The 115343-nt window shown below is 58.7% G+C and carries 74 protein-coding genes, 1 tRNA gene and 1 CRISPR repeat array (1 of these 76 running past the window's edge); of the genes, 42 read left to right on the top strand and 33 right to left on the bottom strand.

The annotated features are described in order from the left end of the window. Positions 1 to 381 precede the first annotated feature (381 nt). Positions 382 to 6195 carry a PVC-type heme-binding CxxCH protein gene (locus tag Enr13x_RS17255; RefSeq protein ID WP_231744350.1) on the bottom strand — a complete coding sequence of 1938 codons (5814 nt, stop codon included), beginning with the start codon at positions 6193 to 6195 and terminating at the stop codon, positions 382 to 384. A gap of 391 nt (positions 6196 to 6586) precedes the next feature. Here Enr13x_RS17255 and Enr13x_RS17250 point away from each other — a divergent pair, with 391 nt between their 5' ends. The 3 genes from Enr13x_RS17250 (at position 6587) to Enr13x_RS17240 (ending at position 10903) form a co-directional block, all read left to right on the top strand. Continuing rightward, a complete protein-coding gene (locus Enr13x_RS17250; RefSeq protein WP_197456186.1) occupies positions 6587 to 8032 on the top strand; it encodes a sulfatase in 1446 nt (481 codons plus the stop codon). Positions 8033 to 8179: 147 nt separating this feature from the next. Continuing rightward, positions 8180 to 9529 (top strand): Gfo/Idh/MocA family protein, encoded by a 1350-nt coding sequence (locus Enr13x_RS17245; RefSeq protein ID WP_145388092.1) that lies wholly within the window; start codon positions 8180 to 8182, stop codon positions 9527 to 9529. An 84-nt stretch (positions 9530 to 9613) separates the two neighbouring features. Continuing rightward, a complete protein-coding gene (locus tag Enr13x_RS17240) occupies positions 9614 to 10903 on the top strand; it encodes a fatty acid desaturase (RefSeq protein WP_145388090.1) in 1290 nt (429 codons plus the stop codon). Between the two features lie 383 nt (positions 10904 to 11286). Here the strand turns inward: Enr13x_RS17240 and Enr13x_RS17235 are convergent, their stop codons facing one another. The 5 genes from Enr13x_RS17235 to Enr13x_RS17215 form a co-directional block, all read right to left on the bottom strand. Further along, on the bottom strand, positions 11287 to 12744 hold the full coding sequence (locus Enr13x_RS17235) for an IS1380 family transposase (protein WP_145388089.1): 1458 nt from the start codon (positions 12742 to 12744) through the stop codon (positions 11287 to 11289). Positions 12745 to 13282: 538 nt separating this feature from the next. Next, the gene (locus tag Enr13x_RS17230; protein WP_145388087.1) at positions 13283 to 14860 is read right to left on the bottom strand and encodes a hypothetical protein; all 1578 of its coding nucleotides are present in this window, start codon (positions 14858 to 14860) and stop codon (positions 13283 to 13285) included. 271 nt (positions 14861 to 15131) lie between these two features. Then, positions 15132 to 20384, bottom strand: a complete 5253-nt coding sequence (locus Enr13x_RS17225; RefSeq protein WP_145388085.1) for a DNA repair ATPase — start codon at positions 20382 to 20384, stop codon at positions 15132 to 15134. 177 nt (positions 20385 to 20561) lie between these two features. Next, complete coding sequence (locus Enr13x_RS17220; protein WP_145392435.1) at positions 20562 to 22709, bottom strand: flotillin family protein; 2148 nt, start codon at positions 22707 to 22709, stop codon at positions 20562 to 20564. Continuing rightward, on the bottom strand, positions 22709 to 23461 hold the full coding sequence (locus Enr13x_RS17215; RefSeq protein WP_145388083.1) for an OB-fold-containig protein: 753 nt from the start codon (positions 23459 to 23461) through the stop codon (positions 22709 to 22711). Before Enr13x_RS17215 ends, Enr13x_RS17220 begins: the two co-directional genes overlap by 1 nt. Before the next feature lie 568 nt (positions 23462 to 24029). Between Enr13x_RS17215 and Enr13x_RS17210 the strand changes: the two genes are divergently transcribed. Then, positions 24030 to 25025, top strand: a complete 996-nt coding sequence (locus tag Enr13x_RS17210) for an IS110 family RNA-guided transposase (RefSeq protein ID WP_145388081.1) — start codon at positions 24030 to 24032, stop codon at positions 25023 to 25025. Between the two features lie 496 nt (positions 25026 to 25521). Here the strand turns inward: Enr13x_RS17210 and Enr13x_RS17205 are convergent, their stop codons facing one another. Then, positions 25522 to 26649, bottom strand: coding sequence for a site-2 protease family protein (locus Enr13x_RS17205; protein WP_145388079.1), 1128 nt, complete (start codon positions 26647 to 26649; stop codon positions 25522 to 25524). A gap of 61 nt (positions 26650 to 26710) precedes the next feature. Between Enr13x_RS17205 and Enr13x_RS17200 the strand changes: the two genes are divergently transcribed. Next, complete coding sequence (locus Enr13x_RS17200; RefSeq protein ID WP_145207536.1) at positions 26711 to 27154, top strand: RbsD/FucU family protein; 444 nt, start codon at positions 26711 to 26713, stop codon at positions 27152 to 27154. 200 nt (positions 27155 to 27354) lie between these two features. Here the strand turns inward: Enr13x_RS17200 and Enr13x_RS17195 are convergent, their stop codons facing one another. Next, complete coding sequence (locus tag Enr13x_RS17195) at positions 27355 to 28017, bottom strand: hypothetical protein (RefSeq protein ID WP_145388077.1); 663 nt, start codon at positions 28015 to 28017, stop codon at positions 27355 to 27357. A 256-nt stretch (positions 28018 to 28273) separates the two neighbouring features. Between Enr13x_RS17195 and Enr13x_RS17190 the strand changes: the two genes are divergently transcribed. Continuing rightward, the gene (locus Enr13x_RS17190) at positions 28274 to 29206 is read left to right on the top strand and encodes a glycosyltransferase family 2 protein (RefSeq protein WP_145388076.1); all 933 of its coding nucleotides are present in this window, start codon (positions 28274 to 28276) and stop codon (positions 29204 to 29206) included. Between the two features lie 87 nt (positions 29207 to 29293). Here Enr13x_RS17190 and Enr13x_RS17185 read toward each other — a convergent pair whose 3' ends face one another. The 4 genes from Enr13x_RS17185 to hpt form a co-directional block, all read right to left on the bottom strand. Then, on the bottom strand, positions 29294 to 29851 hold the full coding sequence (locus Enr13x_RS17185; RefSeq protein WP_231744349.1) for a hypothetical protein: 558 nt from the start codon (positions 29849 to 29851) through the stop codon (positions 29294 to 29296). A gap of 293 nt (positions 29852 to 30144) precedes the next feature. Then, on the bottom strand, positions 30145 to 31248 hold the full coding sequence (locus tag Enr13x_RS17180) for a glycosyltransferase family 4 protein (RefSeq protein WP_145388074.1): 1104 nt from the start codon (positions 31246 to 31248) through the stop codon (positions 30145 to 30147). Then, on the bottom strand, positions 31245 to 32495 hold the full coding sequence (locus Enr13x_RS17175; RefSeq protein ID WP_145388072.1) for a glycosyltransferase: 1251 nt from the start codon (positions 32493 to 32495) through the stop codon (positions 31245 to 31247). The genes Enr13x_RS17180 and Enr13x_RS17175 overlap by 4 nt, the downstream gene beginning before the upstream one ends. 83 nt (positions 32496 to 32578) lie before the next feature. Next, positions 32579 to 33124, bottom strand: a complete 546-nt coding sequence (gene hpt, locus Enr13x_RS17170; protein ID WP_145388070.1) for a hypoxanthine phosphoribosyltransferase — start codon at positions 33122 to 33124, stop codon at positions 32579 to 32581. A gap of 236 nt (positions 33125 to 33360) precedes the next feature. Here hpt and Enr13x_RS38010 point away from each other — a divergent pair, with 236 nt between their 5' ends. Both Enr13x_RS38010 and Enr13x_RS17160 read left to right on the top strand, forming a co-directional pair. After that, positions 33361 to 33915, top strand: coding sequence for a hypothetical protein (locus Enr13x_RS38010; protein ID WP_197456092.1), 555 nt, complete (start codon positions 33361 to 33363; stop codon positions 33913 to 33915). A gap of 321 nt (positions 33916 to 34236) precedes the next feature. Beyond that, positions 34237 to 35472 carry a dockerin type I domain-containing protein gene (locus Enr13x_RS17160; RefSeq protein WP_145388068.1) on the top strand — a complete coding sequence of 412 codons (1236 nt, stop codon included), beginning with the start codon at positions 34237 to 34239 and terminating at the stop codon, positions 35470 to 35472. Between the two features lie 420 nt (positions 35473 to 35892). Here Enr13x_RS17160 and Enr13x_RS17155 read toward each other — a convergent pair whose 3' ends face one another. Next, complete coding sequence (locus Enr13x_RS17155; protein ID WP_145388066.1) at positions 35893 to 37332, bottom strand: sulfatase-like hydrolase/transferase; 1440 nt, start codon at positions 37330 to 37332, stop codon at positions 35893 to 35895. Between the two features lie 439 nt (positions 37333 to 37771). On the opposite strand from Enr13x_RS17155, the gene Enr13x_RS17150 reads away from it, so the two are divergent. Together Enr13x_RS17150 and Enr13x_RS17145 are read left to right on the top strand one after the other, a co-directional pair. After that, complete coding sequence (locus Enr13x_RS17150; RefSeq protein WP_145384425.1) at positions 37772 to 38017, top strand: hypothetical protein; 246 nt, start codon at positions 37772 to 37774, stop codon at positions 38015 to 38017. Between the two features lie 92 nt (positions 38018 to 38109). After that, positions 38110 to 39330: a hypothetical protein gene (locus Enr13x_RS17145; protein ID WP_145384426.1), complete on the top strand. Its 1221-nt coding sequence runs from the start codon at positions 38110 to 38112 to the stop codon at positions 39328 to 39330. A 325-nt stretch (positions 39331 to 39655) separates the two neighbouring features. On the opposite strand, the gene Enr13x_RS17140 is transcribed toward Enr13x_RS17145, so the two are convergent. The 6 genes from Enr13x_RS17140 to Enr13x_RS17115 all read right to left on the bottom strand — a co-directional run bounded on the left by Enr13x_RS17140 (position 39656) and on the right by Enr13x_RS17115 (position 49930). Then, positions 39656 to 41113 (bottom strand): DUF1501 domain-containing protein, encoded by a 1458-nt coding sequence (locus Enr13x_RS17140; RefSeq protein ID WP_145388064.1) that lies wholly within the window; start codon positions 41111 to 41113, stop codon positions 39656 to 39658. Then, positions 41103 to 44096, bottom strand: a complete 2994-nt coding sequence (locus tag Enr13x_RS17135) for a DUF1553 domain-containing protein (RefSeq protein WP_145388063.1) — start codon at positions 44094 to 44096, stop codon at positions 41103 to 41105. The genes Enr13x_RS17140 and Enr13x_RS17135 overlap by 11 nt, the downstream gene beginning before the upstream one ends. A 17-nt stretch (positions 44097 to 44113) precedes the next feature. After that, positions 44114 to 45271, bottom strand: a complete 1158-nt coding sequence (locus tag Enr13x_RS17130) for a putative glycoside hydrolase (protein WP_197456091.1) — start codon at positions 45269 to 45271, stop codon at positions 44114 to 44116. Positions 45272 to 45297: 26 nt separating this feature from the next. After that, on the bottom strand, positions 45298 to 46791 hold the full coding sequence (locus Enr13x_RS17125) for an aldehyde dehydrogenase family protein (RefSeq protein ID WP_145388059.1): 1494 nt from the start codon (positions 46789 to 46791) through the stop codon (positions 45298 to 45300). Positions 46792 to 47468: 677 nt separating this feature from the next. After that, complete coding sequence (locus Enr13x_RS17120) at positions 47469 to 48449, bottom strand: alpha-E domain-containing protein (RefSeq protein ID WP_145388057.1); 981 nt, start codon at positions 48447 to 48449, stop codon at positions 47469 to 47471. Then, positions 48443 to 49930, bottom strand: a complete 1488-nt coding sequence (locus tag Enr13x_RS17115) for a circularly permuted type 2 ATP-grasp protein (RefSeq protein WP_145388055.1) — start codon at positions 49928 to 49930, stop codon at positions 48443 to 48445. The genes Enr13x_RS17120 and Enr13x_RS17115 overlap by 7 nt, the downstream gene beginning before the upstream one ends. Positions 49931 to 50881: 951 nt before the next feature. Here Enr13x_RS17115 and Enr13x_RS17110 point away from each other — a divergent pair. The 9 genes from Enr13x_RS17110 to Enr13x_RS17070 all read left to right on the top strand — a co-directional run bounded on the left by Enr13x_RS17110 (position 50882) and on the right by Enr13x_RS17070 (position 64550). Further along, positions 50882 to 51457, top strand: coding sequence for a sigma-70 family RNA polymerase sigma factor (locus Enr13x_RS17110; RefSeq protein WP_145388054.1), 576 nt, complete (start codon positions 50882 to 50884; stop codon positions 51455 to 51457). A gap of 1 nt (position 51458) precedes the next feature. After that, on the top strand, positions 51459 to 53144 hold the full coding sequence (locus Enr13x_RS17105; protein WP_145388052.1) for a LamG-like jellyroll fold domain-containing protein: 1686 nt from the start codon (positions 51459 to 51461) through the stop codon (positions 53142 to 53144). A gap of 72 nt (positions 53145 to 53216) precedes the next feature. Continuing rightward, positions 53217 to 54674, top strand: a complete 1458-nt coding sequence (locus Enr13x_RS17100) for a sulfatase-like hydrolase/transferase (RefSeq protein WP_197456090.1) — start codon at positions 53217 to 53219, stop codon at positions 54672 to 54674. Positions 54675 to 54756: 82 nt separating this feature from the next. Next, the gene (locus Enr13x_RS17095; RefSeq protein WP_145388050.1) at positions 54757 to 56358 is read left to right on the top strand and encodes a sulfatase; all 1602 of its coding nucleotides are present in this window, start codon (positions 54757 to 54759) and stop codon (positions 56356 to 56358) included. 74 nt (positions 56359 to 56432) lie between these two features. Then, positions 56433 to 59267, top strand: coding sequence for a PSD1 and planctomycete cytochrome C domain-containing protein (locus Enr13x_RS17090; protein ID WP_145388048.1), 2835 nt, complete (start codon positions 56433 to 56435; stop codon positions 59265 to 59267). 123 nt (positions 59268 to 59390) lie between these two features. Continuing rightward, positions 59391 to 60893 carry a DUF1501 domain-containing protein gene (locus Enr13x_RS17085; RefSeq protein WP_145388046.1) on the top strand — a complete coding sequence of 501 codons (1503 nt, stop codon included), beginning with the start codon at positions 59391 to 59393 and terminating at the stop codon, positions 60891 to 60893. A gap of 181 nt (positions 60894 to 61074) precedes the next feature. Further along, the gene (locus Enr13x_RS17080; RefSeq protein ID WP_145388044.1) at positions 61075 to 61536 is read left to right on the top strand and encodes a PDZ domain-containing protein; all 462 of its coding nucleotides are present in this window, start codon (positions 61075 to 61077) and stop codon (positions 61534 to 61536) included. A 245-nt stretch (positions 61537 to 61781) separates the two neighbouring features. After that, positions 61782 to 62552 carry a hypothetical protein gene (locus Enr13x_RS17075; protein WP_145388042.1) on the top strand — a complete coding sequence of 257 codons (771 nt, stop codon included), beginning with the start codon at positions 61782 to 61784 and terminating at the stop codon, positions 62550 to 62552. A 183-nt stretch (positions 62553 to 62735) separates the two neighbouring features. Continuing rightward, entirely contained in the window at positions 62736 to 64550 is a 1815-nt protein-coding gene (locus Enr13x_RS17070) for an NAD-binding protein (protein ID WP_145388040.1), read from the top strand. Between the two features lie 392 nt (positions 64551 to 64942). On the opposite strand, the gene Enr13x_RS17065 is transcribed toward Enr13x_RS17070, so the two are convergent. The 4 genes from Enr13x_RS17065 to Enr13x_RS17050 all read right to left on the bottom strand — a co-directional run bounded on the left by Enr13x_RS17065 (position 64943) and on the right by Enr13x_RS17050 (position 71458). Next, on the bottom strand, positions 64943 to 65392 hold the full coding sequence (locus tag Enr13x_RS17065) for an Hsp20/alpha crystallin family protein (protein WP_197456089.1): 450 nt from the start codon (positions 65390 to 65392) through the stop codon (positions 64943 to 64945). A gap of 197 nt (positions 65393 to 65589) precedes the next feature. After that, positions 65590 to 67809: an FKBP-type peptidyl-prolyl cis-trans isomerase gene (locus tag Enr13x_RS17060; RefSeq protein ID WP_145388036.1), complete on the bottom strand. Its 2220-nt coding sequence runs from the start codon at positions 67807 to 67809 to the stop codon at positions 65590 to 65592. Positions 67810 to 67994: 185 nt separating this feature from the next. Next, complete coding sequence (locus Enr13x_RS17055) at positions 67995 to 70652, bottom strand: Gldg family protein (RefSeq protein WP_145388034.1); 2658 nt, start codon at positions 70650 to 70652, stop codon at positions 67995 to 67997. Positions 70653 to 70717: 65 nt separating this feature from the next. After that, complete coding sequence (locus Enr13x_RS17050) at positions 70718 to 71458, bottom strand: ABC transporter ATP-binding protein (RefSeq protein WP_145388032.1); 741 nt, start codon at positions 71456 to 71458, stop codon at positions 70718 to 70720. Positions 71459 to 72319: 861 nt separating this feature from the next. Here Enr13x_RS17050 and Enr13x_RS17045 point away from each other — a divergent pair. After that, the gene (locus tag Enr13x_RS17045) at positions 72320 to 72568 is read left to right on the top strand and encodes a hypothetical protein (RefSeq protein WP_145388030.1); all 249 of its coding nucleotides are present in this window, start codon (positions 72320 to 72322) and stop codon (positions 72566 to 72568) included. 93 nt (positions 72569 to 72661) lie between these two features. Here Enr13x_RS17045 and Enr13x_RS17040 read toward each other — a convergent pair whose 3' ends face one another. Then, positions 72662 to 74026 carry a sigma-54-dependent transcriptional regulator gene (locus Enr13x_RS17040; RefSeq protein ID WP_145388029.1) on the bottom strand — a complete coding sequence of 455 codons (1365 nt, stop codon included), beginning with the start codon at positions 74024 to 74026 and terminating at the stop codon, positions 72662 to 72664. Positions 74027 to 74329: 303 nt separating this feature from the next. On the opposite strand from Enr13x_RS17040, the gene Enr13x_RS17035 reads away from it, so the two are divergent. Both Enr13x_RS17035 and cas3 read left to right on the top strand, forming a co-directional pair. Next, a complete protein-coding gene (locus Enr13x_RS17035) occupies positions 74330 to 74833 on the top strand; it encodes a hypothetical protein (RefSeq protein ID WP_145388027.1) in 504 nt (167 codons plus the stop codon). Positions 74834 to 76879: 2046 nt separating this feature from the next. After that, the gene (gene cas3, locus Enr13x_RS17030; RefSeq protein ID WP_145388025.1) at positions 76880 to 79237 is read left to right on the top strand and encodes a CRISPR-associated helicase Cas3'; all 2358 of its coding nucleotides are present in this window, start codon (positions 76880 to 76882) and stop codon (positions 79235 to 79237) included. A 52-nt stretch (positions 79238 to 79289) separates the two neighbouring features. Here the strand turns inward: cas3 and Enr13x_RS39410 are convergent, their stop codons facing one another. After that, complete coding sequence (locus Enr13x_RS39410) at positions 79290 to 79412, bottom strand: hypothetical protein (RefSeq protein WP_261344187.1); 123 nt, start codon at positions 79410 to 79412, stop codon at positions 79290 to 79292. A 114-nt stretch (positions 79413 to 79526) separates the two neighbouring features. Here Enr13x_RS39410 and Enr13x_RS17025 point away from each other — a divergent pair. The 5 genes from Enr13x_RS17025 (at position 79527) to Enr13x_RS17005 (ending at position 84183) form a co-directional block, all read left to right on the top strand. Beyond that, positions 79527 to 79611: transfer RNA gene (locus Enr13x_RS17025), tRNA-Trp, on the top strand. Between the two features lie 237 nt (positions 79612 to 79848). Next, positions 79849 to 80514, top strand: coding sequence for a type I-C CRISPR-associated protein Cas5c (gene cas5c, locus Enr13x_RS17020; RefSeq protein ID WP_145388023.1), 666 nt, complete (start codon positions 79849 to 79851; stop codon positions 80512 to 80514). 1 nt (position 80515) lies between these two features. After that, a complete protein-coding gene (cas8c, locus tag Enr13x_RS17015) occupies positions 80516 to 82372 on the top strand; it encodes a type I-C CRISPR-associated protein Cas8c/Csd1 (protein WP_197456088.1) in 1857 nt (618 codons plus the stop codon). A gap of 51 nt (positions 82373 to 82423) precedes the next feature. Then, entirely contained in the window at positions 82424 to 83359 is a 936-nt protein-coding gene (cas7c, locus tag Enr13x_RS17010) for a type I-C CRISPR-associated protein Cas7/Csd2 (RefSeq protein WP_095738148.1), read from the top strand. Then, positions 83356 to 84183, top strand: coding sequence for a type I-C CRISPR-associated protein Cas8c/Csd1 (locus Enr13x_RS17005; protein ID WP_145388019.1), 828 nt, complete (start codon positions 83356 to 83358; stop codon positions 84181 to 84183). The genes cas7c and Enr13x_RS17005 overlap by 4 nt, the downstream gene beginning before the upstream one ends. 1 nt (position 84184) lies before the next feature. Here the strand turns inward: Enr13x_RS17005 and Enr13x_RS17000 are convergent, their stop codons facing one another. After that, positions 84185 to 84424, bottom strand: a complete 240-nt coding sequence (locus Enr13x_RS17000; protein ID WP_145388017.1) for a hypothetical protein — start codon at positions 84422 to 84424, stop codon at positions 84185 to 84187. A gap of 145 nt (positions 84425 to 84569) precedes the next feature. Here Enr13x_RS17000 and Enr13x_RS16995 point away from each other — a divergent pair, with 145 nt between their 5' ends. Genes Enr13x_RS16995 through cas2 form a run of 4 tightly spaced genes read left to right on the top strand, consistent with a single transcriptional unit; the run spans position 84570 to position 86966 of the window. Beyond that, positions 84570 to 84935, top strand: coding sequence for a hypothetical protein (locus Enr13x_RS16995; protein ID WP_231744348.1), 366 nt, complete (start codon positions 84570 to 84572; stop codon positions 84933 to 84935). A 21-nt stretch (positions 84936 to 84956) separates the two neighbouring features. Further along, a complete protein-coding gene (gene cas4, locus Enr13x_RS16990) occupies positions 84957 to 85634 on the top strand; it encodes a CRISPR-associated protein Cas4 (RefSeq protein ID WP_145388013.1) in 678 nt (225 codons plus the stop codon). 9 nt (positions 85635 to 85643) lie between these two features. Beyond that, on the top strand, positions 85644 to 86669 hold the full coding sequence (gene cas1c, locus Enr13x_RS16985; protein WP_145388011.1) for a type I-C CRISPR-associated endonuclease Cas1c: 1026 nt from the start codon (positions 85644 to 85646) through the stop codon (positions 86667 to 86669). A gap of 6 nt (positions 86670 to 86675) precedes the next feature. Continuing rightward, positions 86676 to 86966 (top strand): CRISPR-associated endonuclease Cas2, encoded by a 291-nt coding sequence (cas2, locus tag Enr13x_RS16980; protein ID WP_145388009.1) that lies wholly within the window; start codon positions 86676 to 86678, stop codon positions 86964 to 86966. Positions 86967 to 87160: 194 nt separating this feature from the next. After that, positions 87161 to 90880: a CRISPR direct-repeat array (repeat unit 32 nt; unit sequence GTCGCGCCCCATGCGGGCGCGTGGATTGAAAC). 812 nt (positions 90881 to 91692) lie between these two features. Here cas2 and Enr13x_RS16975 read toward each other — a convergent pair. Together Enr13x_RS16975 and Enr13x_RS16970 are read right to left on the bottom strand one after the other, a co-directional pair. Continuing rightward, positions 91693 to 93063: a DUF1559 family PulG-like putative transporter gene (locus Enr13x_RS16975; protein ID WP_145388007.1), complete on the bottom strand. Its 1371-nt coding sequence runs from the start codon at positions 93061 to 93063 to the stop codon at positions 91693 to 91695. A 240-nt stretch (positions 93064 to 93303) separates the two neighbouring features. Next, the gene (locus tag Enr13x_RS16970) at positions 93304 to 94983 is read right to left on the bottom strand and encodes a DUF1559 domain-containing protein (protein WP_197456087.1); all 1680 of its coding nucleotides are present in this window, start codon (positions 94981 to 94983) and stop codon (positions 93304 to 93306) included. Positions 94984 to 95555: 572 nt separating this feature from the next. On the opposite strand from Enr13x_RS16970, the gene Enr13x_RS16965 reads away from it, so the two are divergent. The 4 genes from Enr13x_RS16965 to Enr13x_RS16950 all read left to right on the top strand — a co-directional run bounded on the left by Enr13x_RS16965 (position 95556) and on the right by Enr13x_RS16950 (position 100875). Further along, complete coding sequence (locus Enr13x_RS16965) at positions 95556 to 96413, top strand: alpha/beta hydrolase (protein WP_145388004.1); 858 nt, start codon at positions 95556 to 95558, stop codon at positions 96411 to 96413. A 543-nt stretch (positions 96414 to 96956) separates the two neighbouring features. Further along, positions 96957 to 98933, top strand: a complete 1977-nt coding sequence (locus Enr13x_RS16960; RefSeq protein ID WP_145388002.1) for an ATP-binding protein — start codon at positions 96957 to 96959, stop codon at positions 98931 to 98933. Between the two features lie 3 nt (positions 98934 to 98936). Then, positions 98937 to 99401, top strand: coding sequence for a response regulator (locus tag Enr13x_RS16955; protein ID WP_145388000.1), 465 nt, complete (start codon positions 98937 to 98939; stop codon positions 99399 to 99401). A 40-nt stretch (positions 99402 to 99441) separates the two neighbouring features. Next, positions 99442 to 100875: a glycerophosphodiester phosphodiesterase gene (locus tag Enr13x_RS16950; RefSeq protein ID WP_145387998.1), complete on the top strand. Its 1434-nt coding sequence runs from the start codon at positions 99442 to 99444 to the stop codon at positions 100873 to 100875. On the opposite strand, the gene Enr13x_RS16945 is transcribed toward Enr13x_RS16950, so the two are convergent. Together Enr13x_RS16945 and Enr13x_RS16940 are read right to left on the bottom strand one after the other, a co-directional pair. Continuing rightward, positions 100853 to 103042 carry a prolyl oligopeptidase family serine peptidase gene (locus Enr13x_RS16945; protein ID WP_145387996.1) on the bottom strand — a complete coding sequence of 730 codons (2190 nt, stop codon included), beginning with the start codon at positions 103040 to 103042 and terminating at the stop codon, positions 100853 to 100855. The genes Enr13x_RS16950 and Enr13x_RS16945 overlap by 23 nt on opposite strands. Before the next feature lie 27 nt (positions 103043 to 103069). Next, complete coding sequence (locus Enr13x_RS16940) at positions 103070 to 103357, bottom strand: hypothetical protein (RefSeq protein ID WP_145387994.1); 288 nt, start codon at positions 103355 to 103357, stop codon at positions 103070 to 103072. A 178-nt stretch (positions 103358 to 103535) separates the two neighbouring features. On the opposite strand from Enr13x_RS16940, the gene Enr13x_RS16935 reads away from it, so the two are divergent. Next, positions 103536 to 104990, top strand: coding sequence for a protein kinase domain-containing protein (locus Enr13x_RS16935; RefSeq protein ID WP_197456086.1), 1455 nt, complete (start codon positions 103536 to 103538; stop codon positions 104988 to 104990). A gap of 253 nt (positions 104991 to 105243) precedes the next feature. On the opposite strand, the gene Enr13x_RS16930 is transcribed toward Enr13x_RS16935, so the two are convergent. Continuing rightward, positions 105244 to 106179 (bottom strand): CBS domain-containing protein, encoded by a 936-nt coding sequence (locus tag Enr13x_RS16930; RefSeq protein WP_145387990.1) that lies wholly within the window; start codon positions 106177 to 106179, stop codon positions 105244 to 105246. Between the two features lie 774 nt (positions 106180 to 106953). On the opposite strand from Enr13x_RS16930, the gene Enr13x_RS16925 reads away from it, so the two are divergent. The 3 genes from Enr13x_RS16925 to Enr13x_RS16915 all read left to right on the top strand — a co-directional run bounded on the left by Enr13x_RS16925 (position 106954) and on the right by Enr13x_RS16915 (position 110081). Then, positions 106954 to 107538 (top strand): YceI family protein, encoded by a 585-nt coding sequence (locus Enr13x_RS16925; protein WP_145387988.1) that lies wholly within the window; start codon positions 106954 to 106956, stop codon positions 107536 to 107538. 3 nt (positions 107539 to 107541) lie between these two features. Next, the gene (locus tag Enr13x_RS16920) at positions 107542 to 108468 is read left to right on the top strand and encodes a hypothetical protein (protein WP_145387986.1); all 927 of its coding nucleotides are present in this window, start codon (positions 107542 to 107544) and stop codon (positions 108466 to 108468) included. Positions 108469 to 109043: 575 nt separating this feature from the next. Next, positions 109044 to 110081 carry a DUF1559 domain-containing protein gene (locus Enr13x_RS16915; RefSeq protein WP_145387984.1) on the top strand — a complete coding sequence of 346 codons (1038 nt, stop codon included), beginning with the start codon at positions 109044 to 109046 and terminating at the stop codon, positions 110079 to 110081. Positions 110082 to 110244: 163 nt separating this feature from the next. Here the strand turns inward: Enr13x_RS16915 and mtnA are convergent, their stop codons facing one another. After that, entirely contained in the window at positions 110245 to 111294 is a 1050-nt protein-coding gene (gene mtnA, locus Enr13x_RS16910) for an S-methyl-5-thioribose-1-phosphate isomerase (protein ID WP_145387982.1), read from the bottom strand. A gap of 154 nt (positions 111295 to 111448) precedes the next feature. Here mtnA and Enr13x_RS16905 point away from each other — a divergent pair, with 154 nt between their 5' ends. Next, positions 111449 to 112720 (top strand): prepilin peptidase, encoded by a 1272-nt coding sequence (locus Enr13x_RS16905; protein WP_231744347.1) that lies wholly within the window; start codon positions 111449 to 111451, stop codon positions 112718 to 112720. After that, positions 112713 to 113498, top strand: a complete 786-nt coding sequence (locus Enr13x_RS16900; protein WP_231744346.1) for a methionine-R-sulfoxide reductase — start codon at positions 112713 to 112715, stop codon at positions 113496 to 113498. The genes Enr13x_RS16905 and Enr13x_RS16900 overlap by 8 nt, the downstream gene beginning before the upstream one ends. A 471-nt stretch (positions 113499 to 113969) precedes the next feature. Here the strand turns inward: Enr13x_RS16900 and Enr13x_RS16895 are convergent, their stop codons facing one another. Next, entirely contained in the window at positions 113970 to 114185 is a 216-nt protein-coding gene (locus Enr13x_RS16895) for a DUF1289 domain-containing protein (protein WP_145387981.1), read from the bottom strand. A 237-nt stretch (positions 114186 to 114422) separates the two neighbouring features. Here Enr13x_RS16895 and Enr13x_RS16890 point away from each other — a divergent pair, with 237 nt between their 5' ends. Then, positions 114423 to 115343: the 5' portion of a potassium channel protein gene (locus tag Enr13x_RS16890; RefSeq protein ID WP_197456084.1), read on the top strand. The gene runs 282 nt beyond the window's last position; only the first 921 of its 1203 coding nucleotides appear in the window; the start codon lies at positions 114423 to 114425; its stop codon lies beyond the right edge, outside the window.

The following is a 115343-nucleotide window of genomic DNA, read 5'->3' as shown; positions in this document are numbered from 1 at the left end:
GACTCGGCGCATTCAAAACCCGGTTTCTAGCGAATCCTGTGAAAGAATGCCGGTTACGCGATTTGCACGACGGGCGTGGTTGGGAAAGGATGCCCAGTCCAGGTTTCGCAACATCAAAATGGTGGAAAGCATCGTCCGGCGGGTTCGGTTTCACGCCAGTCGTTTCACAACCGGGCTTTCCAAGTGGCGTAAGCTTCCAGCTTGCGAATCCCCCGCATCCCTTGTTCCCAGGCTCCGCCTGGGAACACAATGTCATGGAGGCTCCCGCCTCCTGCCAGCCAGACGCGTTCCCAGGCGGAGCCTGGGTGAGAGGCAAGCAGGATGCTTACCCCACGTTCCGGTCGTTCCCAGGCGGAGCCTGGGTGCGAGTCGAAGTCAGATCTACTCGTCCTTCTCCGCGTCCAAAATCTCCAGGTTCATGTTTCGAAAACGCACTTCGGTTTTGCCGCCGCTGTGCAGTTGAAAGGCAATGATGCCGCTTTCGGCGCCGTCGGGATCGTGCAGGTCGACGCAGGGTTGATCGTTGATCCGCGTTTGGATCTGATGGCCTCGGGCAACGACTTCGTATCGGTTCCAATCGCCAGGCCGGACGTGTTGCTCACCCGACTGATCCCACAGCAGGTTTCGCCCGTGTTCTTCGTAGAGCTTGCCCCACCAACCCTGGCCGATGTCGGCTTGATACCCGGAAACTTCGCCGTCGTGGGCGTGACTGCGAAATTGAATGCCGCTGTTTCCGGCGTTGTCGACCAGTTTCACTTCGACGGTCAATCGGAAATCGGACGCTGCCAAGTCACTGACGATCCATTCATTGCGTTGCAAACCGTCGGTGCGGCCGACGAGTTGGCCATTTTCCACCGACCACAACGTTGGGTCGCCGCGCCAGCCGGTCAGATCGGTCCCATTGAAGAACCCGGCGGCATTTTCTTTGGTCGCCCGCATCGGAACTTGTTGTTTTCCACGCAGGTACGCGATCAGCGAACGGACTTCGTGCGGCGAAAACTGTTTCAATTGATCGTCGGGCATCATCGACTTGTCGGCCGTTGCCCGCTGTTCGATTTCGTCTTTGGGGATCACGACAACGGCATCGGATGTTTGGATCGTTAGCGAAAACTTGTCTTCGGATTTGATCAGACCATTGACCACGCGTCCGTCGTCGACCAGCACCACGGTGGGGACATACTCCTTGGCCATCACGGCGCTGGGATCGACGATGTTGGACAGTAAGTATTCCAAGTTCGATCGATTCGATCCCGTCAGGTCGGGACCGACTTTGAACCCGACGCCGTAGAGCACGTGACACTTCATGCAGGTTTTGGCGAATACCGCGCGGCCGAGTTCCAGGTCTGCCGGCGGATGGTCGGTCGACGCGACCAGCTGTTTGTACTCTTGGATCATCGCCAGTTTGTCGGCCGCCGATTCGCGGGCGACTCCCCAAACGCTGTCCAGCATGGCGTCGATCTTTTTGTTGCTCAAGAATTGCAACTGCCGCACCAGGTCGGCGGTCAAGTCCGTGCCGGGGATTTGTTCGGCTTCGATTGCATCGAGCAGGGCGATTCCCGGCTTCACTCGGGCACAGAGCGTTGCGAGCGCCGAACGCTTTTCGCCCGGGCTGAGTTCTTGATAGACACCGAGCAAGGCCGGCGCGATGGAGGCATCGTCGTATTGCGCCATCCCCCGGATCGCCGGTTCACGCAGGGGCGAGTCGACTTTGAGGAGCCCGATCAGCGTCGCAACCAAGTCGGGATCGTCCAAATCGAGCAAGGATCGCAAGGCGACCAGTCGCGATGGAAGCGTGGCGGACGGGTCGACGACTTGGGTCCGCATCGCCGCGAGTGCTTTGGGGTCACCGAACGTGACGCCCAAGGCGACCGCCTGCAAACGGACGTCTTCGTTTTCGCTGGCCAGCAATCCTTCGGCAACCGAATCCCACTGCGGCGGCGCGTCGACCTGTCGCCGACCTTCCAACGACGAACGGATCGCGTTGAGGTAGGTCAGTTGCATCGCGGCGTCGTTGGCTTGTCCGAGTCCATCGACGAGGACCGCGAGCGAATCGTTGCCGCCTTCACCGATGCGACGCAACATGAATTCTCGCAGCAGCGGGATCTGCCGGCCGGCCGACATCGCCAACGCGAGCGCTCGCGATGGATCGAGATCGGCCAACGGTTCGGCCGCATACCAATACATCAGCGGCAAGTTGTGATCGCGCGAGTCTTCGGCGTGCGACGTCAGGGCGGCGAGCAATTCCCAACGCGACTCCAAAGGCAGTTTTTGTGCTGCCGAGGTCAGGTACAAACGCACGATCGGCGAAGGGTCGCTGTCGGCCATGGCGACGAAACGCTGCAACAACGACGGCGCGATTTCAGTGCCCGTCGATTCCATCGCCATCTGGATCGCCCAGCCGCGAACATAGGGGCTTTGATCGGCCATCAACTCTCGCGCGAGGTCTGAATCCAACGTTCCCGTGACGTGCAGTGCCCATGCGGCGCGCAGCCGGCGCGTGTCGTCGTCGTGTGTTTTAGCGATTTGCCGCAGCCGCGTCAGAGCGTCGGTTGCGATCGGACGCTCCGCGGCCCGTTCCTGTAAGACGCGTCGACTGTGGCGGACATACCAATCATTGCGATCGAGTACCAGTTCGGCCAATTGCAAATCGGTGGCGGTCGCAAAATCGATCGTCGGCGCCGCGGACCCGACGTCGCCGTAGCTGATCTTGTAGATCCGGCCGTTGCTGCGGTCATGCAGGGTGGATTCGCGGCGGTGACAGGCTTGCATGTCGTACCAGTCGATCATCCAAGCGTTTCCATCGGGTCCGTAACGCAGATTCAAAATCTGGGAGGCCTGGTCTCCGGTCAACAGAAAATCGGGACCGTGTCGTCCGACGTAGCCGGATCCGGCGGGTTCCAGCAGATCGACGTTCAATCGTTGTCCGTGAATGTTGTTCATCATCAATTGGCCACGATATTCTGCCGGCCAACGGTCGCCCAGATAAATCATCGCGCCGGCATGTGCATGGCCTCCGCCGGCGGAATCGGATTTGCTGTTTCCGCCATGCGGTGTGGCGCCGAGGTAGTGCAGGTGATCGGCGATGGTGACGATGTCGCGATAGGTGTGCGAATTGAAGTGCCGTCCGCCCTGTCGTTGATAGCGGGCGCCATCGATGATGTGGTACAGGTGCGGAATCACACAGGCCGTGATGAACGCTTGGCCGTGATCATTGAAATCCACGCCCCACGGATTGCTGGTCCCATGGGCGAAGACTTGGAATTCGTGACGCGTCGGGTGATACCGCCAGACACCGCAATTGATCGGTGTCCGTTGCTCGTCGGGCGTTCCGGGTTTGCCGACCCGCGAGTGGGTGAACACGCCGTGGCAACCATACAGCCAGCCGTCGGGTCCCCAGATGAATGCGTTCAGGGTTTCGTGGGTGTCTTGATAGCCCCATCCGTCCAGCAGGATTTGGGGCGCCGAATCGGCGACGTCGTCACCGTCCTTGTCGGGAATGAACATCAGGTACGGTGCCGCGCCGACCCAGCAGCCCCCGAAACCGACTTCCAGCCCGCTGACCAGATTCAGGCCTTCGGCAAAGACCTTTCTGCTGTCCAACGATCCGTCGCCGTCGGTGTCTTCGAAGATCAGGATGCGGTCGCGTCCGACGTCGCCTTTGGCGCGAATCGGATACTCATAGGCTTCGGCGATCCAGACGCGTCCACGATCATCCAGGGCCATGGCGATCGGTTGCTGCACGTCCGGTTCGGCGGCACCCACGGTGACCTGAAAACCGTCGGGGACGTTCATGGCGTCGGCGGCCTGTTGGGCTTCCAATCCGGCGTGTGGATACTCGTCCGCAGTCAGCACCACCATGGCGGGAGTGGGACGCGCGGGCGGTTTTTCGTGCAATCGAAAATCGTCGAAATTGAGGTGCCCCCATCCGCCGGGATGTTCGTCGACCAACCGCACGATCACCTCTTTGCCGACATGGGCTCGCAAGTCAACGATGACGCGTTGCATCGTTTCGCTGTTCGTTCCGTTGCTTTGGAAAAAGACTTTGCCGCTGTCTTGGCGGAGCAATTCCACTCGTGTCGATTCGTGGTCGCCTCCGTTGGACAAAAACGATGCGTAGGGCTGGGAGACGACAAACGGCACCGAGGTCAACGTGCCCTGACGCTCGTCACCAAATTTTTCGTAGCCGCCGATCCAGTATTGGCCGTCATGATTGCTCTGCATGTCTTTGCGACGCGAATGGACGGTGTCCCCCTTGATCGGTTGCCCTTCGAACGCATCGCCGGTCGCGGTCCAATCGTCCAGTGTGCCGGTTTCGAACCCCAGATTGAGCACGCGGCCGGCGGTGTCTTTGGGACGAATCCCGGCGTTTGCCGCTTCGTTTCCGGCCACGACGTTACGGGCAACCGCACCGGCCACATAGCTGCCGTCGGATTTTTTGATTCGCAGGTAGTCGAGCGCGAACATGTACGCTTTTTTGGCGTTCGGATTCGCACCGACGATCTTGACGCCCAGCGTGTGTTTGCTGCCTTTGAGTGTCAGCTTTGGAAAGGACAGCACGCCGGTCGTGACCACCTGGCGATCGAAAAGGTCGATGGGGTCACCCAGTGGTTGGTCGTCCAGAGACAACTGAACGATGCCGTAGTCCGCGGCACAGGTCAGCACCACATCCAAGTCGATCACTCCGGTTGCCGGCGGCAACTGAATCGTCATCGCGTCTCCTGGTCTGGCATCGGTCCACCACAGTTGGGACTTACCGCTCCACTTGTCGGCGTTGAAATTCGACATGTCTTGGGCACGCGCGTTTCCTCCCGACGTGCGAAACTTGAGCGATTCGCCTTCGATCGCACCGACCGCCCGGGCGGTCTTGGGATCGATTTTGGACTTCGGGCCGCGTCGTGCGTTTGCGTTGTCGGCGCTGGGCGGTTTGGGGCCGGTGTACGGTTGGGGTTGGGCCGCACGCCAGACTTTTTCGCTGACCGATTGGCGGGAATGGTTCAGCACGTGGGCGCCCTTCATGCCGCCGACGATGATGTCCGGGTTGCCGTCGACGTCTAGATCGTTGACGACGATTTGGCGTCCGATCCCGGCTTCGCCATCGGCTTGGTAGGGGATCCAGTCGACTCCGTCATTCCCACGAACCAGGCGGAACCAGTAAACCACCGCGCCGGCATCCCACATCGGGCTCTTTTTGTGGTGCGACCAATAGGTCTTTCCCGTCACGATGTCTTTTAATCCATCGCCGTCGAGATCCGCCAATTCGACCGAATGGGGTTCGCTGAACAGGACGCCGTATTTGTTTTCCGAAGGGTGGGAACCCATGATCAGATGTTGTTTGAACGTGCGTTCGTTGCCCTCGACGATCTGTTCAAACCAGGACAATCCGAAATTGTGCGCCGAGTCGCTGGTGATGATGTCGTTGTCTCCATCGCCGTCGACGTCATACGCATACATCTCCGCGCCGCCGCTGCCCCCGCACAGCTTCGCCTCGTGATGCATCCAACGCGACGTCAGCGGATCGGTTTCCGGTTGTTCGAACCAACCCTTGGAATGAATGATGTCCAAGCGGTCGTCACCATTGACATCGCCGATACCCAGTCCGTGACCAAACCGCGGTGCGGCCATGCGGGGTGAAATGGCATGAAACTCCCACGTCCCCAATGGGTTCTCTGGATCAATCGTTGCGAAGCCAAAGAATCCGTCTCGCGTGCAAACCAACTCGGGCCGTTCATCGCCGACCAGATCGATCAATTCAGGCGACTCGTTTGACACCCAGTCAAACACTTGATGTTTTTTCCAATGGGCATCCAGTCCCGCCTGCTTGGGGTTTTCGTAAACGTACGCCGGCGTCCCGGGAAACCCGACGACGAAGATGTCATTCCAGCCGTCGTCGTTGAAGTCATTGATCCACGAGAAAAAGTTGTCCGCATAACGATTCATGTCCTGCGGGACGGGGGGATAGATTTCGTGCTTTGATTCGTAATCAGGTCCGGCGAACCAATACGGTCCATAAACAATGTCGTTGATCCCGTCTCCGTTGATGTCCCCGGCGGAGACGCCTTCGGAGAAATAGGTTCCGGTCAATTGCTTTCGCGCGAATTGGTGCAGCGAGTGGTCGTCCGCGGCACAGACGTCAAGCGGAGCAAGGGTTGTGACCAGAGAAAATGCGACCCACAGAAGGCTGCGAGAGAAAAACATGAGGCTGATGTTCTGCATCGGAAGCGTGCCGGCAAGGGTGGGGGTGGGGACGGTGGGGGGCCGTATTCTACAACGGTCGTCACGCGGATGCACCTCGCTGGGAGCACAATGCTCGGTCGATTCAGCCACCGTGCCCTGTCAAGTCGATAGGGTATCAGGGAAGGGATGGCAGAATGATTCGGGGCAGAATGATGGGGTGCGCGTAGGCTGGCCCCAAGTCGAAGTGGGGTAAGCATCCTGCTTGCCACCCCTGCCGACTCCGTCGGCGAACGCGTGAGGCGGAGCCTGGAAAACAGTGGACGTGTGATTGTGTATGTTGTGGGACCTCCGCTTCTTCGACCGTCCCACCTGTTGAGATCCCCCTGCGATGAAACGACAGCTCTTTTCCTCCATGGCGTGTTTGCTGCTGGCTTTTTCGATCCATGCAAACACCTTCGCCAAATCACGCAATGATCGGTTGAACGTGCTGTTCATCATTTCCGATGATCTGACGTACACCGCACTCTCGTGCTACGGAAACACGGTCTGCCAGACCCCCAACATCGACGCGCTGGCCGCCAGCGGGACCCGATTCACACGGGCCTATTGCCAGGGGACGTATTGTGGGCCATCCCGAGCCTCGTTCATGTCGGGATTCTATCCCCACGCGACGGGTGTGCTGGGCTACAAGAATCCACGTCCGCAAATCGGTGACCGCGCGACATGGTCCCAGCATTTCAAGGACAACGGCTATTATGCCGCGCGGGTCAGCAAGATTTTTCATATGGGAGTGCCCGGCGGGGTCGAAGATCATGGACCGGGACGGGATTACAACGGTGCCGATGACGCCTTGTCGTGGACCGAGCGTTTCAACAGTCCCGGCCCGGAATGGCGGGCCGCCGGCGACGGAGAGACATTGGAAGGAAACCCCGATGGCAAGAAACCGGTCGTCGGCGGCAACACGTTCGTGGTGGTCGAAGCCGACGGCGATGATGAGGTCCACAGCGACGGCAAGACCGCGGCAAAGGCCTGTGAGCTGCTTCAGCTATCGCGTGACCAACCGTTTTGGTTGGGCGTCGGATTTGTCAGACCGCACGTTCCCTTTGTCGCTCCCGCTGCTTACTTCCCGCCCTACAAACCGTACAGCAAACTGAACCTGCCGCCGAAGATCGATGGTGACTGGGACGACATCCCCAAAGCCGGGATCAACTACAAGACCAGCAAGAACATGAAAATGGATGTCCGTCGGCAAAAGAAAGCCGTCGGAGGCTACTACGCGTCGGTCGCGTACATGGATGCTCAAGTCGGTAAGGTGCTCGATGCACTCGAGGCGTCGGGTCAAGAAGACAACACGATTGTGATCTTCACCAGTGACCACGGCTACCACTTGGGCGAACATGATTTCTGGGCCAAGGTCTCGTTGCGCGACGAATCGGCGGGCGTGCCGCTGATCATTCGCGTTCCCGGAAAGCAACCCGCGGTCTGCCACAGCTTTGTCGAATTGTTGGACCTGTATCCGACCGTCGCGTCATTGTGCGGGTTGGAGATCCCGGAGCACGTGCAAGGCAAAGACATCTCGAAGATGCTGGATGATCCCGAACACCAAGTGCGCGAATTCGCATTCAGCGTCGCGCCGATGCGCAAAGGATTCTTGATCCGCGGTGATCGGTTTGCGTTTATCCAATACAATGAGGACGCATCCGGGGGAATGGAATTGTTTGATACCGACGTGGATCCGCAGGGGTACCGGAATTTGATTGATGAGGAAAATTACCAAGACGTGGTGATGAGAATGCGATCGACGTTGACGCAGAAGCTGGCCGAAGTTCGCGACAACGATTTATCGCGTGACCGGTGAATGACTCGTGGGAGAGGCTTCCAGCCTGTCGAGCTGAATTGACAGGCTGGAAGCCTATCCCACGATTCTCCTTGCTTGCTTGTCCTCGACGCACAGACAATACTGAAACGATCTGCCTCTCCTCTTCTCATTCATGGACATCGCAACATGGATCGCCGGAAATTTCTCGCAGGATCCGCACTGGCAGCATCCGCCGCCGCCAGCCGCCACGCCTATGCCGCCGCGGGCGACAAGAAGCGCCGCGTCGGATTGATCGGATGCGGCTGGTATGGCAAATGCGACCTACTGCAGTTGCTGAACATCGAACCGGTCGAAGTCGTTTCGTTATGCGACGTCGATTCGAACATGCTCAGCGAAGCGGCTGACCTGTTCGCGACGCGACAGGTCTCCAAGCAACGGCCGCGGACGTATGGGCTGTACAGCGAGATGTTGGCCGAACACGACTTGGACATCGTTCTGGTTGCCACGCCTGATCATTGGCATGCGTTGCCGATGATCGCGGCGGTTCAGTCCGGTGCCGACGTCTATGTTCAAAAACCGACGGGCGTCGATGTGCTGGAAAGCAAAGCGATGTTGGATGCCGCTCGAGCCACCGGACGAGTGGTTCAGGTCGGAACGCAACGCCGTAGTACGCCGCACTTGATCGAAGCGAAACAGCGCGTGGTGGATGCAGGCTTGCTCGGCAAAGTCGCGCACGCGGAAGTCTGCTGTTACTATCACATGCGAGCGAAAAAGAATCCGCCGGACACCGCGCCGCCCGCCTATCTGGATTACGAAACCTGGACGGGGCCGGCACCGATGCGTCCATATAATGAATTGGTGCACCCTCGGTCTTGGCGGGCGTTCATGGAGTACGGCAACGGGATCGTGGGCGACATGTGTGTTCATATGCTGGACATGGTGCGTTGGCAGCTGGGGCTGGGCTGGCCGAAACGGATCAGCAGCAGTGGCGGAATCTATGTCGACCACGACTCCAAAGCCAACATCTCGGACACCCAGTCGGCGCGTTTTGAATTTGACGAGCTGGACATCAATTGGACGCACCGCAGTTGGGGCAACGCCCCGGATCCAGAATGGCCCTGGGCGGGCATCATCTACGGCGATCGGGGCACGTTGAAGTTGGATGTCCACAAATACGAGTTCACGCCCCGCGGCGGCGGCCAGAAACTGACCGGCGAAAAACTGATCGAAACCGACAAGTACCCCACGGATGTTGCCGATCAAAAGGACTGGCGTCTCGAATTGCACGTTGCGTCGGCGATCCGCGGTCACATGCAAGATTTTCTCGATGCGATCGACGGCCGCAGCAAGCCGATCGCCGACATCGAGCAGGGACACATTTCCAGCGCGTCGTGCATCATGGCAAACGTCTCGATGGATCTGGGGCGGTCGTTGGAATTCGATCCCGCCTCGCACACCATCGTTGGGGACGCCGAAGCGACGGCCAAGTTGAAACGGTCGTACCGCAAGCCCTACGTCCACCCGTCGCAAGCGTAGGGCGTTTGCGAGGCAGAACGAAGCCGTCCACCTAGGGACGGCTTTGTTATGATTTGAGGGAATGCTATCTTACAGGAGCAACCGATGACAGCGACATCTGAACAGGAAGAGATGATTCCTGGCGGGTTCACCCCAACTTTTCATTGGCGTGTTCTGGGGACTCCTGCTCCCGTGTTCCCCGGTTTTGAAGTCGATATTTGTGCACCCGTGGGTAAGGGCGGCGAACGGGATGCGGTCTGGCACCGCAATCGCGCGAAGAGCATCTTGCGCGATCATCCGGAAGTCAGACAACTGTTTGGTCCAGCACCGATCTCGGCGGTCTTTTGCGTCGCCGCGGTTGTCTTGCAACTCGGCGTCGCGATCAGCCTGGTCGGACAGCCATGGTGGATGATCGTGTTGGTGGCCTGGGGTTTCGGCGCGATCCTGAACATTGGGCTGTTCAATCTCGCGCACGAGTGCAATCACGGGCTGATTTTCAGAAACAAGGCGGCGAGTCGCTGGTTATTTACCTTCACCTCGTTGCCGATGCTGTTTCCCGGTCATCATACGTGGTGGATCGAGCACCACGTTCACCACAATCATTTGGGATCGAACAAAGATTTCGTCAAGCGCCGTCGCAGTATTCTGTTGGCGTTGAAAGACCGGATTTTCAATTACACGCCGGGCCCACGCGTGCGACGGATGACGACTTGGATCACAACGCCGTTGTTCTGGCCGCTCGCAGCATTCATGCTCGTCACCCAGATTTTGCGGGCGGTCGTCGGTTTGGCCGTGTACGTCGTTACGGCGCTCTATCATCGGCAACTCAAGCCCACGGATTTCGCCTTGACGGTTCTGGCGGATGAGCATTTGGTGTCCGGCTACAAACGCTACAAGATTGAAATGTGGGCGGTGACTTATCCGTTGGTGGCCCTGACGATGATCGGCACCCTGTATGGGTTGTTTGGCTGGGTGCCGTTGCTGTACCTGTTTCTCAGCGCGCTGTTCACGACGGGGTTTCTCCAGCCCCTGGCGTTCGGAATGATGCTCAGCAATTCGCATTTTCACGGACATCAGTGTTACCAACCGAGTTCATCCAACTACGGACCGGTCAATTGGATCTCGTTCAATTTTGGCATGCACACGGAACATCACGACTTTCACTACATCCCGTGGTTTCGACTCGGTCGTTTGAGACAGATGGCGCCGGAGTACTACAACAACCTCAAGCAGACGCGGTCATTCTGCGCGCTTGCGTTGCAATTCGCGTTCGGCACCCGAGATGCCTTCAACAACGAGGAGTATCGCAATTCCGAACTTCTTCGCGAGAAGCAGTCAGGCTACGCTGCGAAGGTCAACTCAGCCGAGCGACCGGAAACCGCCGGTGCGGGTTAGCTCTGTTTCGCAGCATGATTTCGGGCTCTGCCAAACGATTCAGTTACTCGGGCGCCAAAATCGCACCGTTGAGTGTTTTGCAGAGTCAACACGATGCCACGTCCGCGACGGATCGGCCAAACGATGGGGGCAAAACGATTTCAGCGGCGATCGAGGCAGACGAAGGTGTCCCACTCCAAGGGCACGGGCTTTCGTGTTGGTGTGCAGGCTTTAGCCCGGATATTGCATCCGCTGAGTGGTTGACTGTGATTTTGGACTGAGTTACGGCGGCGTTGCCTATTATGGCCGATTTTCGCTGCAATTGATTGGCTTTGGGCAGAGGCCCCCCACCCCCAGAGGACAAAATTGTCGCTGGGTGATGAATCGCGATGCGATGGGGGTAGCTAGTCGCTACGACAAAGACGCGTCAGCACCTGATTGAACAGCGGTTCCCAGGGGCAGTGGCTGCAGAGATGAAAGATCACACGACGGCAAGTCACACGCACGCGTGCTGCAATTTTCAATAGACGCAATCGAATTGTGTCCACGCGTAGACGACTATGTTTCGTTCCACTCAGGCCCAGGCGACGCACCCCATCGAGTAGAACGTAAGCAAATGATGAAAGCATCACGCGGAACTGATTGGCAATAAAACGGGTGCAACTGGTGCGATCAGCGAACAGGCAAAGCTGTTGTTCTTTGATCCGATTCTCCATCTCGCCACGCATGCAGTAGTGCTCTCGATAAAACTTCTCCGGGTCAAAGGCGACAGAACACCATGTTCCTGGAGTCTTAACTTGCAACGGTTGCCTTTTGCCGTTGACCATCGGTCGATGGTAGGTCGTGTCGACAATGCCATCACTTGAGAAACGGTTTGTTACGACGAAGCGAGGATTGGGGCCTTTGCCAGTGTACTCTGCTTTGCCGACCACCCAGCGATGGCGGTCCCAAGTCCTGCCGGTGCGATAGCGAAACCATTTGAAGCAGGCTTGTTTCCCACCCCGGTGTGATCGAAGGATTCTTGCCCGTGTCATTTCGCAAGCAATTTCCTTGACTAAAACCTTATTCTTGGGCAAACCAAAGATGTAGTGGACATCGTTTTTGTCGCACCAACGCATCAGGCGTTCGATCGCAAAGCCTCCGTCACCACGAAGGGTAATTTTGACCTGAGGCCATCGTTTGCGGATCCTTGCGACGAGTAATTTTGTGATCCCGCGTGCGTGGTGTGCATCACCGAGATTGGCCGTACGAAGATAAGAGACGAGAAGTTGGTCGCCGCAAAATACGTACAGCGGTTGGAAGCAGTAACTGTCGTAGTAGGCATTGAAAGCCCTTCTTTCTTGCTCGCCGTGTACCTTGTCGTCCGTTGCGTCTAGATCGAGCGTGATTTCACCAGGCGGGGTGTCGAAGCTGTCAAGGAAAATATCAACGAGGATCTTGCTGAGCTCGAAGAGTTCTTTTTTGCCGATTCGATTTTCAAATCGCGAATGCGTCGAGGGACTTGCCAGAGTGGGATCTTCATCGTCGTCCGCCCCGGCATTGATTCGAGGGGTCCGTCCGGCGGCGACTTGAAAGGCGGCATCGTTGCGAAGATGCTGTTGATCGTTTGCATCTTCGTATCCTGCAGCGATCGCAAAGATTCGACTGATGAGGATTTCCGCTTGCGAATGCTTGGTGTGAAACGGATCACGTGGGTCGTCGATGGCTTGGTCAATCCGCTCGATCAAATTGAGCTTTTTGTCGACTTCACGAAGCAGGACGAGGCCTCCGTCGGAGGTGAGCGATCCGCCGTTGAAATCCACCTCAACGGCCTGCCTGCGGAGGCGTTTCAATGCGGGACGTTTTCGATTACGCTTTGTCATTGCCGAAAGCCTTGGTTTCGTGTTCTGTGAAGTGTCGTAACTCCAATAGATACACGAACTAAGGCTTTCGCGCTATAGGGGGAATCGTATCAGCGGATGCAATATCCGGGTTAGCCGCCCCCGGTCGCTGTCTCGCAGCGACCGGGAATCGCCTGATGGGGCTGTCCAGCTTGGGCAAGACGCGAAACGCGGCGAAGACGATCGATTTCGTCGATTGAGTGCAATCCGGTCGGGGGATTGTTGTGCGACGTCCTTTCTTGGTCGTCGGGGTGAGCCCTCCTGACGACGGCCCGGAAGGGCCGTCGTACGTGCGGACGGTTGTGCGACGTGCTTTCTTGGTCGTCGGGGCGAGCCCTCTGGACGACGGCCCGGAAGGGCCGTCGTACGTGCGAAACCGGAAGGGCCATCGTACGTGCGAAACCGGAAGGGCCATCGTACGTGCGAAACCGGAAGGGCCATCGTACGTGCGAAACCGGAAGGGCCATCGTACGTGCGAAACCGGAAGGGCCCGTCGTGCGTGCGGAAAGCGGTCGGCGGATCAGATGCTTCGCGACAGGGGCGGATTCCACTGGATCTTCCAGCCGGCGTCCATCATGGATGCACCGCCGCCTGCGGGGGCGGGCAAATCGCTGTCGCTCTCTAATTCGGGACGGTTCAGCTCGATCGCGTCATTTTCGTCCTGGGCCGGCTCGGGACCGGTCGTCTCGATGCTCTTTAAACCCGTCCTTGGTGCGGCGTCGAAGGATTCGGCCGGCTTCAGACTCATCTGGGAGTCGCTGGACGGCTGGGTGATCGTCGACGACGAACTGCTGGTTTCGGAGAACGACGAGAAGCCGTGGGTGATGGCGCTGCCGAAGGGGTCGTAGTAGGACATCGGCACACGCATCACGGTTTGACGCGGCACCAGGACGGTCTCGGTGTAGGGTTCATAAACTTGACGGGTCACCGGACGACGGACCGTCTGAATGACCTCTTCGTATTCGGTGTACTGGACGGTCTGCGGCACCTTTTTCGTCTCGTAGCGAATCTTGCTGGTTTGCACCGGCACTTTCCGCACCTGTTCTTCGGTGATCCAACGTTGCTGCGTGACGGGCACCTTGCGGGTCATGGTTTTGGTGACCGGCCGCTGAACGACATAGGGAACCTTGCGGACCATCGTGGTCGGCACCATCCGCGTCGACTGGACGGGGACGTTTTGGGTGACCACTTCGGTCTGCATCCGCGTCGTCTGGACCGGGACTTTTTGGGTGACCACTTCGCTTTGCATCCGCTGGACCTGGACCGGCACTTGCACCTGCTCGGTGACGGGCATGTAGGACGTCTGCGCGACCTGTTGTTGGATGTAGTTGGGCCGGTATACGTACTGGGTTTGCGTCGTCGGCGGGGTGACGACCGGCTTGGCAACGTAGCCGCCATGGACACGGGCAAACAGACCGAGCGGACCGGGCGTCGCGTACAATCCCCGTTGATACTGCAATCCGTAGCCCACCGAGCCGGGAGTGACCGTGGTTTGGGGGACATAACCGCCGGCGTCGACGGTCTGGTTGACCATCGTCGTTTGGGGACGCAGCGTCGTGTGCTGCTGCGTCCGCATCTGCGTCTCGACCACGGGGCGCTGAACGGTGTACTGCTGCTCGTAGTAGCTGGTTTCGGTGACGGGCCGTTGCACCGTGTATTGCTGCTGGTACATCTTGGTTTCGGTCACAGGGCGATACGTCGTGTATTGCTCCTCACGCTCGGACGTCTCGGTGACGTATTCGGTTTCGGTGTACGTTTCGTCTCGGTAACTGGTCTCCGTGACGGGCTTCCAAACGGTGAAACGCTCTTCTTTGTAGGAGGTTTCGACGGTGTTGACGGGCACCGTCACTTCGCGCACTTCGGTGCGAGTGCGGACGACGGGCCGGAACGATTTGACTTGTTCTTCGACCATCTCGGTGCGGTACACCGGTCGCATCCGCTGCACCGTTTGTCGTTCGTAGCTGGTCGTCGGCTGGAGCCGGTAGGCCTGGGGATAGCAGAAATCCTGGGCGCTGGCCCCACCGCTCAACAGACAGACGGCGGAACCGGCGAGAACCAGATTGCGGGAGAACAGACTGAAGGGGAACGGGCGAAACATCGCGTGGGGACCTTCTGAAGCAACTAAACATGGAACGCGATCAAACGAACGCTGGATCAATCGAGCGCTGGGCGGCCTGTCGGCAATGCCACCGGTTAAGGTTACGCAGTTCGTTAGCCGAATGCCAAAAAAAGAGTGGAAAAACCGGTGTTTCGGCTCAACAACGCCGCGCCAGCTTCACCATTTTGCCTGACTGTTTGCCCACTTCGCCAGTGGGGAGCGAAGAGTCGGTGGGACAGTTTGTCGGTTGGGAGGGTTGTGCGGACGCCGATCAAGTCGTTTCGTCGCCCGATGCTGCATCGAAGGTGGATTCGATTTCTCGATAGTTCGCCTGCATCGCGTCGAGCTGCTCTTTCAACCGCTCCAGGTCGCGTCCGTTGTCGATCGATTCGGTCAAAATCGGTCTTAGCCATTCCTGCATCAGGTGGAATTGCCCCTTGATCAAATCCGCCAGCACGCGTGGAACCTTGTGTTGCACGTAGACCTTTTGGTCGGGCGGCTGGGCGCTGGCTTGATGTTCGCTGATCCGTTGCAGTTGCTCTCCGGTCGATTTCAGACTTGCCGCGACCTGGTCGGCCGATGCGGTCATGCTGTGACGCAAGGCATCGATGCGAGCGTCCATGCGTTCTTCGGTGCCGTCGCCACCGACCGCGATCGCTCGTGAGATCACCTGTCGGATCGATTCCAAACCGTCTCGCATCGATGCCAGTTGTCGCATCAGTTGCCCCGCCTGGTCTTCGCTGTCGAGCCCTTGCATGCGGACGCTTTCGACAAACGCATACTTGATGCTGTCCCAACGTTCTTTTTCTTCGGGCGTCAGGATCCCCATCAGCTCTTTGAACTTCAGCACGTTCGCTTCGTTGTCGGTCGTCAGCGTCTGGGCGTCCTGTTCGTAGCTGCTGACGATCAGCGAATGCAGTTCTTTGGCGTTCATCACGCTGGCGACTTTTTCCGCCATGCGATTCATGTTTCGATAACTGCCCTGCAGCTTGAACGGTGGTTCGGTGCGGTACGCGTCGGCCTGGGCGGCGCTGCGGATGTACGCGCGGTTGACACGCAGCACGACATCGCGGATCTGCAACAGCTTTCGCATCACCTCGTACATGTCGCGGACTTGGTCCGGTGAAAAATTGCCCTGCAGCTCGATGCCTTCCATCGTGTCGCGCTCGGCGGCCCGGATGATGGCGCGGGCATCGTCGGGCGAAGCCGAGGACAGCGGCGCGAGCGTCGGATTGCTGGTCAAGCAGTTTTCCAGGTAGCTCATTTCAAACGCATCGGCCGATTCCCCGATGATCTCGCCGAGGTTGTAAACGTCGGCGCGGTTGGACAACATGTCGGGAATTTGGAATCGGTCGCCGCTTTCGGTGTACGGGTTGCCGGCCATCACGACCGAAACGCGTCGGCCACGCAAATCGTAGGTTCTCGTCTTCCCGTTGCTGACGCCTTCGATCTTTCGCGTCGCATCGCACAGCGAGATAAATTTCTGCAAAAACTCGGGGTGGGTGTGCTGGATGTCATCCAGATACAACATCACGTTGTCGCCCATCTCCAGCGCCAAATTCAATCGCTCGACTTCTTCTTTCGCCGCGGCGTTGGGGGCTTCGGCGGGGTCTAGCGAGGTGACCTGATGCCCGATCGCCGGTCCGTTGATCTTCATGAAGACCAGGCCGAGCCGATTGGCGATGTATTCCATCAACGTCGTTTTGCCGTAGCCGGGCGGAGAGATCAGCAGTAGCAGCCCCATGCGATCGGTTCGTTTGTTCTCACCCGCGGCCCCCATCTGCTTGGCCAGGTTGTCGCCGATCAGCGGCAAATAGACTTCGTCCAGCAGTCGATTCCGCACGAAGCTGGTCAGCACGCGCGGCTTGAACTCGTCCAGCCGCATGTCGTCACGGGCCACATCGACAAGTTTGGATTTGGTCGCGTTCAGTTTTCGATAACGCGGCACGACATCCAACATGTAGCGTCCGACGCGTCGCAGCAGTTCATGATAGTGAACCACCATCGTCCCGCCTTGGATTCGTTCATGGTTGCCGACCAACCCGCTCAGCGATTTCGCGACCGCCACCTCGGCCACCCGCAGATGCGACGGGTCACCGGACAGGATGATCCATGCCAATTCGTCCAAGTAGTAGTGCGCCGGATCGACTTGATCGCCGCCGGAATGATTTGCCAAAAATGCTTTGGCCCAGTTGCGAGCCAAGACGAACGAGCGGACCGGATCACTTTCGTTGCTCTTCATCGCGGTTTCGAGCAATTTCTGGCGATCGACTTCGGGGACCGAATCGGTGAACGCTTGAAAGAGCCCCGCGGCGCGAGCACTGCAAACGTTTTTTCGTGAGCTGTCGATCAGCTGATCGAACAGGTAATTCGCGATCGCCTCGGCGGTGACGTTGTGATCGAACAGCGGCCCCCAGTACTGAGCGTCTTCCTCGGCCAACTCGGCCAGTCGCTGGCGGAATTCAACCGCCGGCTCGGCATTCGGATAGGCTTTGGCCAATTTGGCAAACCCTCTGATCCAGTCGGTCATCTCTTTGCGCGTCTTCGGCACCAACAGTTTGCCAAACCAGAGCAGACTTGCGGCCCGCACGCTGGGCGGATGGGCCAGAAGATCGATCTCCGCATCGATCTCGAGCAGGGCTTTTAGAATGCTTGCCGCGTCATGATCGTGAACTCCTTTTGCATATCCCTGATCGAACCGACCGCCGATCTGCGATTGAACCCAAGCGGGGGTGACACTCTCCGCCGTCAACGTGCCCCCAAACGAATGTCGGTTTTGGAACAGGTCCACGGCCAAGAACTCGGCCCGATAGACGTGGCGGTTTTCGCTGATCAGCTCCTGATTCCACAGATCCTTGGCGTCGGAGAGCGCCGGGTCTTGCAGCGGGGCAAAAAACTGGGTTCCGGTCAAATGCAAACACATCGCATCGTTGCGAAGGACCGTGGTCAAATCCAGCGGCTGTGTGTTGACGGCGAACTTTTGTTTCCCCAGGCGAATGATGTCGCCACCATCTTCGTACAGATCTTGGCGATCCTTCAACTGACGAACCGAATCTTCGCGGATCGTCTTCATCCGGCTTTGCAGATCTCCGACACGGACGGCATCGTCCAGGGCCTGCAGTTGGTCGATGATGTCCCGAACCTTTTCGACCATCAAATCGCCGGCGAAGTAGGCCGCGATGTCATCGGCCGATTCCATCGATCGGACGCGATTGTCGATGCCTTTGAGGATCCGATCGGCCGCCGACGAGAGCGATTCGGCGCGGCGGTTGCGTTTCTCAACCAACTGGACCTTTCGCGACTCAAACGCCGCGTAGACCTCTTCGCGACGAACGGCCAGCTGTTCGATGAAGTCATCGAATTCGGCAAATTTGCCTTCCAGTTCTTCCAATTGCACCATGACCTTGGTCAGGTATTCGTCACAGCGTTCGGGGCTGTCGCAAACGTCCAAGTAGCCGGACGTGGTTTGCTCGAGCAGTTTCAATTGCGATGCAAACTCGGCCCGACCTTCGACACCGACCAACTCGGTGGTGCGTGCCTTGAGCGCACTGCGAACGCGGTTGACCGAGGCAAACACGTCGCCGATCGCGTCGATGATCTCGGTGCGCTTGGTCGCATCCTCGATCCGCAGATTGCTGACGGTCTCGGTCAGGAGTTCCAGTTGGGATGCGGCGGCGTCGATCTCTTCGCCCAAGGATTTTGATTCCGCGACGGTGGCGACTTCGGCGACGCGATCGTTGGCCGAGGCGATGCGTTTGATGTAGGGATCGAGCGCGCCGGGTGTCAGCAAGAAATCAACGCATCGGCGGCTGAGTCGTTCGCTGCGTTCGGCGGTCGTGGTCTCCAGTTCCTCGACGACCTCCAAATCGACGTACCGCAGTTCTTTCAGCCCCAGGGCGTGTCCACGTTGGGTTCGCAATTCGGCCAACGATTGAACGAAGTCATCGATCGACTCGAAACGACTGCGTTCGATCTTCTTGATCAAGTCCTCGATCGCCGTCGAGACTTCCTTGGTCCGCGAGTTCGTTTCGCGTCGGGCGCGGACCACTTTGTCGAATTCTTCGACGGCCGCGTTGGAGGCCTCGCGGATCGTCTGCAACGGCTCGGCCAGGTTTTCCGTTTCCGATTTGTCGATCCAGAAGTAGCTGTCCAGGATGTCGGACGACTTCTTGTTCAGATCCAGATACAGGCCTTCGTAGCTGTCGTCCTTGTCGATCAACTGCAGCAGTTCGCTGCACTCGGCCATCCCGCGGACGATCTCTTTGTTGCCGATCTTGAACAGCAACGAATCGGTTTGGTTCTCGGGGACGAAATTGGGGCCGGTGAACGGAGTCTGCCAGATTTGCACGGCATGGTGTTTTTGGGCTTCCTCTTGGCCGCGAAAACAAACCATCTCGCCGCGTTCGAAGAAGGTTTGCCCGTGACAGATCAGCGGTGTATCGACGGTCTGCTTGATCAGGTTGTAACGCAGTTGAACATAGGTGCCCGAGATCGGCGCGTAAAACAGGTACAAGTAGTCTTCACCGTTGGACGCCGCGACGGTGCGTTGGTAACGCATGTCGGCCAGCCCGGTTTCGAAGCGTTTGAATTCGCCGGTTTGCAGGTAATAGCCGCCGGGAAAAATCAGACCTTGATCACCCGGCAACATGACGCACGCCGCGGCGATTTCGTCCAGCCGGATGACCTGCTGGATCTTGCTGTTGTAAACCAGGTACCGGAATTGGTCTTCCTGGTAGGGCTTCATCTTCAACAGCACCAGATTGCCCAGGATCGCGTAATAGATTTCCGCGTCATCGAGGGTTTGGTCCGGATTGTCGACCGGTTCGCAGTAAATCCCTTCGCCGCTGCTGGTGTTGTTTTCGACCTTGATCGTCAGATCACCGCCGACGGTTTCCACAAACACGATGTCTTCGATCGAGATGTGTGGATGGTCGCCGTAGTGGTGTTGGTCGCGGGTGGTGCGTGTCCAGCGGAATTCGTGCTGCGCTGGCTCTTTGACTTCGTGATCGCTGCGGTTGTCGATGTATTCGATCGCGTCCGGCGCGACCCGCCATTTAAACGACTTGATATCTCGGTTCGTTTTGCCGACCTGAAACACCATGTGCAGCATCGGGCCGGAGCGATAGAAACGCGAAAACCGCGTGTCTTTGTAAAACCGGTACAGTTCGCTGAAATCGTTGTGGAAACGCGAGTCGCCGATCAGATCCAACGAGGCTTCGTGGAACTGGTTGTCTTCGAATCGGTAGGCCGAAAAGACATCCGAAAGATCGATTTCCGTCTTCAAGCCGAACTGCACGTTGTAGCCGAACAAGAACTGGTCGCCGATCGAGACCAGATCGCGGGGCACGCAATTGTGCTCGGTGGTGACGCGTTCGGTCGAGATCAGCTTGGTCTCGATGTTGCCAAACACCTCCGCACGCGACTCGTTCAGCTTGGCAAGACGTTCACGCAGGTTCTCTGCGCCATCACGCAAGCGATTACGCAGGACTTCATAGGTGCCGGCGGCGAGTTGGGAGTCGGGCATGGATTGGCTCCCGAAGGGTGGGTTTGGAAAGCAGGCGACGGAATCAAAATGCCCGGGGACGAACCCCCGGGGCGATTGGGGTGGTACAGGGTGGCTTCACGGCCGCCCGTGGCCGGGCGGGGTGAAGTCGAGGGTCGGCGGCGGGCCGGAGCGACACGCCGCCGCGTCCCGACCGAGTTACGCTAAACCGCCTTTCAAATTTTTGCCGTTGCCGGAGGGGGTGGCCAGCAGACGGCTCGCTTTCTGGTCCGCGACGTTGGCGGTTCCGGCCATTCCGAGCAGACTGGTCAGCTGGGACCGCATGTCGTCGGTATCGGCCATCCCCATCATTTTGGCGATCAGGGCGGCGATGGACAGGTCCTTGACGCCGTCGGTGTCCAAGTTGAATTGGCCGATCATCTTGGTCAACTGATCGCGGAAGTATTCCGCGTTGCCGTCGAAGAACGTGTCCTTGATGTCCGTCGCGACGCGGCTGTTGTAGACGAATCGATCGATCGCCTTGCCGCCCTTGACGGCCGAAGTGATCTGATCGAAGAACTCGCCATCGCCACCGACGATGTCGATACGAGCGGCCTTGAGCGCCTCGCTGACGACCCCGGCTTGGCTTTCGGCGATGCCACGCTGGGCATCGATCGCGGCGATTTCGACGTCTTTTTCCTTGCTGAGCTTGAGCTTGAATTCCTCGTGCTCCTTGCCGACGCTGTCGAAGATCTTCATCGCTTCGGCTTTCTCGGTGATGCCGACTGCTTCGCTGCGGTACTTTTCTAGTTCGACGCTGGCTTCGGCCATGCCCTGCTTTTCGACCGCCGCGGCTTTGGCTTCGATGCCCTTGGCTTCGGCGACGGCTTTCTTTTCCAAGACCGTCGCTTCGGCAAAGCCTTCTTTTTCCAAGCTGGCCGCCTTGGCTTCTCGCACCCGTGCTTCGGCGAGTCCCGCCGCGGCAGCTTGAGCCGATTCGGCTTCGGCAAGCATTTTCGTTGCCGCGGTTTCTTTTTCCGCCGCGTCGCGTTTGGCTTCCGCTTCAATGCGGATTTTCTCGGCCAACAACTCGCTCGATTCCTTTTCCGCTTGGGCCAGTTTGGTTTGGCGAATCAGCTCTTCTTCGGCCTTCATTTCCGCCGCGGTGATCTGGACCTTTTTGGCCCGCTCGGCCTTGGCAATTTCTTCGGTGTCCTTGATCCGTTCCTGTTCTTCGACGACGGCTCGTTCGACGGCGACGCGTTCGCGGATGACTTCTTGAATGTTTCGCTTTTCGGTTTCGATCGCTTTTTCTTTTTCGACTTCGGCGACCCCGACGACTCGCAATCGCTCGGTGGCTTCCAAGTCGCGATCACGATTGACACGTTCCAATTCGACCGCGTCGGTTTTTTCTTTGTTGCGTTGGGCGACGAGGATTTGGCGGTCCTTGTTTTCCGTTGCGACGCCCAATTCTTCTTCGGTTGCGATTCGAGCCCGTTCGGATTCCAGTCGCTGTTCTTCTTCGACCTTTCGCGCCGACGCTTGTTCGCGGGCGGTGATTTCAGCGATTTCGCGTTTCTGTTTCTCGACCGCTTCGACACGCTGTCGCTCCAGCGCCAGGATTGTCTCTTCGGCTTCGACGTCCTGCTTTTTGAGCGTCTTTTCCTTGTCCCGGGTGAATTGATTTTCCTTGACCTTTTCCGCGGCGGTCAATTCGGTGATCTTTTTGATCCCTTCGGCGTCCAGAATGTTGTTGGGCGAAAGGAGTTCCAGCGGCGTTTGTTCCAGGTAGTCGATCGCCGCGTCGTCGAGCCGGTAACCGTTCAGGTCGGTGCCGATGACTTTCAGAATTTCGTCTTTGAACTTGTCGCGTTCGTCGTACAGTTCGACAAAATCAAACTGCTTGCCGACCGTTTTGAGTGCTTCGGAGAACTTGGCGTCAAACAGTTCACGCAGTGTTTCAAGTTCCGAACAGCGGCGTGCCCCGATCGACGCGGCGACTTCCTTCATCTCTTCTTCGCTGCTGTCGACGCGGATGAAGAAGGCGACTTTGATGTCCGCGCGAATGTTGTCTTTACAGATCAGCCCCTCGCTGCCCTGCCGACTGATTTCAAAGCTCTTCAGCGACAGGTCCATCAGCTCGTAGCGATGGATCACGGGGACGATCAGCATGCCGTTGCCGGTGACGACGTCCATCTTGCCCATCCCGGTCTTGACGATGGCTTGGTCCGGGCCGACCACCATGTAACATTTTTTGATCGTCGCGACGATGCCGAGCAGCACCACAAAGAGAATCCCGACACCGATCAGGACACTCGTCAACAGGCCTTCGGCCAGCAGCGGCGTCGCAAGAATACTCCAAGTCATCACGATACGTTCTCCGGTTCAAGTTCAGTAACGGTATAAATCCGTTTGGTTGGGTCAAACTCTAGAATCCGCACTTCCGTCCCTTTCGGAATCTCAGCCCCCGTGGTGCGGACATTTAGCAATAGCGGAGCGGCATTCGTCCGAAACTTAGCTTGCCCAAAAGTGGGTGAAGCCTGGATTGACGAAATTTCGCATGTCGCCCCGATCAGCCGGTCTTTGTCGTAACCCGGTTCGGGCGTGAATTTGCCGACGACCGGCTGGGTGACGAATTTGGTTGCCACCACGGCGATGACAAAGTTTCGCACGCCCAATAAAATCGACGGCAGCCAAACCGGTTGGTAACGCGAGGCATCAAAACCGTGCCACAGGCCGTAGGACGCCATCCAGAACAGCACGGTGAAGGCCCCGAACCAAATCACCAAGGGCACGCGTCCGAAGTTGGACCAGCGGACCGTCGTGGCGGCAAACCCGCCCAGGAAGTCGATTCCTCCCGCGTGTCCGATGTCCGCATCCCCGCCGGCGACGTCGAAATCGACCGCCTCCAGATCCGGCGTCCCCACGTCCACATCCATGTCCACCGACATGTCGGCGTCCAGGTCAATGTCGGGCGCATCCAAATCCAGTTCGATCAGCCCGATCAAGGCCACCAACGTGTACATCACCATCAGGCAAACCAGAATCGACGCCGGCCATACCGGACCGACGAACATTCGATTGGCGAGATCTGTCAGTACTTGTTCCACAGCGGTCATGCCCAGCAAGAGTCATGCGATTCCTAAACCGACTCGTTAGCGTAGGGCATTTTCCGACCGCAGGAGGGGCGCGGGGTTGCCGAGAAAGGGGAAAACTTACGAAGCTTCCCGGAAGTGTCGCTGTGCTGAGTTCCGGCTGCTCGCTGAAATCCCTTAAGACATCGATTTCTTTACTGCAGGATTTTGCAACCCATTTAGATTCTCTCCCTCTGGGAGAGACGGCGTTTGCGCAGCAAGCAAACGCCAGAGAGGGCCGGCGCTGCCAAAGGCTTAGCGACTTCCGCGGCGATCGACGTGGGCTGCAAAACCGATCACCAGCCCCCTAGTATCTCGCCTGACTGGCAATTCCAGGCGATTTGATCATCGTTTGGGCTGTCGATGTTGGGTGGCTGCCTGCAGCGGTTTCCCAACACTGCTGTGTAGATCGTAATTTCCCCTAGGTGGTATTCAACGCCGTGGATGAGCTTGAGTCGCACAGCAGTTCGTTTTGAACCCGAACCGTCGCTTGATCGACCCAATCGCGTTATCGCATGTGGTCAGATCGTATTCACTAGGATGGGACTTAACTATGAAACAGAAGTACAACCGTGTCATTGGTATTGACGTCGCGTCAAACAAAATTGATGTCAATGACTCCGCAGGAAAGATTGCCAAACAATTGCCCAACACGATTTCAGCGATCAGCAAAAAGCTGTTCAAGAGAATCCAAGACACTGAAAATACATTGGTTGTCTGTGAAGCAACTGGCGGCTACGAATATCTGATTGTGGAGGCTGCTCACGACGCTGGTGTACCGATTTGCGTGGCCAACCCGAGGCAGGTCCGTGACTTTGCCAAAGGGCATGGCTATTTGGAGAAGACCGATGTGATCGATGCATTCATGATCCGCCGTTTTGGCGAAGATGTGGAAATCCATCTGACACCTCCTCGCACGGCGCAAGAGAAAGAATTTCTTTCAACAGTGCGGCGTCGAACCCAAGTGAAAGATTTGCTCTCCCAGGAGCAAAACCGACTCAGTCAAACCCGTGACAAGTTTGCCGCTCAACAAATCAAGGAAACGATTTCGCACCTGAAAAAGCAGCTAAAAAGCCTCGACAAACGCATCGAAAAGATGCTCAAGGACCTCAGTAAAGTCGATCCCAAAGTAGAAATCTTGTTCAGCGTCAGTGGAGTTGGTCCAGTCACCGCTGCGACACTCCTGGCCGAGCTGCCAGAACTGGGACAACTCAACCGAGGTCAAATTGCCAAACTTGTCGGTGTTGCTCCGTTGGCCAACCAAACAGGCAAGAGCGACAAGAAACGAAAGGTCCGAGGTGGACGTTCACAAGTCCGAAGCGTGCTCTACATGGCGACACTGGTTGCAACGAAACACAACCCAGTCATCAAACGTTTCTACGATCGGCTTATCGCCAAAGGTAAAATCAAAAAGTTAGCTTTGGTAGCGAGCATGCGCAAACTCCTGACGATTCTCAACAACATGATTCACTGTGGCGAATCATGGAAGAACCCTCAGGTCAATGCGAAGAAGGAGCAAAAGGCGACTACGGCACCGTCGCTAAACTAGGACCGTAGTCGCCATACGTGCTCGATGCGTCATTGACACACCGGCGACTGAGTTATCCCTGGCACGGTTGCATCTCTGCAGAGCCCTGTTGCGTTTCACCCAGCGGCTCAAGTTTACTGCTGCGCAACAATCGCGTCACCCAAATTTCCAAAAATCATTGAACACCGGCGCAATGCCTAAGAAAATCTCGGGGGTTCGGGGGCTGGCCCCTGACCACACTGGATCTCGGAATCGAAAAATCCAAGATTTTCGATCTGACCTCTTGCCACAATTTAAGACCGTCGCTCATCCCCAGCCCTTCTCCCCCACAAATCGACAAGCAAGCTTGTTGCGATTTGTGGGGGAGAAGGGAGCCATGAATCTTGCAGTAATAGAATCGCCGCCCCCGGGATTCAGGAATCGCCGGCGTGATCGTTTGACAACAAACAAGGTGATTCCAGGCCTCGACCGGAGGGCTCGCGCCCTGCCGCTAACAAAAAACACCCGTTTGGCGGCATCAGCCCTGCGTCGCCAGTCCCGCTCGGACGCGGAGGGTGTCCAGATCCAGCAGGCCGATCAAACGACCGCCGGCGTCGGCAACGGCGAATTGGCGACAGCCTTCCAAGGGCCGCGTGACGACGGATTCTAACGATTCATCCGGGGACAGCACCGGCGCATCGTATCGAGCCAACTGGCCGACGGTGGTGCGGGGATCGGCACCTCGCTGCACCGCTTCGGTGACGTCTTCCAGCGACAGGATGCCGACGACAAACTCGTCCTGGCCGACCACCGGAACCGCGGTCGTCGGGCACGATCGCAGCGACGGAAGTAACTCCTCCAGCTCCATGTCCATCAGCAAGCGGGGTGGCTGATGAATCATCGCGTCGTGGATCGTCAGATCACGAAGCGGCTCAATCACCTCGACTTGTCGCGCTTCGCTCAAGCCCGCGTAACAGATAAACACCGCGATCAGCCCGGCGGTCACGGCCCCATGGTGCAACGCCAACCCGCCCATCACGATCGCGCACAGGACGCCGATGTAAGACGCGATCCGCGTCGCGCGGCGATATTCGATCCCCATCGCCAAGACGCTTCGCAGCACCCGCCCGCCGTCCATCGGGAACGCCGGGATCATGTTGAACAGCACCAGCGCCGTATTGACCAACATCATCGACAACAGGTATCCCAACGGTGTCGGCGAATTGAGCACTTCAATCACCCGATCGCCCGCTTCGACCTCCGTCAAGATTTCTCGCAGCGAGGGCAGGCCCAATCCGGGGACGACCCACAAAACGGTTCCTAAACTCAATAGAATCACGATGTTGACCGCCGGACCGGCGACCGCAACGAGAAACTCTTGCCAGGGTATCCGTGGGATCTTCATCAATCGGGCGACGCCGCCGATGGGAAACAGCGTGATGTCCAGCGTTTCGATCCCGAAACGACGGGCCATCAACGCGTGGCCGTATTCATGTAGCGTCACGCAAAAGAACATGCCCAACAACAGCGTGATTCCGAAAACCGTGCCGATGATGCCATCCTGGTATCCTGCATAGGCGACATAAGCGACCAAAAGGGCGAACGACCAGTGGACGTAGACGCCGATTCGAAAGTAAGTTCCCAGTTTTAATCGTCGTCGCCACACGTGGGGTCGGCCCGTTCAATGAGTCCGTAAGATTCCGTCAGTTCCTCAACCGCATCACACTATGTTACGCCACAAACTGATTCACCCCCAGATCTCCTCCATCCTGGCCGCCTCGGGACACCACAGCACGATCCTGATTGCCGACGGGAACTACCCCGCTGCGAGTAAACGCGGCCCCCGCGCCGAACTGGTCAGTTTGAATCTAATGCCCGGCGTCCCGACCTGCAATCAGGTTCTCGAAGCCGTCCTGTCGGCGATTCCGGTCGAAGCGATCCAAACCATGAAGACGGAAACCGAAGGCCCCTACGCCTTGGACGGCGATCCGCCGGTCTGGGACGACTACCGGGCGACGATCAAATCCGAAGGTCTGGATCTGGAATTGGAGCCGATCGAGAAATGGGATTTCTACAAAGCGGTCAGTACCGAAGACCACGTGCTGACGATCCAAACGGCCGATCAGCAACGTTACGCCAACATCTTGCTGAGCGTCGGCGTGCGGATGTAGCTCCGATGAACCGTTTTAGCGGTCGGGCGCGAGCCCTCCGGTCTTTCACGGTGTTTTTGAAGCGCGACCGGACGGCGCGCGGGCTGTCGTTTTAGTCGACAACTGCTGAGTCAATGGTGAGCCGCTGGCCGTAAGGCCTCGGGCAGCGTCGCAGTGCCCGGCCGCTTACGCGGCGCGCGGCTCACAAAAACGGCAGCCCGCTAGCGCCACAGCCATTCGCGGAAACCTTCGACGACTTGCTGGCGTTCCGCGATGGCTCGCCAAACCACGAACAGCCCCAGCGTCATCGCGACGATGATCATCGTGCCGCCGCGCCGCGGGGCCGGCGGCGACGTCGCTTCCGCTTTGTCTCGCAAGTGCCCCAACAGTTTTTCCCAGAACACACTGGTCGCGATCGGCTCGAACGATTCAATCGACGTCGAATCGATCGCTTGATGTCCCGCCGCTCGCAAGTGGACGCGCAACTGGGGCAGAAACACTTGCAACGTCTCTCGATCACACGTCGCCTCGGAATCGAGTTCCAAAGCGGCTTGGAGTAACGGCGACAACATCTGCTCCGGCGTCCGCCCGTACACGACCAATCGCGGGCGTGCCGTCAATGCGAACAGAGAAACGATCAGGCCATAAAAGGTCACCAGGGCAAGCCAGACCCAGCCGCCAAACACACCGGCCGCCGCCTTGGGGAAAAAGAGTTCCCCCGGACCGATGGCCACCAATCCGACGACCGAAAACCCGAGCGCCGCGATGTCGCGCCCTCCCGTCGTGATCAACACACGACCGCTGAGACGAATCGCGCCCAACAACAGCAGGTACGCGACCAGCGGAAGCAAGGCGATCAGCAAGTAGATCGGTTCGATGGACATGCGCGTGGACAGATGCCAGAAGACGGACGAATGGTTGATTCCTGCGTAAAGCGTACCAATTAAATCCGATCCACGCGACGCATGAGTCACCCCGGCGTTACTTCTTGAAGACAGCCGGATGATCCGACCAAACCGACCAATCGGCAGATTACCGGTAAGTGATCGCGGTGGATCGTCAAGCAAGGCAGGCCGCCGGGAGGATCGCGCCGCACGCTTCTTTCAACCAAGCACCTTTTTTGCACACGCAACGTACTCCATGAGTCAACCTTCCCATCCGACGTTCTCGCAATCGGCCGCCACGGGTGTCGATCCGCCAAACCAGCTCCCCTCCCCCTGCCAAGGTCCACCAGACGTGATCGGCCGAGTCGAACAAACGCTGACCGAGGTCGAAGCCGCGTGCCGGGAAATCGGAGACCAACGCCACTGCGCGTTCGGGCTGAGCGTGATCGTCCCCGTGTTCAACGAACGAGACACCCTGCCGAAAATCTTGGACCGCATCGATGAAGTGATGCCCGAGGGGACGCAGACGGTCGTGGTCGATGATGCCAGCACCGACGGGACGGCCCAGTGGTTGGCAGCGCTGCCTCCGCGGCCCAATCGCACCATCCTGCTGCGCGGCCGCAATCACGGCAAGGGATCCGCGGTCCGGATGGGCATGCGGCACAGTCGCGGCGATATCGTCGCGATTCAGGACGCCGACACCGAGTACGATCCGATCGACCTGCTGGACGTCATCCAACCAATTCAACAAGGCCAGGCCGACGTCGTCTATGGCTCGCGCTATCTCGGGGAAAGCGATGACCCGTCGATGTTTCATCGGCTGGGCAATTGGGCCCTGACCGCGATCAGCAATTGCATGACCGGCCAGCAATTGACGGACATGGAAACCTGTCACAAAGCCTTCCGCGGCGAACTGGTGCGCTCGATTCGAATCAAAGAATGTCGATTCGGATTCGAACCCGAAATCACCGGCAAGATCGCCGAACGCGGAATCGCGATCGCCGAAGTGCCCACCGGGTACCAGTACCGCAGTTATGACGAGGGCAAGAAGATCACCTGGAAAGACGGCATCGCCGCACTGGCGTGCATGTGGCGCTACCGCAACGCGGGATGGCTGCGGCGTGCGGTCGCCGGGGCGGGGCGAGTGCTGATCCGACTGCCGCGTCTGGCTTGCAAAAAAGTGGCGTAAGCTTCCAGCTTGCGGTTGGGTGTTGTGTTCGCAAGCTGGAAGCTTACGCCACGGCTCGCAAGCTGGAAGCTTACGCCACGGTGCCAGCTAATTGCCGGGCAATTGCCGACGGTGTTTCGGCGTTTCCGAGGGCGGCAGCTCGCAGTCAAACTCTTCCTGATAGCGGCGTCGTTCGACGGGCGTGGCGTAGAACCGCAGCCAAGTCTCGGTGTCCTCGACGCACATCCACTCCAGGGCCTTGCCCGGGACGTCGACTTTCTTTTCGCAACAGGGCAGGATGTCGCGATAGATGATCGTGTACAGTTCTCGATCACAGAGGTGATCGGTGCACCGCAGCACGATGTTTTTGCTGTACAACTTTTGAATCGTCTTTTTCAGTCGATGCGAAAGTTGCGAATCCCCCAGGGCGTCGGGCGGCAACAGGTGAAGCGGCGGAGAGAACCAGTCCGAGATCGGCAGCGCCGGTGCACGTTCCCAAGCCAACATCGATGCCAAGTATTCGTTCTCGGCTTGCAGCGACATTCGGTTGATCGACGATTCGATCGACTCGTCACGATAGGGCTCCAGCTCATCCCGAAGCCGCGCGTTGGCCAACATTAATTCGACTTCGTCGATCGTTTGTCGGCGGGTTTCTCGCATGTCCATCTAAACCGGTTGGCAGGGGGGGAGGCAGCTAGGCTGGTGCAAAGGATCGGACGACCCGTCCGCGGGCAACCCCCAGGGGGCCACCGGTCGGCTGACCGAGTCGTCCAACGATGCCCTGATGGTATCTGTCCTGTGCCGCCACTCAACTTGCAACTGAAGCAAAACCGCGGTTTCAAATCAATTTCGTCGCTCCGGCCTTGGCTTGACCGTTACGAACGGAATGGCTTATCAGAATTTGCCGTCAATTCGCCAGGCGACGCGTGTCTATCCAAAAAGAATGCCTGCCATCGGGGTCAACGCGAGATCAGATCTCGGTAGAGCTGGGCGTGACGCTGGACCATCTGATCCACCGAAAACGCCTCCTCGATTCGCGCCCTGCCGGCGGTCCCCAGCCGGTCGGCCACGTCGGAATGTTCCAGCAGATCCAGCGATTCGCGGGCCAGCGCGGCGCGGTCGCCCAACGGGACCAGGCGACCGGTTTGATCGTCGAGGATCAAATCTCGATTGCCGGGAATGTCCGAGGCGATCACGGGGATCCCGGCTTGCATGGCTTCGATCACCGCATTGCTCTGGCCTTCATACTCGCTGCCGATCCAAAACAGATCCGCATGCGGCAACAGTTCGGCGACATCGTCACGTGCGCCCGCGAAACGAACATGTTCGGGAATCGTGACGGAATCTCGAAATCGCAGCAATTCAGCCTTCTGGGGGCCGTCGCCGATCACGACCAACGTGGTGTCGTCACGCGTGCAGGCGAGCAGTTCGGCGGCCCAGATCAAATCGCGATAACGCTTTTGCGGCCACAGTCGGCCGACCGCCAGCACCAGCTTTCGCTCCACCGAAACGCCAAGCCGCTCGAAAGCCTGCGGGCGCGAGATCGGTGTCGATGGGCGTGGTGGAATTCCATTGGGGATGACATGAAATAGATCGCCGGCGATGCCGTGCCGCGCATAAAACTCCCGAACCCCTGAGCTGTTGGTCGTGATCGCGGCCGAACGCCGTGCCAAAAAACGATCGATGCAGAAATGCCACCAGGATTTCCAAGGGTCGACACAACGTTCACTGGCCACAATCACCGGAACCTTGGCCAACAGCGCCGCGGCGCGGCCGAAGCTGTTGGCGGCGAACAACCAGGTGTGCACGAGATCGGGCGACCAATCCGCCAACGCCCGTCGCAAGCGAAACAGTGCCGTCGGATCCGCCTTGAATCGTTTGCCGATCACGGTGACCGGAATCCCGGCTTGCCGCAGCGGTTCGCTTCTCGGACCGTCGCGCGTGAGCAAGAAGACTCGCACGTCGAACTCCTCGCGGGGCAGATTTTCAGCCAACAATGCGAGCTGCTTTTCAGCACCGCCTCGATCCATCGTCGGAATGATCAGCGCGATTCGAAGTTTCATTGCGCGTTTTCCATCGACGTCGATTGCGAAGTGTTCGGGGACGATCCGGCGGTGAGCTGGCGAAAGAGTGTCACGTAACGCTCAATCGATTCGCTTCGTGATCGGGTTCGTTGCATGATCCGCCGTGTTTGCTGGGCGCGCCGGCGGGCGTGTTCCAGGTTGCCGACGATCTGCTCAATCGCGAAACGCAGGGTCTTGGGCCGGGCCGGATCGAACCACCAGACCAAGTGGCCCGCCCGCTCGGACACCCCGTCGACCGCTTCGGGGGCGGGTTGGAGTGCATCGCCACGACGCTCGATGATTCGCTGCCGGACCTCCGACTCGTTGACGCCGAAAAATTCGCGTGCCGTTTCGGTATTGGCCAGCACCAACGGCAATGCGGCAGCGATCGCGGTCGGGACCTGGTGCTCAAAACCCGCGTCGCCGACATGGACCATCAAGTCGGCGGCCGCAAAGACATCGTCGGGCGAACCGAACGAGCCCGGCATCGCCATCGATTGCCGCAACCCGTCGCCTTTGAGTCGCGCATAGATCGTTTCACGCAGCGGCCCGTCGCCGATCAACCAAAACTGTAATCCTTGGATCTTGTTCGAAAGCAGGTACGCCGATTTCACCAATGTCATGATGCCCGAATTTCGATCCAGCCGTTCGACCGACAGGACAACCGAGCAGGATTCGGGGACGAACAGATCGCCGTTGATCCGCGCCATCGCGCGGCGAAGGTTTTTCGGACTCGATAATCCATGCTCGATCGTGGGGCCGATGCCATGGGCAATGCGATGCACCCGCGCTTTGTCGCCCCCCTCGGCCAGCCAGCGCCGATGGGCCGAGGCACTGTCAACGATCACGGCAGCGGCGTCCATCACGGCCGATCGACAACGCTTGCCGATGCGACTGTGTTTGAAAAATTCAAAATCACTGCACTCGCCGTGACCGGAGAGGCGAACGACCGAGGGAACACCGAGGGCATGGGCGGCTTCCACCGCCGCGATCGCTTCTTCACGACCGGCGTCACAATAGACGATGTCGCACGAGGTCGGATCGGATTCGATCCAGTCACGCAAGTAGCGAATGTAGCGCGATGCCGTCCGATCGCCACGTGCGGTCCAACCGGTTCGGAACATGCGAATCGGGCGATGCACCTGGCACTCGCGAAACGTAAATTTTTCGGCCCATGATCCCGCGTGTTTCGGGGTCAAGACCGACACCTGAGCCCCCGCCAGCCGCAACCCGGTGGCGAGTTCCATCAAATGGCCGGCCGAATCGATTGACCCGTGCGGCCAAAAGTGTCGACCGATCAGAACAACACGGACAGGGCGTTCCAAACCACTCACTGTTTCGATTTGTGCTCCGTCGCTTCGATCTCGTGCGTCTCCAAGACCGCCAGATAGGGCAGGTTGCGATACATGTCCATGTAATCCAAGCCGTAGCCGACCACAAATTCATCGGGGATTTCAAACGCCACAAAGTCGGGACGCAGCGAGACGGCATGTTCGCGATGCTTGTGCAACAACACCGCCGTCTTGGTCGATTTTGCACCGAGTTCCTTGATCATCCCCGACAACCGATCCAACGTGCGTCCGGTGTCAAAAATGTCATCGACCAACAACACCTCGCGATCTTTGACGTCGATCAGCATGTTCGCGTTGACCTCCAGCTTTCCCGATTCGGTCCCCCCACGATAACTCGACGCCTGGATCACGCCAACTCGTTGCGGCATCGACAGACGACGAATCAGATCGGCAAACAGGACCAGACTGCCCGTCATCACCGCAATCACGGTCAGCGGCCGCTGCGCCCCGTAAAACCGATCGATTTCCGTGGCCAAGCGTTCGACTCCGGCCTGTAACTGGTTCTCATCAAGCAAAATACGCATCCGTTTCGCGTCCGGTCGACGCGCTCCCCGCGGCAAATTCTCAAATGGCTGGCAAAATGGGCGATTTAGGGTTTCAGTGCGATTCGGTCCAGCAAATTGCGGATCCGACGCAACGAAACGCCGATGAACGATACACCGGCGGCCGATAATTTCCCACGGGACTTCCCCCCCGGAATGCCGCGGCCGTCCCAGGGTTCCCTGCTCCACTGACGCGTATTTTTCGACAGACCCGACGAATGACCAATTCCCAACGTTTGGCGACCGTGCGAGCCCATCTGCAACAGTGGCTGGCCGCCAATGTGATGCCACGCCCCTGCCTCGCGGTGACGGACGTGAACGAGTCGGCGGGGGAAATCCAGGAGCAAACTCCACAAGATTCCCAGTCGCAGGCAGATCAAGAAGGCGAGGACGAAGCGAAAATCGTTTCCGAATCCATTTTGATTCGCGACGGGTTCTACGCCGGACGCACCTTCCACGCGACCGCCCAAGGCGATACGTTTCGCGCGACCTGGTTCATGGAACCGGACGAACTGAAGATCCACGCTGCCGGCGGCATGCTGGTGGCGTCGTTCCAAGGCGAGCAAATCGTTGCCGAAGCCCCCGCCTTGGAAGAGCCTGCGTTGGAAGAGCCCGTGTTGGAAGAGCCTGCGTTGGAAGAGCCCGTGTTGGAAGAGCAGGACGAATCCTCCGCGTCCGATGCGGGGCCGATCAGTCTTCCGATGCCGGCAGCCGAAGACGATTCAAGCGATCAGGATTCCGACCAACAAGGTCAGATTTCCAAAGCGGCGTAAGACGGCGTCCGACAACAAGTGTGCGGCTGAATTTGTCGCCCCTCTGTTGACAGAGAACCACGCAACGAACCTCGGTCGCCTTTCGGGGCGCCCGGAACGTCTCGTCCACGCTTCCGTCAACGGTCGCAAACCTCTCTGGTGTTTGGCCGGCGTCGCATGGTGCCCATCACATTGCGTCGGTTGTCATTGTTGTGATTCGATTGGCTCAAACCCGCCAAATCGGCGTCGGCGAGGTGTTGGCATGTTAGGATGAGGTAGACCCGCGTCGTGGATTGCGGGAGGGGCTAGGTGGATGCAACATAGTTCCGACACAACGGTGACATGATGATTGCTCTCTTCGCTGACAAGCATCGCAGCCTGCCCCATCGACGAAATGCCCACCGCAATGCTCGACAAAATCGGCGTCGGACCTTGCGGCACGAATCGCTCGAGTACCGCCATTTGCTCGCCGTGCTCGGAGCGACCGATTCGGTCGGGACAACGAGACTCCCCCTGGATCATTCGGTTCCATCGGCCGTCCGCAGCGTTGCCGTGGAGGAATCGTTCACGACGGCGTTGGAGGTTGAAGCCGGTGGCAGCGGTGCCAGCACTCAGGTTGCCATCAGCGCCGAAGGCCGATTCGTCGCGTTCGAGTCGACCGCCAGCAATCTGGTCCCGCATGACGACAACGTGGTGGATGATGTCTTTGTGTTCGACCGACAACTGGACCGTTTCCAGTCACCGTCTTTGGCATCGATCGTTTTGACGGGGGCCGGTCAGACGGTCGACACGTTCCAGTGGGCCGCTGGCATCGCCGAAACGGTGCGGACCGTCGACATTCGCGGTAGCGGCGCGAACCAAGTGGTGATCAGTCGGGCTCAGATCGAGACGTCGACGCCCGATCAAGATCTATTGATCGTGTCCGATCCCGGTGATGAAATCAGCTTTGAATCGGGGTGGACCTTCACGTCGGTCGAGCTGATCCGAGGTCAATGGGAGCGCTCGTTCGTCAACGGATTGGCCACGGTGCGAGTCGTCGGCCCCCATGACTGGACGAATCCGGTTCAGGCGACCGACGTCAACGGCCAGAACGGCATGACCGCACTGGATGCATTGAACGTGATCAACGCGATCGCGATCGGCCATGAGCACGCCAATGCGTTGTTCGACGCGCAAGCGGTGCTGGTGGATGCCCGGACGATCGCCCCCGAGCGGTTCTTTTTCTACGACGTGAACGGCGATCTCGCATTGACGCCTCGCGATGCGTTGAACGTGATCAACGCCTTGGGACGGCAGCAGAACGCGGCGGAAGCCGAACCGATTTTGGTCGCGATGATGGCTGCGGATCCGGTCGGTGATTCCATCGCAGAGGAACCATTCGAGTCCGTCGGGCTGCAATCGGAGGCGGATAGAAAAGTGTGTGCGGTGTCGGCCCAAACGAAGCGTGTCGCATCAAGCGTCAACTCGACCCCACCGCAACTCGAACGTGCGGACACGCCGGAACTCAATGACGAACGCTCCTCGGTCGTGGATCAAACGATGCTCGTCCAATGGGACTGGATCGATGACTCCTTGTAGGCCGGGGCGAGTCCTGACGCTCTGGTCCGTCGCCGTTTACAACCGAATCATGGTGTCAGTTTCAGAAAAGTTGAAAAAAGTTGTCGGCAACGCTTTGCGGTGACGGGGCGCGCGATTTGATGAAGCGCGTTTGATGAAGAGCGTCTGGGAAAGCCAACGCGGTTGGTGATCCAATCGTGCTTGATCGATTGCAACATCAACGTCTGACAATCCTGTCGTGTGAATTGTTCGCACGCGATCTGCGTTTTGATCGCATGGGGCCGCGGCCTGTTGATCGAAGCGCGCATGCGTCAGCAAGGTGCCACGCGGCGACCCTTGTTGACGCGTTCGCGTCTGAGGCCATCGCGTTGATCTGGGAACATCGATTCGATCGACCAACCGTCCCCGAGCAACGCTACGACATGACGTTTCGGTTCGTTACTAGAAGTCGCGGAAGGGACCGCGGGGCTCGGATGCATCCATCTCGGTTTGCCATTGTTGGAAGCGGGCTTCGATGTCGCGTGCGACTTCGGGGTATTGATTGGCAAGGTCGGTTGATTCGCCGATGTCGGTTTGCAAATCAAACAGCATGCCGTTCTGGTCGCCCAATTGCACCCATTTCCAGTTCCCGATCCGCGCGGCCCGGTGGTCGCGGCGTTTCCAGAACATGTCGCGGCGCGGTGACGTCTGTTCGCCACGAAGCGTCGGCCACCAGTCGAATCCGTCCAGGGGCAGATCCGCGGGTGTTTCGCCACCGGTCGCTTTGACAAGACTGGGGAAGATTTCTAACGAGGTCAAAAGTTGGTCGTTGATCGCACCGGCGGGAATGCCACCGCCGGGCCAACGGACCAGACAGGGAACGCGAACGCCGCCTTCCCACATCGTTGCTTTCTTGCCACGCAGCGGGCTGTTGTCGGCGCCGCCCGATCCCCCGTTGTCGGAAAAGAAGATCACGATCGTGTCGTCCAGACAGCCCTTGGTTTCCAATTCATCGAGCAGCTTGCCGATCGACGCATCCATGCAGGTGACCGCCGCACGGTAATCGCGGCGGCGGGCTTCGGGGGTCGTCACGGTCGCATGGTCCGCGTATTTGTGTTTGTTCGTGGTCCGATACTCGACTTCGACGTCCGGATACAGCTTCTTGAACTCGTCGGGGGCCTGAACGGAACTGCGGATGGCCGGATCTAGCGACGAGGAATTGTGTGGCGCGTTGAAGGGTACGTACAGAAAGAACGGTGCTTCGCCGGCCCACTCGCGTAAAAACCGCAACGCTTCTCGTTCGAACAAGTTCGTGCAATAGGTCCCCTTGTCTTCCTCGGTCGGCGACTGATTGCGAAACATGCTTGGCACGCCGTATCGCTCGTGCGTGTAGTAATCGATTCCGGTATTGACGAAGCCGTAAAAGTCATCGAACCCGCGCGACGTCGGCAAAAAACGCTTCAAGCTGCCCAGATCCCACTTGCCAAAGATCGCGGTGTGGTAGTCAGACCGTTTCAACAAATCGGCGATCGTGATTTCTCTCAAGTCCATCCCGCCGATGCGTTCAAACGTGACCGCATATTGGTCCGGCGTGTAGCGATAACCGTAATCGGGGGCCTCGTTGCGAATCATGTCGTAGATGCCATTGCGCTGCGGATAGCGACCGGTCAACAGGCTTGCCCTGGAAGGAGTGCAGGCCGGCCAAGCGACATAAAAGTTCGTCAGCCGAGTTCCCTCTGTCGCGATCCGGTCCAGGTTCGGTGTCAGGATCCCATTGCCGAGCAGCCCCAAGTCGTTGTATCCCTGGTCGTCGGAAACGATCAACAACACATTCGGTTTGTCCGCGAGAGCGATGTTGCCGAACAGGATTCCACACAGCAGTACAAAATAGAAACGGTTCATCGTTCAAGTGATTCTTGATTGGGAGGCGGGAACAGGGGCGACGGAGTTCTTCTCGCGGAGATCGTCTTGCCGTTTGCGTGTTGGGTCGGGGCTTTGTTATAGCCACCGCTCCGCGCTGAGTCGTCGCTTGCGGCGACATTTCGCCTGAAAACCAAAGCCGAGATGGCATCTCGTTACGAGGCGCCGGCTCCCGTGGGTTTGGGTTCCGCCGGAGGCGGAGCCTCCAGATTGGTGCGTGAGAAGTGGGGTAAGCATCCTGCTTGCCACCCTCGCCGGCTCCGCCGGCGTGCTCCTGTGGCAAAGCCACACACCGATGGCGGGCAAGAGGCGGAGCCTGGGCTGCGCAAAACCGACCGGTTTTGTGTTGAAATTGCTATTTGAGAATTTGACGGAATTGGTTCTCTTATATGCAGTTTTTCCGCGTCATGGAGGTTCAGTCATGTCTCAAGCCACGATTGAGTATAAGTCACCTGTTTCCAAACTTCTTGGTTCGGCACGCCGTGGACGAGAGAAATGGAAGAACAACGCCATGCAATCCAAGCGGTTGATTAAGGAACTCAAGCAAAACCTCTGCAATGCGAGAGAGAGCCGCCAGCGATGGAGAGGCGAGGCAAGCCAACTGCGGCGGCGCGTCGCCGAGCTGCAGAGTGAATTAGAGCAGTTAAAAACGCGGAGCAGCCCCTGAAGAATCGCCCGACGCAGCCGTCGACTCAATTGCTGCCGCCGGCCCCCCAACATTCTTTTTCGTTGAGTCTCGTTGTACTCACGATTTCTTGGGTGCTCCAAGCAACCATCAGCTATCGAGCTTGTGAGAAAATTGCCCGCACGCTAGGCACCATCCATTCTGGATTGTCTCACGCCCCTACGGCAAACACGATTCAGAACTGGACGCTGCGACGGGGGCTGCATGAATTAACGCGTCCCAAAGAACAGGCCGACGATTGGATTCTCCTGGTCGACCACACGATCCAATTGGGAAACGAGAAATGTCTTTTGATCGTTGGGATTCGCCTTGAACATTGGCTCAATCTCGATCGGCCTATCCGACTGAGCGATCTCTCGGCCATCCTGATCGAGATTGTCCAGACATCCAACGGCAAGATTGTTGCCGAGCAACTGAAGAAAGCTGCTGACCGAGTCGGTCAGGTCAAGGCCATCATTTCCGACCAAGGTTCCGACTTGGTCAACGGAATCGCTGGTTTTCAACAGGAAAGCGAGTCGACGATCGCATTGACCGACATGTGTCACCGAACTGCGACGGCACTCAAACATGTCCTGCAGAAAGACCCTCAATGGGATTCGTTTCTCGGGCACTGTGGAAAGACACAACCGAAAGCCAAACAGACTGAGCTGGGATCGTTGTTGCCTCCCAAACTCAAGGTCAAGGCACGCTTCATGAATCTGCACAGTCTGATCGGGTGGGCAGAGCGGATGTTGCGTCTGCTTGACACCCCCCATGAAGAACGTCAGCAACAAGATCGACTTGGTCGCCTGGAAGAGAAATTCGCTTGGGTGCTTGACTATCGTGAATCGATCGCAGTCTGGGCACGTCTGATGCGGATGGTCGACAAGACGTTAGAGCACTCACGAACAGTCGGTTTTAACGCAGACTCGGCTGCTTCCCTGGCTGAAAAACTTTCGTGTGATGTAGGCGATTGGCAGAGCCAAGCGTTTCGCGACGAGATCGTCTCGGCGATCGAAGAGAATTCAAGCATTCTTGCCCCCGGGGAGAGGTTGCCGGCGAGCAGCGAAATCCTTGAATCCTTGATCGGTAAGGGCAAGCAGATGGGTCGACAACATTCTCGCAGCGGTTTCACCCGCAACGTCTTATCAATGGCTGCCAGCGTCGCCGACGTCAGTGCGGAAGCCATTGAAACGAGCCTCGCCTCCGTTACCCACAAAACCCTATGCAATTGGGTGAAGGACAACCTCAGACAAACCATGACGATGTTCCGCCGCAGCGTACTACCGTCATCCCCAGGAACCGATACGGCCTAAATCTGCTATCCTTCTGAGCTGCAATTTTGCGCAGCCCAGGCGGAGCCTGGGAACGAGGGCATGTGCCTCCAGGATGTTGCGTGAGAAGTGGGGTAAGCATCCTGCTTGCCATCCTCGCCGGCTCCGCCGGCGTGCTCCTGTGGCAAAGCCACACACCGATGGCGGGCAAGAGGCGGAGCCTCCAACACAGTGCGTTCCCAGGCGGAGCCTGGGAACGAGGCCGGAGCCTCCAATACAGTGCGTTCCCAGGCGGAGCCTGGGAACGAGGGCATGTGCCGCTCGCTGACGCGTCCCGCTGGGGTGGCGGTCGCGGGTGTCTTGCGTTTTACGCCAAGATCGGCTCGATCACATGGCCGTGAACATCGGTTAGACGACGCTCGATCCCGTTGTGGTAATACGTCAGTCGCGTGTGATCGATGCCCAGCAGGTGCAGCGCGGTGGCATGCAGATCGTAGCTGTAGGTCGGGTGTTCGACCGCTTTGAAACCTAACTCGTCGGTCGCGCCAAAACCGATCCCTCCGCGGACTCCGCCCCCGGCCATCCATGCCGTGAAGGCACCGGCATTGTGGTCGCGTCCCAGGCCATTGCCTTGCGCCGCCGGTTGACGACCGAATTCGGTCGTGCAGATGACCAGCGTCTCGTCCAGCATGCCGCGCTGTTTCAGGTCCTTCAACAACGCCGAGGCGCCACCGTCCAGGACCGCGCCCCAATAACCGTGGTCGCGCGGCAAGTCTTCGTGGCTGTCCCAGTTGGGGCGGATCTTTTTGGCGGTCGTGTTCTCCGCCCCACAATAGATCTGCACAAATCGCACGCCGCGCTGGACCAATCGTCGCGCCAGCAAGCACTGCCGTCCGAACGGGCCGACGTCGGGATGTTCGGTCTGGTAAAGGTCTCGGGTGGATTGACTTTCCCGGCTCAAATCCGTGGCTTCGGGGGCACTCAGTTGCAAGCGAGCCGCCATCTCATAGGCCTTGATCCGCGCTTCCAGTTCCGTGTCGCCGGGCCGGGTCTGGCGGTGCAGTTCATTCAACTGCTGCAGAAAATTTAATCCGGCTCGATCGCTGGCCGGCGTCGCCTGGGCGAAGTCCCTGGGGGGAAACAGATCGGCGATCGGGTGCTGTGGGGCGGACGTGTCCAGCGTTGTGGCTTGATGTTGCGCCGGCAGAAAACCGGCACCCCAGTTGATGATCCCGCCGGGCGGCAGACCGCGTGGATCGGGCAACACCACGAACGCGGGCAAATCCTCCGCTTCACTGCCCAGGCCGTACGTCACCCAGGCGCCCATGCTGGGGAAACCGGGCAGCGTGAATCCCGTATTCATCATAAAACAGGCCGGTCCATGCAGCGCCGTCTTGCTGTGCATCGAGTAGAGGAATGCCATGTCGTCGATGCACGTCGCCAGCCGCGGAAACAGATCGCTCATCCAAAGTCCGGACTGGCCATGTCGGCGAAATTTCCAGTGACTGCCACGACAGTTGCCCGGCTTGGACGCAAAAAATTGCAACTGGCCATCGGGATCGAACGCCGATCCGTCGCGTTTGTCCAACTCGGGTTTGTAGTCAAATGTGTCCACCTGACTCATCCCACCGGGACAGAAGATCTGGATCACACGCTTGGCCTTGGCCGGATGATGCAACCGGCCGTATCCCGCGCCGCGTCCTTCCTGGGCCAGCATTGCCGTCAGCGCGAGGGAGCCGATTCCGCCGGCCGCCGATTGCAGGAACGTGCGCCGCGAATGGTTCGCTGTTCTTAAAGCGACATTTCGTCGGGGATCAATCGACATAGACGAACTCATTCAAATTAAACAGCGAACGACACAGTGCGAACAAGCCTTGTCGCTTGACAAACTCCGTCGCCAGTCGGGCCTCCTGCTGCGATGGTTGCCGCCCCAGCGCGAGTGCGAACGCGTGTTGGACCTGTGCGGCCGCGTCGTCTCCCGCCTCGCGACGCAGTCGCTGGGCAAAGTAGCGTGCTTGCCGGAGCATGAAGTCGTTGTTGAACAGGGCCAGCGACTGCAGCGGGGTGGTGGTCGTGATCCGCTTGGGTGTCAGGTTTGCCGGATCGGGGCAGTCCAGCGTGGCGAGAAACCGGTCGGGGGTGGTCCGCACGATGTAGCGATAGATGCTCCGTCGCCACAGCTCGGGACGGTCGGCGGTGGTGTAGGAGTAGATCGGGGCGTAGGCATCCTGGTATTCAAAATCTTCGAACCCCGGGCCGCCGCGACGAAGGTTTAGTTTTCCGCTGACGAACAAGACGGCGTCGCGAATCGCTTCGGCTTCAATGCGTTGGCGATTCTGTCGCCACAGCAGTCGATTTTCGGCATCAACCTTGGCCGCCGATTCGCGGTGCCGGCTGGACTGTTTGTAGGTGTCGCTGGTCACGATCAAACGGTGCATGGCCTTCAGCGACCAGTCATGATCGACCAATGCATCGGCGAGCCAATCGAGCAGTTCGGGATGCGAGGGACGACCGCCACCGAATCCGAAATCACTGGGCGTGTCGACAAGTCCTTGGCCGAAATGCCAGTGCCAGAGTCGGTTGACGATGACGCGTCGCACCAGCGGATTGTCGATCGATGTGATCCATTGCGCCAGTGCCGCGCGACGCTGCCCCTGGTCTGTCGTGACCGTCCCGAGTTCCGGTTCCAACATCGCCAATGCCGACAACGCCGCCGGTGGCAAGACGTCACCGCCGGGCGTTTCTGGATTCCCGCGAATCAATAAACGCACCTCCGGCAAAGTCTTCTCGGCGACCACGCCATAGAATCGCGGCGGTGGGCCGAGCGCATCAAGTTTCGACGTCACCTCGTCACGTTCGCGGCGGAGTGTCTCAATCCGATTTGCATCGGCATCGGAGCGAGCCGGCGACGTTTTGGGGCGGATGCGCGGATCACCAAACCCGATTTGATCATGCCCGATTCCGTTGCCACCGTCGGTCGACACGAGTGTCAGAAAACGGACCGTCGGAGACAGTTCGATGTCGATGGGCTGCAGTCCATCACCGCGCCCGAGTTGTTTGAACTCGGCCACGTTCTGTCCGTCGACAAAGACCCAGGCATCGGCACGATGCGAACCGGAGGCGCCGAAGTAACCGAGTTGTGCGGTGAACCGAAGCGGCGTTCCCGGGATGTTCTCGGCAGCGCCACCAGTCAGACTCTGGCGAATGGCCGAGATGTCGAACGTGATTCCCGCGTTGGCGTGCAATCCCAGGACGCTGTGACCGTCTTGGGTGAAATCGATTCCGTCGAGTTCGGGTGAATGCTGGCTGGCGACGGGGCCGTTGCGAATCATGTCCCAGGCGTCGCCGGAGGTCGTGGGCAACCCGGTGACGGTCATGCCCGTCGAGCTGACGGGAATCTTGGCCTGGCCGGACTCACCGCTGGGGACAAACACGCCGTCCACAAAATCAAAGTCCGAGGCGGCGAATTGATTTGGCACCACGTTGCCGAGTCTTCCGAAGTCGCGGGTCTGGACCTTCGCATTGCGGACATCGATGCCCTGGCGAAACGTCCCGGTGCCGCTTCCGTTTCCACCACCGACGATGTCGGCCAGATCGAGCCCACCACCTTGCAGCCGGGCGAGTTCAAAGTCGATCTGATTGCGACGTTTGATCCATTGTTGCTTTTCCGATTCGTACGCCTTCAGCGACGCATCGCTGATAATGCGTTCGTCTCGCCGCACGCCGGCGAAGACGGATTGTAGCTGGTAATACTCTCGTTGCGAAATCGGGTCCAGCTTGTGATCGTGGCAGCGGGCACAATTGACCGTCATCGCCATGGTGGTGGTCATGACTTGCGTGGTCATGTCATCCAGGTCCAGCACTCGAGCGGACCGACGCAGTTGATCGCTCTTGGTTTCGACGTGTCCGACGAAATCCCAGGGCCCGGCGGAAAGAAAGCCGGTCGCGATCACCGCCTGTTCGTCGTCCGGCCACAAGACATCCCCAGCGATCTGTTCTTGAAGAAAGCGGTGGTACGGTTTGTCGTCGTTGAACGATTCGATCACATAGTCTCGATAGCGCCAGGCATTGTCGCGTCGCATGTCGCGTTCAAATCCATGCGTGTCCGCGTAGTGCGCCAGATCCAGCCAGTGTCGTGCGTATCGTTCGCCGTAATGGGGGGATGCCAACAATCGATCGACCAATTTTTCATAGGCCATCGGGTCGGAGTCATGGACAAACGCATCGACATCCTGGGGCGTCGGCGGCAATCCGATCAGATCGAAGGTCACGCGACGAATCAACGTGCGACGGTCGGCCGGCGGATTCATCTGCAGTTGTTTGTCGGCCAGCTTGGCGCGAATGAACTCATCGATTGTGTTGGAATGCAACGGCGCGGGTTTCGCGACGCGCAACGGTTGCAGCGCCCACCATGTTTCATCCGCCTTGGACTGTTCCTTCAGGACAACGTCGCTCGGCCAGGCCGCTCCTTCAGAAATCCATTTCCGAAGTGAATTGATTTCGGCCTCCGAGAGCGGCTGCGCTTCCTTCGGCATCGCGGCGGGTTGGCCGCCCGACGGCGTGACGAGTTCCAGCAGATAACTGCTCTCCGGGTCACCCGCGATGACGTAGTCGTTACCACGCAAGTCGTCGATCGTCGCCAACGAGAGATCACCCTGGTTGTTGTTCGGCGAATGACACCGAACGCAGTGCCGCTGCAGGATCGGCGCGATCTGTGACTTGAAATCCAACGGTGAATCATCGCCGCGTACCGTAGCACCCGTCGCCAGCAACACCGTACAGACCGCCAGCAGCCGCAATCGCCTCATGTCCTTCGCTCCAACCACTATCGCTGCCACTCGATCCGTGCCTTTTGATTGGCCAGATCGACCCAAACCGACGCGTGTTCAAATTCGCGTGTGGCGGTCAATCCCTGCCATGTCGCATCGGCCTTAGGGGGGCCCAGCGGACGCTCTAGCTCCGGATACGCATCCAGCATGCCGTGCGTATCGGTGTAGCCCCAGGAATAGCAGAAGTGCGAACCGGTTTGCGCGGCGACCAGGAAACATGCAAGCGGGAACGTGATCCGTTGTCGGGCAAGTTCCAACAGCTCGGCATGGGGGCGTCTCATCATGTCGCGATCCAGCCAGTTGAATCCCGGCCAACCTTTCAGGACGACAAACTTGCCCTTGGCCGCAGCGATCGCGATCGAATCCATGTCGGCCTTCAGATCTTCCGGGGCGGTGGTGCGGAACGCGCCGAAGTGTTCGATCATCACGCCGTCGATTCCATCCCAATCCAGGATCTCGCGAAAATCGGTGGTCCGCAGACCGTTGACCAGGACAATGCTGTCGGGGCCAAGTTTGCGTTTCGTCAGCGCGATCATTTCGCGGAGTCCGGCGACGACCGCACGGGCCTTGGCGTCACCGACTTGTTGGGCCAAACCGGGCGAGATGGCTTGCGGCAGCGCGTCGATGAAGACACCGCCCAGTGGGGCGGAGCGGTTGGCCGACACGACGACGTCGGACCACCACTGGCGAAACTCGGCGTTGGACGGATCGGGGCGCGGCGTGCCCGAAGTGTGTTTGACGATTTCACCGTTCGCCTTCCGCAAGGTCCACTCCGGCCGATACGATTCAAACGCTTCGTAGCCCGGCCAGTTGATGAAGGCGTTGAAATAGAACAACACCTTGGCATCGGGATTGCGCGCCGTGACGCGTCGGGCCGTGTCCGCGATGCCCGCTTCGGTGCTGCCATGGACGCGGGCACCGTGGCTTTTTTCCAAACAGATCAATCGACTGTGACGGGCGACAAAATCGATTTCCGAATCGGTCAGGTCCGTCGTGCGTTTCCCGAAGTGAAGGTTCAGCGGGACGCGATCCCAGCTGAAACCGGGAACGGTGACGGCGGTCGAAGACGCTTCGGACACCGGCTCCACCGCGACGGTGACGGTGTGGACCGAGAGCATCAACACGACGGCGAACAAACGGGCCGGGCGTTTCATCAGTTGCAGTCCCTCGTCGCGACGCATCACAGCGGTCGGACGACCGAGGTGCTGCGGTAGTAATCCATCAGCGTTTCGAACGACAGCACCCCACCGCCCACGCCGCTCAGGTTCACACCGCCATAAGGGACACCGTGGGCAAACACGTTGTGGGCGTTGATCCAACTGTTGCCCGCGATCATCGACTCGGCGACCCGGGCGGCACGTGCCAGGTCAGACGTCCAAACGCTGTTGGCCAGTCCGTAGTGGGTGTGGTTGGCCATCTCGATCGCTTGACTTTCGGTTTGAAACGGTGCCAGATAAGCGACCGGTCCAAAGATTTCTTCTTGGGCGGCGACGTTATCCAGCGAACCGGCCAGCAGGGCCGGTTTGACAAAATGACCGTCGTAGCCTTCTACCTTGGCGGCACCACCGGGCAGCAGGCACTCGGCGCCTTCGGCTTGACCCTTTTCCAGGTAGCTGAGCACGCGTTGGCGTTGCTTGGCGTTGACGACCGGTCCCATTTGGGTTTGGTCGTCCAGTTGATGGCCGATTTTGACTTGGGAAAGCTGGTCGACGCATTGATTGACGAATTCGTCATAGATGTCTTGTTGCACCAACCAGCGTGTCGCGTCGCAGCAGACCTGTCCGGTGTGAAAGGTGATCGCACCGGCCAGTTTTTGCGCCGTTTCGGCAACGTCAACATCGTTGAAGATCACCGCGGCTCCCTTGCCACCAAGTTCCAATTTGACGGGAACCAGGTTGCGTCCACAGGCTTCGCCGACCAGTCGTCCGACTTCGGGCGACCCGGTGAACGACATGCGTTTGATTTTGGTGTTGGCCGAAAGTGCCGACCCGACCGAGGCGCCTCCGCCGGTGATCACGTTGATCACGCCGTCGGGGATCCCGACCTCTTTCGCCAGTTCCGCCAGATAGATCGCGGACAAGGGCGTGTCTTCGGCGGGTTTGATCACGACGGTGTTGCCGGCCGCCAGCGCGGGCGCGATTCCCCAGCCGATCAACAGGAACGGAAAATTCCAGGGAAAGATGAACGCGCAAACACCCCAGGGCTGACGCACCGTCCAAGCTTCGTGGCCCTTGACCGCCAACGTGGTGCGAGGATTGACGTGTTGGGCCATGTCGGCGAAGTAACGAATCGTGTCGGCAAAGTTTTGGACGTCGCCTTGAGCTTGTGACTGGACCTTGCCCGCATCGAGCGATTCGATTTGGCCGATGATCGCTTTGTGCTTTTCGACCGCATCGGCCAAGCGGTGCAACAGGGCGGCGCGTTCGTTGACCGGCATCGTCGCCCAGGCCGATTGTTTGAACGCCGCGTCGGCAACGTCGACCGCCTCGTCGACCTGTTTGGCGGTCAGCTCCACGACGTCGGCGAGTTTGTCGCCGGACCCCGGATCGGTCGTCGCAATGCTGTTGTCATTTTCCGATCCCATCGCTTTGCCGCCGACGAAGCTGGCCAAACGCCCACGACCCAAGAACGCTTCGACTTCGGGCAGCAGTGAAGGTTTGACGGCAGTGCTCATGGGGAAACCTCTCAAAAAAAGGGACGGTTGTCGTGACGTGTGTGGGCAATGTTGATGTTCCGTCCCGCGCGCGTCGCCTGGGACGGACCCGCCGCGATGCGCCGGTGATGGGGGAATTTCGCATCGATTCGATCACCGCGGCCAGGACCAAGGTCGACCAAAATGGGAATTCGTCGACTTCCCGGTTCATCTTAGCAACATGCAGACACCGCGTGGCCAGAAAGCGACACGCCGCGATGGAATTTCATCGTCGCCGCCGGCGCCGGCCCGCAGGCCGCAGACACGCTGGGGAACCTCGGGACGAGATTTGCTGTTCTGCTCTGCTCTGCTCTGCGTCGGGCGAAACTGCGCCGGACGAATCTGCGCCGGGCGAAACTCTTGACGGGCTGTCGATTGAGTCGGGATCTGCTGAGTCAATGGTGAGCCGCTGGCCGTAAGGCCTCGGGCGGCGTCGCAGTGCCCGGCCGCTTACGCGTCGCGGATCACAAATTCGACAGCCCGTTGACGAGTTCCGCTATCTCTCAGATACCATCGACAAACCATCCGCCACAGAGACGCCAGAGCGAGTGGGGCCGATGTCCACGCCCTGCGGAACACGGAGGGGGGAGAGGGAGACTGATTTGGGATTCTTCCACGCTCGCCGTTGGGTTTGAATCCCGAAGTCAAGCTTGCGGGGGTTACGTCATTACCGAAGCCTGCGGCGGTGCGTTCAATCGGTCCACGGAGAAAAAGTCTTCGTGGATCTCCTGGCCGATCGTATTGAGTTGGCGTTGGAACTGGTCGATGTATTCGTGCAGCCCGTCCTGCAGGATGTCATCGATGACGGCGTAATCGAGACTCGAACAGAGGCGTCCGAGCAGCTGTTCGGAGTGATAGCAGTACGAGTTCAACTCGCTGCCGGTGATCATCCGCATCGATTCGCGTGCCCGCATGGCCGCGAAATGCATGGCCCTGGGGAATTTGCGATCCAGCATCAAGAATTCGGCGACGCGTATCGGGACGATCTTCCCACGCAACCGGCGATACGATTCCAGGGCACTGGCCGAACGCAGCAGTGCCGACCAGCGGACGACGTCCAGCGAGGATCCGACGCTGCCCCCATCGGGCAACAGGTTGTAATACTGGACATCCAGCAAACGCGAGGTCTTGTCACCGCGTTCGATCATTCTGCCCAAGCGTGAAAAGTGCCAGGCCTCGTCATGAGACATCGTGGCGTCCATCGCACCGACCAACAAGTGACTGGTCAACCGAACCTGTTCGCAGAACGCTTGCGGTTGCTCCAGCGTTTGGGGCGAATGCCCGGCGGCTTGGACCAACAGGTGAAATTTGTTGAGTTGCTCCCAAACCACACTGGAAATCACTTCGCGAATGGTCCGTGCGTTTTCGCGAGCCCTGGCGACGCAACTGATCATCGAATTGCCGTTTTGTTCGTCAAAGGACAGAAACTGCAACACGTTTTCACGGGTCGGGCTGTCATACCGTTTGACGAATTCGTCTTGGTCCGCCGTGGTTTCCAAGAGCGGCGTCCACTGTTTGCTCAGCGATTCCGATTCGCCGAGCGTCAGGTTGTAATTGACGTCGATGAATCGCGCGATGTTTTCGGCCCGCTCGACGTACCGGCTGAGCCAGTAAACGGTTTCGGCGACGCGACTTAGCATGATGACGACTCCTGCGTATTGGAGACAAACTTTGGGGCAACCGTCGTGCCGTTGCGCAACACCCAGGTGTCTTTGCTGCCGCCACCCTGAGACGAATTGACGACCATCGAGCCTTTCTTCAAGGCGACACGCGTCAGTCCGCCGGGCATCACGTAGACATCTTTGCCGCACAACACGAACGGTCGAAGGTCGACATGACGGGGTTTCAATTCGTCGCCGACCAGGGTGGGAACGGTCGACAGATTCAACATCGGTTGTGCGATCCAGTCACGCGGGTTTTTCTGGATCGCTTCGGCACACTCCGCCCGTTCGTCGGCGGAGGCGTGGGGTCCCATCAAGATGCCGTAGCCGCCCGATTCGTTTGTCGGTTTGACGACCAACTGATCCAGGTGAGAGAGGACATGTTGGCGTTGTTTGGCATCGTCGCACAGGAACGTCGGCACGTTCGGCAAGATCGGGTCCTCGTCAAAGTAATACCGGATGATGTCGGGCACATAGGCATACACCGCTTTGTCGTCGGCAACCCCGGTGCCCGGTGCATTGGCCAAGGACACCCGTCCGGCGCGATAGACGTCCATCAGGTTTTTGACCCCCAAGCACGAATCGGCGCGGAAATGCGCGGGGTCCAAGAAGTCATCGTCGATGCGGCGGTAGATCACATCGACGCGCTGCAGCCCGCGTGTCGTGATCATGTGCACAAAGCCGTCTTTGACAATCAAATCGGAACCGTGGACGAGTTCGATTCCCATCTGCTGGGCCAGGAACGAATGTTCGAAGTAGGCGGAATTGTGGACACCCGGTGTCAGCAACACCGCGACCGGATCCGACACGCCCGTGGGGGCACAATCCAGCAGCGTTTTCAGCAATTGCTCCGGATACTCCTCGATCGGTTCGACCGACATCCCCTCAAAGACGTGGGCGAAGGTCCGCTTCATGAGTTCGCGGTTTTCGAGCACGTACGAAACGCCCGACGGGCAACGCAGATTGTCTTCCAGCACGTACAGTTGACCGTCGGCGTCACGAATCAAATCGACGCCGGTGATATGACACCAGACGCCTTCTGCCGGCTGAAGACCGACGCACTGTTTTCGAAGCGTCTTGGAGGATGTGATCAAGGATTCCGGGACGGCTTTGTCCTTGATGATCTTGCGATCGTTGTAGACGTCGTCGACAAACAGATTGAGCGCCCGAATCCGTTGTTCAAGCCCCTTGGCAATCATCGACCATTCTTCAGCGTCGATGATGCGCGGCAGCAAGTCAAACGGCCAGATCTTTTCGGTGCCGGCTTGATGGCTATACACGTTGAACGTGATGCCCATGTTTTGCAGGTTCAATTCCGCCGATTTCTGTCGCTCGCGCAGGTTGCCATCGGCCAGCGCTTCGAGTCGCCGGACGAAACGTTCGCCGCTGGCCCTGGGCCTGCCGTCGGGAGCGAACATCTCATCAAATCCACCGTCCATCTCATAGGGTAATAGCAGCATCGCCCGTTCTCTGAAGTGATTGAAACACACCGACTGTCAATTCAAGAACGCTGGATCCGCCCATCACAGCGACGACGCAGCGGCCGTCATCGAGTGATGTCCGCTGCGTCGTGCCGGTTTTCACCGGCCGAGGGTTTCCGGTCGGCACATGGCGCGCCACCGAAGCACATGATTCGCCACCGGGGATCAACGCTCCGCTAAAGCCTGCTTAAAGGCGGTGTGTCGAGTCGCATCGTCGTCGCCACCGGTCCATGCAACGGTTCAGAAGTCCAGAAAAGACGGCACAATAGGCCGGCTGCGACTACCGGTGCGCTGTCGCGGCGCGCGGCGTGGGGAACGTGCAACGGTCCCTTCCAACACGAGTGCGAATTCGCACGGCATGGTCCCGTTCTGTTCCAGGGTAGGGTCGTGTCCCCAGAAACGCTTGTTGTTAGCGGTAGGGCGCGAGCTCTCCGGTCTTTCATGGTGTTTTTGAAACGCAACCGGACGGCTCGCGTTGTTCCGCTAAAAGGGTGGCGGGCCATTGTTAGCGGTAGGGCGCGAGCCCTCCGGTCTTTCATGGTGTTTTTGAAACGCAACCGGACGGCTCGCGCCGTTCCGCTAAAAGGGTGGCGGGCCATTGTTAGCGGTAGGGCGCGAGCCCTCCGGTCTTTCATGGTGTATTTGAAACGCGACCGGACGGCTCGCGCCGTTCTGCTAAAAGGGTGGCGGGCCATTGTTAGCGGTAGGGCGCGAGCCCTCCGGTCTTTCATGGTGTTTTTGAAACGCAACCGGACCGCTCGCGCCGTTCCGCTAACACGTGTGGGAGTTCATTGCTCGCGGCCTGCCGCTAAAACATGATTTCCGGCGTTGCCGAACGCGTTTTATTGACAAATTGGCACAGGCCGCACGGTAATTATTGGGGATGATGGAATATCAACGTTGAACCACCTTCCGTGAAATAAACGCTCCATGGATCCAAACGCGAAACCTGATTTTGAGACCCCCGCAGGCCGCGAAGCTCGTTACGGCGAGTTCGTCAGTTTGCTGGCTCGGCATGACCAGTCGATTCGTCGATTCGTGCGTTCGTTGTTGCCGTCCAACCAAGGTGTCGACGACGTGATGCAGGAGACGGCGCTGGAGTGTTGGAAGAAATACGAATCCTTCACGCCCGAGAACGCCGAGGACGCGGTCGACGAATTCATTCGCTGGGCCTGCGTGATCGCCCGCTACAAAGTGCTCAGCTGGCAACGGGACAGTTCCCGGGACCGACTGGTGTTCCGCGAGAGTGTGATCGAGCGATTGGCGCAGGACGCGATGCAGGACTTGGAACAGCGCGACCGGGAGCGTCAAGCGATCGAGACGTGTCTGGGCGAATTGGACGCCGACCAACGACGGCTGGTGCTGAGCGTTCACTCGCCGGGCGAGTCGATTGCCAAAATCGCGGAAGAGACCGGCGTCAAAACACGTCGGCTGTACAGCAAAGTCAACGCGCTTCGCAAACGGCTTTTGGACTGTGTTCAGGGCCGGCTCGTCGAGGAGCTCTAAGATGGACGACACGATTCGAAACCTGATTTTCCAAGCCATCGACCAAACGATTTCGGCTGACGATTTCGACGTGCTGCAGGACGCGATCGAGCGGCGTGAAGACGTTCGAGCGGAGTATTTGCGGGCGATCAATCTGTGTGAATCACTCGGCGAGATCGCGACCGAGTCCGGCGGCGACCTGCACGGCAATCTGCACGGCGATCTGCACGGCGGGCCACCCAAACGAAACGATTCGCCCGCCAGTGTGCTCGATGACGCTTCGGGGTGGACGTGGCAACGGTTGGCGATCGCGGCGGCCGTTTTGGTGCTGGTCAGCGGCGTCGCCTATTGGTTCGGACGGAGCAACGATGCGGAGGTTCCCCAATGGGTCGACGTCAATCAAGACCTGTTGAACGAACCCGAGGAGGCGTTGATTGCCGGGCATGCGACGTTGCGGAGTGCCGTGGATTTGCGCTGGTCAAACGACTCGCTTGCGTTCCGCGAAGGTGATGTGTTGCCCAACGGTGTCTTGCAGTTCGACGAGGGCATCGCGGAAATCGACTTCTTTTGCGGTGCGACGTTGATCGTGGAAGGGCCCGCGGCGCTGGATGTCGAATCGGATTGGTCGGTTCGGGTGGTCAAGGGGCGGTTGCGGGCCAGTGTTCCGCCGGCGGCGCGTGGCTTTGTCGTCAAGGCGGCCGATTCGGAGATCATCGACTTGGGAACCGAATTTGCCGTGGAAGTCGGCGCGGACGAAGCGCGTGTCGAGGTGATCGACGGCGAAGTCGAATTGCGCGGGGGGCGGCACGATGGCGATCATCTGGTCACCGGTGAGCGAGAATGGTTGAAGGGATCGCAGTCTCGCCCGGACGCGTTCAAGGGACTCAGTACGCTCAGTGACTTGCAGCGGCGACGTGAAGACGCCCAGACGCGGCAGTTTGAACAATGGGAAATCTACTCGCGGCAGTTGAGGACCGATGATCGGTTGATCGCATATTACCCGATCGCCGAATCCGCCATCGATCGCTTCGTCCCCAATCGCGCCGCGACCGGACGCGAACTCGATGGCATTCTGGTCGGTCCGGTCACGCGCGGCCAAGGGCGATTCGGGGCCGTATCGACAGGGTTGGAATTCGACCGTCCGGGATCGCGGGTGCGGACCCGGATCGATGGCGAGTTCAACGCGTTCACGTTCGCCTGCTGGGTCCGAATTGATAGTTTGGAACATCGTTACAACTCGCTGTTCATGGGCGACGGCTATGAGAACGGCGAACCGCATTGGCAACTTCACGAAGACGGTCGGCTGATGTTTTCAGTGATGGTCGACGACACGCCCGGGTCGGGACTTGGCTCTGCAGAAGATTCCCGGTTGCACCGGATTTACTACACCGAGCCGATTTGGGATGTGTCCAAGAGCGGCAAGTGGCTGCACATTGCCGCGGTCTATGACCCGGTCGCTCGACAAGTCAACCAGTTCGTCAACGGTGAACCGATCAGCAGTGAACCGATCACGGATCAGTTTCATGTCCAAACGCTTCGGATCGGGACAGCTGAAATCGGAAACTGGGGACAGCCGCTGCGAAATTCACCTTGGTTCGCCGTCCGAAACTTGAACGGTGCAATCGATGAACTGGCGATTTTTGACGCCGCACTCAGCCGCGAAGAAATTCAGTCGCTGTACGAACAAGGAAAACCGCTCGGGTATTAGTCGCCGTCGGATTCAACACGACGGTCTCAACACGACAGTCGACTTCTATCGTTTTCAGAGCAAACAGAATTGATGCAACACACCTGTTACAGAATCGCGTTATCCGTCGGGATGCTCGCCACGTTCGCGGCGCTGGGCCATGCCGGGGATCAAGACCGCCCGAACATCGTCGTGATCCTGTGCGACGACCTGGGCTACGCCGACGTGGGCTTCAACGGCGCCAAAGACATCACGACGCCCCAGTTGGATCAGCTGGCCGCGGCCGGTACGATTTTTACATCGGCCTATGTCACGCACCCCTTCTGTGGTCCCAGTCGGATGGGGTTGATGTCGGGCCGCTATCCGCATTCGTTCGGGGCGCCGTTCAACCTGCCCAACAGCGGCCAAGGTTTCGAAGACTACAACCGCCAAGGGATTGATCCGAACGAAACCCTGATCAGCACGGTGTTGCAGGACGCGGGGTATTACACCGGCGCGATCGGTAAATGGCACATGGGTTACGAGCACCCGTTCCATCCCAACCAACGCGGGTTCGATGAGTTTTACGGGTTTCTCGGCGGCGGCCATCAGTACTTTCCGGATCGATACCGGCCGATTTACGAGCGCCAGATTCGGGCCGGCAAGACAACGATCAATGACTACATCGCCCCGCTGGAACACAACGGAAAAACGGTCGATGAAACGGAATACATCACCGATGGGCTGTCGCGCGAGGCGGTGCGTTTTGTCCAATCGGCGGGCGACCGAGACCAACCGTTTTTTCTGTACCTGGCCTACAACGCGCCACACAGTCCACTCGAAGCAAAGGTCGAGGATTTAGCGCGTTTCGCCGGCATCAAGGACAAGAAACGGCAAACCTACGCCGCGATGGTTTACGCCGTCGACCGCGGTGTCGGTCAATTGGTCCAAACGCTCAAGAATTCCGGTCAGTTCGATGACACGTTGATCGTCTTTCTAAGTGACAACGGCGGGAAAATAGGCCTGGGCGCGAACAATGGACCACTTCGCGAAGGCAAGGGCAGTACGCACGAGGGCGGTTATCGCGTTCCAATGTTCTTCCATTGGCCCGGAAAAGTCCCTGCCGGGGATCGCTATCACCACCCCGTTTCCGCACTCGATTTCTACCCGACGTTCGCACGCTTGGCCAAGGCGGAAATCCCGGCGACCAAGACGTTGAACGGCAAGGATATCTGGGACGATTTGCTGGCCGGTCGTAGCGCACGCCAAGGTGAGATGATTTTCGCACTCCGCCATCGTAGCGGTTACAGTGACGTGGGGGCCCGACGCGACGCCTGGAAGATTTGTCGAACGGCGCAAACGCCCTGGAAACTGTTTCATTTGGACGATGATCTCGGAGAAACGCACGATCTGAGTGCCGCGTATCCCGAGAAGGTTGCTGCGATGGTGGCCGAAGCCGAACGCTGGAGTCGCGATCACACCACGCCTCGGTGGTTCGACGATGAGGAGGCGGAACAGCGGTGGCTTGAAACGGGAATGCCGAATTACAACGCCACCTTTGAAGTGAAATGACGCTTGATTGACCACGCATCCGCATCGACGAAGTTGAATCCCAGTTAGCATGAAGACAACCGCCGGAAACGAAAGGAACCGAATGATCAAACCCCTTCTCACCCTCGCCTGCGTACTGGGTCTGGCTTGCACGTGCTCCGCGGCGGACAAACCGAACGTCCTGTTCATCGCCATCGACGATCTGCGTCCGGAACTGGGATGTTACGGGTCCGAGATCGCGGTGTCGCCCAACCTGGATGCGCTGGCCAAAGACGGTTTGCTGTTCAATCGGGCCTATTGCCAACAGGCGATCTGTCGGCCTTCGCGGGCGAGCCTGATGACCGGTGCTCGACCGGAGACGACCGGGTTGTTTCACAACTACGTCTCGTTGCGTGAGCTGCAGCCCGACATCGTCACGTTGCCCCAGCACTTCATCGCACACGGCTATGAAACCGCCTACTGTGGAAAAATCTTTCATCAGGGCGATACCGACGAAGAAAACTCTTGGAGTCGAAGCCCGGTCAAATGGATCAAGGGGATCGAAAAGCCGGTCGGTGGCTATGCGTTGGCGGAAAACAACAAGATCAAAAGTGACAACATGAAGGAGATGTTGGCCAAGTACGGCGAGGCCGCACGCCGTGGTTTGGGCAGCGGACCGGCGTACGAGAACGCCGACGTCCCCGATACCGCCTACGGTGACGGCTACAACACCCGGCTGGCGATCGAGACGATGAAGCAGATGGCCAAGGCGGACAAGCCGTTCTTCCTGGGGCTCGGGTTCAAAAAACCCCACCTGAACTGGACCGCGCCCAAACGATACTGGGACCTGTACGATCCCGACAAAATCCCAATGGCAACCCACAGTGATGCGCCCGAGGGCGGTGCCGCGATGGGGCTTCACGCGTCATTCGAATTGCGAACCCGTGCGGGGATCCCCAAGATCGGTCCATTGGGTCCCGAGCTGTCGCGAACACTCAAGCACGCGTATTTGGCATGCGTCAGTTACGTCGACGCCCAAGTCGGATTGATGGTCCGTGCCCTGGAAGATGCCGGGGTTCGCGACAACACCATCATCATCGTGTGGGGCGACCACGGTTGGCATCTCGGCGACATGGGCGTCTGGGGCAAAGCGACCAACTACGAAATTGCGACCCGCGTGCCGTTGATGATTTGGACGCCGGGCATGAAGTCGCGAGGCAAACCGACCGATGCGTTGGTCGAGTTAGTTGACATGTATCCGACCCTTTGCGAATTGGCCGGGTTGCCGATCCCCGATCATGTCGAAGGCCACAGTTTTGTCCCGTTGTTGGACGATCCCGACCGGGCCTGGAAAACAGCTGCGTTCAGTCAGTATCCCAACCCGGCGCTCCGCGAGTGGGCCGCCAACCCGCTGTCGCAAGGGATGCGTGAGACGTGGTTCGGGCCGTTGATCCGAGAAGTCGAAGGCCGGATCATCGAGCAGATGGGTGACACGTGGGACCGCGAGCTGTTCGAACAACATTTGATGGGGTACACGATGCGGACCGACCGCTATCGGTTGGTCGTTTGGCGCGATCATCGCAATCCCCAAGCCGATCCCGTCTTCGTCGAGTTGTTCGATCACCAGAGCGACCCCGGCGAAACCAAAAATATTGCCAGCCAAAACCCTAACGTCGTCGCCGCGCTGACCCGACAACTCGACGCCGGTTGGAAAGCCGCGTTGTAGTTGAGCGACACAGACCAAGATTGGATATGATCCAGGAACCCTCCATGCCAATGTCAGATTGGAAGCCATCCATCATGATTCGATGTTTTCTGCTCCTGTTTTGCCTGTTGGCACCGCAAGCGTTGCCTGCCGAAGAGATCGATTTCGAGGAACAGATCCTGCCGATTCTCGAAGAGCGTTGTTTGTATTGCCACGGCGAAGACGAGCAAGAATCGGGGCTGCGATTAGATCTTCGTGCCCGCATGCTCCGTGGTGGCGATTCAGGCTTGTCGGCTGTCGTGCCCGGCAAGCCCGAAAAGAGCTACCTGATCGAAGTCATCAATCATGTCGATGAAGACATGGCGATGCCGCCAGACGATGACAAGTTGCCCGATGAAGAGATTGATTTGTTGACGCGTTGGATCAAAGCGGGCGCCGTCGTACCGGGACAAATGGACGATGTGGTCAACGAAGAAATCGATCACTGGGCATTCAAACCCGTCGTCCGACCCGACATTCCCCAACGTGGCGTAAGCTTCCAGCTTGCGACTCCGCCACAACGTGGCGGCAGCCAGCTTGCGACTCCGCCACAACGTGGCGGCAGCCAGCTTGCGACTCCGCCTACCCCCATCGACTCCTTCCTACTGAAACAACTCGCCGAACAGGGACTTTCGTATTCGCCACCGGCCGATCCCCGGTCACTGATCCGACGCGTCTCGATCGTGCTGACCGGGATCGCCCCAACGCCGGAACAGACGAACGAATTCATCGAGGCGTCCGCAATCGATGCCCAGCAGGCGTATACAGAGTTGGTCGATCGGCTGCTGCAATCGCCGCATTTCGGTGAGCGTTGGGCCCAGCATTGGCTGGACGTGATTCGATGGGCGGAGACAAATGGATCAGAAGCCAATTTGTATCGGAAGAACGCGTGGATCTATCGCGATTACGTGGTCCGAGCGTTCAATGAAGACAAGCCGTACAACGTGTTCGTGCAAGAACAAATCGCCGGCGATTCGATGGGCGCCGGCGAGGCGACCGGATTTCTGGTCGCCGGACCGCACGTGCCCGCGGCGACGGTGGGACGCGAGCCGTCGGCGATTCGCCAAGCCCGCGCCGATCGGATGGACGAGATCATGCAAACCGTCGGTGCCTCGGTGATGGGCGTCACGATTGGATGCGCGCGGTGTCACAACCACAAGTTTGATCCGATCACGATCCAGGATTACTACTCGATGACCGGCGTGTTTCAAGACGTCGAATTCGGCAGTCGTCATCCCGAATTCGCCCCCGATCACCCCCGCCGCCAACGCGGCGAAGAGATTTGGAAACAGATCGCCAAACAACGCGCGGTGTTGCGGCCGATCGGCGGTTGGGAAGAGGATTGGGGGGCGTTTCGTGAAATGCACTTCAAACCCGTCACGACCCAAGCAATCCGTGTCCGATTCAAAATGGGAAACGTCGGCTTGGACGAATTGGAAGTGTTCGGCCCCGACAACTATGGCGAAAACCTCGCCCACAAACGCCGCGGCACCAAGGTTTCTGGATTCCCCGAAGACGGAACCGAAGGTCGTAATCCGATTCGCCGCGTCAACGACGGCGAATACGGCACGATGGCTTGGCGGGCAAAGAAGGACAAGGGTTCCGACCAACAGCCCTACGTTCAATTCGATTTTGAACAGCCCGAAAAGATCAGTCGGCTTCGGCTGAGCAGCAATCGTGAGTATTTCTACGACACCGATTATCTGGACAAGAAACCATACCTGCCGCGATACGAATACGACGTCGATGTGCTCCAGAGTGACGGGACCTGGCAGCCTTGGGTTGGGACCTGGTTCGTCAACACTCAATTGGACAAGGAACATCCCGAACGCAAAGCGGCGCTTCGGGAGATCCAAAATCAAATCGAAACCTTGGCCGAAGAGGGGCCGCGGCCGAGTTTTGTCGGCCGATTCGTCCGCCCCGAAGTGACCCGCGTGCTGCTTCGTGGCAGCCCGGAGAACCCGCGTGACGAAGTCGACCCGGCGGGCCCGGCCATTTTTGATGGCGACTTGGGGCTCACACAGCAAGCACCCGGCCCCAAGCGTCGGGCCGAGTTCGCCAAATGGATCAGCAGCGAAGAAAACCCGTTGACCGCACGCGTGATGGTCAACCGTCTGTGGCACCACGTGTTCGGCAGTGGCATCGTGCCGACGACCAGCGATTTCGGAAAAGCGGGCGCCGCGCCGACGCATCCGGAACTGCTGGATTGGTTGGCTGCGGAGTTTGTTCACCCGACGGTCTCGGGCAACGAAGCGTGGTCCGTCAAATCGATGATCCGCCAGATGGTGATGTCGGCGGCGTTCCGACAGGCAAGTGAGCCGCGGTCGGAGGGGATCGCCAAGGATGCCGGGTCGGCGCTGTTGTGGCGTTTTCCGCCCAAACGCGTCGAGGCGGAGGTGATTCGCGATTCGATCCTGCAGGCCTCGGGGGCATTGGACCGGACCATCGGCGGTCGCAGCTATCGGATTCACAACGAGAAAAAAACCTACGCCCAGTGGGAAGTCGTCAAGAATTACGGGCCGGAAACTTGGCGCCGCATGCTCTATCAAGAACGCATGCGTCGTGTCGACGACCAGATGTTCACGGCGTTTGACTTTCCCGACTGCGGTCAGGTGCGTGCCAAGCGTCCCGTCTCGACGACTCCGTTGCAGGCGTTGAACTTGATGAACAGCGACTTCGTGATCCACCAATCCGAGCGGATTGCCGAGCGAGCGGAAAAGGAATCCGATGGAGAATTGAAGTCGTCGATCATCCGCTGCTTTGAATTGTTGTTGTCACGTCAGCCCGATGCCGACGAACTGGATTCCTGTTTGGACCTCGCCCGACAAACGAGTCTGTCGCTCGTCTGCCGAACCCTGTTGAACACGAACGAATTTGCGTTTTTGCCATGAATTTGTAAATCAGTGTACGAGCCGATCCCGCAAGGCGTCACCCTCCTGGCAGGAGGGTCGAGCGCAGCGAGGGGAGGTCGATTCCGCACCGCCACGTTTGCAACTCACCTATCCCGAAAGACCATGACCAACCCCGAAAAACTATCGCCGCTCGGCCGGCGTTTACTCGATCGCCGAGGTTTTTTGCACACGGCCGGACTGTCGACCAGTGCCCTGGCGCTGGCCAGCCTGCTCGATGGTGACGGACTGTTAGCCGCCGATGTCAAAACGGTCAGCGGAAAGACGCCGATACGACCGGCGATTGATCCCAGTCAACCGTATGCGTCGCGTCCGGGGCACTTTGACATGCCGGCCAAACAGGTCCTGGTGATCTATTGCCCCGGGGCGGTCAGCCACGTCGACACGTTTGATTACAAACCGGCACTCAAAGAGTTGCACGGGCAAAAGCCACCGGGGATCCCCGAAGTGACCTTTGAAGGCCCGACCGGAAACATCGCCAAGCCGTTTTGGGAATTTAAACCACGCGGTGAAACGGGCAAGATGGTTTCCGATCTGCTGCCGCATCTGGCCCAGCACGTCGACGATTTCGCGTTCATCCACTCGCTGACCACCGATACCAGTGCGCACCCCCAGGGCGAAAACTTCATGAACACCGGTTTCACGATGGAAGGGTTTCCGTCGTTCGGAGCCTGGGTCACGTACGCATTGGGGACGGAAAACCAAGAGCTGCCCGCTTTCGTCGCCATCAATGATCCACGCGGGTTGGCACGAAGCGGCAAGAACAATTTTGGAAACGGCTTTTTGCCCGCCGCGTTCCAAGGCACCGATTTCAGCGCCGCCGCACCGCCGAACAATCTGCGCCGCCCCGACGTGCTTTCGGCTAGGGAAGATCGTCTCAGTGTCGATCTGCTCGCGCGGCTCAATGCGAAACACTTGGAACAATACGCCGGCGACGCTGATCTGGCCGGGCGGATCGCCAGCTATGAACTGGCCGGAAAAATGCAAACCACCGTCCCGGATGTCATGGACATCTCTGGCGAAACGGCGGAGACCTTGAAAGCGTACGGCGTCGAAGGCGGCAGCGAATTGCGTGGCCAGTATGCGCGCAACTGTATCCTCGCCCGGCGGTTGCTCGAAAAGGGCGTCCGCGTCGTGCAGTTGTTCAACGGCAGCGACCCGGCCGGCGGAAACGGCATCACCAACTGGGATTCGCACGCCAATATTCTGGAAACGCACGCGATGCAGGCGGAGATCATGGACCAGCCGACCGCGGCGTTGTTCGCGGATTTGAAGCAGCGTGGGATGTTGGAAGACACGCTGGTCGTTTGGGCGACCGAGTTCGGGCGGATGCCGTTTTTGCAGGGCAACGGAACCGGCCGCGATCACAACCCCGACGCGTTCACCTGCTTCCTGGCCGGTGCCGGTGTCAAGAAAGGCATCAGCTATGGGGAAAGCGATGAGTTCGGGTTCAAGGCGGCTGCCAACACGACCACCGTCTACGACTTCAACGCAACGCTGTTGCACCTGATGGGGCTCGACCACGAACGATTGACGTTCTATCACAACGGGTTGGAACGACGCCTGACCAACGTTCACGGACACGTGGTCAAGGACGTGCTGGCGTAACGCGGATGTCGTTGCCGTTTCGGTTCAAAAGTGGGGTAAGCTTCCAGCTTGCCGTCTCGTTCCACTTGTGAAACGCTCGGTACGATTATTGCAGCACATTAGCGACGCGGCCGGTCGGGTGCCAACTTGGCTGCTGCACTTCGCAGTTTTCTTGGCACACACGTGTCGTGGGACATTCAACATGAACGTTTTGCGGTGGGGTGTGTTCGGCCTTTCGGTCCTGGTCGCGTCTTCAGCGGCACTTGCAGACGGCGATCCGGTCTCCGCCAGCAAGGCCAACCCGAAAGCCATGCCGGACGGCGGCGGGTTTGTCGAACCGAAACCCGGCCAGGGATCGGGCAATCCTGTTCTGGGCGGCTGGTACTTGGGCGTCTATGGCAGCTACAGTGCGACCGGGTTGTTGTTGACCCAGGTTTATCCGGGGACGGCGGCGGCCCGGGTCGGATTGGAAGTGGGCGACCGGATCATCACCGTCAATGGGCATCAGATTGGCATCGGGCCGCACTCGAACCTGCGGATCGACACGGCGCTCCAACGCTACGCCAGTCGTTCCGGTTGGGTGCGTTTGTTGGTCAAAGACAAACGTACGGGGCGGTTGATCAACGTCGATGTCAAACTCACCCGAGGCGCGGTGCACTTCTAATCAAACGTTGCACCTCTGATTAGGACCGTCGGAAGAATAAGTGGCGGGGATTGATTGTGGGATAGGCTTCCAGCCTGTCGTTTTCGCCATGACAGGCTGGAAGCCTATCCCACTTATTCTTCCGACGGTCCTTAAGCATTCGAACCGTTGTTTCAGAAAACCCCAGTTTTCTTAGCAACGCGACGCGGGTTGGTACGATGACGGAACCGTCGGTCAAACTCCGTTACCCTGCCTCAGGTCGAGTCATGTTTCAGCGCGATGGCACGATTACCACCGGATCCAAGTATCGTCCGCCGAAGTGGGAGGAGTGGCCCCGGGCGGGTGTCTACCACCATCTGATTCCCTACCAAGTGCTGCGGGACCTGTGGAATCGGATGACGCAGATCGGGATGACGGATCACCGCAGCGTGTATCTGCAACAGGTGACCCAGGCGGTTCCTGCCGGCAACCCTTTGCCGATCGACGAGTATTTCAATGCGTCTGCCAAAAACATTGCCAACAAAAATCGATTCGACTATCTGGAGACTGCTGTGGTCTGGCAGGCGTTTAATATGGCGGTGGGGCCGAAGCATCGGCCGGCTTTGCCCGATCCACCGCAGGGCGAATTCGACCACGTCTCGGTGATCCCGGCACACGTCCAGCGCGTCTATCGTCTGCGGGAGGTCAGCCGGCAGATGGGCGATTTCCTCGCGGCCAGCGAGGGTGGTCGGGTGTCGCCAAACGCGGATCAAAAACTCGGCGACACCCTCGAAGGCCTCGGTGACTTGACGCACATGGGAATCATCACCCCGCAAGACGTGAATTGGTATGGAGTAACGCGTCGGATGTGGATTCAAATGTCCGCCAAAGACCGACAAACGTTTGATGCGTATATGAATCAATCGGGGATGGTCACGCTGGACAAGGAGCATTCGGAGCGACAAGAGACTCAGCAATACGCCCAGGCGGCACTGGAGTTCTTGGTTCAAGACGGGCAAATCGTTGCGCCGCCGGGTTTTTCCGACTCCGAAAGCTGACTCGCCACGGCATTCTCAATGCCGCGGTCATCTCGCGCCGCCAATGCGTCGGCGGCATGCAATACAATGGGCGTTCGGGCAATCCGTTCACATCAACCACTTCAACGGTTGTGATCCCCATGGATAGGACGTCAACACGGCTGCCAGGTGTCGGGCAAACGACCAGGCGGTCGGCGTAAACGCATGAAAGAGTCGGCACGCCACATTCTGCAGATTCTGGTTTTTGTCGCGTTGGTCCTGTCGATCGGGACCGGCGGGTATTGGATCATCGAAGACGGGATCACGGTCGGCGACGCGTTCTACATGACCGTCACGGCCATCACGCCGACCCAGTTCGACGAGAGTCATGAGTTGTCGGTCCCCGGACGGTACTTCACCGTCGCACTGGTGTTTTGCGGATTCGGCGCGGTCGTCGCCTTTGCCACACAGTTCGCTCGCTGGGTGATTCAAAGTGAATTGGAAGGTGTCGGGGTCATTACGCGAAAACAGATGCGCAGAAGGATCAGTCGAATGAGAGAGCATTACATCGTCTGCGGCTACGGAAAGATCGGGGGCGCGATTTGCAAGGAGCTGAAGGACCATCAATTACCGTTCGTCGTGATCACCGATGACGACGCCTCGATCGCGGCGGTCGAACGTGAAGGGTTCGCCTTGGTGCGCGGCAATCCGACGGCGGACGCGACGTTGAAGGAGGCGGCGATCGAACGGGCTCAAGGGGTCATCGCGGTGCTGACGGACGACTCGAACAACCTGTTCATTTCGTTGGCGGCGCGGGAATTGAACCCCAAGATTTTCATCATCGCCCGGGGCGAAGACTCCGGCGTGGAAGACCGGATTCTCAGAGCCGGAGCAGACATCGTCGTCTCCCCGATGAAACTGGGCGGTCGCCAAATCGCCGAGCTGATCAAGCAGCAATCCGATAGTTCCTCCGTCGTGACGGGCGTCTCCGATCAATCCAGCGTGTTGGGCGTGTCGTTGAAACCCCATCGCCACGACGCCCAGCAGGCCACGACCGTCGGCGGGATTTTGCACGGATCGGCGGCCGTCGGCGTCGCGGGCATTCAACGCGGTGATGGGACCTTTGACCCGACGCCGCCACCCCAGACCGCCGTCCATCAAGGCGACACCGTGATCTTGGTCACGCGTACCAGCCAAGCCGGCGATTCCTTCAACCGACCGCCGTCGGGCAAGACCATTTTGCTGGCCGATGACCACCGGGCGCTCAGGCTGTTGTTCACACGCAAGCTGGCCGCGGCCGGACATGATGTCATCCAAGCGGCCAACGGGGACGACGCCTTGGCGATGGCGCGCGCGACCACGCCGGATTTGATTGTTCTGGACGTCAACATGCCCGAGCGCGATGGGTACCAGGTCTGTCACGAACTGCGTCAATCCAAGCAGTTTGCCACCACCCCCATCATTCTGTATTCCGGCAACGATACCGCCGAATTCGCCCAACGCGGAAAAGCAGCCGGGGCCGACACCTGTGTCCGCAAGACAAGCAAAAGTTCCGAGTTGTTGGCAAGCATCGAAACGATCTTCTCCCAACGGCACGTCAATCGCCACCCGGAAAGCCCATCCGAACAACCGGACGCGCGATCCAGTCCTGCGGACCAACCCGTCGCAAGCGAGGACCCGCCGCCACACAGCCGGCCCTTTGATTTCGAAACGGCGATGGACAATGCCGGTGGCGACGAAGCATTGCTAAGCGAGTTGATCGTGGCGATGGAAGAGGAAACGCCACGGATGATGAATGAAATCCGAACCGCGGTTGCCGAGTCAGACTACAAGTCGTTGGAACGCGCCGCACACGCGCTGAAGGGATCGCTGGTGGTGTTTGGTGCCGACGCGGCCAGCGAGGCGGCCACGCAGTTAGAGATCGCCGCGCGACAACAAGACGCCGACAGCATCGAACGTTTGAATGACAATCTGCAGAAACAAGTTGCCGAAGTCACACGTGCTTTAGAGCAGCACGCCCGAACGCTCACCACCGGCTGACATTGCTGTCCGGCGTTGAGACGCTCCGCCACGCCATCAGGCGTGGCTCAGGCTGTTTTTGGTTAGCGGTAGGGCGCGAGCCCTCCGGTCTTTCACGCTGAAACCGGACGGCTCGCGGGCTGTCGATTTTGTGAGCCGCGACGCGTAAGCGGCCGGGCACTGCGACGTTGCCCGAGGCCTTTCGGCCAGCGGCTCACCATTAACGCAGCAGATCCCGACTAAAACGACAGCCCGCTCGCGCCGTTCCGCTAACACTGTGCTGTGCCCCGTGCCCGATTGGATCGATCGAGGGCAGCCGATAGCCAGACAGTCCCAGGGGCCAGCACAACAAAAAAATATCCGCAGCACACACCGTGGCGTGCTGCGGATCTGCTGCGACAGAGGTCGCGGAGCTACTTCGCGTTGATCGTGATCTTCTTGGGCATGACTTCCGGGCGTTTTTTCAGCAGCAGGTGCAACACGCCGTTTTCATAATTGGCTTCGATCGATTCGGGATCGACCGAATCGGGGATGGAAATCAAGCGGCTGAATTCGCCCCAATTGCGTTCGTCATGCAGGTACGTTCGATCTTCCGATTCCACCCGCGGTCGGTTCGCCGAAATCTTCAAACGCCCTTCATCAAAGGTCACGTCGATGTCTTCGTTCGCCAGACCGGGAAGGTCCATTTCCAAGTGGTAGTGGTCGCCTTGTTCCCAGACGGACATCGACGGCCACCAGGGTTTCGTCCTGCCGTTGCCACCGGAAGTGAAAAGTCGATCAAACAAATCGTCCATCTCGCGGCTCGCGACGCCGAGTACACTCGGGCCGAGCGAGCGAGAAAGAGTTGAGTTGAAACCGCTCATGGCTGTTGCCTCCAAATCACTCGTAAAAACCGTGAAACGAAAAGCTGACCGGCAGACTCGCGAACTCGATTTGCAAAATTGACAGTCAGCGAAACTGTTCGTCATTAAATGCAACAGGCGTGCCAAAAAAAGGCGAGGCCGCGGCGTTAACCGCGGCCTTCGAGGGAAAATGACAACGCGGGCCATCCGCGCTGCCGTCAACCAAGATCGGAATCAACCGAAACCAATTCGACTTCAAAAATCAACAACGTGTTGGGGCCGATTTTGTCGCCCGAACCACGCTCGCCGTAGGCCAGTTTCGGTGGGATGTACAGCTTCCATTTTGCTCCCGGTTTCATTTGCTGGAGCGCTTCGGTCCAACCCGGAATCACCTGGTCGACTCCAAACTCCACCGCGGTGTCACCCGATTGGTCAAACACGGTGCCGTCGATCAACGTGCCCTTGTAGCGAACCTTGACGCGACTGTCACCACTGGGCGACTCGCCTTCCCCCTCGGTCAACACCTCGTATTGCAATCCGCTTTCGGTCGTGACGACGCCGTCCTTGGATTGGTTCTCTGCGAGGAATTCATCGGCGGCGGCTTGATTGGCTGCCGCTGTTTCTTCGGTCGGCGATTGCGGTTCAGTCGCGGTCTCGAGCCCTGCCTCGGTCTCGGACTCCGACGGTGAGTCCGATTCGGGTTCTTTCACTTCTTCTTTGGCTTCGACCAGGTCGCCGCGAGAGAGCGCAAGTTTGTCGTAGTCCTCGCCCGCGATGACATAGTACCACTGAGCAAAACGCCGGTTCAACGACTCGGCTTTCTCCTTGCCCTGATCGATTTTGTCTTGATACGACTGCCATGTTTCCAGATCGGCGTTGTGGGCTTCCATCTCAGCATCGTAGGCCTCTCGCAGTTCCTTCAAGCGATCGGCTTCGGCTTGTTCGTCGGAGGCTTCGCCGTCGTCGGATGCTTCGCTGCCTTCCGACGTTTCGGACTCGCTCGATGTGGCTTCACCGGTTTCCGCATCCGCCGCGCTCAGTTCCTCCGGCCTTTCCGGCTTGGTCGGTTTCTCGGGGGCTTCACCGAGGAACTGCCGGTCGAAGTTGACCGTGACGAACACGTATCGGCCGGGTTTTCCAGAGTCGCTGCTTTCGTTTTCGTCGCTGCTTTCGTTTTTGTCATCGGTTGAATCGGAGTCGCCGGCATCCTCTGATGCTTGGTCGGGATTGTTTGCGAATCCCAATTCGAGTTCTTCCTGGCTGCCGGTGAACACGCGGCCGAAGTACAGGTTGTACACCAGCCCATCGTTGGTCGCCGACGCCAGTTCACCTTCGCGTGAGATCAGCTTCAGCGTGTCGGAATTGTCTTGGTCCGGCTGCAGCAAAAAGCCTCGCGAGAGCAAATCGGATTGCAAGCGGTCGACATCACGTTGCGAACCGAGGGCGTCGCGGTCGAGTCGTAGATCGGGCGTCAACCCGGTTTGCTTGGGCCGGACGCCGACGATGTCTAGATTCGCGATGGCGTTGACGGTGTCTGCAATCGCATCCTTTTTGACTTGCTCGGTTGCATCGTCGATGCCGTCCATCTTCCAGTCGTCGAGTGACGTTTCCCGACGAAGCGTCGTGACTTCACGTTGCGTCACCGTCCCTTTTAGCTCATCAAATTGATAATCGTTCAGTGAAACGTTGACGACGTCGGTTTGGTTGATGTCAAACAGATCGGTGTTGATCCAATCGCTGAAACGCGTCGACAGGTCAATGTTGAGCGTCGCCACGTACACTTCGTCTTCGTCGGGGTGCCGGACGTAGTACTGGTCAAATTCATCTTCGACCTGTTTGCCGATGATGTAATCGGCCAGCACCGAATCGTCTTCGCCACGCAGGGTGAGCCGTTTTCCGACCCCTTCCACTTGGCCAACCTCCAAGGTGTCCGTCTTTGGATCGACGACTCCATAGCGGGCATGGTCGGCTTGCCATCGGGTCACCATCGCCCCTCGCTTGATCCCGATCACGCTGCTGGCGGTTCGGGCCAATTGGTCTTCCGCATCGGCGGGATAGTTGTGGTGCGATGGGATCACCCACTGACCGTTTGCGGTTCGCTGCACACTGAACTGTTTGGCTTCGACTTGGTCGGGATCGATGACCGCCACGTTCAGCGCCGAGGCCAGGGTGGGGTCACGGAATTCGGGAAAGAATTCTTTGCCGACCTTGCCATACTCGGCGATCACCGCCGGCCGAGTCGCCAATTCGATCATGCCGGTGATCAGCAGACAGAGGATTGCGGCGGCGGCGTAGAGAACCGTTCGACGCGTTTCGTCAGCCAGCCCCAGCCAGCGATTTTTGACGGCCGCGGTGGTGGCTTCGATGGTTTCCTTGGTTTGACCGCCGGACCGACTGTCGGCGTTGGGTTGCGTCTGGTCTTGGGTTACTGTGGACATGGGAATTCGTCAGTGTTGTTTTCCGGTGGTTGGGGTGGATGGGGTGTTGGTGGGTGGAACGCAAGCTGCAAGCTTTGGATCGAACGGAAAATAGGTGTCGGATCCTGCGAGTGGGATAGGCTTCCAGCCTGTCATTCCAGCGTCGACAGGCTGGAAGCCTATCCCACTTATTTTCCGTGCGTTGCTTAGGCCACGGGTTTGCGGCGGCGTGAGTCGATGACCGTCGACTTTTCATCGCGGACTCGTTGGGCAAAGACGAACGCGCCGAGGGCAAACGCCGGGATCGCGGGCAGACAAACGGACCAGAATCGGATTTTTGATTCCAGCGACTTGATCTGACGATTGGTGGTGGCGCGAATCTTGCGAATTTCGTCGTTCTTCTTCTGTTCGATTTGAGCTTCGGCCAGCGACAACCGCTTTTGCTCGGCCTCTTGAGCTTGTTTGAGCATTTGCGCTTTGGCGATCGGGTCCAGATCACTGTTCTCTTGGATTTCTTGGACGCGTTTGCCCAGTTGCTCTCGGCGTTGCTCCAATTCCTCTTCGGCCTGCTGGTCCGCTTCCCGTTCGGCCTGGTTTGCCGCTTCAAGGAAGTGGCGTTTCTGTTGCTCGACGCGAACCAGCGTTCGATGGGCGGGGCGTCGACTGCGGAGTTCGATGAAGGAGTCGTCGCCGACCAGTGAATCGACGGCGTTTAGCACAAAGGTGACGTTGTCAAAGCTGGTGCTCAGGTTTCCGAGATTGCGCTCCTCGAAGAAAAAATCGGAGATCATGTCGACGTCGGCGACGAAGATGGCGTTGACCTTGTGATCGTCCGAATCGCCGGTCACGCGAGCGGCCAGGGTGTGGGCCGCGCTGTCGATCACGCGGAACGGATTACGTCGCGGGTTGGCCGTTCCCTGCATCGAAAAGAAATTGAACCCTCCTTCATCGACAAATTCTTCCCACTCGAGGACGCCTGATTGTCGACTGCTGGTCAGCAACGGCTGGAAATCAAACTCCCCGCCGCGCTTTTCCACTTCGCCGGGATACAACGCAATCAGTTCTTGCAGCCCCTTGGTGATCTGGTCGTTCCGATTGAACGATTCGACGTCGTTGCCGCTGTTGGTCACGAAGACGTATTCGGGGGGAAGCATCGCGAACTCGGGGTGCGGATTGTTGAAATCAAACACACAGGCGTCGTACTGCCAATCGATCCCCAAGGATTCCAGCAAACGTGTTGCCCGGCCGCCATCGGCCTTTTGTTCTGGCGGTGGACCCCCTTGCCCCATGAACCCCGAATGGCCGGATCGTTTGAGTTGACGCGGGGCACCGGTCACGCCAAACCCGTTGCTGCCCAAGGACAGCGGGAAGGGATCGTCGAACACCAGCAGTGGATGACCGGTTTTGGCGTAGGTCACCAGATGGTCCATTTCTTCGCTGGTCAGTGACGACGGCATGACCGCCAACAGCACATCGAAGGATTCGGCATCGATTTCGGTCGATGGCGACACCGACTGGACGTTGTATTGCTTTTTCAACTCACGCACGATTTGCCAGTCGCGGGTGCCTTCCATCAGGTTCGCGTCGGTCCGCAGCACGCCGACGGTGTGGCGTTTCTCGTTGGCGACGGTCTGGATCGATCGTGTCAGTTCGTATTCGATCGGCAGGCCTTTGCCGAAAAACGGCACGACGACTTTGTCAAAGCTGCTGATCACGACCGCACCCAGGTACACGTCGGCCTCGCTGCGTCGACCGTCGACTTCGGTCATCACCTGGACCGGCTCGATCCCAAAATGTTCGGCTTCGTCGGCCTGTTGGCTAAACGGTTGGACATCGACATAGCGGACTTCCAGGCTTTTTCCGCCCAGTTCGTCGAACTGACGCAGCAGCCCGATCAGTCGTTTGCGTGTTTCGACGTATTCCCGCGGCACATCAGGGCTAAGGAAGGCCTGGATTTCGATCGGTCGTTCCGAATCGAGTTGGTCGAGGATGTCGTGCGTTGCGTCGGAGAGGCTGAAGAGACGCTCGCCGGTGGCGTCCACGCGCAACATGCTGTATCCCGCCCAGGTCGTCACGCAGGACAAAACGACGGCGACACTGATCGCCCGCACTGCATATTGATAACCGATCGCCGGTTCGCGACGTGTTTGCCAGTGACGGCGTGTCATCAAGGTGTGGTTCAGGTACAGCATCACCACGGTGAAAGCGACAAAGTACAGCAAAGCCGTCAGCGGGATCACACCCATGCCGAAGTCGCGGAACTGTTCTTGCAAGCTGAAACGTTCCAGCCAATCACCCAGACCCAGCATGCCGCCGATCTGTCCGACGAACACCGGGATCGCACAGATGACGATTCCCAACACGAAGGCGACGGTCATGTTGGCCGTCAACATCGACGCCAGCATGCCCGCGCTCAGCATCGCCGCGCCGGCCAACCAATACCCGAAGTACGTGGTCGCGATCAGGCCCCAGTCGGGATTGCCCAGAAACGTCAACACGAAAACATGGGCCATCGAGAACAACAGTGCGACGCTGTAGACCGCGACGACCGACAGGTATTTGCCGAGCAGGATTTCGATTTCAGTCGCCGGAAGCGTGAACAAGAGCTCGTCCGTCCCGGATTTGCGTTCATCCGCCCAGACGCTCATCGTGACCGCCGGCACAAAGAATAACAGCAACAACGGGTACCACGCGGTCAGTTGATCGAGGTTGGGTTCGTTGCCGGTGAAGAACCGTGCGTTGAACGCCAGGGCGCCGCCGAGCACCACAAACACGACGATGAACAGGTATCCCAGGACGCCCGAAAAGTAGCTCGCAAAATTGCGTTGAAAGACGGCCCGGATCACTTGTGGACGGATTTGCATGGTGGGGTCTCTGAAAGTCGAAATTGGATGGATGTTGGTGCGTCGCTGCTGGAAGCGACGGCTTGCTACGCGGCGACGGTCAGCTCTCGGAATTTCTGTTCCATCGCATCACTCTGTTGGCCGAGTTCGTCGGTCGGTCCATCGAACACCAATCGCCCCTCGTTGATCATCACGACGCGACTGCACACCGCGTGGACTTCTTGCAAGATGTGCGTGGACAGCAACACGGTTTTGGTTTCACCTAACGTGGTGATCAATTCACGGACGCCGTGGACCTGGTTGGGATCCAGTCCGCTGGTCGGTTCATCTAAAATCAGCACGTCGGGGTCGTGCAGCAACGCTTGAGCCATGCCGACCCGTTGGCGATAGCCACGCGAGAGTTTTCCGATCGCTTTGCCCCAGACATCGCCGAGCGAACATTGCTCGCGGACCCACTCCAGGCGTGCCTGCAGCCGGTCCCCGGACAACATGCGGGCTTGGCCGACGTAGTTCAGGAACGCGTGGGGTGTCATTTCGGAATAGAGCGGGCCATTTTCGGGAAGGTAACCCAGACGCTGGGCCGCGTTGATCCGATCACGGTGCACGTCGTGTCCGGCGATCTTGGCGGTGCCGGCGTTGGGCGACAGATAGCCCGTCAGCATTTTCATCGTGGTCGATTTGCCAGCCCCGTTGGGTCCCAGAAAGGCACACACTTGTCCGACCGGGACGTTCAACGAGATCGCTTCGGCCGCGGCAAAGTCGCCATAGTATTTGCACAAACCATCGGCTTCGATCATCCATGGGGTGTCGGTCGGAGCTTCGGCCATCGAGTTGTTTCCTTGTTGCGTGGGGAGAGGCGGTCGGGAGCAGTCATGCGGTGTGGATCGCATGGCAACCTTCGTGCCAATCGTGCAATTTGGACAGCGCACGAGAAAATTGACGTTCGACCGCAGCGGAGCATCGCACCGTTGGGTGACAAACTGTCGTGATCCAGGACAACTTGACGTGCCGCAGCTGGATCCAGTGCAACCCCACAATTTGTTAGCGGCAGGGCGCAAGCCCTCCGGTGTTCGGGACAACCCCGCAATTTGTTAGCGGCAGGGCGCAAGCGGGCTGTCGATTTTGTGAGCCGCGACGCGTAAGCGGCCGGGCACTGCGACGCTGCCCGAGGCCTTACGGCCAGCGGCTCACCATTGACTCAGCAGTTCCCGACGAAATCGACAGCCCGCAAGCCCTCCGGTGTTCGCGACGCCGATTCTATTGCTGCAGGATTTGGCAACCGATTTAGATTCTCTCCCGCTGGGAGAGACGGCGTTTGCGCAGCAAGCAAACGCCAGAGAGGGCCGGCGGCTCGCGAAAGACTTGACGACGTCCGCTACGATCAACTCCGCCACTGGAGCGACGGACGCCGCGTGGCCCTTGCTAAGGACAGTCGGAAGAATCAGTGGGATAGGCTTCCAGCCTGTCATGGCGAAAACGACAGGCTGGAAGCCTATCCCACTATCAATCTCCGCCACTTATTCTTGCGACGGTCCTGACGCGTGCGGGCTTCAATCGCCCGCCCGCTCACTCCGCTCCGCCGACTGCATGAGTCCCCGACGTCGATGGCACGCCTCTTGCATGTTCGACACCACCGACGTCTTCGACTCTCACCCATCCGCATCTTGCCAGTTGGAGGAGAATCAATCGTGAATGGTTTGCCTGGAATCTTGGAACTGGTGGGCATCGATCCGTCGCGCTATGACGAATTGGACGTTGCCCGTTGCGTGGCCCGACTCGGCGGATCCATGATCGGACGACAGATTGTGTTTCGTGATCCGTCGCGGCGAGAGGCGGCGATCGATGTATTGTTCCAAAAATTTGGCGCGCACGCGTTCGCTTGGGGTGACGCGTTGTGCCACCGGTCCCCACAGCCCTTGGAGGTTTCCCATGCCTGAAATGCCCGAGAATCTACTTTCCCTGACGCTGCTGGCCGCCGGCGCGATCGCTTCGCTGGCACTGGTTGCCCTGGTGACCTACATGGCGTTTTTTCAGAAGCCTTGACGTTCCATGTCGAACTCCTTCAGCTTGCGCTGCAGCGTGCGGACGCTGATGCCCAACAGTTCGGCGGTCTTGGATCGGTGTCCGCCGGTGTGTTCCAGCGTTCGGCGGATCGCTTCGCGTTCGATTTCGGCGAGGGTCATGCCGGGGTGGATGATCGCTTGAGCGGACTCGGCAGCGAGGATGTGTGGCGGCAGGTGTTGTTCCTCGATGATTTCGTCCAGCGTCAACACAATGATGCCTTCGAGCGTGTTCCTCAATTCGCGGACATTGCCGGGCCATTTGTAGGCCTTCATCGCTTCCAGCGCCGCGCTGGAGATGTCTTTGACCGGGCGCTCGTTTTCGGCGGAGATTTGGTCGATGAAGTGACGGATCAACAACGGGATATCGTCTTTGCGTTCCCTCAGCGGCGGCAGGGTCAGTTCGACGACTTTCAACCGAAAGTACAGGTCTTCGCGGAATTCTTTGTTCTGGACCTGTTGCAGCAATTCGCGATTGGTCGCGGCCACCAGACGGACATCGACCTCGATCTCCTGGGAGCCGCCGATCGGCATCACCGTCCGGTTTTCCAACGCTCGCAATAACTTTGCTTGCAGCGACAGATCCAGTTCACCGATCTCGTCGACGAACAGCGTGCCGCCGACAGCGGTTTCGAACAGGCCCTTGCGGTCGGCGGTGGCGCCGGTGAAGGCACCTTTTTTGTGACCGAACAGTTCACTCTCGACCAGCGATTCGGGCAGCGCGGCACAGTTGACGGGGATCAACGGCTTGGCCGCGCGGCGGCTGAGTCGGTGGATCGAGCGGGCGACCAGTTCCTTGCCGGTGCCGCTTTCTCCCGTGATCAACACGGTGCTTTTCGTGTCCGCGACCAGTCGAATTTTTTCGAACAGGGCGCGGATCGCGGCGCTGGTGCCGATCATGTTGTCCAGGCCCCGTTGCTGGGTCAGTTGGGACTGCAGCTGCGCGATCTGTTCGGCCATCGCGCGGCGCCGCAGCGACGATTCGATCCGCTCGGTCAGCTCATCTAAATTCACGGGTTTGGGCAGGAAATCGTCGGCGCCCGCTTTGAGTGCCGCGACGGCTGTGTCGACGCTTTCGACCCCGGAGACGACGATGACGATGGCGTGGGGGGCTTTTTTCTTGGCGACGTCCAACAGTTCCAGTCCGCCGGTGTGGGGCATCTTCAGGTCGGTGAGGATCACCGCCACACCCTCTTCGATCCTCTCGATCGCCGACTCGCCGTCGGCAACCGTCACCGGGTTGTAGCCCCGCCGCCGGAGCCATTGGGCGGTCGACGCACGGCTGTCCGCGTCGTCATCGACGATCAAGATTTTCCAGGCTCGTTGTTCGTTCATTTTGGGGGCGGGGTCCTCGGGTAGGTCACAGACGCTGTCCGGTAGGGCGTGCTACGTCGTCGCGGGGTCTCAAGTTCGCCGGACATTTTGTCATGTCGGCGGTTGCAGATGAAGTCAAGTTGACGTGATTGGGCGGCGCGCGACGGGCCGTTCCGCGATCGGACGGGGTGCAGTACGCGGTGCGTCGTTCGGCACAGAACTTGCGTGACCGAAACGAAAGAAATCGCTCCGTGGCAATGCAGCGTTCGATGCGTCCACTTTGCCCACAACCCCACTTCGTCACCAGCCAATCCGCACAGTTCCATGTCCAAATCAAACGGGACACAACGACCGATCCGTGATCGAATGCCGCAGTTGCAGGACGCATCGCTGGAGGAAGGGCGGAGCGAGCGTGTCCGGATTTTGATGGCCAGCCACCGCACCGAAGCCTGCCTGACCGCACCGGCCCCCGGACGGGAGCACGTGTGGAAGGACGGCGTGTATCAAGCGCTCAGCCTGCTGCGTGCATCGCTCGGCGAAGCGAGTCAGCGGGGAGAATCGGCCGGCGGCTTGATTGCGGAATTAAAAACGGCGGGCGGAAAGTACTATCACCGGGTCGACCGACTGCAACAGGAGTTTGATGAAATGATCCGGCGGTGCGATGCCACGATCGAACACCTGCGATCGCAAGGCGACGGCGAATCGATCGACTACGCCGACATCCGCCAACGCGTCACCTGGCTGCTGACCTCCTTGAAACACCATCAAGCCAGAGAGGCGGATCTTGTCTACGAGGCGCACGGATTGGACATCGGTCTAGGCGACTAGCATCCCAGGCGAGGCGTCGTGGATCGCGAGGGAACGTTGAATCCATGACTGCAGCTTTTGGCTACCAAATCGTTTCTCTCCCTCTGGGAGAGACGGCGTTTGCGCAGCAAGCAAACGGCAGAGAGGGCCGGCGCCGCGTAAGTCTTGGCGTTTTCCGCTACGATCAACTCCGCCACTCCTACAACCGACATCCCGAAGGGATCCCAGTGGCAGGTCATGGGTACTGACCACGACGTGGAGCATTTGGCCGCGAAAGAGCACAAAGAGCGCAAAAGGATCGATGGGCGGTTCGATTGCTTCTCTGCGCGACCTTTTGCGTTCTTTGCGCTCTATCGTGGCAATCTCTCATTTCCCAGCTACCGTTTGGCTGGTCGTGGGGAATGGCCACGACATGGAACGTTTGGCCGCGAAAGAGCACAAAGGACGCAAAAGGATCGATGGGCGGTTCGATTGCTTCTCTGCGCGACCTTTTGCGTTCTTTGCGCACTATCGTGGCAATCTCTCATTTCCCAGCTACCGTTTGGCAGGTCGTGGGGAATGGCCACGACATGGAACGTTTGGCCGCGAAAGAGCACAAAGGACGCAAAAGGATCGATGGGCGGTTCTATTCCTTACTCCGCGCGACCTTTTGCGTTCTTTGTGCTCTATCGTGGCAATCTCTCGATACCCAGCTACCGTTTGGCAGGTCGTGGGGAATGGCCACGACGTGGATCGTTTGGCCGCGAAAGAGCACAAAGAGCGCAAAAGGGAAGAACGGTGCTTGGGGCTAGCAGGAGTCAGGCCTGTTGGTTGGGTGATCGGGCGGATCAATCCATGCGACAAACGCCTCGGGCAGAAGGCTGGCGGTGGGGATCGCGAAGGCGACGGCATGGCAAACGTGATTCTGATCCCAGCCTCTTGTCTCGTTGCCCGATCGCCCGTTCGGCGAATGGGGGTGGACGCGTCAATCAGGGGTTGTCCGAGATTGAATTGGAAGCGGTGTGTCATCGGGATCGGTCGAAACGCGGGGGCGTTTCACGCCCGGCAATCAAGAACAAGAGGCCAGACACCTGGTCTGCCTCCAGGCCGCAAACCTCTCCTCGACCCCGCCGGGTTCGCAGCGAAGCTTGCATCGGGCAGGACGTTGTTTTTTTGCTGCAGAATTTGGCAACCCAATCGTTTCTCTCCCTCTGGGAGAGACGGCGTTTGCGCAGCAAGCAAACGCCAGAGAGGGCCGGCGCCGCGCGAGTCTTGGTAGCTTCCGCTACAATCAACTCCGCCACCTCTACAATCGACATCCCGACGGGATCCCAGCGATTAGCCGGAGGTCAGCGCAGCGCCACCTCCGGAACGCGCCCCCAAGTCCTCTCCTCGACCCCGGACGGGGGTCGCAGCGAACCTTGCATCGCGCAGGACGTTGATTCTTTTGCTGCAGAATTTGGCAACCCAATCGTTTCTCTCCCTCTGGGAGAGACGGCGTTTGCGCAGCAAGCAAACGGCAGAGAGGGCCGGCGCCGCGCGAGTCTTGGCGCGTTCCGCTACGATCAACTCCGCCACCTGTACAACCGACATCCCAAAGGGATCCCAACGACTCGCCGGAGGTCCGCGCAGCGTCACCTCCGGAACGCTCAGCAATCCAACCGACATCCCGAAGGGATCTCAGCGATTAGCCGGAGGTCAGCGCAGCGTCACCTCCGGGATGCTCAGCAATCCAACCGATATCCCGAAGGGATCTCAGCGAGTAGCCGGAGGTCAGCGCAGCGTTACCTCCGGAACGCGCCCCCAAAATCCTCTCCTCGACCCCGGACGGGGTCGCAGCGCGTTGCAGCGTCCTCGGCCCAGAGCCATCTCGGTTGGCTTGAACGGAGTGATCGGAACGGAGCGAGCCGTCCGGTCCCCGCTCGTCTCTCCTGCGCCGATCCTCCAGCGCCGAATGTTCCGCCCATTGACGAGCACAATGACATCGCGTGCGATCGCACGACCGAAGGCAGTGTTGGCGCCTAATAAACCGAGGGCACGGTAGATCCGCGACTGCGCGGCGACCGATTTCAAAAAAAGTGGTGCGCCGTGACCAAACGTGTCACGAAGATTGTTATTCTTTTCGGGATGACTACGCCGGACCCCGCCGCTGGATCCTCCCCTGATCCACCAAGAGTTTTCTACGCCCACAGCCTCCCGGGCCGCCCACCAGAAGAGTGGGAGACGCTAGAGCAGCACATGCGGAATGTAGCTATCGGCGATGAGGTCACGCCGGGAGCAGGTGACAACGCGTCTTACTTTTGCGCACGAGAGATGGGAGAAATGGCAGGTTGGTTGCATGACCTCGGTAAAGCGTCCACTGCTTTTCAGGACCACATCAAACATACCAAAGCGGAACCCGTCGATAGTGCACTAGCGGAACAGTTTCCCGATGACAACGCAGGTGGGCAAACTGTCGATCATTCGACGGCAGGAGCCAGGGTTGCGGATTCGATGGGCGGTTTGGGGCGTTTGCTTTCCTACGCGATCGCGGGGCACCATGCAGGATTACCAGACTGGACGACGAAGGGTCGCGGAAATCTTCGGCATCGTTTAACTGAAAAATATATCGAGCCAACCGATGCAAGCGTTTTGGCGTGCGCCACTCGGTCCCGGCGACTACAGTCACCGAAAATCAAACCCAGCGAAGGGAGTGGCGCCTTTTCGGCATCAATGCTCTCACGAATGATTTTTTCATCCCTGGTGGATGCGGATTATCTGTGGACCGAGCGTTTTTACTCGGAAGGGGCTGGTGGTCGCATTTCGAAGCAGTTCGATCCCGCCGCGTTTACGGAGAAGTTAGACAAGCACTTGCGGCAGTTGCGAACAGAAGGCGCAGTGAATTCCATTCGCCGAGAAGTGTTGAGCGCCTGCAGAAACGCGGCAGAAGACCGAAAAGGATTTTTCAGCCTTCATGTTCCGACTGGTGGTGGAAAGACCTTGGCATCGATGGCGTTTGCTCTTCGTCATGCAGCGGAACACGGTTTACGTCGCGTTGTCTACGCGATTCCATTGACAACAATCATTGAACAGACATCAAACGAATTTCGGAAGATATTTGGCAATTCAGAAGTTCTCGAACATCACAGTGCAATTGATCCTGAAGACCAATTGAAATCGACTCCGGCCCAGCGATTGGCATCGGAAAATTATTCAGCACCGCTGATTGTGACCACAAACGTTCAATTGCTCGAATCACTATTCGCCGCGAAGCCATCGCGTTGTCGAAAACTGCATCACCTTGCCGGGTCGGTGATTGTTTTCGATGAAGTGCAGATGTTGCCGGTGGGTTTGCTTCATCCGACACTAGCCGTTCTGACCGAACTAGTTCGAAACTATGGCTGCTCAATCGTCTTGTGCAGTGCGACGCAGCCAGCGATTCAATTCCGTGAAAGCTTTCCGATCGGACTTAAGGCAGTTCGTCCCATTATCAGTGACCCTACAACGTTGCATCAGCGACTAAAACGCAATCGTGTGAAGATAGCGGGACGCTTGGAGAACGATGAACTGGTTCATCGGCTTGCGTCGCATCATCAAGTCTTGTGCATCGTTAACACGCGACGACATGCGGCTGACTTAGCAGCCGACCTCCCCCAAGCGATTCATCTTTCAGCAAATCTCTGCGCCGCCCATCGTGAACAGATCGTGGCCGAGATACGTCGATGCCTGAGTCAGGGGGAACAATGTCGTGTGGTTAGCACGACGGTGATGGAAGCTGGAGTGGATGTCGACTTTCCCGTGGTGTACCGGGCCGAAGCCGGCCTCGACTCGATCGCCCAGGCAGCTGGCCGTTGCAATCGAGAGGGGAAGCGTTCCAGCGGTGATGTATGGGTGTTTGAGTACGATCGCAAGACTTATCGAGCGATCGACATGGTAAGTGACGGTATCGCCATGTTTCGTCAAATTGCTGATCGCTATCGGGAGGACTTGCTTTCACCGCAAGCGATCGACCACTACTTTCGCTTGCTGTTTTGGGACCGTGGAGGCGAAGACGGAAAAGGATGGGACCACGGTCTCGGCGGGATGTCGGTGATGGAATGCTTGGACGGCGATGACCGACGGCGCCAACTCGCCTTCCAATTTGCTACAGCGGCACAGCGGTATCGGCTTATTCAATCCACCCAAACACCAATCGTCGTTCCGTATGAAAAAGGCGAGAAATTAATCAAATCGCTTTTGAGGATGCCGCCGGAGAAGCTGAGTGCGAGTTGGATCCGCGACTGGGATCGAAAATCGCAACGGTTTAGCGTGGGCATTTACGAATTCGACCATCGCAAACTCCTCGACAACACGACCGTGATGGAATGCCACGGGCGATGGGTGCTCTGTAACCCTCGTGCCTACGACCTCACGCTCGGGTTGCGTCGGGATGCAATCGGTATGTCCCCTGAGCTGTTGGTTCAATGAGTCTCATCGCGAACAGAAAAGCTCAGGGCGACGGACAAGCCGCCGCCCCGAGTCACCAAATCGAATGTTTATTCAACAAGCTGGTTTCAATCCACGCGAACCCAAAGTCCACGACGTTGCCATTGAGTGTCAGCCAAACCAATACGAGTCGCCAGTCCAAATACCAGAAACGCATGTCCTCCTTCCAGCTTGTTGATTAAAAATGTGCCTTCAGTGAAAAGCATATTGACCGAAAGGTTCAGTGACGATAAAAAATAAGAGTGCCAACAGTGGTAGCGATTGGCACTCGGCCCAGGTGGCGAAATTGGCAAACGCAGTGGTTTCCAAAACTACCGTCTCGCACGGACTTACGGGTTCGAATCCCGTTCTGGGCACGCTTATTATCGCACCGAAAAAAATCGCGTCAACAGCCAACGTAGGGCACTACTGGCTATTGCAGCTTTGGGTTTGTACGTGGCGTTTGAACGGCACGCCTATCAAATACAAAAGCTGTTTCGTGATGTCTTCGATCCCTCAAACGGTTCGAAGTGGATTCGAATTGAAAACTTCCCCAGCGCGGCCGTCATGTCGCCCGCGTGTCATGTTTCTTCGAACCCCAATGAGGTGATTCTGTGTTCGGATTTAAGATTCTGGCCAAAGGTCCGCTGGCACTCTTCAGCCGACCAGAGACCCGTGTCGAGCGTGATAGCTACGATTGCATCACTCCGTCTGCCGCGCGTGCACTCTGCGAGGGGTGCTACTGGAAGCCAGAAATTCGATGGAAGATTCGGCGTATCCATGTACTCAACCCGATTCGACGGTTAAGTCTTCGTCGAAACGAACTGTCTTCCAAGATTGCGGAGCGAACAGCCAACTCCGCGAGAGTTAACGGCGGTCCGCTTGCAACGTTCATCGAATCGGACCGGCAGCAACGAGCAGCGATGTATTTGCGTGACGTCTGCTACGGTATCGAGGCTGAATTTGAGGTGATCGGCGGATCCGACGGTCCCGGTAAGCACGCCGCAATGTTTGAGCGACGCCTGAAGAAGGGGCAATGCTTTCACCGGTACTATCTTGGAACTCGAGAATGCGAAGCTGACCTTCAATGGGTCGATGAAATCCCTGAAGGTGCTTATGCGACGATTCCTGAGCACGACTTTGGGATGATGTTGCATGACATCGACTATGAAAACTCGATGACACCTCATTTTTTCCACGCCGTGATGCGGCATGGAATCATCGAAGTGCCGGAGTTTTCACCGATTCGCCAGCAAAAATCGAATCACACGGGGGCCTGAAATGAGCATGGCTAATGCCCCCCTACCGCCGCGACATGGGATTGTGCCTTCCCTTATCGGGCTGTATCAACGATTGGCAGATGATGACAACCATACAATTGCACGTCCGGGATTTGCTAGTCAGAAGGTTCATTTTGCAATCGTCCTTCGACGCGATGGATCACTTTCGGCTTTTCGGTCAGTACAACAGCAAAATGCGCGTGGCAAGCTCGTTCCCAGGCAAATGCTGCTCTTCGACTCGGGTAGCCGCAGTGGAACCGCGATACAACCCAATTTCTTGTGGGACAACACCGGTTACGTTCTTGGAGCTGATGACAAGGGGAAGGCTAAGCGCGCTGGCATGTTGTTTGATGCGTTCAAGGCTTTCCATCGCGAAGTTGCTGAAACTACCGATGACGAAAGCTTGGCAGCGGTCGTTCGCTTCTTGGACAGCTGGCAACCCGAAGCGGCGGTTAAAATCGAAAACTGGGATTCAATCGTTGGGAAAAACCTTGTCTTTCAAATCGAAGGCGAAACTGCATATGTCCATCAATCTCCAAGACTGATTGAGTATTGGAGTCAACGCTCACAGGATACGAGTGAGCATTCGGTCACGGCGCCTTCTCTGGTCGACGGACGAGTCAAGCCAATCGCGAGACTCCATCCGCCGATCAAGGGCGTTGCTGGTGCCGGGACAACCGGTGCAGCGATTGTGAGCTTCAACCAGGTGTCTTTCGAGAGCTACGGAAAGAAGCAGAGTTTCAACTCACCGCTGAGTGAAACGGAAGCGTTTCAATACACGACCGCGCTGAACTATCTGCTGGCAGACTCATCACGTCGTGTGCAGATTGGCGATGCAACCATGTTGTTTTGGAGTGACTCTCCGAGCACCGAAGCAGAAGATTTAGCATTCGAGCTATTTGCAGAATCTCCGACACCGAAAGAACCAACATCAGATGATCTTGTTTTGATCGACCGGATCAAACACTTTCTTCAAGCGGCCCGTGATGGGACGTTGGCTGATCAGATCAGCGATGCCAATGCGGGCTTTTATGTCCTCGGGCTTTCACCGAACAAGAGTCGCCTGAGCGTGAGATTTTGGTGGAACGATTCTGTTGAGGTCTGGGCCAATCGGTTAGCCGTTCACGTGGACGATCTCAGAATTGCAGGCTTGTCTGACAATCGATTTCCCGTTGTTCGTTCGCTGGCTTCACAAACCGTTCGAGATCCAAAAGAGACGCCCCCAGAACTCGCCGGCGCGATCACACGATCGATTCTTCAGGGTGCGAAGTATCCTGATGAACTGTGGCGGAGTGTCGTCCGCCGCTGCCGCGTCGATCGAAACGTTACACCCATTCGAGCAGCAATACTGAAGGCGTGTCTCAATCGAAGCGTTCGCCTGCGACAACCCGAACGATCGACGGACACATCTGAGATTGGTGTAGCGAGGGCAGGTCAGCGGTTCGTTGATTACTCGCTCAATCAAGAAATGCCGTCGAATGCCTATCAGATTGGACGACTGCTGGGGGCATTGGATCTCGTGCATCTTGCATCAACAGACAATCGCATCAAGGAGTCCGCTGCGGCACGAATGTTATCCGTTGCTGTCGCGACTCCTGCATCAGTCATTCCGCGTCTGGTGAAACTTTACCAGTTGCATAGGACGAATTTGCCGGAGGACCCAGCCGAGGCGCGACAACGAAAAGTACGTACGCGGCGGACTTTCGAGCGAAGCGTAGCGGACATCTTTTTGCAAATTCAAAGATTTCCTTCGAATTTGTCCGATCGCGAGCAAGCACTCGCTCTGCTCGGTTTCTACCAACAACGTCAGCACTTTTTTCGTTTGCAAGAACCGGACCCTGAGGCCGGTTCAGCTTGATGAAATCAATAGACAATCTTCCCCCTATACAATCCCATTGGAGAACAGGCCATGAACAAACCATCCACACCGATCACCAATCGCTACGACATTGTTTTCTTCTTTGACATTACGGATGGGAATCCCAACGGAGACCCCGACGCGGGAAACATGCCGCGTGTTGATCCGGAGACAGGGCAGGGGCTGGTTACGGATGTATGTCTAAAACGCAAGATCCGCAACTTTGTTGGACTGCTGAAGGAGTGCCAGCCGCCCTATGAAATCTACGTGAAGGAGCGTGCTGTCCTGAACAATCAACATGCGCTTGCGTGGGAGGCCGTTGCGCCGAAGGTCGCGAAGAAAGACCGGAACCGATTGTCGTCTGCTAAGGAAAAGCAACAGGAATTGACAGAGTGGATGTGCCACAATTTTTTCGACATTCGCACTTTCGGAGCCGTGATGACCACGGACATCAATTGCGGACAAGTCCGTGGGCCAGTTCAACTGGGGATTGCCCGTAGCATTCATCCGGTGGTTCCCCAGGAATTTGCAGTGACGCGATGTGCGGTGACTACCGAAAAAGAGGCGGAAAAGCAAAAGGGCGGCAACCGCACGATGGGCCGGAAATTTACAGTCCCCTACGGATTGTATCGTGTGCACATGTATGTCAGTCCGCATCTCGCAGACAGAACCGGATTCAGCGAGGAGGATTTGGAACTGCTGAAGCAATCGCTTTCACAAATGTTTGAGATCGACCGTAGCGCGGCACGTGCAAACATGCGTCCGGTTCGGTGTATCGCGTTCAGACATGATTCAAAGCTAGGTTCGGCCCGCGCCGACGAGTTGTTTCGACGAGTCGAAGTTTCAGTCGGCGAAGGGATTCAACCAATCGGAGGTTGGGCAGAGTCAATCGAAGGCAGTCGACCGCCTCGAAACGCAAGTGACTATCAAATTGTCGTCGATGACATCGATTTGCCTTCTGGCGTCAACGTGGAGGAGTGGGTATGAACACCAAGCATGTCGGACTGAATGAATTTCATAGTTCGTCGGCCTACCACGCTGGAAGGCTGATGGCTCTTTTTCAACAGATCCAAGATCTGGATTCACCAGATTTGAATTCGACGTTTTCATCACGTTATTTTTCAGCCGCTACGGATTGTCCCGCTCGGGTGCTCCCGACTGTTTGTGACATTGCGATGAAGCGTTTGAGGCGTTTGCCCGTTCGTAAGCATCGATATGATTTGCGTGCTGCATTGATTCGCACGTACGGACAGATCGATCGCTTGCCGTCAGTGCTGACATTGAAGGGGAAGGCTGAGTTCCAGCTTGGATATTTTCACCAGTGCGGCGTGGTTGTCGGTCGTTACAAAAACGGGCGTTACAAGAGCAGCGATGGAACAATCGTGAAGAGCCTGGGCGAACGGACGATTGCTGATCTACTTTTCCAAAACGGTGTCAAATATTGCTACGAAGAACCGTTGAATGTCCCAATAAAACTGTCCGATCCCGATGGTGAAAAAAAACAAGTCGAGCCAGATTTCACTATCGAACGATTCGGTTTCCGCCTGCTGATAGAGTACACAGGACTGCTGGACGACGTTCGCTATCACAAGAATTGGCGCTGGAAGTTGAAGCGATTGACACGCGGTCTAGGTGGCAAGGAATTTCGTGACTTGGTTGCGGCAACGGGGGATACGTATCCTGTAAGTCTTACCAAATTCACCTTGCTCGATGTGACACCCGACGAATTGCAATCACAAGTTCAGGTGGACCAGCTACTGGAAAAAATTCAGACTTGGATTTCCTGGATAGATTCCAAGAATCCCCAGTAGATTACTCAGACGATGCCGATTCGAATTCAAATCGCCGGCTTTCCGCGGACGGCGGGGCTGTGACCCGAATCTCGAGTCGAGTTGCCTTTCCATCGATGATCATTTCAATTTCCCCGATCCCTTCGCCTACCGATTCTTGCTCGGCAAGTAACGCAAATCCAGGTCCCAAATGTCCCAATTCATACCGGCTTCCATTCATCTTCAGGTACAGCTCGACGTCAGCCGAAAAAGTCTTAGGCATCGAGATCATGGATCTTCCTGAGTCAATCGAATCGCGTTTGAAGACGTACACGGAACTTCGAAAATTGATCGTGGTGTCCGGCCTTGGCCAGGGCACGCAGGGTAGCGTAGTCGTCTGCTCTAATCTATCCCAGCAACACGTCGCTGTGAAATTTCACGAACGCTCGAATGCCTATTTTCGTGAACGCGATGTCTATCTGCGATTGTCAGATCTAGAAATCACCCATGTACAGGGCCTCCGTGTTCCTATTCTCGTTCATTTCGACGACGATTTACTCGCCATCGAGATGACCATCGTCAGCCCCCCGTTTTGTTTGGACTTTGGCGGGGCGTATTTGGACCGGCCGCCGGATTACACGCCTGAAGTCTGGCGGGATTGGCGGGAGCAGAAGTGCGAAGACTTTGAAGAGAATTGGCCGGTTGTCCAAGAAATCTTGGCCGAATTTGAGTCCTTCGGGATCTACATCGCCGACGTCAATCCCGGAAATATCCGTTTCCGGAACAACACCTGACCCCGCGGAGGCGCGACGCATGTGAGCTACCACGAAGACGACTTGTTGCCGATCTCGGCGCTACAGCACCTGCTGTTCTGCCCCCGCCAATGCGCGTTGATCCACGTCGAACAATTGTGGGCAGAAAACCAGTTGACGGTCGAAGGATCGCACTTGCATGAAAAGGCCGATACGCCGCAGCACGCGCTTGACAACACCGGCGCAGGCTCCGTTCGGATCGAGCGTGCCTTGCCGATCCGATCGCTCGAGCTGGGGCTGATCGGCCAAGCCGACGTCGTTGAGTTCCATCTCGATGACGCCAGACAAATTCAGCGGATCGTGCCCGTCGAATACAAGCGTGGACGACCCAAGAAAGACGACTCCGATCGCGTCCAGCTTTGTGCCCAAGCCCTCTGTTTGGAGGAAATGTGTGGCACCGAGGTTACCGAAGGTGCGCTCTTTTACGGGACCAAACGACGGCGTCAGAACGTCAGAATCGATGAAGCGCTGCGGGACACGACGCTGACGACGATCGATCGGTTGCGCACCATGATTCGCGAGCACGAGACGCCGGCGGCCGTCTTCACCAAAGCTTGCAAAAAATGTTCGCTGATCGAACTCTGCCTGCCGACGGCAACGTCCGGCGAGCGCGACGTCAGCCGATTTGTCAGCCGTCAACTAAAAGCCCACCTCCGCGCCACCGAACCCCTTTCGGATTGAGTTTCGCCGATGAAACGCCATCTCAATACGCTGTTCGTGACCACCGAAGGGAGCTACCTGGCCAAAGACGGTCAGGCGGTCGCGGTCCGAATCGAGAACGAAACGAGGCTGCGGATTCCGCTGCACAACCTCGACGGCATCGTCTGCTTCGGACGCGTCGGATTCAGCTCGGCGCTCGCCGGTGCCTGTGCCGATTCAGGCGTCACCTTGTCGTTGCTCACGCCCAACGGAAAGTTCCTTGCCTCGGTCGTCGGGTATTCACCCGGGAACGTCTTGCTGCGTCGGCAGCAGTACCGTGCCGCCGACGAGGCGGCGGCGACCGCAGAGATTGCTAAGAACGTTGTGTTGGGAAAGATCGCCAATGCCAGAAGTGTGTTGTTGCGAGGTGCCCGAGACCAGAAGTCCGCGGAGGCGGCCGAACGTTTGAGAGCCGTGGCAAAGGGGATGGCCGGGACGTTAAATTTGATCCGCCAGTCGGACGATGTGGACACCGTTCGAGGCTATGAAGGCGAGTCGGCATCGCGATATTTTTCGGCGTTCAGCGAGTTGGTCTCGGTGCCGGAATTTGCGTTCACCAAGCGTTCGCGCCGGCCACCGTTGGATGCGATGAATGCGTTGATGAGTTTTATTTACGCGTTGTTGATGCATGATGCGCGGAGCGCGTGCGAGGCGACAGGGTTGGACGCGGCGGTCGGGTTTTTGCATCGCGATCGGCCGGGGCGTCCCGGTTTGGCGTTGGATTTGATGGAGGAGTTTCGTCCGTTCTTGGCGGATCGGCTGGCGCTTTCGCTGGTCAACCGCAAGCAGGTCAACGGACGGGGCTTCGAAACGACCGAATCGGGTGCGGTACGAATGGATGATGAAACGCGCAAGACGGTGCTGACGGCGTACCAAACTCGCAAGCAGGATGAAATCGAGCATCCGTTCTTGGGCGAGAAGGTTTCGATCGGCATGTTGGTTCACTTGCAGGCTCGGTTGCTGGCCCGGCATTTGCGTGGCGATTTGGATCAGTATCCCCCGTTCATATGGAAGTAGAGTGTCATGCATGTGTTGGTGACTTATGACGTCGCGACGGTGAACTCGGCGGGCAAGCGTCGATTGCGTCGGGTGGCAAAGATTTGTCTGGATTTCGGTCAGCGGGTGCAGAATTCGGTGTTTGAGCTGCATGTCAATCCGGCGCAATGGGCGGAATGCCGGAAGCGATTGATCGAGGCCTGTGAACCGCTGGAGGACAGTTTGCGGTTCTATCAGTTGGGAAATGACTACGGCGCGAAGGTGGAGCACGTCGGTGCCAAGCCATCGTTGGACACCGAAGGTCCACTGATCGTTTGAACGCTGCCGGGCATCATCCGCGAACCCCAAGTGGTGACGCGATTCCGGGGCGGTTCGCGAATGCGTTTGGGGCGGCTAAATGCGGGTTCAGAATGCGCGTCAAGCTAAACGCACAGGGAAATATGCGACAAGCCGTCCCGGTTCGCGGAACATTGAACCTAAACCCCGCCTCCGCAATCGTTTATACTCCCGGCGTCGCGCCCCATGCGGGCGCGTGGATTGAAACTTCGCGCCATTCGTGCAGACTGTTCAAAATCGCGCGTGTCGCGCCCCATGCGGGCGCGTGGATTGAAACTTCAACGCCGTGTTCATCAACGGCGTAACTGTCGGGTCGCGCCCCATGCGGGCGCGTGGATTGAAACACCAGGTCCCACGTAACAAAGTAGGATTTGCCAGTACGTCGCGCCCCATGCGGGCGCGTGGATTGAAACGCCATAGCTATCGATGAAGTTGTTCAGCGTTGCGTCGCGCCCCATGCGGGCGCGTGGATTGAAACACGCGATCGCCCTACAGTGCTCGCGTAGCTGTCGCCGTCGCGCCCCATGCGGGCGCGTGGATTGAAACTTGCGCAAGGAGATTTGTGCAACTGACCTGCGAGTCGCGCCCCATGCGGGCGCGTGGATTGAAACCAAATCCTCTCGCTCGTATCGTGTGAGGATGAAGGTCGCGCCCCATGCGGGCGCGTGGATTGAAACTTGAGCATGGGTCAGCCGAGTTTATCGGTGGTCACGTCGCGCCCCATGCGGGCGCGTGGATTGAAACTCCCTCATCCTCTTCCGTGTTCGGGTCGTCCGGAGTCGCGCCCCATGCGGGCGCGTGGATTGAAACTGTCACACGATCGGCCGAGATTTCGAACCGGAAAGTCGCGCCCCATGCGGGCGCGTGGATTGAAACCTCGATGTAACCGAAAGGGAAGAGACTGTCGTGGGTCGCGCCCCATGCGGGCGCGTGGATTGAAACGTCGCGTTGCCGCGTTCGGCGCGAAGCGCTGAAACGTCGCGCCCCATGCGGGCGCGTGGATTGAAACGTGAACCCCGGCTCGGTCTTCGAGGCCGGCACGTCGGTCGCGCCCCATGCGGGCGCGTGGATTGAAACGCCTTCACGGCGGATTGTGTCGCCGGATTTTCGCGTCGCGCCCCATGCGGGCGCGTGGATTGAAACGCCGAACAATGCGGTGGCGTTGATTAACCGCTGCTCGTCGCGCCCCATGCGGGCGCGTGGATTGAAACAACTCCACCGACTCGACCGACTACGGATCCAAGGCGGTCGCGCCCCATGCGGGCGCGTGGATTGAAACAACGCAGGGTCGGCCGGCAGAATTCCGAGATCCAGGTCGCGCCCCATGCGGGCGCGTGGATTGAAACGGTGCGCGTTGGGCGGCTTGCCGGGCTTGCTGATGTCGCGCCCCATGCGGGCGCGTGGATTGAAACCATTAGTTGACCAATCGAGAGAGGGGGAAGCCCGAGTCGCGCCCCATGCGGGCGCGTGGATTGAAACACCTACTGGCAACATGCGGCCGGTCAAGTGTGATTCACGTCGCGCCCCATGCGGGCGCGTGGATTGAAACGTCGACGACGGTCATTTCGGTGGTTGGGCGGACGTTTGGTCGCGCCCCATGCGGGCGCGTGGATTGAAACTACCTGACACGTTGTCAGTCCACATCACCATGTTGTCGCGCCCCATGCGGGCGCGTGGATTGAAACACCTCGGCCTGCCCCTTGTAGTCGGGTTTCTTGGCGTCGCGCCCCATGCGGGCGCGTGGATTGAAACATCATGGAGGAGTGAACGGACATAGGGTGCCAGGTCGCGCCCCATGCGGGCGCGTGGATTGAAACCTTTTGCACGGACATATCAGCTCGCAACGTTTTGAGTCGCGCCCCATGCGGGCGCGTGGATTGAAACTCGGACCAAGGAAGGTAGAGAGATGACGGCCGCAGCACCGTCGCGCCCCATGCGGGCGCGTGGATTGAAACTCGGAGGGCGGGACATTCAGCTACGACTGGTTCTGTCGCGCCCCATGCGGGCGCGTGGATTGAAACTGCATACTCGAGGGGATCCGCAGAAACGACGTGAGGTCGCGCCCCATGCGGGCGCGTGGATTGAAACCAAAGCGGCCGTCTGGAAATCCACCCCAGGGCCGGGTCGCGCCCCATGCGGGCGCGTGGATTGAAACACAAACTTCAACGAGCCGTTGACGCCCACCGCTTGCCGTCGCGCCCCATGCGGGCGCGTGGATTGAAACCCCGCCAGTCTCCCCGCCGGGATTGTCCGGGTCATGTCGCGCCCCATGCGGGCGCGTGGATTGAAACCACTTCCGCGATTACCCGGTCCAGCGTCCCGCACGATTGTCGCGCCCCATGCGGGCGCGTGGATTGAAACATTGGCACTGGTGACAACGAGCGGTGCATTTGCTCGTCGCGCCCCATGCGGGCGCGTGGATTGAAACCCCGCATGTCCGTATTAGTCGTGCAGGTGCCCACGTCGCGCCCCATGCGGGCGCGTGGATTGAAACCCGAGTTGTGTTTGACACGGAGGTACTGGGCGACGGGTCGCGCCCCATGCGGGCGCGTGGATTGAAACCACGACATCCCCGCGCAACGGCCCAACCAAGATCGGTCGCGCCCCATGCGGGCGCGTGGATTGAAACGCCGTCCACGCCTTTTGCGTGTGCCATCGTCCACAGGTCGCGCCCCATGCGGGCGCGTGGATTGAAACGTCGAGGACGTCAGAGGCCGCCGGCTGGACGACGTCGCGCCCCATGCGGGCGCGTGGATTGAAACCTCAGACGACCCAGAGGCATGGCTTGAGACGGCGACGTCGCGCCCCATGCGGGCGCGTGGATTGAAACGAATTCGCCGCTTAGTTTTTGTTGCTTGCTCACTGTCGCGCCCCATGCGGGCGCGTGGATTGAAACCCAAACGCCCGATACAGTGCCGCACCATCGCGGCGTCGCGCCCCATGCGGGCGCGTGGATTGAAACGCTGGTCGTGTACGCCCGATAGCCTCCCCGCTCCGACGTCGCGCCCCATGCGGGCGCGTGGATTGAAACGCCAACAGACGGCGACGCGATGCGGCCAACGCGATCGTCGCGCCCCATGCGGGCGCGTGGATTGAAACTTCGGCGATCTTGTCGCCCATCGAAACGAACGAATGTCGCGCCCCATGCGGGCGCGTGGATTGAAACCTTCGGATCTTTGTTGATGTGATACCGAGGTTCGTCGCGCCCCATGCGGGCGCGTGGATTGAAACGTCGTAGCTCCTGCCGGTGAGCGTTAGGCTCATCGTCGCGCCCCATGCGGGCGCGTGGATTGAAACGCGTTCCACCTGGTCGGTCATCGTCCGCTCAACGTCGCGCCCCATGCGCGCGCGTGGATTGAAACCCGAAGCACTCGCAATCATGGCAACTCGTTTCGTCGCGCCCCATGCGGGCGCGTGGATTGAAACATCCGCCGCAAACTCCCCCAGGATCGGCAAACCGTCGCGCCCCATGCGGGCGCGTGGATTGAAACATCCACGTCCGATCGGTCCGCAATGCTCGTTTTATGTCGCGCCCCATGCGGGCGCGTGGATTGAAACACGTTGTCGTTAGGCGTCGCGTCCGACGTCGCCCCGTCGCGCCCCATGCGGGCGCGTGGATTGAAACACAGCTAAAACATTCCGCCTTCACGGGCAGACCGTCGTCGCGCCCCATGCGGGCGCGTGGATTGAAACGCCTCGATCACCACCGCGCCGTCGCCGCTGTCGGGTGGTCGCGCCCCATGCGGGCGCGTGGATTGAAACGCCGCCGACGCACTGGAAAAGGCCGACGAGTACGAGTCGCGCCCCATGCGGGCGCGTGGATTGAAACGCCAGTTGGCCATCGAACACTCTATCTCGGTGGTGGTCGCGCCCCATGCGGGCGCGTGGATTGAAACACGTTCTCTGGTTGCTTATCGACCAACGTTTCAGGGTCGCGTCCCACGCGCGGATTTCAAGAGAGGATCTAGTTTGCACCGCGATGGCGGAGTGGCTGAGCGGCTTCATGGCAGCGGTTGCCGCGCGGCAACCGCTGCACTCCAACGCTTAGGCCTTTCTTCGAAGAGAACTGCGGGGTCCAAAGCGTGAGGAGCGAGGCGCAGCCAGGGTGAATTGGCTGGCTGAAAGCGGCCGCCATCGAACAAGCGGAAAGGGGTTTACGTGTCGCGGCAGGGAGTGTTGTCGGTGGCGCGGCAGGCGGGATCGCGGAGAGTGATCCTTTGGATCGAGGGGATGCGCCTGAAGGCTGGACACCAACGACTCCGCAAATCGTTCTAAGTTGAAATTGATGCAGGCCCCGGTTTGGCGGTTCGCAATCGGCGACCCCGGTTCCGGATCAGCCCAAAGCTTTTGCGCTCTATCGTGGCAATCTCTCGATACCCAGATACCGTTTGGCAGGTCGTGGGGAATGACCACGACATGGAGCATTTGGACGCGAAAGAGCACAAAGGATGCAAAAGGGAAGAACGGTGCTTGGGGTGCCGGCGGCGCGGGACGATTTGGACGCTGCAAAAAATTTTCTCCGAGGTACATCAAACGGATGATCGACGGGCGGTTCGATTGCTTCTCCGCGCGACCTTTTGCGTTCTTTGCGCTCTATCGTGGCAATCTCCTTGGCAGGCGTCTGGCGGGTCCGGGCGTTGCGGTGGTTGCAGGGCTTGAAGTCAAACCGTGTGAACGGAGTTTGATTCGTCCGCGGTCAGTTTCCCGGCTAGTTCTTTTTCATCACGTCCATTTCGACCGCTCGGTAAATGTCCGATGGAATCAGCGTGTGCAGGGGCACTTCGTGGATCGTCCCGGATGCGTGTTTCAGTCGAATCGTTTTCCGGTCTTTGATTTCGATGAATTCTGCCGTCAGTTGGGCTCCACTCGTTTTGTCGGTCCAGACCGACGTGTTCATCGATCCACGGTTGGACGAACGAGGCCTGGAAGTCGCCTGCGGAAATTGCACATCGATTCTCTCCGCGCTTGCCCTCGTCCCCAGCGCGCCCCACAATCCGTACGGGCTGGGCATTCCAGGCGACGTGTAGCCAGGGCCGAGGCCCACCCCGGCCTTGGAGGCGTCTCCCGCGTCAATGTTGTCGGTGATGAAGACGACCGATCCATCGGCGATCAAAACGTGAACGCCGTCAGCATGCAGACTGCTTGCCGAAACAATCGGTTCGTCTATCCCGTGCTGCGAAGTGCAGGAGGGTGAATTTGGCGGCAGGACGGTTTGGAACCCGGTGTAAACCGGCCGGCCGTCGGCCCAGCAGCTGCCCCGTCCAAACTCCCAAAATTGCTTTCCATCTGCTTCGGCCGCACGCAAGCATGCTACCGGCGCTTGGCTCAAACCGCGGACGTCGCGAATGATCTCGCTGACCCCGGGATCGCGTTTTTGACTCGACACGACTTCGGAATAAAGAATCGTATTCGACAATCCGTCAAGAAAGTCGCGGAACTTCATTGACTGGCTGGTCATGAACGCGCCGCGGTTGGCGGCGCGCCGATTCCGCGACTCGTTCGCATCGGGCCGACCCTGAACCACCTTGCCTTGCAGCACCGTTCCGTCACCGTAACTGGCAACATAGTCGGCGGTCACACCCATCGCGGTGATCGGAAGCTGCAGCGAACGGATCACCTCGGTTGACTCGGCTTGATCGCCGGGATGCGCCTCGGGACACCGATAGATGTCGGGGCCGCGCCCCCAAGGTTCGTAAACCGCGGGGTCGAACAAGGGGATCGGTCCCATCGGCGGGAAGACCACTCCGGTCCGCTTGTTCTCATGAGGGTTCGCCACGTGCTCCCAAAGTCTCTGCTGTTCACAGAATGGAAGGACGCCGACCAGCGGTCCCAACAAGCCTTGGTTGCTCTTGGCCGGATCGTCGTTTCCGGTCGTTCCACCGGTGCCAGCGGGAAGTTGTTTGTAGGCCGCATGGTAGTTGTGAAACGCGAGCCCGATCGTCCTGAGGTTGTTGGAACAGGCCGACGAACGCGCTTGCACACGCTGTTTGAGAATCGTGCGCGGAACGAGCGACGCAGCCACGGCCACGCAGACGATGACGCCGAGCACATTGGCAAGGCTGGCGGAACGGTTTTTCATGGGGGTTCCCAAAAGGCGGGCGACACGACAGGTAAGGGTAGGAAATGATCGACATCTTTCGCAGAGACGTCGATTGAATCAGTGGCGGAGTTGACCGTATCGGAAGTCGTCAAGACTTTCGCAAGCCGCCGGCCCTCTCTGGCGTTTGCTTGCTGCGCAAACGCCGTCTCTCCCAGAGGGAGAGAGTCTAGATCGGTTGCCAAATCCTGCGGTAAAAGAATCGACGTCCCACCGAAAGGCTTAGCGTGGCGGTGGCAGCCAGTACCAGCGTCCGTTGGCATAGTGCATGACGAAATTGCCGGTCAAATTTCGATCGTTGCCGTTAAACGTCGCCAGCATGCGATTGTCATTGACCTGGATGTTGACTTGGCCGCTCTGGGCAAAAGCGATCGCGTCATCAAATCCCTGAATCAAGATGCCTCGTTTCTGGAAGACAAATGCACTGGCAATCCCCATCTCTTGAACACTCATTTGTGACGCATCGACAAACTGTGTGAGGAATGCGCCGAACTCTTTTCTTTCCAGCAGCCCGACCGCGTCACGCAACTGATCCAACAGTTGATTGCGGGCTTGCAACTTTTCCGCCACCAAGGACTGCACAATCCAATAGGCATCCTCGCCGATCAGGTCAGAAAGCGTCAGATATTTCAGGTCCCCCTTCTCATTGACCAAAACGACGTCGCCTTCTTTTGCACACGAAACAAGCCAACCGTTCATCTTGCCCCGGCCTCCGGCGGCGGTCCATGTTCGGATCGGTTTCTTGCGAACGGCTTCGAGTTGTTCTGCGGGGATCGGACGACGAGGTTCGGTGATCCCGTCGGCACGTTTCCTGACGTCGATCGTCACCGGTTCTTTGTTCGCCCTGGTTCCCAACGCGCCCCACAGACCGTAGGGGCTTTGGGATCCCGGCGGAGTCAACGCCCGGCTCGTCCGCTTGTCGCCGAGTCCGACGCTCGGATGGCTCGGGTCACCCGCGTCGATGGTATTGGCCACGAACCGCACCGCGCCATCGCAAAAGAGCGTGTGTGTGCCGGCGCCGTGGTAGCTGGACGCCGACATCACCGCGGTCTGGTCACCCTGGTCGGAAGTCGCCGACGGCGAACCGGGCGGCAAAATGGTTTGAAACCCGGTTGAACGCAACAGTCCGTCGCACCAGCGTGCTTCCCGCCCGGCCGGCCAAAACTGTTTGTCGCGTTGAGCCTTGATCGCCAAGGAAGGATCGAACGGCAATCCGGCAACATTCTTTGCCACACGCAACCCCGCGACTTTGGACTCCGCGAGCATCAAGGTGTTGGAAAGACCGTCCAGCACGTCTCGAAACTTGTATTCCCGTTGTTTTCCGAAAACGCCGCGATGGGTCGCTCTGGCGAGCATCGCCGAACGAGCGTCATTGGGGTTCGGCCAGTCGCCGCGACCGTAGAACACTTTTTCGACTCCGTCGCCATAATTCATCACGTAGCTGGAAGCGAGCGAGTCGGTCTGTGCCTGGCGATCGTCCGGACAAACCAAACGGTTCGGACGCAATGACCAAGGCGTGTAGGCCTGTGCGTCGAACCAAGGAACGGGGCCCATCGCAGGAAATTTGTTGGAACCACTGTGCAGAGGATTCGAAATCATTTCCCAAAGTTTCTGCTCCTCCATGAAGGGAGACATCGCGACGAAAGCACTCAGCCGACCGGCGTTGCCGCGTTTCGGTTGATCGACACCCCCGGTATCGGTTCCCCCGGAGCCGACGGGAAATTGCTTGTAGGCGGAGTGATAATTGTGAACCGCTAAACCGATTTGCTTGAGATTGTTTTCACAGCTACTCTGCCGCGACGCGCCACGCTGGCGGGCGATTCCCATCGACAACAGCGATAGCATCAAAACACAAACCACGAACACGGCGATGGCGTCGACGGAATTCCAATTGCGTTTCACTGATGGTTCCTCGGCTGAGTGGCTGATTTCATGCGGCATCAGTTTACACGTTGCAATGAGGCTCGTGGGCGGCTGAAGCCTGCACACCAGCGCCGCGGAAGTCGTCAAGGCTTTTGCAGCGCCGGCCCTCTCTGGCGTTTGCTTGCTGCGCAAACGCCGTCTCTCCCAGAGGGAGAGAGTCTAAATCGAAAAAGCTGCCGCAATAGAGCCGTCTCTTCCAGAGGGAGAGAGTCTAAATCGAAAAAGCTGCCGCAATAGAGCCGTCTCTTCCAGAGGGAGAGAGTCTAAATCGAAAAAGCTGCAGCAATAGAATCGACGTCCCATGCAGCGACAGGGGCGGCTGGATTTTTTGACCACCCCATTTTTTGACCCTCGTCTCGTCGTGCTCACTCCTCCACACCGCTGCTCTTGTTGCTGACCATCATTCTGCCCCGAATCATTCTGCCATCCTTCTGCCGCTCCCTAAACGCCCTGGCCAGCGTGATCCTTCCTCTGCAAGGGTGCCGCGGTTGCGTTAAGTTGTTGGTCTTGGCACGTTTGATTCACCACCACTGACGCGGGACGACTCTCCGATGCGACACACTTGGCTGATTTGCGGGCTGGCGATTTGCCTTTCCTGGGGGACTTCGGTGCGAGCCGAGGTCACGATCACACCGGACGTCGTCTATGGCCACAAGTCGGGATTGGCGATGACGATGGACGTGTTCACTCCGACCGAAAACGTCAACGGGGCGGGTGTGTTGTTCATGGTCAGCGGCGGTTGGTATTCCCGCTGGCAGCCGCCGGAGCAGATGCAGGATCGGTTCAAGCCGTTGACGGACAAGGGGTTCACGGTGTTTGCCGTTCGCCATGGCAGCAGCCCCAAGTTCTCGATCCCCGAAGCGGTTTCGGATGTTCGCCGTAGCGTCCGGTTCATTCGCAAGAACTCGGATCGGTTCCAGATCGATCCGCAGCGGTTGGGTGTCTACGGCTACAGCGCTGGCGGGCATCTGTCGTTGATGTTGGGGACGGCATCGGATGATGGCGATCCGGCGGCGAAGGACCCGGTGGACCGGGTTTCCAATCGTGTCGCCGCGGTTGTGGCGTTTGTCGCGCCGACCGATTTGCGGATCATGGTCAAGGACGCGCCCGATCGGCTGGACGCCTACGCGCGGTTTCCGGCATTGGATCTCGATTTGAAGGCGGCCGAAGCTGATTCACCGCTGGTCCATGTCACCCCGGACGATCCACCGACGTTGTTGATCGCCGGGGACAAGGATGACCTGGTGCCGATCGAGCACAGTCGAAACATCCAGGCCGCGTTTGAGCAAGCCGATGTCACCAGTCGGCTGATCGAAGTCGCCGGCGCGGGGCACGGGTTTCGAGGCGAAGACGCTCGTCGGTCGACCGCATCGATGGTGGAATGGTTTCAGTCGCAGCTCGCTCCGTAGGACGCGATGACGTTCGACGTTTGTGAGAGAGTGAGGGGCGGGATTTTTCTTGTGCACCATTGACAAGACCTGAGGTCACTGTCTCTTTTCGTGAGGGTCGGACGCGAGGTACGATCAAGCGAGGAAGGTTCCTTGTGTTGCGGAATCATTCGATGACGTAGGCAGACCCTCCCCTCGCTGCGCTCTATCGAAAGGTTTTAGCGGAACGGCGCGAGCGGGCCGGTCGTTTTTGTGAGCCGCGGGCGCGTAAGCGTCCGGGCACTGCGACGCTGCCCGAGGCCTTACCGCCAGCGGCTCACCGTTGCCTCGGCCAATCCCACTATAACGACAGCCCGCGAGCCGTCCGGTGGCGTTTCAAAAACACGGTGAAAGACCGGAGGGCTCGCGCCCTTCCGCGAACAAAATACGCTTCGCTTGGCGTCTAAGTCGATGGCGGCAGGGCGGTGGGCATCGGCGACTGCACGCGTTCGACGGGCAGAGGGTACAATCAGGGTGAAAGCATGAAGTGAAAGGCCCACGGTCCCTCTCTTGGTTGGCTCTCTGATGACCAGTCCCGGTTCAAGTTCGGTCGACGCAGAGCAGAAAACGGCTGAACTGGTCGGGACGCTTTGGATCATTCTTGTTGCCAGTCTGTCCGTGCACGTTCTGACTTTGGTCGCGGCACGCTGGCAGTTCGCGGATTTGAGTTGGCCGCAAGAGCCGTTTCATTCGAGCGTTGAGATGGCCGGGGCGATCGTGGCACTGGGGGTCGCATGGATGCTGGTGTCGTTGGAACGGCTTCAATCCGGCACCAGCTACAACACGTGGATCGCGTCGGCGCTGGTCGGCATGGGGGTTTTGGACGGACTGCACGCGATGGTCCATCAGGGGGCGACGTTTGTTTGGCTGCACAGTCTGGCGACGGTCACCGGTGGACTGCTGTTCGCGATGGTCTGGTTGCCCCAGGATCGGAAACGGCAGACGCAGTCGTGGCCGTGGATCGTCCTGTGCCTGTCGCTGACCGTTGGCGTCGGGTCGATTCTGCTGGGGGATTATCTTCCCAAGATGACCGAGGGCAGTCAGTTCACACCGCTGGCACAGCAAATGAACATCGGCGGCGGGCTGTTGATGTTTGCGGCTGCGGTGCGGATGGTGTTGACCTACCGCAAGACCGGCAATCAGGACGACCTGCTGTTCTGTTTGCACTGCACGCTGTTCGGTGCCGCCGCGGTCATGTTCCAGCAATCCAAGCTTTGGGATTTGCCTTGGTGGGGATGGCACTTTTTGCGGCTGGTCGCCTACGGCGTCGCGCTCTGGTTTGTGATCAAGACCGACGCTCGGACGGCGCGGGCCTTGCAACGTCGGGCGGCCGATCAAGCGCGTGTTGAGGCGTTGAAGGAGAACGCGGAGCAGCTCAAACAGACCAACGCCAAACTGCGCCGCGAGCAGTTCTTGATCAATTCGCTGGTCAACACGATTCCCGATGCCGTGTTCTTCAAAGACCGCCAAGGCCGGATCCTGCGCGCCAACCAAGCGATGGCACGCGATGCGGGATTCGATCACCCCGACGAGTTGATCGGCAAGACGGACGAGCAAATCTGGGCCGGCGAGTTGCACAGTGAAACCGCGGTCGACGAACAGAAGATCATGGAGACCGGGGAAGCGATCGTCAACAAAGAAGAAATGCCGATGCGCAGTGGAGGCCCACAGCGTTGGGTGCTGGTCACCAAGATGCCCCTGTACGATGAAGAAAATCAGATCACGGGGCTGTTCGGCGTCGCCCGCGACATCACGGAAATCAAGTTGCAGGAGCTTGAACGAGAACGCCAAGCCGATGCATTGGCCAAGGCCAAGGAGGCACTGGAGCGGAGCAATGCCGATTTGCAACAATTCGCCTACGTCGCGTCGCATGATTTGCAAGAACCGTTGCGTGCCGTCGCCGGACATTGCCAGTTGTTGGAAATGGCATTGGCCGACAACAGCGATGAACGTGTCAACAAGTTTCTCCGTCACGCGGTCGACGGTGCAAAACGGATGCAGCAGTTGATCAACAATCTGCTGGACTACTCCCGTGTGCAATCTCGCGGCCGAGAAATGGTCGCCGTCGACATGCATGGCGTCGTCGATGACGCCATGAAAAATCTGGCCGTCGCGATCGAAGAACATGACGCGGTGATCCAGATCGACGATCTGCCGAGGATCAAGGGCGATCGGGGCCAGCTGGTTCAGTTGTTCCAAAATCTGATCGGCAACGCGATCAAGTTCTGCGGTGATGACGCGCCGAGCCTTCGGATCGCGGCCGAGCGTGAAGCGGACCGGTGGCGTTTTTCGGTCCGCGACAATGGAATCGGACTTGAAGCGGAATACCAAGACAGGATCTTTGTCATTTTTCAACGGCTGCACGGACGGAGCCAGTATCCTGGGACCGGTTTAGGACTCGCCATCGCTAAGCGCATCGTCGAGCGTCACGGCGGACGAATTTGGGTGCAGTCCGAACCGGGCTCGGGCAGCACGTTCTTTTTCACTCTTTTGCCGGCTTGAATCATGACTCAGCGAGACGACTTTCTCGATGCGAAACGTAACATTGAAGTGTTGCTGGTCGAAGACAGCCCCAGCGATGCGATGCTGACGATCGAGGCGTTGCGTGAAGGTTGTGTGACGGAACGGTTGTATCATGTTGAAGATGGTGTGGAAGCATTGGCTTATCTGCGACGCGAAGGCAAGTATTCCGAGGTGGGACGCCCCGACGTCGTCTTGCTGGACTTGAACATGCCACGTAAAAATGGCCACGAAGTCCTCAAGGAGATTCGCGCCGACCACGTCTTGCAGTTTCTGCCCGTGATCGTGCTGACGACTTCCGATGATGAACGCGACGTGCTGGAAGCCTATGGCGAAAATGCCAATTGCTACATCACCAAACCCGTCGATCTGAACGCCTTCGTTCGGGCGATGCGATCACTTGGGGATTTCTGGTTGAAATGGGTCACCTTGCCGCCGCGCACGATTTAGACCCACCGTTTTGATTCATTGCCACCAGAGAGTTGCCCCGATGCCACTGCGGTTGATCCTTTTGTTTAGCGCCGTGATGGCGCTGTTGTCGCCTGTTCACGCCCAGAAACCCAACATCAGACAGGCCCCTGCCAACAGACAGGCCCCTGCCAACAGACAGGCCCCCGCTACCATCGAGCGTTTTGACGGCGCGGGGAATCTGCCGCCGGGCTGGTCGGTGGTTTCCGGCGACTGGAAACAGACCGATGGGGCGTTGCTGGCACGCTCGATGGATTCGGACAGCTACATCACGTTCGGCGATCCGAGTTGGAGGAACTATGAAGTCGAAGCGACGTTGACGTTTTTAAAAGTCCGCGATCCCGCGCGTTGGGTTTCGCTGTTGGTGCGGGCCTCCGAAGACGGTGCGACTCCGTGGTCGCAAGTGCCGGTTCGGTTTGATGCGACGCGAAAGAACGGCGTGGAGTTTGCCGTCCGGACCAGCCCGCGTCAGTGGAGCGTCCGCCAGACCGCCGCGGCGTCGCAGGCCTGTGAATTGAATCGACCCCGGCGGCTGAAAGCGATCGTTCGCCAATCGTTCGTCGAAGTCTACTTGGACGGGCACCAGGTCTTGAGCAGCCATTATTGTGTCGACCGAGATCGCGGCTGTGTGGGCTTGGGCGTGAGCGGATGCATCGCCCGTTTTGATGACGTTTCGGTGCGACCGTTGCCCGAGGACGGTGGCGATGTCGCGGCGCCCGTGGTGCGCTCTGAAGTGGTTGCCCATCGCGGTTATTCGGCTGTCGCGCCGGAGAACACCTTGGCCGCGATCGACGAGGCGATTCGGGTGGGGGCCAGCGGCTGCGAATTCGATGTCTATCGCTGCGCTGACGGGACGGTCGTCTTGATGCACGACAAGACCGTCGATCGCACCACCGACGGAACCGGACGCGTCACCGAACTCAGCCTTGAACGTCTGCGTCAACTCGATGCAGGGGCGTGGAAAGCGGCGCGTTTCGCCGGGGAAAAGGTACCGACGCTGAAAGAGGCGCTGGGCCGGCTTCGCGGGACCGGCTGCCAACCCGTGATTGAAATCAAGATGGAAGGGATCTCTCAACAGGTGATCGACGACGTCCGCGAATTGGACATGGTCGATCAAGTCGCGGTGATCGCATTCAGTCCACAGGTGGTCCGCGAGATCCGTGAATTGGAACCGCAACTGGCCTGTGCTTGGCTGTACGGCAAATCCGTTGAGGGCACGCCGGCACAGCAAGCCGATTGGTTGCAGACGCGCGCCAAACAATGCAACGCAACGATCCTGGATTTGAACTACAAACTCCTTTCGCCGGAGCTGGTCGCCGAGCTGAAGCAACGCGGTCTGGCGGTTTGGACCTGGACCGTGAACGAAGCCGCCGTGATGGGGGCGCTGCGTCGTTGGGGGGTGGACAGCATCACGACCGATCGGCCGAATCTGCTCACTGCGGCCGTTGAACCTTGACACCCAAGTGATGAAACAGAAACGCGCAGGTATCCACCACCTGTTCGATCTTCTGGGACAGACCGGAATCGCCGCCGTGTCCGGCGTTGGCACTGGTGCGCAACAGCACCGGCAGACCCGACGTCGATGCCGCTTGCAAGCGTGCCGTCATTTTGCGTGATTGCATCGGATCGACACGCGGGTCGTTGGCGCCGGTGAAGAAAATAACCGCCGGGTAGTCTGTGCCGTCTTTGACGTTGTGAAACGGCGAATACGCCCGCATGGCGTTGAAGTGGTCGGGGTTTTTGACCGTGCCGAATTCGGGGATGTTGAACGATCCGTTGGGCGACAATTCGACCCGCAGCATGTCGTAGATTCCGACCGAGGAAACCACGCACCGGGCCAGGTCCGGATGCTGGGTCAGGGTGGCGCCCATCAACAATCCACCGTTGGATCCGCCCATGATCGCCAGCTGGTCCGAGGTCGTGTATCCGTTGTCGATCAAGTAGCGGGCCGCGGCGTAGAAGTCGTCAAAAACATTTTGTTTTTTGGTCAGGTTGCCGTCCAAATGCCAGGCTTCGCCATATTCACCGCCGCCGCGCAGGTTGGCGACGACATAAGTGACCCCCTGTTCGAAAAGCACCTTGTTGCTGGCGTTGAATCGCGGCGTCAAATTGATGCCGTAACCGCCGTAACCGTACAGTACACACGGGCCTGGGCCGTTGGCCGACGCCGGTCGCATGATATTGACCGGCACTTTGGTTCCGTCTTTTGAAACGGCGAATTTGCGCGTCACACGCACGTCGCTCAGGTCGACCGGGGACTTGCTGGAGAGTGGCGTTTGAGTCGTCGTTTCACTCGATGCGTCGTAGTGAAACCAAAGTGTCGGATCGACGTAGGAGCTGTTGTAAAACAGGATGTCATCGCCGGTCAGCGGCTCCAGTCCGCCGACACTGGAGATCGGCAATTGTGTGGGCTTGGGCAACGTGTTGCCGTCACGATCGTAGACGCGGATTTCCGAAGGGCCGCCGAGTTGGTAGGTGACGTAGATCCGGTTGTCGGTCGCCACCAAGCTGGGAGGTGCACGATAGAAACTGGTCACGATCGTGTCGTCACCCTCGGGGATCAACGGTTCGGTCAGCGATTGGGTCAGCGATTCAGTCAACGCACCCTTGGAGGTCACCGTTGAAATGCGAACGATTTTGCCGCGTGGGGCTGCCTCACGCGTGATCGCCAGAATATCGCCGCTGGGTTCGAAGGTGGCTTGGACGAGTTTGTCCCCGAAACGACTGAACTGCGTCCAGGTCCCGTCGGATCGTCGCAAGTAATGCGCGAACTCGCCGCCGTCACCGTTCTGGACGTTGCAGAGCACGTTGCCCGTTTCCGCGTGAACCTCGACTTCGATCTCGGCGATGCGTGGAAAGTCCGTTCCCAATTCGAATCGATCTTCGGCGCTGTCGGTTCCGAGTTGGTGGTAATAAAGTTGTTGGTAAAAATTCAGATCGACCTCCGGACGCTCGCCCGGACGGGGGTGCCGCGTGTAATAAAACCCCTTGCCGTCGGGTGCCCAGGCCAAATCGCCACCGGCCGTCCCCGAGTTCACGCGTGGGACGATTTCGAAGACGCGTTCGCCGCTGGTGGAATCGAACACCGACACGTCCCCGACTTCGCTGCCGCCGCTGGACAACGAGATCGCGACGAGTGATCCATCGGGGGACGGTTCGAACCAGTCGACCGAGGTGGTGCCTTCGCTGTCGACCTGGTTCGGGTCAAACAGCGTGCGAGCCTGGTTCAGGTCATCGAGTGAATCGAAGGTGATCAAGAACGGCTGCTCCTTGGGCGGCTGATTCTTCATCGCAAAGTAGCGGCCGGCGGCAAAGCGGACGCCGCCGTACGAATCAAGTCGTGCGGACATGATCTCGGTCACGCGGCGGCGAATCGCATCGACGCCCGGCAGAGCGTCCAGGAACTCCCGCGCGTACGCATTCTGATCTTCGCTCCAACGTTGCACCTCCGCGTCGTTCCAGTCTTCCAGCCAGCGATAGTCGTCCGCCACGTCGATTCCATGGTAGGTGTCGACGGTCGGCGAGGTGCGGGTCGCGGGAGGCTGTGCGACATTGGGGTGGGACGACAAAACGGTGATCACTCCGGCAATCAGAAACGTCAGAAACGCGTGATGGATGGTCATGGAGACACTCAAGTGTTGGGTTCACAGTCAGGCTGAGGGTGAAGCTGTCGTGAACACGGAAATTGCGGCGATACCCCGACATGAAATGTCGTAACGCAATGTATCGATTTGTGTCCTGGCGTAGGATTGCCTCGATGGCGGGGCGACGAAGCCATCGTTTGGACGCTCGTCGGTGACGTCAAAGTGATAAAAAAACGGCCAGAACAGGGCGTTGAACGACAGGATTGTGTTAAATCGGTCGTGTTTTATTGATTGCGGTTCGGTCGAGGTGCGCCGATTCGGGCGGCCGTCTCGGTGAGATTTGCCGGTGGTCATCGGACGTATCGAGCGACCAATCCCGCAGAAGGACTGCTATACTAACGTGTGTAGCAAGGAGTGACATCGCAGCGTTCCGGGCCGTTTCAGGTCCGAGACGGCCTTGCCGCTCATTACTCCGCTTTTCTGCGATTTCGGGGCATCGCACTGTTCGAATTTCATGCATGGATCGCCAGTGATGATTGGTCCGAATCCGAATCGTTCGACCTTCGTCCCTATTCACCGCAATCAGTCGGATCGACTGGCCCGGACGTCATGCAACATCTCGGACAAGCTTCAATTGTCTCTGCAGCGACTTGAAGCGACCGGCGCCTTTGATTCCGGTCAGATTCGATTGATCGAAGAGGAGTACGCGGCGCTGTGGAATTCGGAAGACTCGTTCCACCACATTTCGTTGCTGCAACCCGGTGATCAGATTGAGCATTTTGTCATCGATCAACTGTTGGGTTGTGGCGGCGAGGCGCACGTGTTTCGTGCGCACGAATCGGGAACGGGAAAAGTCTTCGCGATCAAAGTGCTTCACAACGCGCGGACGAGTGAACGGTTCCATCGTGAAATGAAGATGGTGCAGCAGGTGGCGCACCCCAACATCGTCACCGCCTATGAGGTCGGCACGATTCACGGGATGCCCTACATCGCGATGGAGTTGATGCAGGGGCCGGATTTAAACGCCCTGATCGCCGACAGCGGGCCGATCGATTGGCGACAATCCTCGGCCTTCGTTTTGCAGATCGTCCGCGCGCTGGCTCACGCCCATTGCCGCGAACTGGTCCACCGAGACATCAAGCCGGGCAACATCATTCTGAACGGGGGGGGGCAAGTCAAACTGGTCGACTTGGGACTGGCGTCGATGCGAATCGGGTCGTACGAAGAAGAGACGCGGTCGATCAATTTGACGGGGAAAGCGCAGATCGCCGGAACGTTGCCGTACATGGCCCCCGAGCAGGCCAAGTCGCTCTCCAAGGCCGATCTGCGCTCGGACATCTACAGCCTTGGCGCGACTTGGTTTTACTTGTTGACCGGGAAAATCCGCGTCCGCGGTAAAACGTTCTCGCGACAGTACCGAAATCTGGTTGCCAAACGGCGGTTTCGTGACATGCCCGCCGACAGTTTGCCGCCCAATCTGCACCAGGTGTTTTCCAAGATGGTCGCCTACGATCGGCGTCAGCGCTACCAGAGTTGTTTGGCGTTGGAGCAGGATTTGGAGCGCGCGTTGGAGGACTTGGGGCAAAACGTGACCTCACACCAGCTCAGCGTGCTGATCGTTGAAGACAGCCAATCGGACATGTTGTTGGCGGTCGAATTGCTCAAGATGGCCAACGACAGTTTGATGATTCATCAGGCAACCAGTTTGTCCGAAGGGATCAAGATCCAAGCCGAGCATCACGTTGACCTGGTCTTCCTGGATCTGACGTTGCCCGACAGTGCGGGGGTGGCGACGGTGGAGCAGTTCCGTGCCCAGCACGGCGAGGTGCCGATCGTGGTCCTGACGGGACTCTCCGACGAACAGGTCGCCGAGGCCTGTGTCAGCGCGGGGGCGACCGACTTCATTTCCAAAGATGACTTGACCGCCCACAAGCTTGAACGCGTGATCTTCGTCACCTTCTCGCGGCACGCTTCGCTGGACGAGTGACCGGAGCACGATTCGGCAGCCGTTGGTGTCCAGGCTTCAGACGCTCGCTTTAGACGCTCCGCGGCGTCGCCGGACGGCTCGCGCCCAACGCCACTTACTTTGACGCGTCAGCGGGGTGTTTTTGTTAGCGGTAGGGCGCGAGCCCTCCGGTCTTTCACGGTGGTTTTGAAACGCGACCGGACGGCTCGCGCCGTTCCGCTAACAAAAAACGTCCGGCGTGGCGTCGACCGATCGATCGCCTCGAACACCCGCCTCAGCGCATCGATGGCGGGAGCGAGTCGGCCAGGGGGCTCAAGTACAGCGGGCTCGCTTGGTGTCGGGCGGGGTCGGGGCGCAACAGATCGGCGGCGGCTTCCAGCAAGTCGCGTCGGCTGATCTGGCCGACCAGCGTGCCGCCGCTGACGATCGGAACCCGTCGATAGGGCGAGTTCAAGAACAGCTGGGCGATTTGCAGGATGTCTGCGTTGGGGCCCAACGTGAGCGCCGTGGTATCGGCAAACTCGCCGACTTCGCGGTCCTTCGCCGACTCGCTGATCGACTCCGACGCACCGTTGCGGCGGACGCGATCGGCGACTTCCAAGGCGATGCGATGTTGGGCGCGCAAGACGTCGCGTCGGCTGACCTGACCGGCCAGCTTTTCACCGTGTAGGATCGGCAGTCGACGATACGGCGTTTCTTCAAACTTCCTGGCGACGTCGTGCAGGCAATCGTTCTCGTCGATGATGCGATTGCGGTCCAGGTTCATGTACGAACCGACGTTGGTGCCGGGCACTTGATCGTAGAGCGCGGCGACCAGCACTCGCATCGCCGTTTTCTCGGAAAAGATCCCCAAGAAATTCCCATTGGCGTCGACGACCGGGGCACCGGAAATGCGTTTGCTGAGAATGTGATCGATCGACCGAAAGACGTCGTCATCTTGTGAAAGCGTGATCAAATCTCGTTTCATGAACTCGCGGACCTTGGGCGCGCTGATTCCTAGTTCGATCGCGGCGGCCACCGAACCGCTGAGCGCCTTCATGCAGGCCTTTTCGCTGAACACGCCGACGTATTGGTTCTGATCGTCCACCACCGGCGCGCCGGAAATGTTGTCACGCAACAACCTCGCGACTCCGTCGAGCACCTTGGTGTGTGGGGAAAGCGTCACCAATTTGCGACGCATGAAATCCTGAGCCACTTTCACTTCGTTCATTTCAAGCCTCTCGCAGATTAGATAAGTACTTCAAAAAAAGATGCGGTCGAAATCGCGATCCACCCGCCGCCGAGCGACCCCGCGCCTACACGCCCCCTGCAGTAACTATAACGAACTCACCGACCAGTTGCGACATTCTGTCAACTTGACAGATTTTTTTTCTTCTCACCCTGTATGCCCCGCAGCCAAGGGGAGCGACCTCAGTCCTGAGACGTCCAGTCACCCTCCTTCGGGACGTCGATTGTTCAAGTGGCGGAGTTGATCGTAGCGGACGTCGTCAAGACTTTCGCGAGCCGCCGGCCCTCTCTGGCGTTTGCTTGCTGCGCAAACGCCGTCTCTCCCAGAGGGAGAGAATCCAAATCGGTTGCCAAATCCTACAGCAGTGCAATCGACGCCCCCGTGGGAGGGCCACGCAGTTTTTAGTCGTTGATCGGACAGGGTTTTGGTTGCTCTCGCCCCATCGGGGGCGAACGCAGCGAGGAGAGGGGTTGCTTGGGGGTGCCCCGGAAGAGTGAAGTGAACGCCGCGATTCACGGATCGACCTCCCCTCGCTTCGCTCGACCCTCCTGCCAGGAGGGTGACGTTTAAAGCTGCACGACCTGGCCAGGGAGGGTGACTTGCGTTGTGTCGATTCCGATGCGGGATCGGCGGTGGCTGCGAGAACCTGCCTGTCAGCCCCGGTGCGACTTTGGTTTTGGTATACAGTTCCGATCTGGCGCGAGTTGCGCGTGTGGCTCGTCGACCGAGTTCGATTCCTGTTTCAAAGAATGATTGATGCGACATCACTTTACGAGTTTGGTTTTGACTCTCCTGTTGGGCACGCTGTTCGCTGCCGGCGGTTCGTCGGTTTCGGCAGCCGACGTCTACGACTATGACGGGGTGCACTCCTCGGTCAGTTTCAAGGCTCGGCATCTGGACATCAGTTGGATCCATGGCCGATTCAATGAGGTCTCCGGCACGTTTTCGCTGGACCGCGAAGATCCTTCGAAGTCGACGTTTTCGTTGACCATCAAAACCGATAGCGTCGACACGGCCAACAAGGCCCGCGATGAACACCTGCGCCAGCCTGACTACTTTGACACCAAGCAATTTCCCACGATCGAGTTCCGCAGCACCAGCGTCAAGGCGATCGATGGCGGTTACGAAGTCACCGGAGACTTCACGATGCACGGCACGACCAACTCGATCACGCTGGTCTTGATGGGCGGCAAGGAACACGATTTCAAGAAGGTCAAACGCGTCGCATTCTCCACCGAGCTTGAACTCAAACGAAGCGATTACGGGTTCGACAAGCGAGCCATCGGCCCGATCGGCGACGCCGCGTTGATCATGATTGATTGCGAAGGCGTGCGCGAATAACGCATGCCCGATCCGCTGTTGTATGTCCAGGCGACCGTGGCTGCCGCGGTCGCCAGCGCCCTGATCGTCTTGGCGTTGTTGGGGCCGCGAAAGTCACCGACGGCCGCGTGGCGCAACGCGACCTGTGGGATCGCGATCACCGTCGGCTTGACGGTGGGACTGTGGGTCGAATCGCTGCATGTGGCGATGCCGCCGGCCAGCGGCCTGGACCGCTTGTTATGGATCGTCATCCCCGCGGCTGTGTTGATCGAGTCGATCGCCGCGGTGCCGCGTTTCGCCTCTCGAATTGCTTGGCTGCTTCGGATCAGCCTGGTGTTGCTGGCGCCGCGGATTTTGCTGCACGGTTCGGTCTACTTGAGCGATCCCGAGGAATGGTCCGTCTGGCAAGCCGCGCTGTCGATCGGTGTCTGCTGGGTGTTGTTGGCCACCTGTTGGGGACGGTTGCTTGCGTTGGCCAGACGAAGCCCCGGGGTCTCGATCCCGTTGAGCCTCTGTTTGGCACTTCAGTGTGCCGCCGCGACGGTGATGATGGCGGGGTATTTAAAAGGCGGCGAGGCGGCGATGCCGATGGTCGCTGCGTTGTTGGGCGCCACGCTCGTGGTCTGGGCGATCAGCAGGCGGCGACGAGCGAAGGACGCCGCGCGGGATGTGGTGCCGCCAACCGTTCTGATCGGCGTCGGCGTGATCAGCTTGTTTGGCGTTCTGTTCATCGGCCACTTTTTTGGACGCGTGTCCGGCGGACGCGCCCTGGCGATCGGCGTTGCGCCGCTGTTGTGCTGGGCGACCGAATGGGCGCCGCTGAGGCACAGGCGGCCTTGGATCGTGGGGGCGATTCGGCTGGCTCTGGTGGCGGTTCCGCTGCTCGTCACACTGGCCATGGCCAAGCGTGATTTTGACCGCGATCTGGCGCCGCTGGTCGTGCTGTTTTGAAGTCGCGCTCTTGGCGAGAGACGTCAATTGGATAAGTGACGGAACTAGCGAGTGGGATAGGCTTCCAGCCTGTCATTTCAGCATCGACGAGCCTGGAAGCCTATCCCATTTATTTTCCGTGTGTCGCGAAGACGATGGCAGCGCCGGCGCTCTCTGGCGTTTGCTTGCTGCGCAAACGCCGTCTCTCCCAGAGGGAGAGAGGCTCAATCGGTTGCCAAGCGCTGCAGCAAACGAATTGACGTCCCGCGGGAGGTTGACTTTCGTCGTGCCGATCGCACTGCCCAGGCCGACCGAAAGTCCTTCGAGTGGTGCGGGGGGTTGGGACAGATTGAGGGGGCGAATTTTCCCGGAAACTTCGCTGACGGGGCTCTTCGAGCCGGAAAACGCCGCGATTCTCCGATCCAAATCTTTTTTCGCTGCACCTCTTGTAAAAAAGATTCGGCCTTCGCAGAATACTTGTCGAGAACAATTCTCATTAGCGTTAGGTCTGCATTCGATCCGACAGCCCCTCCAATCACCCGCACCACCGGACCGTCCCCGCCAGGGGCGGACCCGATCCGAGGAGATCCTCCATCATGCCTACCGAGTTCCGTTCCATGCCGACTGCGACGCCGCCGCGACGAAGCGCCTTCACCTTGGTCGAGTTGCTGGTCGTGATCGCGATCATCGGTATTTTGGTCGGGTTGTTGTTACCGGCCGTCCAAGCGGCTCGCGAAGCGGCGCGGCGGATGAGTTGCACCAACAACATGAAGCAGATGATTTTGGCGGTTCACAATTACGAATCGGCCACCAAGCGTCTGCCCCCGGCCTGGACCCGCCCGGCGATGACCGGCGACGGCTGGTCGACTCAAGCGAGGATTTTGCCGTACGTCGAAAACGTCGCGTTGGCGTCGGCGATCGATTTCAGTGCCGGTTACGGGGCAGCCCGGATCACGGTGGACGGCGAATCGATCAAGGTGTCCAGTTTTCGCGTGCCGGTTTACTTGTGCCCCAGCGACGTCAACGACTTTGAACGCAACGACGACGACGGCAATCCGTATCACTATCCGCTCAGCTACGGCTACAACGCCGGGCCCTGGTTTGTGCTGAATCCCAACACAAATGAAACCGGTCCCGGATCCTTTGTCGCCGGCCGTGTGTCGCGATTCCGCGATGTGTTGGATGGGCTCAGTAACACGCTCGGGTTCGGCGAAGTCAAAGCCAGAACGGCCTATTATCGTGACGTGGAAATCGACGGAACGATCCCGACGCCACGGGAGCCGGCGGAGATCTGCTCCTTGGGCGGCAGCTTGAAAACCGACACCGGCCACACCGAATGGGTCGACGGACGCGTGCACCAATCGGGATTCACCACGACGTTCTCGCCCAACCGCAAAGTGATCTGCGAGGTCAGCGGACGTGAGTTCGATGTCGATTTCACGAACATTCGCGAAGGCAAGGACACGACCGCGCTGACTCAGGCGGCCGTGACCAGCCGCAGTTACCACCAGGGCGGCGTGAACGTCACGATGATGGATGGCTCGGTGCGGTTCATCACCGATTCGATCAATCTGGAACTCTGGCGGAACCTCTCCACGCGAGCCGGCGGCGAATCCGTGACGGTGCCGGAATAGCGGGCGATGCTCGAGTGCTTCGTCAACTTTTATTCTTAGGGTACCGCGGAAAAGGGGTCAGGTACCAAAAATGCGAAGCACCCTGCGGGCCATTTGGTTTTTGGTACCTGACCCCTTTTCCGCTCGACAAACGCAGGCTCGAAAATTGAAAGCTGACAAAGCACTAGCTATTGAAATGTCTTGCGATCGCTTCGGCGGTCGGTTGATGGATCACGCCGCGCTGGGTGATGATCGCGGTGACCAGTTCGGCGGGGGTGACGTCGAAGGCCGGGTTGAGCACGTTGGCGGCGTCGGGAACGATGCCGACCCCGTGCGGGGCGGCGACTTCATCGCGGCCCCGCTGCTCGATCGGGATGTCGTCACCGGAGTCGAGTTCTAAATCGAACGTGTTGGTCGGGGCGGCGACGTAGAACGGTATGCCGTGATGTCGGGCCAACACGGCGACGGGATAGGTTCCGATCTTGTTGGCCACGTCGCCTCGTGCGGTGATCCGATCGGCGCCGACGATGACGGCTTGAATCACGCCTTGTCGCATCAAGGACCCCGACATCGAGTCGGTGATCACGGTGACGTCGACGCCGGCTTGGGAGAGTTCCCAAGCGGTCAGCCGTCCGCCTTGCAGCAGCGGACGCGTTTCGTCGGCGATGACTTTGGGGGCGTTTCCGGTTTGGTGCAAGTGATAGATCGGCGCCAGCGCCGTCCCCCAGGTCGACGTGGCCAGTCCGCCGGCGTTGCAGTGGGTCAGCACCGTGTCGATTTCGGACAGCAGCGGAGCCCCATTGCGTCCGATCGCGTGGCACATTTCGCGGTCTTCGTCGTGAATCCGTTTCGCTTCGGCGACCAACGCGTCGTTGAGTTTTTCCACGGGCGTGGATTCGACGACGTGGCGCATCCGGTCGAGGGCCCAGAACAGATTGACCGCGGTCGGGCGGCTGGTCGCCAAGTAGTCGATCGCGTCGATGTACCGAGATCGTTCGTCCGCTGGGGAATCATCGGACGATTCACTGGCGGCCGAATCACTGGCGGCCAGACAGACTCCGTAGGCGGCGGCGATGCCGATCGCGGGGGCACCGCGCACGACCAGGCGTTGGATCGCGTCGTGGGTTTGTCGGACGGTCGTGCAGACCAGCTCGGCCAGTTCCCCGGGCAGCTTGGTCTGGTCGATCAGGATCAGGCGATGGTCTTCGAAGCGGAGGGTTTCAGGGGCGGTCATGGAACGGACGAGAGGTAAGGAAGTGGTGACTGGGGTTCACTGCGGTTACTGGGGTTCACCCGGGGGCGGATCCGTTGAACAATGTAGACCATCGGTCCTCGGCGGCGAACACGTCGTGCCCCGGATCAACGGACACCACCACGAGACTGATTCTTTGATCGCATTTTGGATAACGCTACCGATCGAACTGCGATTGGTGTTGCTTGCCATGTCGGGGATCGCGATCGGTGTGCTTGCCAACTGGGCGATTTATCGATTGGCCTGGGACGCCCGTTTGATCGGGCCTTGGGTGCCGGCTGCTGAAACGGCTCCGCCCCGCAAGCCGTCGGACCGAATACCGATCATCGGTTGGTTCGGATTGCGTCGCGAAGCACCGATCCACGGCAGCGGATTTTGGATCCGGCCGATGTTGATCGAATTGTCGATGGCGATCGGGATCCCGCTGTATTACTGGTTCGTCACCCAGACGGGGATGTTGCTGCCGCCGGCGGATCGCGTGCCGGTGGTGATCGCCGGGGTTCAGCCTTGGATGACGATCGTCTTTGTGTCCCACCTGATCATGATTTCGTTGATGGTCGCGGCGACGTTTATCGATTTTGATGAGCAGACGATTCCCGACGAGATCACGATTCCGGGCACGTTGATCGCGTTGCTGGTGGCTTGCGTGACGGCGACCGAGTCCTTTCTGCCGGCGCTGGATTTGAACGGCGTGTTGGTTCCGATTGCGTTTTATTTGCCGGCGCCGGCGGAGGATCCGAAGTGGATCGGTCCGACGGGCTGGTGGACGGGCGTCGGGATTTGGACGATGTGGTGTTTTGCGTTGTCCAATCGCCGCGTGATACTGCGTCGCGGTCCGCTCAAAGCGTTCGAATACTTCTTTGCGTCGCTGGTCCGCAACAAGCCCTACAACCCCTGGAAAGCCCTGTTGGCGATGTGGTTGATCGGCGCGGTGGGCGTTCGAATCGTCTTCGGCATCGGGGGAGACGCCTGGATCGGGTTGCTGACGGCGTTGATCGGGTTGGGCGTCGGTGGCGGCGTGGTTTGGGCGATCCGGATCGTCGGAAGCCTGGCGATGCGTCGCGAAGCGATGGGGTTTGGCGACGTCACGCTGATGGCGATGATCGGCGCGTTCATCGGCTGGCAGGGCGCCGTGATGTCGTTCTTCCTGGCCCCGATTGCCGCGATCGCCATTGTTCTGGTCTATTTCATCATCACTCGCAACTCGGAAATCCCGTTCGGTCCGTACCTGTGTGCCGGAACGCTGCTGTCGGTTTTCGGGTGGGATCGACTGGTCAACGGGTGGTTCCTGGGCAATCTGGCGATCTTGGGGCCATTTATGCTTTGGCTGTTTGTGGCCCTGACGGGTATCATGGGAGTGATGCTTTACTTTTGGCGAGTCATGAAGGAGACGTTGTTCGGTGAATAAAAATATGAAGAATCGCGGTCGTTGCGACGGATCAACGGGCATGGCTGCGGCCGGCGGTGCCGGGCTGTTTGGTGCCGGGCTGTTGGTGTTTGTGTGTGGTTGCGTTGACACACCGTTAGCATCCCAACAAGTCGCCACCGAGCCATCCGAACCGGTGGTCTTGGTCGGTGAGTCGTCACCGGCGGAGTCCACGGTCGAGTCGTCAGACAAATCCGCGAACGAACCGTCGCCAGAAAAAGCGTCCAGCGAGAAAGCCCCCGAATCGGAAAAACAAGACGTGACAGAGCCAAACGATAAACCGGCGCCGAAGCAGAAGTTGGATTTCGTCGAGGAGTACAACGCGCTCGATCGAAATGCCGCCTACGTGATCTTGAACAAGGGCACCGAGCCGCCGGGACCGGGCGGTTACACGATGACGAAGGACCCCGGCACGTACATTTGTCGCCAGTGCAACGCCCAGCTGTACCGTAGCGCCGACAAGTTCGAAAGCCATTGCGGCTGGCCGAGTTTTGACGACGAAATCAAAGGCGCGGTGCGGCGCGAAACCGATGCCGATGGTTACCGAACCGAAATCTTGTGCGCCAATTGCGGCGGTCACCTCGGACACGTTTTTAAAGGCGAACGACTGACCGAAAAGAACACGCGGCACTGCGTCAATTCGATTTCGATGAAGTTCATCCCCGAAGGCAAAGAGCTGCCGCCTAAGCTGGTGATCAAGGCAGGGGCAGGGAAGCCGGGGGATGGGAAGCCGAAGGATGGGGAAAAGGCAGAAAAATAGGAGGCAGTAAAATCGGGGGCGGGGAAAAAGGGTTCTTCGTGGATTTTAGTGGCTAATCACTCAGGACCCAGGTTTTTTGAGGCATTGCTGCGATGTCCGAATGGGTGTTGGACGACAACCGCTCGGTTCAAACGCCCCTCCGGCGACGCGGGCCGGTGGAGGGCACGAAGCACCTTCGCCGCATCGCAGACCAGGTGATTCCTAGGCGGGTTGCTCCTCCGCAGAGCCCGTCTCCGCTACAGCTGGCTTCGCCATCAGACCGAACAGAACCATCGGACATCGCAGTCATCCCTCAAAAAACCTTCCCCGAGTAACCGAGAGCAGCCACTAAATTCGCGGAAGAACCGGAAAAAGTCAGACGAGAAAATGGGTGACAAGAATATTTTGTTGATCTGATTCCGGATTCTTCAGTCGTTGTTGCCGATTTTCTTGTCATCCATTTTCGTGTCTCCTGTCTCGGCCGCGCCTTCATTACTCCGTTCCGCTTTTTGAGGTGCGGCGTTCACGGCAGCGTCGATTGGTGGCTCGCTTTTGATCTTCGGTCATCAGGGACCAGCGGGCAATTTCATCCAGGGTGCGGAAACAGCCCAGACAGGTTTCCGATGCGTCGATCGCGCACAGGTCGACGCAGGGCGACTGGGAGGTGACCGGGGACGACGGATCGGGTGACTGGTTTTCAGCGTTCATGTGCAGAGTGTACCCCGTCGACCATCAAAATGCGGAGGGGCTGATGGTGACGATTTCCGTCGGTGGGCCCCGCGACGGGCGCCCCAGTCGTCTCCGTCTGCGGCCTAACGGGCAACACCACTCTTCCGATCCGTCTGCTAAAATCCTCTCATCGGGGGGCGGGTCTCGGGTTGCGGATTGACCCCCGATGGACCCCCGTTTGATCGTACGCGTCGTCCAAGCCATCAGGAGTTCGAGATGAAAAAGCGTTTCGACACCAAGGTGTGGTTGCGGTGGTTTGCCGGGCGAAACGAAGTGCTGATGTTCTCGCTGGCGATGATCTATTTGGTCTGTCTGGCGGTCTTGGTGGTGATCTGGGTCGATTTGCCGGGGCTGCAAGAACGTGCCGAGCAAGTGATCGACGCCGAGAGTTTGGAGGCGGCCGATATGGCGGTCGTGACGCCGTACGGATTGGAGGGCGCGGTGTTGCTGGTGATGCTGGGGATTTGGTGCGTTGTGGTCGGCGAAGCGATCGTGCACTGGGTGACCCGTCCATGGAATCGCCAGCACTTGCGACATCATCTGCACAGCGCGTTGTTTTGCATCTGTCCGGCGCTTCGCATGTGTGCCCGCAGCCCCGAGATGCATGGACGGATTTGGTTGCCCGGGTTGGGATGGCGGCGTGGCGGCCGCCGGTTGCAGCGCCAATTGGAACGTCACTTCAGCGTTCCGATGATGGTGATCGCGCTGCTGATCATGCCGATTTTGATCATCGAATTCTTCCTCAAGGATCAGGTCGCCGCCTACCGTTGGCTGCGGATTCTGCTGCACGGCGGGACGGGGGTGATCTGGTTCGCGTTCGCCGCCGAATTCATTTTGATGGTGTCGATCGCCGAAAAGAAGTTGGAGTATTGCAAAGAGCACTGGATCGATTTGGCGATCATCCTGCTGCCGCTGGTCTCGTTCTTGCGAACCTTGAGTTTGGCCAAGGCGACTCGTCTGGCCGATTTGATGCGGATTCAACAGCTGTCGAATCTGGCTCGCGCGTATCGTTTGCGGGGCACGGCGATCAAGGCGTTGCGGGTGTTGATCCTGTTCGACTTGACCGAACGCATCCTGCGTGTCAGTGATGAACGGCGAATTGAAAAGTTGGAAAAGCAGCTGGCCGAGATGGAGAAG

This window comes from Stieleria neptunia (genome assembly GCF_007754155.1).
GTDB lineage: Bacteria > Planctomycetota > Planctomycetia > Pirellulales > Pirellulaceae > Stieleria > Stieleria neptunia.
This window is presented reverse-complemented; position numbering and strand designations above follow the sequence as displayed.

Bases quoted from the DNA above. Each gene is read 5' to 3' on its own strand.
- Enr13x_RS16895 (WP_145387981.1), bottom strand. From the start codon at position 114,185: ATGAACGCTGAAAACCAGTCACCCGATCCGTCGTCCCCGGTCACCTCC.
- Enr13x_RS17235 (WP_145388089.1), bottom strand. From the start codon at position 12,744: ATGACAAAGCGTAATCGAAAACGTCCCGCATTGAAACGCCTCCGCAGG.
- cas2 (WP_145388009.1), top strand. From the start codon at position 86,676: ATGCATGTGTTGGTGACTTATGACGTCGCGACGGTGAACTCGGCGGGC.
- Enr13x_RS16975 (WP_145388007.1), bottom strand. From the start codon at position 93,063: ATGAAAAACCGTTCCGCCAGCCTTGCCAATGTGCTCGGCGTCATCGTC.
- Enr13x_RS17230 (WP_145388087.1), bottom strand. From the start codon at position 14,860: ATGTTTCGCCCGTTCCCCTTCAGTCTGTTCTCCCGCAATCTGGTTCTC.
- Enr13x_RS16940 (WP_145387994.1), bottom strand. From the start codon at position 103,357: ATGACCACCGGCAAATCTCACCGAGACGGCCGCCCGAATCGGCGCACC.
- Enr13x_RS17100 (WP_197456090.1), top strand. From the start codon at position 53,217: ATGCAACACACCTGTTACAGAATCGCGTTATCCGTCGGGATGCTCGCC.
- mtnA (WP_145387982.1), bottom strand. From the start codon at position 111,294: ATGACCGCCCCTGAAACCCTCCGCTTCGAAGACCATCGCCTGATCCTG.
- Enr13x_RS16945 (WP_145387996.1), bottom strand. From the start codon at position 103,042: ATGACCATCCATCACGCGTTTCTGACGTTTCTGATTGCCGGAGTGATC.
- Enr13x_RS17080 (WP_145388044.1), top strand. From the start codon at position 61,075: ATGAACGTTTTGCGGTGGGGTGTGTTCGGCCTTTCGGTCCTGGTCGCG.
- Enr13x_RS17215 (WP_145388083.1), bottom strand. From the start codon at position 23,461: ATGACCGCTGTGGAACAAGTACTGACAGATCTCGCCAATCGAATGTTC.
- Enr13x_RS17035 (WP_145388027.1), top strand. From the start codon at position 74,330: ATGTCCAAATCAAACGGGACACAACGACCGATCCGTGATCGAATGCCG.
- Enr13x_RS17150 (WP_145384425.1), top strand. From the start codon at position 37,772: ATGTCTCAAGCCACGATTGAGTATAAGTCACCTGTTTCCAAACTTCTT.
- Enr13x_RS17155 (WP_145388066.1), bottom strand. From the start codon at position 37,332: ATGAACCGTTTCTATTTTGTACTGCTGTGTGGAATCCTGTTCGGCAAC.
- Enr13x_RS17185 (WP_231744349.1), bottom strand. From the start codon at position 29,851: ATGGACATGCGAGAAACCCGCCGACAAACGATCGACGAAGTCGAATTA.
- Enr13x_RS17245 (WP_145388092.1), top strand. From the start codon at position 8,180: ATGGATCGCCGGAAATTTCTCGCAGGATCCGCACTGGCAGCATCCGCC.
- cas1c (WP_145388011.1), top strand. From the start codon at position 85,644: ATGAAACGCCATCTCAATACGCTGTTCGTGACCACCGAAGGGAGCTAC.
- Enr13x_RS17195 (WP_145388077.1), bottom strand. From the start codon at position 28,017: ATGTCCATCGAACCGATCTACTTGCTGATCGCCTTGCTTCCGCTGGTC.
- Enr13x_RS17225 (WP_145388085.1), bottom strand. From the start codon at position 20,384: ATGCCCGACTCCCAACTCGCCGCCGGCACCTATGAAGTCCTGCGTAAT.
- Enr13x_RS17055 (WP_145388034.1), bottom strand. From the start codon at position 70,652: ATGCAAATCCGTCCACAAGTGATCCGGGCCGTCTTTCAACGCAATTTT.
- Enr13x_RS17075 (WP_145388042.1), top strand. From the start codon at position 61,782: ATGTTTCAGCGCGATGGCACGATTACCACCGGATCCAAGTATCGTCCG.
- Enr13x_RS17085 (WP_145388046.1), top strand. From the start codon at position 59,391: ATGACCAACCCCGAAAAACTATCGCCGCTCGGCCGGCGTTTACTCGAT.
- hpt (WP_145388070.1), bottom strand. From the start codon at position 33,124: ATGCGTATTTTGCTTGATGAGAACCAGTTACAGGCCGGAGTCGAACGC.
- Enr13x_RS39410 (WP_261344187.1), bottom strand. From the start codon at position 79,412: ATGCGTTTCTGGTATTTGGACTGGCGACTCGTATTGGTTTGGCTGACA.
- Enr13x_RS17070 (WP_145388040.1), top strand. From the start codon at position 62,736: ATGAAAGAGTCGGCACGCCACATTCTGCAGATTCTGGTTTTTGTCGCG.
- Enr13x_RS17040 (WP_145388029.1), bottom strand. From the start codon at position 74,026: ATGAACGAACAACGAGCCTGGAAAATCTTGATCGTCGATGACGACGCG.
- Enr13x_RS17005 (WP_145388019.1), top strand. From the start codon at position 83,356: ATGAACACCAAGCATGTCGGACTGAATGAATTTCATAGTTCGTCGGCC.
- Enr13x_RS17160 (WP_145388068.1), top strand. From the start codon at position 34,237: ATGATGATTGCTCTCTTCGCTGACAAGCATCGCAGCCTGCCCCATCGA.
- Enr13x_RS17135 (WP_145388063.1), bottom strand. From the start codon at position 44,096: ATGAGGCGATTGCGGCTGCTGGCGGTCTGTACGGTGTTGCTGGCGACG.
- Enr13x_RS17120 (WP_145388057.1), bottom strand. From the start codon at position 48,449: ATGCTAAGTCGCGTCGCCGAAACCGTTTACTGGCTCAGCCGGTACGTC.
- Enr13x_RS17050 (WP_145388032.1), bottom strand. From the start codon at position 71,458: ATGGCCGAAGCTCCGACCGACACCCCATGGATGATCGAAGCCGATGGT.
- Enr13x_RS17210 (WP_145388081.1), top strand. From the start codon at position 24,030: ATGAAACAGAAGTACAACCGTGTCATTGGTATTGACGTCGCGTCAAAC.
- Enr13x_RS17240 (WP_145388090.1), top strand. From the start codon at position 9,614: ATGACAGCGACATCTGAACAGGAAGAGATGATTCCTGGCGGGTTCACC.
- Enr13x_RS16920 (WP_145387986.1), top strand. From the start codon at position 107,542: ATGCCCGATCCGCTGTTGTATGTCCAGGCGACCGTGGCTGCCGCGGTC.
- Enr13x_RS17065 (WP_197456089.1), bottom strand. From the start codon at position 65,392: ATGAGCGGTTTCAACTCAACTCTTTCTCGCTCGCTCGGCCCGAGTGTA.
- Enr13x_RS17140 (WP_145388064.1), bottom strand. From the start codon at position 41,113: ATGTCGATTGATCCCCGACGAAATGTCGCTTTAAGAACAGCGAACCAT.
- Enr13x_RS16965 (WP_145388004.1), top strand. From the start codon at position 95,556: ATGCGACACACTTGGCTGATTTGCGGGCTGGCGATTTGCCTTTCCTGG.
- Enr13x_RS17175 (WP_145388072.1), bottom strand. From the start codon at position 32,495: ATGGAACTCGCCACCGGGTTGCGGCTGGCGGGGGCTCAGGTGTCGGTC.
- Enr13x_RS17060 (WP_145388036.1), bottom strand. From the start codon at position 67,809: ATGTCCACAGTAACCCAAGACCAGACGCAACCCAACGCCGACAGTCGG.
- Enr13x_RS17095 (WP_145388050.1), top strand. From the start codon at position 54,757: ATGATCAAACCCCTTCTCACCCTCGCCTGCGTACTGGGTCTGGCTTGC.
- Enr13x_RS17200 (WP_145207536.1), top strand. From the start codon at position 26,711: ATGTTACGCCACAAACTGATTCACCCCCAGATCTCCTCCATCCTGGCC.
- Enr13x_RS17130 (WP_197456091.1), bottom strand. From the start codon at position 45,271: ATGAAACGCCCGGCCCGTTTGTTCGCCGTCGTGTTGATGCTCTCGGTC.
- Enr13x_RS16915 (WP_145387984.1), top strand. From the start codon at position 109,044: ATGCCTACCGAGTTCCGTTCCATGCCGACTGCGACGCCGCCGCGACGA.
- Enr13x_RS38010 (WP_197456092.1), top strand. From the start codon at position 33,361: ATGACCAATTCCCAACGTTTGGCGACCGTGCGAGCCCATCTGCAACAG.
- Enr13x_RS17125 (WP_145388059.1), bottom strand. From the start codon at position 46,791: ATGAGCACTGCCGTCAAACCTTCACTGCTGCCCGAAGTCGAAGCGTTC.
- Enr13x_RS16925 (WP_145387988.1), top strand. From the start codon at position 106,954: ATGCGACATCACTTTACGAGTTTGGTTTTGACTCTCCTGTTGGGCACG.
- cas7c (WP_095738148.1), top strand. From the start codon at position 82,424: ATGAACAAACCATCCACACCGATCACCAATCGCTACGACATTGTTTTC.
- Enr13x_RS16930 (WP_145387990.1), bottom strand. From the start codon at position 106,179: ATGAACGAAGTGAAAGTGGCTCAGGATTTCATGCGTCGCAAATTGGTG.
- Enr13x_RS17105 (WP_145388052.1), top strand. From the start codon at position 51,459: ATGGACGACACGATTCGAAACCTGATTTTCCAAGCCATCGACCAAACG.
- Enr13x_RS17190 (WP_145388076.1), top strand. From the start codon at position 28,274: ATGAGTCAACCTTCCCATCCGACGTTCTCGCAATCGGCCGCCACGGGT.
- Enr13x_RS16955 (WP_145388000.1), top strand. From the start codon at position 98,937: ATGACTCAGCGAGACGACTTTCTCGATGCGAAACGTAACATTGAAGTG.
- Enr13x_RS16935 (WP_197456086.1), top strand. From the start codon at position 103,536: ATGATTGGTCCGAATCCGAATCGTTCGACCTTCGTCCCTATTCACCGC.
- Enr13x_RS17110 (WP_145388054.1), top strand. From the start codon at position 50,882: ATGGATCCAAACGCGAAACCTGATTTTGAGACCCCCGCAGGCCGCGAA.
- Enr13x_RS16950 (WP_145387998.1), top strand. From the start codon at position 99,442: ATGCCACTGCGGTTGATCCTTTTGTTTAGCGCCGTGATGGCGCTGTTG.
- Enr13x_RS17090 (WP_145388048.1), top strand. From the start codon at position 56,433: ATGATTCGATGTTTTCTGCTCCTGTTTTGCCTGTTGGCACCGCAAGCG.
- Enr13x_RS17255 (WP_231744350.1), bottom strand. From the start codon at position 6,195: ATGTTTTTCTCTCGCAGCCTTCTGTGGGTCGCATTTTCTCTGGTCACA.
- Enr13x_RS16960 (WP_145388002.1), top strand. From the start codon at position 96,957: ATGACCAGTCCCGGTTCAAGTTCGGTCGACGCAGAGCAGAAAACGGCT.
- cas8c (WP_197456088.1), top strand. From the start codon at position 80,516: ATGAGCATGGCTAATGCCCCCCTACCGCCGCGACATGGGATTGTGCCT.
- Enr13x_RS17180 (WP_145388074.1), bottom strand. From the start codon at position 31,248: ATGAAACTTCGAATCGCGCTGATCATTCCGACGATGGATCGAGGCGGT.
- Enr13x_RS17250 (WP_197456186.1), top strand. From the start codon at position 6,587: ATGGCGTGTTTGCTGCTGGCTTTTTCGATCCATGCAAACACCTTCGCC.
- Enr13x_RS17115 (WP_145388055.1), bottom strand. From the start codon at position 49,930: ATGCTGCTATTACCCTATGAGATGGACGGTGGATTTGATGAGATGTTC.
- Enr13x_RS17000 (WP_145388017.1), bottom strand. From the start codon at position 84,424: ATGCCTAAGACTTTTTCGGCTGACGTCGAGCTGTACCTGAAGATGAAT.
- Enr13x_RS17220 (WP_145392435.1), bottom strand. From the start codon at position 22,709: ATGACTTGGAGTATTCTTGCGACGCCGCTGCTGGCCGAAGGCCTGTTG.